Raw genomic sequence first — 115,343 nt, 5'->3', positions numbered from 1 at the left:
TATACTTATAAACCACCTTATTTAATACAATAACTCTTGGTTTTCTTAATAATATCTGAACAAGAATTAACTTATCCTCCATGTAATTTACCGATTCGTCAAATTTCAAATCTTCATAAAATTCTTTTCTAATAAGCTTATTCCAAAGTCCTCCATGTATTTTGTTTGTAATAAGACCTTCTATTATTCTATCCGAAGCCGTATTATAATTTTGAAGTTCCAGATTCTCTACATCTCCAGTCTTAACAATATAATCTCCAATAACAATATCTGCATTATCAATTATTGCATCATACATATTCATAATTGCATCAGAAGGTATGATGTCATCTGAATCATAATGGATGATATACTTTCCTTTTGCTTTTTCAAGCCCGACATTTCTTGCTGAAGCCACACCTTTTTTAATATTAAAATGTAAATTAAATCGAGTATCTTTTTCACAAAAACGACTAACTGCATTTGCTGTATCATCTATAGAATGATCATCAATTATAATCACTTCGAAGTTTTCAAAAGTCTGTTGCTTCAAATACTCCAAGGTTTGCTCGATATATCTGGCGCCGTTATAAACAGGCATGATTATAGAAACTTCAGGCACGTTTAACATCCAATGACTTATTTAAAAATGTTATTGCATCTTGTTGTAAAGCGGCCATTTTATGATTAACAGATGTCCAGTCTATTTGTTTCTTTATAACTTCAATATCAAGGTTATTGATATCAACCAAACGATCCTGAAGATCAAACAATTCCAATAGAGATATGAATCTGGCCATTCCTCTTTCTTTATTGCCAATTGCTATAAATGGTTTATTAAATATAATTGAAAAAACACATCCATGAAAAGAGTCAGCAATAACATAATCCGCATCATCAAATGATCTCAACCACTGCAATAAGGAAGGAAAAACATAATCCCCTTTCTTATCATTAAAATTCTTATCAAATGTTTTAGGCATTACTTCGAAAGCTTTCCCGTCAGTAACATCTTCTACTTTCTCTATAAATTTTTTTATATTTTCATTCTGATCCAAAATATATGTAAATATGGTCCCTTTACTTTCATAAGTAGAGTTTTTTGAAATCAGAGTTTGGTAATCTTTTACATTTAAAAGCATTGTGGGATCAATGAGTTGAACTGCGTCTACAAAATCAAGCTTGTTTTTTACCAAGTCCACACCACTGTTTTCTCTGACAGATACTGCATCAAATCTCTTTATTAATTCCTTACAGATATTTTCTTCCTGATCGTTGTAAAGCCAATTATCCGTCCCGAAAGATGCCGCATATGATATTTTGAGCTGTTTATCTTTAGCAAATTTCAAAAAATAATTAGCAATATCAGGAGTATAATTTGGTCTCCAGACCTGATCACTTCCTACTATAATAGCATCTAGTAGCTCTGTTTCTCTTTTCAGTGATGCATCATCAGTTACTTTGCGAGTCTTATTCTCAAAATTATTTCTAATAAAATCTAATGTGTTGACAGATATGTAAGTATTTTCAGAAATATTAGGATAATAAGGCGCATTCTCAAGCTTGAGTATTCTGTGTTTGATAAATCTCAAAAAATTATTCTTTAAAATATCAAAATCAGTTTGATGATGATGATAGTCTATAAGACTCACTGCATGCCCCAAGTTGGTTAATGTTTCTTGTAGTGCATAAGCCTGAATAATTCCACCATAATTATTCCACAAAGGCAATGTTAATATTCCGATCTTCATCTTAATTTGATATAATTGACAAAAGTAGCCCTTGTGATACTTCTGACCTACCTTTTATTTTTGAATATTTGTTAATATAAATAGTATCTCCCGAATTATTTTCTACGAAAAAGCCTGTATCTATAGAATTTTTCAGCGCGATATTAAGCTCTTTTTTAACATCGATTCCCATTACTGATGCAGAGTAGTATAGCATTATGGTAGCAGAAGCATCTATCGAATTATCATCGGAATGAGAAAAAAATTGAGGCCAATAATTATCTATTCTCAGATCTAAAAGCTTACTGTAATACTGATCAAAAGTATCTTTTAAATCCACATTATTTTTTCCCGCATAAGCAAGACCTATCATCAGCCATGCGATTCCCCGAGACCAGTTATTGGATCCTAATTTTAAATTATTATTAAGATCAAAGGCATGACAAGGAAATTCATTGTTGCATGTTGTAAGTTTTATATAATATGACAGCTGATCATGCGCTTCTTTTTGTATAAGAATATTATTCGAAATTTTAGAATATTCTGTAAGAAATGGAACTATCATTCCTAAAGTATCTATAAATAAAACATCTGAGTTTTTCCTGTATAGATATATATCTTTTTCATTTTTAAAATTTTGAATCTCTTGATAAATACGATCTGCAGCAATACGATAGATGTTGTTTTTTGTTAGATCAAACATCTTAATAAATACCACTCCAAATAAAGATTGATCAATTTTATCAAACAAAAATTTTAAATTCCCGGAAGAATCAACATATTTTTCTTTCAGGATTTTATCCACATCTTCATAAAAGTCCTCATGAGAAGACAAATCTAAAATCCCAATCATCAAAAAGGCTTTAGGGAAATTATAGTAAGTATAATCTTGGAATTTTTTATCCCCTTTCAATTTTGTTTTTAGTTTTGCTAGGTCAGTATATAGATTATCTTCTTCATAAAATGACATAAAAGATTTTGTAGAATATAACATCTCTAAGGCAGCTTTTGTCAAACTTTCTTTAAGATCAAGGATATTGTTATATTTTATCGTTTTTACTTTCTGAAACTTTTTTTTGAATAGAGGTTTAATAATAACGATTATAAGTAAAACAATAATAATTAGTAAAAAAAATACCATTATTTCAATAAGTTATTTAATTTGATAATTCTAAAATGCAAATTTAATATAATCGTCAACAAAAAGGCTTGATTGTAAAAAACTAATTTTTGAATTATATAGAAAAAAGGTGAAGAGTCTTTTTTTAATCGATAGTTTTCCCTATATTTTTTTATTTCCGGTTTGGAGAGAATTTGCAAAATTGATTTATACTTCTCAGAAAAGCTCAATCCATTATTAATTTTACCTTCTTCATAAACAGATTTTCCAGCAACTCGGAAGTATTGGTATAATTCTTCTTCTTCCGTAATTTCATGATATTTTCGGACAATATCAAAGTATGCTTTTTTAGTATCTTTAACCTGTTTATAGTAGTTCTTGAAATATTTTTGAGTGACGCTGGAATCACTTTCTTTATTATAGTTGTAAGTATAACTGTTAATAAAATCTATTTTTTTGCAAACAAGTGCATACTGTAAAACAAAAATAAAATCCTCGCCATTTTTCAAATTAATGTTAAATCTTATATTATTGTCATCAATAATAGATTTTTTAAAAAGCTTAGCAAATGGCGTATTCTCTAAAATAAAATCATTCCCGTTAAAAAAATCTTCCGGAACAAAAGATTCTGATTGGATTAACCTTTCAACAAACGGTTTGTTATTCGTTTTGCTGTTATTTTTTTGATTAACGACATTCGATATTATAAGATCAGTATATGTTGTTTGATAAAAAGAAACAAAGCTTGACAGATAATTAGGTTCTACCCAGTCATCCGAGTCAATGAAACAAATAAATTCTCCATTGGCTACTTCTAATCCTTTATTCCTTGCGTTACTAACTCCTCCATTGGGCTGATCTATTACTCTTATCCTTGAATCCTGATTAGCATAATGCTTACAAATATCCAAAGAATTATCTGTGGATCCGTCATTCACTAATATTAATTCAAAAGTGTTGAAATCTTGTACAAGAATTGATTCTATGCATCTTTTGAGATATAAAGAAACATTATAAACCGGTACAATTAGCGATATCACCATAACAGAATGATTTATAATTTATCAGTTAAAATCTCCAGATAGAATCTAAATCTATTCTTTATTTTTTGAGGAATATCCTTGATCGTAGTTTTAGTTTCCTTGATATAATTTTCAAACAAATTTTCTTTTAATTCTATTCTATATCTTTCAAATATCTCCTGGAGTATTGGATAGGATACTAACCTTTGAGAATATCCATCAACGAATTCTGAGTTATAATAATTATATCGTGCAAAATGATAAAATACCAACGGGATGCTATCATTTATAAAATAACGATTCCCATTTCTGGAAATCTCACGTTCCTTCAGATTCCAAAATGCTACATTGTATCCAAGATGATCCAGAATATGCAGCTCTTTATTAAAATACAAAGTTGCCAAATCAAGCCAAGTCTGGTCGTATAGAATACCTTTTTTTTCATCCTGAACACAATATTCGAAGAGCATCCGTTTCCACCAATTAAGAAACTCATTACCAGCTTTTGTATTTTTCACAGCAAAAAAACCGGCATTAAAAATCCCATATTTTCTTGTAAAAGCATTAAAAATAACTTCTCTGGAATCCTTTACAACTTTATAATTATGCCCAGTCAATATAATTGAGCTTTCTTCTGTATCAAAAATGCCTGTTATTGTGTCTAATTTATCGAAAACTTTAGTATCCGCATCTAAATAAATTACTGATTCTGCGGAAGAATCCTTTATCAATTGCTCAGCAAAATACGGTTTCAGAGCGCAAGCCATAGAAAGATTACTGTACCTTTCTCTCATACTGTCATATTCTTTTAGATCTAATTTATTTTTATCATAAATATTATAATCTAAAAACACCGGATCTTTGATATTTTTTTGGTCATCAAAGAGACATATGTAAAATGGTATATCGGGATTATGTAAAATAAAACTATCCGCTAAAGTCTTTGCAACAGGCAGGTAAGCTATATTAACTAGAGTAAAAGCAATAGATTTCATTTTTATTTTTTTATTGTTCTAATTAATCCTGCAAACAACTTATTATCAAGGATTTTCCTTTTAACCATGATATCGATGGCCTTTTTATCAAATCCTGTTGAAAAAGCCATTTTTATAATATAAAAAAAGCTGAGCTTATCGGCTTTATAATCTAAAAAATTGAGTTTTATAATAGATGCTTGTTTGCTACTTAACTGGTGCTTGGAAACGAATAAGGAATGTGTTTCTAACAGTTTATCTTTCAGCTTATTTGTTATTCTATCCGTTCTGTCATTATGATCCCAAATATAGGTAGCAACGGGTATTTTCTTTGCTTGACCTCCTGATTTTAATAATCTGTACCAACAATCGTAATCTTGCCACATTTTAAAATCTGCATCAAAGCCTCCTATCTTCTGTAAAACAGATGTCCTAGTGAAAACCTGATTACCAATCAAATTACTATAAATAAGATCATCTTTCGTAATATATCTTAATTGAGGATTATCGTCTTTTGAAAATTTATCATTTGCAGCAATTATTTTATAAGCACACAGTGCTTTAACCTCATTTTCTGTCCAATTCTCCAAAAATTTGGCAAGTCTATCCTCGGTGAACATGTCATCATCGTCCAAACCGGTAATGAATTCCCCGGAAGCGGAGAAAATAGCTTCGTTGCGGGAAATACAGGCTCCTTTGGACTCAGTATGATGTATGACTTTAATCTTGGAATTTTCCAAGGAAAGTTGATCCAGATATTTTTTTGTACCATCTGTAGAGGCATCATTTACAATAATAAGTTCCCAATTATCATAAGTTTGACCCAGTACTGATGCAACAGAACGCTTTAGAAGTTCTAATCGATTTTTTGTAGGAATATAAATTGTGATTTTATCTGCCATCATTTAGCTTCTGTATTTTTCTTTATCTCTGGTATATAAAATGTATGCATGCAAAGCTGAAACCAAGAGTTTATTTTTTAAACTTAATGACGGGTTTCTTTGACCAGTTTCTGTTATGTATTTGAAGCAAAAATTTTTTAAATAAAATAACATTAGATGCAATGATGAATATTGTTTTCCTGCATTTGATGCTTTTCTCAATCCTTTCCCTACCCGTTTCATTTTTCTGACTAATTCTTCCACTGTCGATCTTGTAGGATGATTAATCAATACATCTGGAGAATATACAATGCTAAATCCTTTCTTTGTTGAGTTCAAGCCCCATTTCAAATCGCCTCCGGATTCAAGTTCTTCATCGAAATAATTATTATCCAGCACCTCCATTCTAACAAAAAGATTTCCTGTAACAGCAAATCCTCCTTCAACATAATCTTTCTGTGGAAATGCATAAGTTTCATCATATAGATCTGCTATAGAAACATTCTTGTTTGGATAAAACATTTTAATCTTTCCGCCAATTCTATCTACTTCGGGTCTGGTTTCAAAAATTTCCACAGCATTTTTGATCCAGTTTTTATCCGGGATACAATCAGAATCTGTAAAACCTATATATTTACCTTTTGCTACCGTTAAAGCTTTGTTTCGTGCAGCGTACGATCCCGTTTTCTTCTCATCCAGAAAAGTGACGTTCTTATTCAGGAAAGCAAAGTTTTGATTAAAACTATCATTCGGATCATTATTAACGACTAGAATTTCAAATTGTTCCTGATCGTAAGATTGAGAATATAATGCATCTAGACATAATTTCAACCTATCCCAATCCTTATATGTTGGGATTATCACACTTACTAATATTGACTTATCTTCCATGAGTTATTTTAGGATTCAAAAAGAATATCTGAAAAATTATCAATATCTTTTAATTCGTTTTCAAATATAAACTTGTTCTTTCTTATTTTTTCTATGGTCCAATTCCACCATTTGAGGTCAAGCAATTGATTAATTTTCTCATCTGGAAAACGGTATTTAATGATTTTTGCAGGAGAACCAGCAACAATTGCATAATCAGGAACATCTTTATTTACCAAACTATTGGCCGCAATTACGGCACCGTTACCAATAGTAACACCGCCTAGTATTACGCAGCTTGCTCCAATCCAAACATCGTTCTTGATAATTACACCACCATTACTTATTTGTTCATTTTCCCACTCTTCATTAAATATGTTTTTACCTATGTAATAACTTGTTAATTTATTATGATTATGATTGAATGTCTGTATAGAAACATTTCTTGCTATTGAACAAAACTTCCCTATTTCTATTGGAAATTTATCTGTCGATATTAAACTAATATTTGGACCCCAGACAGATGAAAAATCATCAACTTTCACCTCTCCCATTATTTTACACATGGATATTTTGCATCCGTCTCCAATTTGTAACTTTCCAAAGACCTGACTATTTTCTATATAAGAATTGTCTCCTACAATTGTTTTGCTTTTAACAACAGTATCAGAGATTTCCGATGAAAATCCGATAGATAGATTGTCTTTGATAATACTATTTATAATCTTAGATTTTCCTTTTGAATCAATTTTTGAAAAAATCTGGCTTCCTTTTATTACAAGCCTTTTTGTATTAACCGTGTTAGGAAAAATAAGATTTTGATTTTCTATAAATCTTAAAAATTTTTGTTTAATTCTATAATTTAAAAGTTTAAAAAATGTCATAATTACAAGCATTTAAGAATTGTAGAATAACTGTCAATAAAGGCATATTTCTGCTCCTTTATTTTATTTTCGTAAGAATTATAACCTTCTTCACCAAAGATAATAACTTTTTTACCAAATTTTTCTGCTTCTAAAGCGGTTCCGGAGAATGATGTAATAAGAGTAGACACTTGCTTAAAAACATCATACAAATCATTATTATTTGCTTCTTCTATAAAAATTTTATCCGTTATTTTTGCCTTTAATGCTAATAATTTTTCTTTATCCTGTGGATATCTTGGATGTAAACGAAAATACCAATTATATTTCTCATCTTCTAAAATAAAATCTTCTAGGAAGTATGGAATCCACTGCCCCTGCAGACAAACAAGGATATTATTTTCAACATCATCTTTTGTTTTCTCTGCATGCTCTGCATTATGACTTAAATATTTATTTCCAACCACTTCAACTTGAGGAATATATTTTTCTCCAGAAAAGTTGTTTAAAATGATGTTTTTATCTGTTTCTTCCCATACATAAAATATTTGTGGAAAATGGAAGAATATCTCGTCTGGATTTTTCCACTTTGCATAACCAAAATGAGTATCTGTAATAGAACTATGTTGATACTCTATCGTTGTTATTTTAAGAGCATTGGCCGCATAAAGTAATGAATTGGTCAGACTGCTGTAATAACAGTAGCAAAAAATTTTCTCGGGATTGAGAACTTTAAGAAATTTTTCAAATGCCCTGCTGTGAGTTACAAAATAATTAAGCTTGAAAATTAAATCCTCATGTAGAATAGTACTCTCTTTTTGTATGTTTCTTTTAAACTCAGTTATAGTCTCATTTGCAACATTGGAGATTTCATTTCTATAAAAAGGATATTTGAAATCATAATTATAATATTCGAATAACGCAGAAAGAAGATTTTCTATGTTACTTTTTGCTTTTTTATCAAAATATAAAAGATATCCTTTATCATCTTTATCATAAAAAGGATGAAGATAAGGATTATATTCTTTACCACTGACATTGTGAGAATAACTGCCAAAATAAAGTGTTTTTCCTGCTAAGCTGTCATTTAATTCTTGACTTAATTTTTTAATCTTAAAAAACAGCTTTAGCTTTATTCTCGCAGTATTGATGTAATATTTTAAAATCGAAAATTTATCATTTTTTTTGATGTCATCAGAATTTGTTTTATCTGCATTTATCTTTCCGCCAAAAATAAAATGAAGAAAAAAGCCTGTCTGAATTTTTACTATAAACCAAGGATTGACTTTATCAATCTCATATTCTACAGAAGATAATTTTTCATACATCTTTTGCAAAATATCTACATATTCTTTTCTTGATTGAAACATTTCTTGCCTATAATTGGTAAAACTTAATTTGAGTAGCAATTATTTTGATAAATCATCCACAATTTTAGCTAACTCCTCTTTACCAATGACATACTCGACAAATTCTCTAAATGCACCTTCTCCACCTTGTTTTGCGGTAACAAAATCAACCTTATCTTTAATATAAAAGGCTGCATTAGCTGGTGCACAAGAAAACCCCACTGCATTCAAAAGCTGTATATCACCAAGATCATCTCCAATATAAGCGACATCGGAGAGACTAATATTTAGTTTTTCACATATTTCTTTTGCTGCAGAAAGTTTATCATTAATACCTTGATAAAGGAAATCGATTTTAAGCTTTTGGGCTCTTCTTTCTACAATCTTTGTGTTTTCTCCTGTTATGATTCCTACAGGAATATTTAACTTTTTACAGAAAAGAATACCTGCACTATCACTGGTATTGAATTTTTTCCATTCACTTCCAGTTTGGTCATAATACATCCCGCCATCTGTCCAAACGCCGTCAATATCTGTTAAAACAAGTTTTGGTAAGTTCATCCTTAAAAAATTTTAGAATTTTCCGGGTAAGATTTATCAACAAAAACATTAGCACCAATTACTGAATTATCGCCAATAATAATGTCACCAACGATTACTGTTCCCGGATAGATTGTTACACCATTGCCTATTGTAGGACGACCGCCATTTTTATCACCTAAAGTAATATTATGATGCATTAATACATCATTTCCAATTTTAGTTCTGGCTCCTATAATAGTTCCGACACCATGATTCATTTTAAAATTATTCCCAATTTCTGCAGAGTAATAGATTTCAATTCCAGTATGAGAGAATGCCAATGATGAAAATTCCTGAGCATTTTTATGATCCCCATTCAAAAAGCAGAAACGAGCAATTCTATAAAAAAATGTCGCTAATAATGCCGGAAAATATTTTATTTTCTTAACATTAAATTCTTCACTGTAATATCTCTGATAATCTCCTTGGAATTTATTTATAATTGATTCCCAATCATTAGGTTTAATCGATTCAACATCAGGAGAAAAAATGGATTTTTCTTTAAAGAATATAATTTCATCTTTAATTGAATCAATCATTTTTGATGACATTTGGATAAATAATTTCGTTTGCAGCTATATCAGTTAGCAAAGTCTTGCCTACAATTTCTTCACGACTAGACCATTTGAAACCATCTCCAGGAGAAAGCAGATGTAGATATTCTTCTCTTACAATATCACCAGCTTTAAGATCTTTGTTAGTTGCGATAGATCTTTCCAGTTTTACTTTTGCAGCCATTACTGCAGGTTCGATATAAAGATCCTCTGTCCCGAATGACATTTCCAAAACTCTGATGTCTCTCACCATTCTATTAACGCCATCTGGTCCAAGAGATCCTGCCTGGTCCGTTCCTTTCATTCTTCTGTCCAGCGTGATGTGTTTTTCAATAATCTCGGCTCCCATTGCTACTGCATTTACAGGAGTCGAAATACCTATAGTATGATCAGAAAATCCGATTTTATATTCCGGATAATTTTTCTGAAGGTATTTTATTGTATTTAGATTAACATTCTGTGGTTTTGTAGGATATTCTGAAACACAGTGTAAAATAGATATCTCATTGTGGTATTTTGTAATCACTTCCAATGCTTCATCTAACTCTTTTTTTCCAGCCATTCCTGTAGAAACAATAATCGGGATTTTTGTTTCTGCCATTGCAGCTAGTAAGGGTAAATTTGTAAGATCGCGGCTAGCAACCTTCAGTCTGTCTGGTGTGAACAATTTTAGAAGCGATAAACATCCTATGGCACATAGAGTTTCAACAAAATCAAATCCATATAATTTGGCATGCTTATAACATTCGAAATGTTCTTCGTCATCAAGTTCAAGAAATTCTCTATGCTCGCCATATGTTCTTCCAAAAGAGTTAGGATTATCATAGATTTTGTTCATTTGAGAATCTGACAGCTCTGCATTTAGATCTCTTTTTGTCAGCTTAACAGCGTCCATTTTAGGAAGATCCAGACCAAATAGTTCTTCTTTTACAGGTCTGGCTACCATTTCTATAAGGAGCTTTGCGAGATCCAGTGATCCATTATGATTCTGCCCTATTTCTCCAATAATATACGTATTGTTCTGCATCTTATTTTGTATTATTAATTATGATTTGCTCCATACTTTCTTTTAACTTTTGGTTTGAAAGTATATAATTTCCAATCTCAAAAAAATTAGTTTTCGAAATGTTTTTAAATTCTTTTTCAATCAATTGAGTGTTTTCATAATCTTCGGGCGTATCTATAGTAAGTCTTATGTTATTATATTTTGAAAATTCATTTGTAATATCCACAAAATGGATTTTAAAGCTCTCGGGGTTATTATAAATCCCAAAAGTTACATGTTCACTATAACTTGGATCGCTAAAATTATCTCTTAAAAATCTGAGTGCATCCAAACTAACCAGTTCTGCAAAAATACCAATGTGGGATAAAACGGTCGGTTTATTATTTAAAACAAAAGACCAATAATCATGATCTGGATTTTGTTCAAAATTAGCAATTAATTTCTGTAAAATATCTGTATCTAAGAATGGATTATCAGACGTAATTCTGATGATTTTATCAATTCCAAAGAATTCTGCAGATTCTATATATCTTTCCAGAACATTACTTTCACTACCTCTATAATATTTATAATTGTTCTTCTCCAGATAATCAACAAGCTCATCATCAGAGGGAGATGTAGTAGTTGCAATTATCACAGGAATATTCAGAGGTAATAACTTGTCTACAAGAAAAGAAAGTATCGTCTTTGACTGGAAAGGCTTGAGAATTTTTGCAGGTAGTCTTGTAGATCCTAATCTAGCTTGAATAATAATTCCTAACATATTTAAAGTCCTTGTAGTTGTGCCATTCTTCGGAAATAATCCGATTTTGATTTGAGCTCATCAAAATTACCGCTTATTTCCAGATCTCCGTTGTTCATCAAAAATATCTTATCCGCTTCTCTAATAGTGGATAGTCTGTGTGCAATAGAAATAATTGTTATTTTACCTTTGAGAGAGTCTATACTTTGTTTGATTTCTGCTTCCGTTTCTGAGTCGAGTGCTGATGTAGCTTCATCCATTATTAATATTTGAACATCACGGAATAATTCTCTTGCAATAGAAATGCGCTGCTTTTGTCCACCTGAGATGTTCATCCCGTTATATCCTAAAAGTTCATTATAGCCATTCGGTAGATTGTTTATAAAATCATAAATACTACACAGCTTGGCAACATGAAAAAACTTGTTGATATTTTCTTCCGTACGATCTGCCCAAAAAGTTATGTTGTCAAAAATATCCGCATTGAATATTGTCGGCTCCTGAGAAATATATCCAATCTTATTTTTAAAATCAAATCTATTAATTGTCGTAAAATCAATTCCATTTACAAGATATTGACCCGTGTCATATTTCAATAATCCACTTAGGATATTAACTAAAGTAGATTTACCAGAGCCGCTTTCTCCAACTAATGCAACTGATTGGTTTTTTACAATTTCGACATTAATATCATTTAATATTTTACGGTCACCAAATGAGACTGATAAATTCTTGAGTTCAATCTTATTTATTTCTGTTAAACCCGATTTTCCAATTTCAGGTTCGGCATTCTTTTTAAGATATATTTGATAATCTTTTATATTCTCAATCGAACCGGTAGTTGCCAAATAATTATTCCAAGACCCTTGCATACTCATGAGATACGCCATAGCTCTATAAAATAACATCAGAATAATCATAATTGAACTTAATGCTACTCCTACTACTGTCACCTGAAAACCAATTATTACACAAACTAATGTGATCATAATAGGCTCTCTCATTGCAGATAATCTGGCTTGTAATCTACCTACTAAGATATTCTTATCAATCATTTGGTAAAGAATATTCAGCATACGATCAGTAAAAAAAATATTTCTACCTGTAGCTTTTAAATATTTAAAATTATTAACATTCTCAATTACAATGCCTCCATATTGATGATTATTCTTATTGAGTTCTCTGGATAATTTTTTCGTTTTGACATAAAATCTGTTATAGATTTGATTCGTTAAAAATCCGCCAACTAATATTAATATTGAAAATTTCCAATCTATAAAAAAAGCCATACATAAGTATATAAAAACAACCATGCCAGATTTTATACTTTCTATATACTGAGCACATGCTTGAGCCATTTGACTTGACTCTCCAATCAAAGAACTTTGCAGCCTTCCAATATCAGTTGAGATGAATTCTTTATACGATAAGTCCCGGAGTCCAAAAATTAAATCTACCCGAATTTTTTTCACAAAACTTTGAAGCGTAAGTGTTTGAAAAAACTGTGTGAAATAAAAAAAAACCGCTTTTAATAAAAAGATAATGATAATTAACACAAGCATATTTATCACATTGACTTCCAAATGGATAAACTTGAAAAAAACGGAGACTATATGAATAAGCTTATTATCTCCTTTAACACTATTGACCCCATCTGCAACCTGGATTAATGGAACAAACATCGTAAGACCTACACCATCAAGCAATGCCATTATAAAATTGCAAAATAGCATAACCCATAATCTTAAACCAATATATTGATAAAAAAAATAAAGAGTTTTAAAACGTAAAGCTAAAATTGTTTTGAGATTATTCAAAATAAGAAATAATTATTTTCTATTAAAAAGCTTTCTAAGTCTATTTGTTGGTTTGGTGTATGAATAGTAACCATAGCCATATTTGTAGCCATATTTAGAATACTCAGGTTTTACAGCATTAAGTGCAAAAACCATATTATCTATCTGATTATCTCTTCTGAAATTTTGTGCAAATGATATCATCTCATTATCTGAAAATTCCGATTTAACAGTATATAAAACCAAATCGGCGATATCAATTAAATGCATGGAATCACTTACGAGCATTACAGGCGCAGAATCCATGATAATATAATCATATTCTTTTTTAAGACTATCGATCATGTCATCAAATTTTTTCATGTCCAAAAGATCATTTGGATTAGGAGCTTTTGCTCCACTAAATAAGACATCTAATCTACTATCTAAACCCGAATTACTTATAAATTCATGTACATCCGTTTTTCCCGAAACCAAATAGTCTGTGAGTCCTTTTTTATTTCTGTTGATAAAACGATGTAACTGAGGATTTCTGATATCGGCTCCAATTAATAATACTTTTCCACTGCCTGACAAGCTCAATGCTGTATTGACTGAAACTGTTGTTTTACCCTCTCCTTTTACAGAAGAGGTTACTAATATCACCCCCCCTTCATTAATCTCTTTAGCCCTAAGAATAAATTTAATATTAGAAATTAGAATTCTAAAAGATTCTGCAAAAATAGTAAAATCATTTTTTTCAATCAATGTTTTACCACTATCATCAAAAGGAATTTCAGCAATTACCGGTATATGTGGCGCCAACGATTCAATATCTTCTTTTGAACGAATTTTAGTATCCAGAACCCTAACAATAAAAAGAATAATCAGAGGAAAAAGTAACCCCATAATAAGGGAAGCTGTTTTGATTTGATTATAGTTTGGATTTACTACACCTACCGTATATGCAGGGTTTACCACCTTAGCTTTTGGAGCTGTAACTGCAAGGGTGATTGCATTTTCTTCTCGCTTTTGTAAAAGATATAAATATAATGATTCCTTGAGGTTTCTTTGACGCTCAATATTCCTAAAAATTTTTTCTTGTGTTGGATATTTATATATCGCCGCCTTATCTTCACCCATTTCAAAATTGGTCTGTCCCAATTTTCTTTGCAGTTGTTCACGACTTTCCTGTATGTTTTTTCTAATAGAAACTAATAATTCTGCTAATTGAATGTCAAATGCTTTAATTGTAGGATTGACTACTGTTGCTTGTTTCAGCGTTCTTTTCTTTGTTAAAAGCAGTTCATTATATTGAGTCAGCAAAGACTCTGTGGCACCCGGTAAACCCAGGCCAGTAGGAAACAATTGTTCTTTTCCGCTATTGACCATATCGGAAATAGCATTTAAAACCTCTAATTGTACAGATTGATTAAAGATATTTTCAACATTACCACTAAGGCGGTTCACTGCAATACCAGCTTGTACATCAAGGTCTGTAATTTTATTTGTTTTTTTGAAGTTTTCTTTTTCCCCTTCTATTTTTTCTAAGTCAACAGATATAAGGCCTAATCTGTTATCAATGAAATCCTCAGTATTTTGTGCTTCAATATTTTTGTCATTGATACCATCAATATTATACTGTCTGGAAAGTTCATTGAGAATATCTTCGGATTTTTGAGGTATAGGGCCTGTTAATGTCAGGTCCATCAATAGGCCTGATGGGGTTTTTACTACTATTCCTCCTTCTAATTCTTTTACAAGAACTGTTTCACTTTTAAAAACAACTTTAACTTTATCCGGGGATTTATCTTTGATTTTTTCAATTATTACTGTTCCAAAAGGCAAAGAAGCGGGATATCCATAACGGAACAAATTATTATCAGATAATAATGCACCCTCTGTTAATCTGTATGTTTTATTATCTACAGGTTCTAATATATAAGATGCCGAATAAAAATTCTTTTTTTCGTTAATAATACGACCTGTATAAGGAGAATAATTATATAGCTCTACTTCTCTAATTTTACCTTTGATAAAAAAACTTACTCCAAGATTTAGGTTTTTGACTACTTTGTTTAGTATGGGTTTTGAAACAATAATAGCCGCTTCACCTTGTAATTCATTATCTCCGCTAATTCCCATACCTAAGCTCTTAAGATCCCCTAAGGCACCTTTACCTGATTTAGATTCTTGAAATAACAGTGTTGTCTTTGAAAGAAATTTTGGTTGGGTATATTTAAGATAAAAATAAGCCCCCAAATAAAAGATAACTAGGCTCAAAATAATCCATGGCCAATATTTCAAAAAACGAAAAATTTCTTTTTTGAAGCTTATTTTTTTGTTTGAACCTAAGTCCTGATCTAACAAATCCATTAATTTGTAACTCGAATTAAAAATAATCCCAAACTAATTCCTACTGCTAATAATTGTAAAAATAAAGCTCTATTTGGGTTAGTTGTATTTGCGGCAATCTGCTTGTTACGATCCGGCTCTACATATAAGATATCATTCTGTTGCAGGTAATAATATGGCGAATTAACAATATTAGCCTCAGAAAAATCAAGATGTATTACTGTATCTTTTTTGGTTTCTTCAGAAAATCTCAATAATTTAACATTGGTTCTATCTGCGGATGGATTCATATCTCCTGCTAAAGCCAAAGCTTGAAATAAATTGAGTTTTTCATTATTACTTGTCTTTTGCCCCGGAGTTTGAACTTCTCCTAAAACGCTAATACTAAAATTAGTCAATCTGATATCTACCAATGGGTCCGTAAGATATGTTTTCAATCTTTCTTCTAAATCTTCTTTTAGTTGTTTTTTAGTCATCCCTAAGCAATAAACCCTTCCTAAAACCGGCATCTTTATATAGCCATCTGGAGAGACAATGTACGAGCCAGTTCCATCTTTATCCGACTTATCAGGATCATTGGTAGATGGCATTGTATTGATATTGAAAGGTTTTATTGCTAATTCATCAAAAGCAGATATAGATATTGTAAGCGCATCGCCCTCCTTTATCTTTAATCCCTGATACCTAGCCTGACTTACTTCTTGATCAAAGTTATGATTGCTCATATAGATCATATTTTTTTTAGGCTGACAAGAACAAACTAAAAAAACCAGAAGTAATAAAAATATTTTTTTCTTCATTCTTTCATTCTGTAAGAATAAGAAATCCTACAGTCTATAATTCTAACGTTAATATGTTTCTCCTAAATAATAGTTAACGCCAATACCTAAAAATCTATTATATGTAGCGGTTTTAGTATAATCAGGATATATCTTTGAAAGTCCTCTGTCAAATCTTATAAAAGCCTCAAGCTTATCATTAACTCTTGCCCCAACTTTAACAGAAACACCATAACTGAATTTCTTTATTTTTTGACCTAATCCAAATTTATACGGATCATAACCCGTAAACACAGCTTCTTTCACAGCATCATCTTCTTTTGTGTTTTCAGACACTAAAAATTCGAATTTTGGGCCTGCCATAATATATATATCCCCTTTGTAACCATGATTTTTCAGAAAATATTTAATATACAAAGGGACTCCAACATAAACATTACTATACTTTTGATAATCTACTTTATCTTCATTCCAATCTCCCTTCTCACCAATTGTAAAAACTTCTAATTGTGGTGTAAAATATAACCAAGCAGAATCATAAATATCATTTGTCACTAACGAAAAATCTGCAAAAACGCCTAAACTCCCTCCAAAATCACCTTTTGAAACACCATGGATACCCGCTATTGAACCTTTGTGAACACTGCCAGTAACTCCATACTTAATTGATTGTGCGTTTGCAAATCCAAATAATACTAATGAATATATAATAGCTAATTTTTTCATGAACTTTGTTTGATCAAATTTGGGACGAAATTAAGAATTTTTTATTTATTATTCAGAAATATTTACATTCTTTGAAAAATTTCAATATTAATTTAAGTTAATCTTTGATTATCTGACTCAGTATTAACATCTAGAATAGCATCATATTCGAAACCTCTGGACAAAAGATATTGGATTGTTTTACTTTTTTTCTGATACTCTTTTAAGCCTTTTTGCCTTGAAAAATATTCCTGATAAATCTTTCGTATCATTTTTTCATAGTCATCAGCTTCAATCTCATCCATACATTTGGAAATTAATTTTTCAGTAATTTTCTTTTGCCTGAGATTGATTTTGATTTTATTCCTTCCCCAGTGTTTGATGTAGAATTTTCCTCTTATATAACTTCGGGTAAAGCGCTCTTCATTAAGGTAATTTTCCCTAATGAGGTACAGAAATATTTCATCCTTAGCTTCAGGGATTAATACAAATTCTTTCATTTTTTGCTCAACCTCATAATGACATCTGTCCTGATAAACACAATAGTTGACCAGCTTTAATTTGATCTCATCAAAAGTGAACGACTTCTTTTCCATTGTTATAAAAAAAGAATGAACCCGAAAGCTCATCTTCTTATCAATAATTATATTTTCTATTAATAGTTGAAAAGCTTTTTTCCTTCCATCAATTCATTAACTTTCTTTTTAACAGAAGCTAATCTATCTTCGTTCTTGATATCATCCACGACTTCAGAAATTAAACCTGCAATCGTTCCCATATCACTTTCTTTCAGGCCTCTTGTAGTAATTGCTGCTGTTCCAAGACGAATCCCTGAAGTTGTGAAAGGCGATTTATCATCAAAAGGAACCATATTCTTGTTACAAGTAATGTCAGCCTTTACTAATGCTTTTTCAGTTTCTTTTCCGTTAACGTTTTTGTTTCTCAAATCAATCAACATCAAGTGGTTATCCGTTCCGCCACTTACGATTTCGAAGCCTAAGTCTATCATCGATTTTGCTAAAGCCTGGGCATTAGCTTTTACCTGCTTAGCATAAACTTCGAATTTAGAATCGATGGCTTCCGCAAACGCAACAGCTTTAGCACCAATTACGTGTTCCAATGGACCACCTTGGATTCCTGGGAAAACGGCACCATCCAAAACAGCACTCATTAACTTGGTTTCCCCTTTTGGCGTTTTATGTCCATAAGTATTTTCAAAATCCTCGCCCATCATAATCATTCCTCCTCTTGGACCTCTCAATGTTTTGTGGGTCGTCGTTGTCACCACGTGGCAATGCTCGAATGGACTATTCAATAGACCTTTAGCAACCAATCCTGCCGGATGTGCAATATCAGCCCAAAGCGTTGCTCCAATTTCATCAGCAACTTCGCGGAATTTAGCATAATCCAAATCTCTGGAATAAGCAGAAAATCCTGCAATCAGCATTTTTGGCTTTTCTCTTAGAGCTACATCTCTCATTTGGTCATAATCAATCAGGCCTGTTTCTTTCTGAACACCATAAGAACAAACCTGATATTGGATTCCTGAGAAATTAACCGCAGAACCGTGTGTCAAATGGCCGCCCATAGACAAATCCATTCCCATCACTTTATCGCCCGGTTTAAGGACTGAAAGATAAATTGCTGCATTGGCCTGAGATCCAGAATGTGGCTGAACGTTCACATAATCAACCCCGAACAATTCTTTTGCTCTGTCGATTGCCAATTGCTCTACCTCATCCACCACTTCGCATCCGCCGTAATATCTACGTCCGGGATAACCTTCTGCATATTTATTGGTAAGCACACTTCCCATTGCTTTCATCACATTCTCGGAAACAAAATTCTCCGATGCAATTAGTTCAATTCCGTGGGTTTGTCTTTGTCTTTCTTTTTCAATTAGTTCGAAAATCGGGTCTTGCATTTCTTAGATTTATTTTTCCCAAAAGTAAGAAATTCCCAAGATATTTTTATAACTTTAAATGATTAACCTTATCCATTATGAAATCTAAGAAGAAATATAAAAAAGAACTCTTAAAATCTCTGAAACACCTGGAAGCTGCAGAAAGTGCTTCCCTAAGAGTAATGACAAACCTGATGCTTCTTAAGGAAATGAAAGAAAACAATATTAAGTTCAAAAAAGGTGATGTATTTTCTTTCGAGGATGACATTTTCGATTATAGCGAGGACAAAAACGTCCGCATCCTTGCAAAGCTTCGTAAAAAAACAATGAAAGCGATGCAAAAGTTAGTTGAAAATAATCAATTTAAAGATAAAGAGCTGAAGTTTTTGGCTTAAATTTTCCCGTAAAAAATTCTCTGAATTTTGCCATCTCTCTAATTTAGAGAAATTACAATATAAACAATTCCTTTCAACGCGAAAGGAATTTTATTTAAAATAATGTCGGCTGTTCAGAAGCCATTGTCGGAATATGTATATCTGTCCCGAATTCCTTGTTGACATTTTCTATAAAATAAGCTGACAATAATGGCGATGCCTTTTCTACATTTTGATGAACAAAGAAATAAAGATTCTGCAAACCTTCTTTTTTCCAGACTTTGATTCTCTCCAACCAATCATCCAATCTTGCATAATCGCTTTCAGCATTAGCTCCGACATAACGCACAAATGCATTAGGCGTTGTCAGCCGCATATGAAGCATATCCCGCCGCCCTGCTGTATCTACGATGATATTGGTGATTTGATTCATTTCAAATAATTCACAAACAGTATTGAACACTTCTTCGTCGGTGAACCATTCTGTATTTCTCAATTCGATGGCTAATGGAACTTCTTTTGGCCAATCCTGAACAAATTTTTCCAAACGGTCGTAATCTTTAGGTTTGAAATTATCGTGTAGCTGAAGAAAAACCATTCCTAGTTTATCATCAAAATTAAGAACTGCCGAAGCGAATTGTGTTACAACATCCGTAACATTCAATAATCTTCGGAAGTGTGAAACGGTATTGGTAATCTTCGGAAAGAATTTGAAATCCTTTGGCGTTTTTTCTTTCCAGGTCTGGACTTGTTCGGCTGTTGGCATTCCGTAGAAAGTCGCATTCAATTCAATCGAGTTAAATTGAGTTGCGTAATAAGTCAATTCGTCTTTTGTTCCTTTTGGATAAAAACCTTTGAGGTCGGTTTTGTTCCACTTGGCGCAACCGATAGAGATATTATCCAGACCTTTTTTATTCTGCTCGAGAATGAATTTGGTTTGAGGATGATCTTTTGGCAAAGTAAAATCGATTTGTGACGGGTCAGCAACTTGTCCGAATTTCATAGGAGTTCAAAGTTTTTAGTTGGAGGCTTAAAGTTAACAAAAAAACCGTAGAAAATCCTACGGTTTTGATTATCAATTATTAGTTTCTACTATTTAAGCTTCACAAGCAGAGCAAGTCACAAAGTTGACCATTAATTCTTTCGAAACCGAAGAACTTCTTTGGTAATACAATGTTTTAACTCCTTTTTTCCAAGCCTCGATCATTACAAAGTTAACGTCTTTCACTGGCATTGTAGAAGGAATCTGCAAGTTAAGCGACTGAGCCTGATCAATATATTGTTGTCTTTGAGCAGCCTGAGACACGATTTCCATTGGAGAAATCTCTCTGAATGTTTTGAATACCGCTTTCTCATCGTCTGTCAATCCTTCAAGGTGCTGAACAGAACCGTGGTTCAACATAATTGTTCTCCAGGTTTCTTCGTTATCGAGACCTTTTTCGTCTAGCAATTTTGCCAGATATTTGTTCTTACGCATAAAGTTTCCTTTTGCTAAACCTGCTTTGTAGTAGTTGGAAGCAAAAGGCTCAATCCCAGGAGACGTTTGTCCAAGGATTGCTGAACTTGAAGTTGTCGGCGCAACAGCCAATAAAGTCGTGTTTCTCAAACCGTAACCTTTCAGCATATCAGGCTCACCATAAATGTTTGCCAATTCTTTGGAAGCAATTTCAGCCTGTTCCTTGATATGACGGAATGCTCTTGCATTGAACTGAGTGGCCTGGAAGCTCTCAAACGGAATCATATTTTTCTGTAAATAAGAATGATATCCTAAAACTCCTAAACCTAAAGCTCTGTGACGCATTGCAAAGTTTCTGGCTGATGTCAGGTAATAATTTCCTTCAGTTTTCTCGATGAATTCTGATAGAACCGCATCCAGGAAATAGATGGCTAATTTCACAGCATTCGTATCTTTCCACTCATCGTATAATTCAAGGTTCATTGATGATAAACAGCAGATGAAAGATTCATTAGCTGTTGAAGGCAACATAATCTCTGAACAAAGATTACTAGCGTTAACCATCAATCCTGCATCTTTATAAACCTGAGGTTTGTTTCTGTTCACGTTATCTGTAAAGAAAATATATGGCAAACCTTTTTGCTGACGGCTTTCTAAAACTCTTGCCCAGATTTTTCTCTTTTCAACATCGCCATCAATCATATCCTGCATCCAGTAATCCGGAACGCAAACACCTGTGAATAAATTCTGGATTGGGCTTCCGATATCTTTGATACTCAAAAATTCTTCGATATCTCCGTGATCAATGTCAAGATAAGCTGCGAAAGCTCCTCTTCTCACACCACCCTGAGAAACCACATCCATCGCTGTATCATATAATTTCATAAAAGAAACCGCTCCGGAAGATTTTCCGTTATCTGTAACCGCCGTTCCTCTATTTCTCAATTCCCCGAAGTAACCTGAAGTTCCTCCACCGATTTTCGTCTGCATAATCACTTCACCCAATTTGTGAGTAATGCCTTCGATATTATCAGGAATATGAACGTTGAAACAAGATATCGGTAAACCACGCTGTGTTCCCATATTAGCCCAAACCGGAGAAGAAAAACTGATCCAGCCCTTCACAATCATCTCTTTGAAAGCCGGTTGCAATTCCGGTTTGTAAAGACGTTTTGCTGCTGCAGTTGTAATTCTGTCGATTGCGCCTTCTACAGTTTCCCCTTTCAGAAGGTAACCTCTGTTAAGCATTTGCTCAGACTCTTCGTTGAGCCACCAGATATCTATATTCTCGTCCATCATAACTTTATTATTTTGCTTGCTAATTTTCTTTTTAAATTTACTGAATTAGTTCAAAAGTATCTTCCTGCTCCGTTCCAATTCTCCAATTTTTACTTTGTTGATGTGTGTAAAAGTCACATCATTATTAATCTCTTCAAACTGCTTTGCTTTTTTGATGCAATAATCAATTTTGTAGGCTACGGACATACATATTCTATGTCCTCGTGTCAAACCCATTCCCATATAAATGTATTCTCCTAATTGGAAATTGTCTGACTTGCTGTGCTCAATTTCTGAAATAATGTCTGAGTTCATATTGATTTAAATTTAGTTGATGACTAATATTTAAATAAAACCAAGCGACTCAGACTAATATTTGGTTTTATCACATAAAAAAGAAAACTCCAAGAATCTGTAAACTATTTCTTAAAATTTTCTTTTTTCACAACCCTTTCAGAGTTCTGAACTATGAAAGGGTTTCTATTCAGTTTGTCATTCCGGAGGAATCTAAACTAAGCTGTCAAGATTCCTCCGGAATGACAATATTATGTTCTTGTCGTATACTTAATTTATTCAAAACTAGTCGTCAAAAAACTTCCATATTCCGACATCTGACTTCCAACAAAAATCTAAAACAAATCGTTCGCCGTGATCGACTTGTCGTGTTTTGTATAATCTACCGGACGTTTTGCGAAGAAATCATCTAAAGAGTTGGCAAAAACTTCCTCTTCAAACCAAACCATTGGTCTGTAATCTTCCGGCGTCACGTTGTATCTCGTTTTCATTCCGATTTTCTTCAAAGAGTCGTCCACTCTGTATTTCATAAAATCCAAAAGATTTTTCTTGGAAACGTGTTCGATTTCGCCTAGTTCAAAAATCCAATCCAGGATATCGGATTCCATTTCAATAGACTCATCAACTAAGTCATAAATCGATTCGATATCGTCATCAGTCAGTAAATTAGGTTGCTCTTCTCTGATTTTATTAATCAAATAGATTCCTCCGTTAGCATGTATTTGTTCATCTACAGACGTCCACGCGATGATGTTGGAAACGTTTTTCATATAGCCTTTGAATCTTGTGAAAGACAAAATGATAGCAAACTGGCTGAACAGGGACACATTTTCTATCAAGATACTGAAAAGCAACAATGATGAAACGTAAGATTTCGGATCCTGGGAATTGGCATTTTTCAAGACTTTTCCCAAATAATCGATTCTGTTTTTTACCGCTGGAATGTCAATTACATTCAGGAACTCATCGTTATAACCCAACACTTCCAACAATCTGGAATAAGCCTCGGAGTGACGGAATTCGCATTCCGCAAATGTTGCTCCCAAACCATTCAGTTCCGGTTTTGGAAGATGGTGATAGAGATTCCCCCAAAATGTTTTTACGTTAACCTCGATCTGAGCAATTGCCAAAAGCGCATGCTTCACAGCATTTTTCTCGTGTGGCTCCAACTGAGAATGGAAATCTTGAACATCCGCTGTGAAATCCACTTCCGAATGCACCCAATAGGACTTGTTGATAGCTTCTATAAATTGTAAAACTTCCGGATATTCAAACGGTTTATAACTTATTCTTTTATCAAAAATCCCCATAGTTTAATGCTTTAATGTTTCTTTATAAGAGTAATCACCGGTAGGATATAGGAAATCAGCACTTTAAAATCTATTGCTTTTTCTCCCAAAGCGGTAACACAAAAATAGAAATTGAATACAACAAATGAAAGAGCGAAAGCCCGAAAAATGTCAAAAAACTGACAATCATCGGCTAAAGTTTTCCACATTATGTTAAAAGTCCTATGAATAGGGATTTTATGAGGGAAAGCAAGTTCTTACGGCTATTAAAAGGCAAAATTCAATTTAAACATTTTACATAAAAACCATTGTTAAAAGTGTTTTAATATTAAACAAATAAAATTTTAAAATCTTTGCTTCTTCGCAATGATTATAAAATGATTAAAATTTTTAACCTTCCGACTGTTTCTTGGAAAAGTTGTGAGTTTTGATATATTCTGAGAAAGCCATTTTAAGTTTTGAATCGATCGCAGCCTTGTCAAAGTTCTTTCTATAGTTCTTTGCCAAATTATAAGCCTGGTCTGCATAGGCTAGAAAAATATCGAAATCGTACTCGTCTAAGCCATATTGTGTATAATAGCCTAAATCAATAGCAGATTTTACCCGTTTGTAGAACTCTTGGGTTTCGCTATAATCGGCAGTTGTTTTGGGAGATGATGTTGCTTTTCCTAGAAGTCCACCAATCGCACCGGCTAATTTCATCAAATTGACTTGTCCGGCTGCAAAATCCGGTTGTTTGAAAGCGGAAGGCGTTGAAGCTTTTGGAACGACTTCATTGAGGGGTGTTCTCATATAATTGTTCATTGCGCTGTTGAGTGCAACAACTTTTGGTGGCGGATTGAGTCTTGTAACGTCTTTTTTCAAGATTCCGGTTGGCTTGAATGACAGCCTGACTTCTTCTATCTCTTGCGGAATGGTTGTTAATTTTACGTCTAAACTCTTTGAGAAACTCCCGGATGTTAATAAAATCAAACTTCGTTCATAACCTTGCCTGGATATTCTCAATTCATCCGAAGGTTTGGCTGCAATGGCGAAATTCCCCATATTGTCAGACATCACAATCTGATCTGTTCTGAGGTTATGAATGCTGGCGAAAGGCAGCTTGTCTCCACTCTCGTTGGTAATATTTCCCAAAATATAGTCTGACTGGGAAAAGATTCTTATCGAGAATAATGTGATGAGAAGAAATAATAATTTAATTTTCACAGAATTAAGTTTGTACAAAATTAGCTTTAATCAGCTCTGATATTGTGATGAAAGGGTTTTGAAAGAGATAGTTTAACCGACTTTAACCTGTTTTGGGAATTTTTTAGAAATTGAAAGTTTTGATTTGTTAAAATTATTTTGAGAATGGTTTTGAATGCTGATGCTTTAAACGCAAAGTACGCAAAGGTTTCTTTTATCATTGTTGAAATATTTTTAAGGTTTGCAAAGGCGCTTTGCTCAGCTATTTTATCACTCGTTGATTTTGGGGGATTTTGCTGATTTTCTTTTATCTCAAAAGGTTCTAATGATTGACAAAGTTTGTTTTTTGCGAAGCGCGTGAGGGATAGTAGTGGAAATCCTTTTGGGGATTTTGCAAAATCCCCAAAAGATTGCAACGGACAGCCCGACCCGAGCGGCTGGTACGTTTTGGCGAGGGTCACGCCCAAATATAAATGATAAATAACGTGATTTTGTTGGACTGTTTTTTTTGCGTAAATTTGTTGTCTTATCTTAAAAATTGGGGTTGACTGGTTTCGACAGCAAGACCAATGGGTAAGTAAGCATGCAGAGAACCGTAGCGCGATCTCTTAAATCCCTTGCTACAACATTTTAACTGGCAACGAAGAGTTCGCTCTTGCAGCTTAATAATCGAAGTTTAGTAGATTCAAGCGTTTCCCGAAGATTTCAGTAAGGAAGCAAGATATCTCACCAATGTTCTGTTCTGCGACGTTGGATCCTGGGATATAGGAATGCGGAAATAAGGTTTTGGATGCTTTGACCAAAACTCGAAAATTTTAGAAGCTAAGGTTTAGGTTGGGTGTTTGCTCTCTGCCTGAGCTCGAAAATCAATAGCAAAATAAGCATGTAGAAAGCTTGCGTATTGCTTGTTTGGACGAGGGTTCGAATCCCTCCAACTCCACCAAAAGCACTCTTCAAATGAAGGGTGTTTTTATTTTTATTAATCGATTCTTGATCTTCCTAATTTTTTACTATTCTATGATAAGACTTCCGAAAGTAATCACAAAAATCAAGTATTCTAATAAATAATTTTATTTCAAAATCATTTACATAAATCGAATAATAAATTTTATATTCACGGTCTTAAAAAAAATTCATAAAAATGAGTGTTCACATTAGTGCTAAAAAAGGAGAAATCGCAAAGACGGTTTTGATGCCCGGCGATCCACTTAGAGCAAAATATATTGCTGATAATTTTTTGACAGACGCCAAATTGGTCAGTCAAACAAGAAACATCTATTTCTACACAGGAAATTATAAAGGTAAAGAAATTACTGTTGGTGCGAGCGGAATGGGATTTCCAAGTATCGGAATTTACTCTTTCGAATTGTTTACCGAGTATGAAGTTGAAACGATCATTAGAATCGGAACTTGTGGTGCTTATTCTACAGATTTAAAATTATTCGATATCCTGAATGTAGAAAAGGCAGCGAGTGAAAGTACTTACGCAAAATTTGCCTGGGGAATTGAAGAAGATGCCATTTCTAACCAAGGAAGTGTTTTTGATAAAATCAATGAAACAGCAAAAGAATTAGGTTTGGAAGCTAAAGCAACCAACATCCACTCCAGCGATATTTTCTACAGAAAAGACCCTGCTGTTCCGGAAATAGCCGTAAGACACAATTGTCCTGCCGTAGAAATGGAAGCTTTTGCGCTTTTTGCTAATGCACAACATTTGGGTAAAAATGCAGCAACAATCTTAACGGTTTCTGACATTATCCCAACTCACGAGCAAATCTCAGCCGACCAAAGAGAAAAAGCATTGAGAACTATGATGGAACTATCACTTGAAACAGCTATTAAATTTTAATCTGCTGCATTTTAAAATAAAAAAAGCTTCTGATAATTCAGAAGCTTTTTATGGTTTTATAGTCAAACGATTATTTCTTGATTACTTTTACAGTATTACTCTCTATATCAGAAACGACTTTCAGAACATAAGTTCCATTCACCAATTGGCTCATATCTAATGAAGCATTCTTGGTATTGTTATTCAGGTTAAATTTCTGAATCAATTGTCCGGCTGAGTTGTAAATTTCTACATTTTTCAGATTTGTATTATTCTTATTCTGAATTGTCACAAATCCTGAAGTCGGATTAGGGTACACGTTGATTCCATTCTGCTTCTGAACATCTTCAACAGCTAATGTACTACAGTTGTAAACATAAATTTCATCCAGATACCAACCTTCTATTCCGTTACAGCCATCCGTTCCAAATTCGAATCTAAATTTGATTTTAGAACCGGAAGTCACACCGATTTTAGAAAGATCTATCACACTTTGTCCCCAGCTTCCTCCAAGTGATCCGCCATCTGTTCCTGTAAAAGCTCTCTGTCCTTTCAGTGGATTATCACTTTGAGCAGTTCCGTCTAATGCACTATTATAAGCATTTTGTGTGAAAGCCGTAACTGGCAATAATGTCCATGCACCTCCATTTAAGCTGTATTTGATATTTCCACCGTCCCAGGTAGCTTCTGTGGCAATATAATGATTGAAAGCCATTTCGTATTTCCCGGTAGTAAAGGCAGGAAACGTAATTGTCGGGCTTTCCAGACGAAGAATTCCATTTTGCAAATCCGTATTGCAATCGCCATTAATTGGATCTATTGCAAATATAGCCTTACCGGCTCTTGATTTTGGTAAATTACCTTTAACTGTCCAATCTCTCGCCTCCCAAGTAGCAGGCTTTGTAGGAACATTAGAAACTGTCCAGTTTCCTAGACCATTTTCCCAATCTTCCTTGAACAAAGGATTAGAAGTCGCACTTGCACAAAGATCTGGAACAGCTTTTAAAATTGGTTGATAATTACATTGAGTTGCAGGAGATGACCTCAGTTGTACCGCCAAAATTCCGTTTTTAATATTCTGAATATCTGCCGAAGTGAAAGACTTCCCGCTTAATCCTGCTGGATTAGCTGTAGTTGATAATCCTTGTAAATTAATTCCGATCAGGTCATTTGCGGAAGCTTCCAGTGCATCAGCAAAGTTTGCAAAATCACTAGTAGCCGTAAGATATGTTGTCTGTGCTTTCCACCAAAGATGAGCTGCTTTTATGAAACCAATTCCTGTAATAGTGTAGCCATTGTAAGTTCCTCCATCTACAAGCAATGCATATAAATGATTTGTCGGCCCAGAATTGGTGTGAACCCCTCCACTATCCGCTGTTCCACAGTAATAATAACTAGGATCCAATACTTTTGAAGGTTGACTGTTACAGTTTGGATTCCACATATCACGGATAGCGCCGCCAAAAGCTGTTGCATCCTCGCCCATTTTCCAACGAAGAGAACCCGAGCATGAAGCCGTTGTTCTTACACTTAGATTTTCTCCTTCATCCATATAATTGTTTAGTAAATCAATGGTTTCCCCCCAAACATCGGAATAAGACTCGTTAAGAGCGCCAGACTGATACTGATAAATCAATCCACTTGTATATTCTGTATAAGCATGTCCCCATTCATGAGCAATCACGTCATCTGTTGCAGTTCCGTCACAATATCCTGCATATGTTCCATTCCATCTTGCATTCGGGCAAGATATTGTCGGGTCATTGTTAACCGTAATCATTGTATGGTCTGCCGAGTCATAAGACACATATCCGAAAGCATTTTTGAAGAAATTATAAACATGTTCCGATGTTGTTACTTCATTCTGCTGCCAGCTGCTTAAAGTCCCCGGAAAAGCATCACCTTCTTTCCACTTCAGGTTAGAAGAATTGGTATTGGTTTCATACAACTTTCTGTCGATTGGATGAATCCCTGTAAATTGCTCTACCAGTTCTCCTGTATGAGCATCAATAAAAAGAAATTCTCTTACATCTTTTTTATTTGTAACTTCCACTTCATAAGCTAAATAAGAAGTAACAACGCCTCCCTGAGCCAAGTATTTCGGAAAAATCAAAAGATTGGTTTTTGCAGCTTCCAGAGCTGTACCAGATTTATTTAGATCTTGTTTTGTGACTAAGTTCTTAGCAATATTACCAGCATCAGCCGCCGATATATCTGGTGTAGAATTTACTTTGATGTTAGAAATTGTATTCCCGTTAACAGAGGTCAATTGTTCTTTTCCATTAAAATGGAATTTCAAAATGCCGTCATAAACCGGAACTCCCTGATATTGTTGCCTGTAAGTAACATTCTTTAATCCATAATTATCTGTTTTTTCTTCTACAAAGACCAGATCATTTACAGATTTCAGATTAAAAGCTTTGAAATTCTCTGCTAAAAATTCTGTTATTTTCGCTTTTGCACCTGCAGATTTTAGTTGAAGTGCATCAGAGTTTTCAAAACGAATAAAATTTGGATTAAGAGTGCTGTTGCTTATCGTAACACTAGCATGCGTTTCTTTTTTAAGCTTGGTCAATTCTTTGGATTCTTGTGCAAATCCACAAGTATATGCCAAAACAATTGCCAGAGATAGAGTTTTCTTCATTTTTAAATTTAATTGTTAGCAAATATAAATAATATTACGCTCATTATTATCAACAAAAATAAAGAAACTAAAGAAACATTATTAAAAACTCAATCCGGAAATATTCATTTGCAATTGTGCTTTTGTATCAATAACGACGGTTATATATTTCTCTGATAATAAAAACTGTGTCGGTTTAAGATCAAGAACATTTCCCTTTAACCTGATGCCTTTTACATATTCTTTATTAAAGTTTTCTGTAAGGCTTTTTTTAGATGCATTTTCGATGTCCAGCAATGGGATGCCATAATCTTTTTCAATCATTCTCCTGATCTTACCTTCGAAGAGAACAGTCAAAGCTTTCTGGAAGAAATTTTTGGTTTTGAGATTAAAATCGTTGACATTCAGCTTTATTTTGTGTTCTTCTGCGCTGTAATAGGGTTGGCCTTTGATGAAAGCTGTCCCATTGACTTCACCGCTTGTATGCGCTTCTATGACAACATTGTCTTTTTCCTTATATACCGATATTTCGGTAATTTTCACCTTTTTTTCTTCACTGCTCATCGGGAATTCTTTATCCTGAAATTGCTGTCTTGCAAGTCTCGTTGCTTCATCAAAACTGATGTTTGCAGTGGTTTGCAAGTTAAAAACGTTTTGAAGATTTGGGTTTAAAGTAAAATTTGGAACTGTATTGACGTCTCTTGTTGCTAAAGGAATCTGCCCAACAAAGGTTTCCGAATATAAGTCAATCCCAATGGTTGTTTTGATTTTGTCCTGGAAAACCTGAAGCGGCGCCATGTAAGTATTTTGCGGTGTAATCTTCAACCATGTATTGTATTCTTCCGAAACATTGATCGGCTTTGAGAACTGGTTCCAAGCCATTACCAAATAAGGCTGAAGATTGAATTTCGTTTTAATCTGCTGATCAATAATTGTTGTGAATTTTCCTTGCTGCTCTTTCAAAGTTGATTCTATAAAAGATGCAATCGGGATTTTCACTTTACCATAATCCAAAACCGGTTTCTGAGTCCAGACAAATCCTGCGGTTGTTGTTTTTGTATCGAGTTTCCAATCTTGTGTTGCTGTAAGACTGGTTATGAAATTCATTATCAGATTAAAATTCGTGTCTTTGTACATATAATAGCCCAAAGTCCCATAACCTTTCTCTGCCCATATTTTCAAAGGGACCGAGATCATCAGACGATTGTTGGTTAGAGCTTTTATATTGATGTTATTCTGTTTTTCAACTTTTATTTTGAATTGATCATTATTGTTATCCGTGTAAGATTGATCCTCATACAAAACACCTTTTATGGATTGATTAACAAGGCTGTTGATCTCCGAAATCGGGAGCGAAACAGGAAGCGTGATGTTGGATTTGATTTTTGGTAAAGTATAGACCGGATTTTCTATTTGAGAAAAAGCGATGCAACTTACCAGCAAAAAATATATCGATGCGAACTTTCGAATGAGATTCATAAATGTTTTTAATAAATTCTTAAACGCAAAATTAATGGTTTTATTGATGTTAAAAATAAAGAGAGTAAGGAAATCCTACTCCCTTTTGTTGATTTTTCATTAGTATTTAAACCAAAAAAACGGCCTTCTGCAAGCCCGATGAATAGGCCATTTGAGACAATGCCTAAAAACACACGTGTCTTTTCACTAAAACTCTCGTGTGTTTTTAGAAGAACACACAAGAGTTTTTTATATTGCAAATTAAAACTTAGTAAAAATGATTGCTACACCGCCACTTCTAGCCAGATCAACGGAGAGAATAGTTTTGCTGTTCACTTCTTTTTCTTCGATAATTATCGGATAAGGATTCTTTTCATAATCCGCATCTTTGCCATCTCTGAAAATCTTCGCCTTATATTTCTTCCCAGCATCCAGAAACCTCAAATCCAGTTTTACAGTTCTTGCATCTTTGTTGGTAATGCTGCCTAAAAACCAGTTTTCAGACGCTTTATCTTTTCTTGCAATGGTTACAAACTCCCCGATTTTTGCATCCGGAACAACAGTTTTGCTCCAGTCTGTCGGACAATTTGTAATGAACTCAAAAGCAGGATTGTTTTCATAATTTTCAATCATATCAGACGCCATCTGCAAAGGGCTGTAAATAACAACTGATAAGGCTAATTGTTTTGCCAGAGTTGTATGAACTTTCGTATTCGGCAAAACCGGATTGGTGAAATTGAAAGTTCCCGGCGTGAAATCAGTCGGCCCGGCTAAACCCCTTGTAAATGGAATAATTGTCGTATGTTCCGGCGGATTTCCACCATCTTTTGACCAAGCATCCCATTCCTGTCCGCGAACGCCTTCCTGTGTCATAAGATTCGGTAACGTTCTTTGTAAACCGGTTGGCATTACAGGTTCGTGATTATCAATCATGATTTTGTGTTTAGCTGCTTCTTCAATTACTTTCCTGTAATGACGAACACCATACTGACTGCTGTGGAGCTGTTTGCCGTCTAATTTTCCACCAACGTAACCTGTTTTCACAATATCAACACCATATTTTTTGTAATAAGCAAATGCATCACTCATTTGATTTTCATAATTAATGGTGTTACCAGCCGTTTCGTGATGACCTATCAAAGTAACATTTTTGGACTTAGCATAATCCGTGATTTTTTTGATATCAAAATCCGGGTAAGGTTCAGAGAATTGGAAATCTTTCCAGTCTTCCCAACCTTTGTTCCAGCCTTCTACAAGAACTCCTGAGAAATTATGTTTAGCAGCAAAGTCAATATATCGCAGTACATTTTCGGTTTTCGCACCGTGATTTGGTCCAGCTTTCCATGTGTATTTTTCCATATGGATTGCCCACCAAATCCCTATGTATCTTCCCGGCTTAATCCAAGAAACATCACCCAATTTGTTCGGTTCATTAAGATTCAGCATCAATCTTGAAAGCATTAGATCTCCGGCAGATTTCGCAATGATCACTGTTCGCCAAGGTGTTGTTGAAGGTGCTTTTGCAAAGACTTTTTCGCCGGTTGCCCAAGGTGTAAGATAAGCCTTTAGTTTTGTTGATTTCTTATCTCCGGCAAGATTCATTGATGCATAATCTGTTAGATTAGCCTGATGAACAGTGAGGAATAATCCATTCTTAGTTTCCATTGTCAAAGGTGTTGCAACTGTATCGAGTTTCGAGATCGGATTCGATTTGTACAAACCTTCATAGAATGCTGTATTATAAGGAATCGACCAGGTTTTATGGTCATCAGCAAAATTGAATTCCGTCAGTTCATCCATAATGATAAATTCTTTCAGATTCTTTTGCTCAGGAAATTCGTACCTGAAACCAAACCCATCATCAAAAACTCTGAAATTAATTACAAGCTCTCTTGTCAATTTTGAGTTTTCTTTGACCGAAACTTTCATTTCATTATAATGATTTCTCACATTGATTTCTTCGCCCCAAGGTTGCTGCCAGGTTTCATCAAACTTAGAGTGTGAAATATTTTTGATTGAAAAGTTATCCTTAAAGGAATTCCCTTTCAGTTCAAATCCGAGATAAGATTCATTAAGGATAGATTTTGCGTCTTTAGAAACTTTGTAAAACACTTTGCCTTGATTGGTCCCAACCTCTAACGTAATGGTTCCATCGGGAGATTTGACAATGTTCTTAAGATTTTGTGCAACAATTGTTGGTGATAGTCCAAACAATATGATGAAAACAGTTAAGATTTTTAGAAAATCTATACGCTTTATTTTCATTGATATTATTTTTAAGGTTATATATCTACAAAAGTAAGCTATTGAAATTGTCTCAACAAAAAAAACCGATGTCGCTGATTTGTAAGTCGTGATCAATTATAATTCACCAACATATCTGGAACACCTTTTATGATTCTCAGCATTTTAGATAGCCTTTTTTCTAATTTCTACTATTCTGGTTATCTGCAATACTATTTCAAACTTTATTTTTCTATATTATTTATAAAAAATAGTATTGAAATTCAATACTATTTTTATTTACCAACTTGTTTGGAACATTACCATACAAACAAAAAAACCACCTCGATTGAGGTGGTTTTATATTTAAAAACTTAGAATTCTTATTCTTCAGTTTTTTCTTCTGTAGCAGTTTCTGCAGCCGGAGTTTCTTCCACTTTAGCTTCAGTAGCTTCAACAACAGGAGCAGCTTCTTTTTTAGGAGCAGCAGTAGATCTTCTACTTCTTCTGGTTGTTTTCTTCTCAGCTTCGTTTGGATTGTAGATATCGTTGAAATCTACCAACTCGATAAGCGCAGTATCAGCAGCATCACCAGGTCTGAAACCAGTTTTGATGATTCTTGTGTAACCACCGTTTCTTTCAGCGATTTTAGGAGCTACAGTTCTGAACAATTCAGTAACCGCTTCTTTACTTTGTAGGTAAGAGAAAACGATTCTTCTATTGTGAGTTGTATCTTCTTTAGCCTTCGTCAGGATTGGTTCCACGTAAACTCTTAAAGCTTTCGCTTTAGCAACAGTAGTGTTGATTCTTTTATGTTCAATCAGGGAACAAGCCATATTAGAAAGCATTGCTTTTCTGTGTGGTGCAGTTCTACCTAAGTGATTTATCTTTTTTCCGTGTCTCATTTTGAGGATTATTTATCAGCGTCTAACTTATATTTTGCAACATCAAACCCGAAATTTAGTCCTTTTGAATGAACCAATTCTTCAAGTTCTGTTAAAGATTTTTTACCAAAATTTCTGAATTTCATCAAATCAGACTTACTAAAAGAAACCAATTCTCCAAGCGTTTCTACTTCAGCCGCTTTCAGACAGTTAAGGGCTCTTACAGAAAGATCCATATCTGCCAATTTTGACTTAAGTAATTGTCTTGTATGAAGTGTTTCCTCGTCGTATTGGATGGATGCCTTTACAGCCTCTGTTTCAAGAGTGATTCTTTCATCAGAGAACAACATAAAGTGGTAGATCAAGATCTTAGAAGCTTCTGTTAAAGCATTCTGAGGTGTGATTGATCCATCAGTTTCGATATCCAATACTAGTTTTTCGTAGTCTGTTTTTTGCTCTACACGGTAATTTTCTATACTGTACTGAACTTTCTTGATAGGTGTGAAGATAGAGTCAATAGCAATAGTCCCGACAGGAGCATTGTTTGATTTGTTCTGATCGCTCGGAACATATCCTCTTCCTTTTTCAATGTTGAAAGTAATTTCAAACGTTACATCTTTAGCCAAAGTAGCGATTACCAATTCTGGGTTGAGAACTTCGAAGTTCACGATAGAACCTCCAAGATCTCCAGCAGTCACCACATCCTTTCCGGATACTTTTGCAGTTACCTGCTCGTTTCCTGGATTTTCAGTTTTAGCTTTAAGACGAAGCTGTTTAAGATTAAGAATGATTTCCGTTACATCTTCAATCACTCCCGGTATAGTTGAAAATTCGTGCTCTACGCCTTCTATTTTGATAGATGAAATAGCATATCCTTCCAGAGAAGATAATAAAACTCTTCTCAATGCATTACCGATTGTAAGCCCGAAACCTGGTTCCAAAGGTCTGAATTCGAATTGTCCTTTAAAATCTGTAGAGTTTAACAGGATTACTTTATCGGGTTTTATAAATGTTAAAATTGCCATAGTCTGGTTGAGCAAAAATTTGAAAAAATTATTATTTAGAGTATAATTCGACGATTAACTGTTCTTTGATGTCCTCAGGAATTTGGATTCTCTCAGGAGCACTTACAAAAGTACCAGTTTTTTTCTCGTCATTGAATTGTAACCACTCATAATTTGCTTTAGAAGCCAAAGCGTTAGAGATTACTTCAAGAGATTTTGATTTCTCTCTCACAGCAATTTCGTCACCAGCTTTTAACAAATAAGAAGGGATGTTTACCAGTTCTCCGTTCACAGTGATGTGTCTGTGAGAAACAAGTTGTCTAGCTGCAGATCTGGTTTTAGCAAAACCTAATCTGTAAACTACGTTATCCAATCTTGATTCGCAAAGTTGCAATAGAACTTCCCCTGTTACACCTTTGCTTCTGTGAGCTTTATCGAAAAGGTTAGCAAATTGTCTTTCAAGGATACCATAAGTGTACTTAGCCTTTTGCTTTTCAGCCAGCTGAGTAGCGTATTCTGATTTCTTCGCACCTCTTCTTTTGTTAGGACCGTGTTGTCCTGGTGGTTGATTTTTTCTTTTTTCGAAGTTTTTATCGTCTCCGTAAATTGCCTGACCAAATTTTCTAGCAATTTTAGTTTTAGGTCCAATATATCTTGCCATTGTAATTAAGATTTGAGGATTAAAAGATTAAACTCTTCTTCTTTTTGGAGGTCTGCATCCGTTGTGTGGCATAGGTGTCACGTCAACGATTTCGCTTACTTCAATCCCAGAATTGTGAATAGATCTGATCGCAGATTCTCTACCTGCACCCGGACCTTTTACAAATACTTTTACTCTTCTAAGACCTGCTTCGTGAGCTACAGCTGAACAGTTTTCAGCAGCCATTTGAGCAGCAAAAGGAGTGTTCTTTTTAGAACCTCTGAATCCCATTTTACCGGCAGATGCCCAAGAGATAACCTCTCCGTTTTTATTTGTTAAAGAAATGATGATGTTATTGAAAGAAGCCTGAATATGCGCTTCACCAATAGCTTCAACTTTTACTTTTCTTTTTTTAACAACTTTAGTTTGTTTTGCCATAATTAATTCTAACGATTATTTACTTGCCTTTTTCTTGTTAGCAACAGTTTTTCTCTTTCCTTTACGGGTTCTAGAATTGTTTTTCGTTCTTTGGCCTCTTAAAGGTAATCCCAGTCTGTGACGTATTCCTCGTTGGCATCCTATGTCCATCAATCGCTTGATGTTCAATTGCACTTCAGATCTAAGCTCTCCTTCAACTTTTACGTTTTCGGTGATGTAAGTTCTGATTGCTGCCAATTCATCGTCATTCCATTCGTTGACTTTCTTGTCTTCGCTGATTCCAGCGCTTTTCAAAATTTCTGAAGCTGTGCTCTTACCGATACCGTAGATATAAGTAAGTCCTATAACGCCTCTTTTGTTCTTTGGTAAATCAATACCTGAAATTCTCGCCATAATTTAATCGGTTCTTAACCTTGTCTTTGTTTAAATTTAGGGTTTTTCTTGTTAATTACGAACAGAACGCCTTTTCGTCTAACGATCTTGCAGTCTGCACTTCTTTTTTTGATAGATGCTCTAACCTTCATTTTGTTATTTTTAATATCTAAAAGTTATTCTCCCTTTAGTCAAGTCATAAGGAGAGAGTTCGAGTCTTACCTTGTCTCCGGGTAAGAGTTTTATATAATGCATTCTCATTTTACCAGAAATATGGGCAATCAATACGTGCCCATTTTCTAGCTCTACACGGAATTGTGCGTTGGAAAGTGCTTCCGTAATCACTCCGTCTTGTTCTATATGTTTCTGTTTTGCCATTTATATTATTAATAGTTTGATGATCTTGATAATTTAGATTGCATCAACCCGTCATAATGATGGTTCAGCAGATACGTATTAATTTGCTGAACAGTATCTAAGATAACGCCCACCATAATTAATAACGATGTACCCCCAAAAAACAGGGCAAATCTATCTGTCTGAACAAATGCTCCGTGCACTATTGCCGGAAGGACTGCAAAGATAGATAAAAAAATTGCACCCGGCAAGGTTATTTTGGATAAAATATCATCCAGATAATCTGCCGTTTCTTTTCCAGGTCTTACTTTCGGGATCAATCCACCATTACGCTTCAAATCATCAGCCATCTGATTAACCGGAATAGTAATTGCCGTATAGAAAAATGAGAAAATTATAATTAATAATGCAAACAATACATTGTACTGCCAGCTAAAAACATTTTTGAATCCTGCCAAAAATGTATTAGATTCATCAACTTTGGTTAGTAATCCGGGTACAAACATCAATGCCTGAGCAAAGATGATCGGCATAACTCCTGCTGCATTTACTTTCAATGGGATCCATTGTCTGGCGCCTTCCATCAGGTTTCTGCTTACACCACCTCTTGCCTGAGCTCTACTCACATATTGGATTGGAATTTTTCTAACAGCTACGGATAGAATAATTGCCAATAAAACAACTAATAACCAAAATACAACTTCAACCAAAATCATAATGCTTCCTAAACCACCTTTACCATTCTGTGTAATAACTTCTTGATAAAAAGCTGTTGGAAGATCCGCAAGGATACCCACCATAATTAAGATCGAGATACCATTACCAATACCTTTGTCAGTAATCTTTTCTCCTAACCACATTGCAAATACAGAACCTGCAACCAGGATCACAATACTTGGTAACCAGAACATCACAGATGCCGGATCTATATAGTAAGCTGACTGGAACTGGCCGTACGGTAAGAAAAATTGTGTTACTGATGTTAAGTACGAAGGTGCCTGTACAAGACAAACCCCAATAGTTAACCATCTGGTAATTTGGTTTAATGTATTCCTTCCACTTTCTCCATCTTTCTGTAATTTCTGAAGATAAGGAATAGCCATTCCCATCAGCTGAACAATAATGGACGCGGAGATATAAGGCATAATTCCTAGTGCCATTATAGAAGCACGGCTAAACGCTCCTCCGGTGAAAGATGACAATAAACCCAAAAGGCCGGCCCCTTGTTGGTTCCCGCCTTGGTTTTTGTAATGTTGTAATAAGTTCCCAACTTCTGCCATGTTAATAGCCGGAAGAGAAACATACGATGCGAATCTATACACAAGGACCAATGAAAGTGTCAAGATAATTTTATCTCTAAGCTCTTTTAGACTCCAAATGTTTTTTAGTGTTTGTATAAATTCTTTCATTGGTTATTAATTAAAGAGTAATTGCTTTACCTCCAGCCTTGTTGATTGCTTCTTCAGCAGATTTAGTAAATTTGTCAGCAGAGATTGAAACACCTGATTTCAAATCACCTCTACCTAGGATTTTTACCAATTCATTTTTAGAAGCAAGACCGTTTTCTACTAATACGTCTCTAGTGATATCACCAGTAATGTTCTTAGTATCGATCAAAGTTTGGATTGTATCAAGATTGATAGCTCTAAACTCTTTTCTATTAATATTTTTGAAACCAAATTTTGGTAATCTTCTCTGCAAAGGCATCTGTCCACCTTCGAAACCGATTTTCTGAGAATAACCAGCTCTTGCTTTTTGACCTTTATGCCCTTTTGTTGAAGTACCACCTTTTCCGCTTCCCTGACCTCTACCAATTCTTTTTGAATTGTGAGTAGAACCTACTGCTGGTTGTATGTTATTTAAATTCATTTTGTAATTGAGATTTTAAATGATAAAGTATTGAGAAAAGAGAAAGATCCCTTTTCTCATTATCTTTTGTCTTATTTTTGAACTTCCAGTAAGTGACTTACAGAAGCAATCATTCCTAAAATAGAAGGCGTTGCTTCGTGTTCTACAACTTGTTGAAGTCTCTTAAATCCTAGTGCTTCAAGTGTTCTTTTTTGAGTTTTAGAACGATTAATAGCACTTCTAACTAATTTTACTTTGATTGTTGCCATTGCTATATTGATTAACCGTTAAACACTTTACTTAAAGAAACTCCTCTCATTCTTGCAATTTCTTCTGGTCTTCTGATATCCAACAATGCGTTGAAAGTAGCTTTCACCACGTTGTGTGGGTTAGAAGAACCTTTAGATTTTGACAATACATCGTGTACACCTGCAGATTCTAGTACCGCTCTTACCGCACCACCGGCGATAAGTCCTGTACCGTGAGAAGCTGGTCTCAAGAAGATATCAGCACCACCATATCTAGCAGAAGTCTGGTGAGGAATTGTATGATTGATTACAGGAACTTTCACCAAGTTTTTCTTAGCATCTTCTACAGCTTTCGCAATAGCAGAAGCAACTTCCTTAGATTTTCCAAGTCCGTAACCGATAACACCATCTTCGTTTCCTACAACAACAATTGCAGAAAATCCGAATGCTCTACCACCTTTCGTTACTTTAGTTACTCTATTAACAGCAACCAGACGATCTTTTAATTCTAATCCTCCAGGTTTAACTCTTTCTATATTACTATCTAACATATTTTCTGAATTTTAAAATTAGAATTTAAGACCTGCTTCTCTAGCACCGTCAGCAAGAGCTTTCACTCTACCGTGGTATACAAAACCATTTCTATCAAATACAACACTTTCGATACCAGCTGCTTTAGCTTTAGCTGCAATAGCTTTGCCTACCGCTGCAGATACTTCAGTTTTAGTTCCTTTAGCGTCTACCCCTTTCTCTCTAGAAGAAGCTGATACTAATGTTTTACCGTCTTTATCATCTACTAATTGTGCGTAGATCTCTTTATTACTTTTGAATACAGACAATCTTGGTAATTCTGCAGATCCTGAGATCTTCCCTCTTACTCTTCTTTTGATTCTGATTCGTTTTTCAACTTTTGTTAATGCCATTTTCTTAAATTTTATGCAGATTTACCGGCTTTTCTTCTGATGTTTTCACCCACGAATCTCACACCTTTTCCTTTGTAAGGTTCAGGTTTTCTGAAAGATCTGATCTTTGCAGCCACCATTCCAAGAAGTTGTTTATCGTAAGAAGATAATGTAATGATCGGGTTTTTCCCTTTTTCAGTCAAAGTATCCAATGTTACTTCTTTTGGAAGTTCCAATAGAATACCGTGAGAAAATCCAAGTGCCAATTCTAATTTTTGACCATTGTGAGATGCTCTGTAACCAACTCCTACAAGCTCTAATTGCTTTGTGAAACCTGTAGACGTCCCAACAATCATATTGTTGATAAGCGCTCTGTACAAACCGTGAAGCGCTTTGTGTTCTTTTGAATCAGAAGGACGGTTAAATGTTAATTTACCATCTTCCTGTGTGAAGCTGATTCCTGATGTAAGCTCCTGAGATAATTCTCCTTTAGGACCTTTTACCGTTACTACACCGTTGTTTTCAGTGATCGTAACACCAGCAGGAACTTCTATAATTGCTTTACCAATTCTTGACATTTTCCTTGTTTTAAAAAATTAATATACGTAGCAAATTACTTCACCTCCAACTTTCTCCTGTCTAGCTTTTTTATCAGTCATTACTCCTTTAGAAGTAGAGATGATAGCCACACCTAGTCCGTTAAGTACTCTTGGAAGTTCCTCAGAACCTTTGTACTGACGTAGACCTGGTCTAGAAGCTCTTTGTATAGACTTGATCGCAGGTTTGTTAGTTTGCTTATCATACTTCAAAGCGATCTTGATAGCTCCTTGAACAGCGTTATCCTCGAACTTGTAGTTCAAGATATAACCTTGATCGAAAAGAATCTTAGTGATCTCTTTTTTGATTTTCGATGCAGGAATTTCCACCACTTTGTGGCCTGCGCTTTGTGCGTTCCTTACTCTTGTTAGGAAATCTGAAATTGGATCTGTTACCATTTCTTTGTTTTAAATTATTGGTTAATGACAACCAGTATTGAAAAGACTTGAAGATTAAAAAAATCAGACCTCAGAAAACTTCAGTCTGATATTTTTTATGCTTTAGTATCTCAACAACTTAATTGCCTCGATTGTTTTTAATTGCTTACCAACTAGCTTTTTTAACTCCCGGGATAAGACCATTGTTAGCCATTTCACGGAACGTTACTCTGGAAATACCGAATGTTCTCATATATCCTCTTGGTCTTCCTGTCAATTTACATCTGTTGTGTAATCTTACAGGAGAAGCATTTTTAGGCAATTTTTGTAATGCTTCATAATCTCCAGCTTCTTTCAAAGCTTTTCTTTTTTCAGCATATTTAGCTACAGTAGCTTCTCTTTTGCGCTCACGCGCTTTCATTGATTCTTTAGCCATTTCTTAGTTCTTTTTGAAAGGTAAACCGAAGTGAGTTAATAATGATTTTGCTTCTTTATCAGTTTTCGCAGTTGTTACGAAAGTGATGTCCATCCCCTGGATTTTTTTCACTTTGTCAATTACGATCTCCGGGAAGATAATCTGCTCAGTAATACCTAAGTTATAATTACCTCTACCGTCAAAACCGTCAGCTTTGATTCCAGAAAAATCTCTAATTCTTGGAAGTGCAGAAGAAGTTAATCTATCTAGGAACTCATACATCTTATCAGCTCTAAGCGTTACTCTTGCTCCTACAGGCATTCCTTTTCTTAATTTGAAGGCTGCTTCATCTTTTTTAGAAAGAGTTCCAACTGCTTTTTGTCCTGTGATTGCAGTCAATTCTTCTACTGCATAGTCCACAATTTTCTTGTCAGCTGTAGCAGCTCCCAAACCTTGTGACACAACGATTTTCTCCAACTTAGGCACTTGCATTACTGACTTGTACCCAAATTCTTCCATCATTGCAGGAACAATTTTCTCTTTATATTGTTGTTTTGGTCTTACTATATATTCCATTGTAATTCTAAATTATAAAGTTTCACCTGTTGTTTTAGCAACTCTTACTTTTTTATCCCCTTCTACTTTGTATCCAACTTTAGTAGCTTTTCCGCTTTTATCAGTTAATGATACGTTTGAAATATGTAGTGAAGCTTCCTTTTCAACGATTCCACCTTGAGGATTTTGTGCAGACGGCTTAGTATGTTTTTTAACGATATTAATTCCTGCAACAATAACTCTAGGATCTTTACCTTCTTTCTTGATTACTTCAAGAACTTCACCTTTACTACCTTTATTTTTTCCGGTCGTAACGATAACGTTGTCTCCTCTTTTTATTTTAACTTTTGACATTTTCTTAAAATTTTAAAATTAAAGTACTTCAGGAGCTAATGAAATAACCTTCATATATTCTTTGTCTCTCAACTCACGGGCAACCGGTCCAAAAACACGAGTTCCTCTCATTTCTCCAGCAGCGTTTAGCAATACGCAAGCGTTGTCTTCGAATTTGATGTATGAACCATCTTTTCTTCTAACTGCTTTTTTAGTTCTTACAACTACCGCTTTAGATACCTGACCTTTTTTTGCGTTTCCTGATGGTGTAGAATCTTTGATAGTAACAACGATTTTATCACCAACTGAAGCATATCTTCTTCTAGTTCCTCCTAGAACTCTGATAACTAGTACTTCTTTTGCACCTGTGTTATCAGCAACTTTTAATCTTGATTCTGTTTGTAACATTATTACTTAGCTTTTTCAATGATTCTTACTAATCTCCATCTTTTGCTCTTGCTCAAAGGTCTAGTTTCTGTAATCAAAACCGTATCTCCTTCGTTGCACTCGTTATTCTCATCGTGTGCGGTATATTTTTTCGTTTTCAAAACGAATTTCCCGTACATTGGATGTTTTACTCTTGTAGTTTCACTAACAACAATAGTTTTTTCCATTTTATTGCTGGAAACTACTCCAATACGTTCTTTTCTTAAATTTCTATCCATTATAAAAAGGAATTATTGTTTGTTAGTTAATTCTGTATTAAGTCTTGCGATTGTTTTTCTCAAATCTCTGATCTGAATTGGATTTTCAACTGGGCTAATTCTGTGTGCTAATTTCAGTTTAGAATAGTTAGCTTTAGCGTCAGCCAATTGAACTTTGATATCCTCTACGCTTAAATTTTTGATGTCAGCTTTTTTCATTGTAATAGAGATTATTGAGGTTTAACAAAATCGTTAGCAACTACGAACTTGGTAACTACCGGCAGTTTCTGCGCAGCAAGTCTAAGAGCTTCTTTCGCTACTTCGTAAGGAACTCCACCAACTTCGAACATAATTTTACCCGGTTTAACTACAGCTACCCAATATTCTACAGCACCTTTACCTTTACCCATACGTACTTCCGCTGGTTTTTTGGTAATAGGCTTATCCGGGAATATTTTGATCCATAGTTGACCTTCTCTTTTCATATATCTTGTTGCAGCGATACGCGCAGCTTCAATCTGTCTTGCAGTGATCCAAGCACCTTCTATAGCTTTGATCCCGAAAGTTCCGTAAGCAAGTTGATTACCTCTCTGGGCACTCCCCTTCATTTTCATCTTATGAACTCTACGGAATTTGGTTCTTTTTGGTTGTAACATAATTTCTTAAATTTTAGATTTTAGAATTTAGATTTTAAAAAAGTAACGGTCATTTAAAAACTATCCTCTAAAATTTTATTAATTATTTCTTCTTGGTTTTCTGTCTCCTCTTTCTCCTCTGTCGTTTCTCTCTCTACCTCCAGCTGGTGCTTTTTTCTGTTGTCCTACTAGCGGCGTAAGTTCTCTTTTACCGTAAACTTCACCTTTCATGATCCAAACTTTAACACCTAATTTACCATACTGAGTCAATGCTTCACCGATGTGGTAATCGATATCTGCTCTGAAAGTTGATAAAGGGATTCTACCTTCTTTGAAAGATTCTGATCTTGCCATCTCTGCACCATTCAATCTTCCGGAGATCATTACTTTGATACCTTCTGCACCCATTCTCATTGTGCTTGCCATAGCCATCTTAACAGCTCTTCTGTAAGAGATCCTGTTTTCGATTTGCTTGGCAATGCTGTCTGCAACCAATACTGCATCTAGCTCAGGTCTTTTGATTTCGAAGATGTTGATCTGGATATCCTTTCCAGTCAATTTTTTCAACTCTTCTTTCAATTTGTCAACCTCCTGACCACCTTTACCAATGATTAATCCTGGTCTTGCAGTCGTGATTGTTACTGTTACTAATTTCAGTGTTCTTTCAATATAGATTTTTGAAATTCCACCTTTAGATAATCTTGCTTCAAGGTATCTTCTGATTTTGTAATCTTCAGCGATTCTGTCGCCGTAGTTTTTACCACCAAACCAGTTAGAATCCCATCCTCTGATGATACCTAATCTGTTACCAATTGGATTTGTCTTCTGTCCCATACCTTGAATTAATTTTTAGTACCTAAAATTAGTGTAATGTGGTTAGATCTTTTTCTGATTCTGTAACCTCTACCTTGTGGCGCAGGTCTTAGTCTCTTCAATTGTCTTGCACTGTCTACATAGATTTCTTTAACGATAAGGTTAGCCTCCTCGATGTCAGCACCTTCGTTTTTAGCTTGCCAGTTTGCGATAGCAGAAAGCAATACTTTTTCTAATTTGTTAGAAGCATCTTTCTTAGAATATTTAAGGATATACAAAGCTTTATCAACTTCTACCCCTCTAATGATATCAGCAACTAATCTCATTTTTCTTGGAGAAGACGGACAGTCGTTATGCAACGCTTTTGCCACATCTTGGTTTGCTATTTTACGTGCTAATGCACTTTCTCTTTTTCTTGATCCCATGATTATCTACCTCCTTTATTTTTGTTACCACCGTGACCTCTGAAAGATCTTGTCGGAGAAAATTCGCCTAACTTGTGACCCACCATGTTTTCTGTTACATAAACAGGGATAAAAGATTTCCCGTTGTGAACAGCGATAGTTTGTCCTACAAAGTCTGGAGAAATCATAGATGCTCTAGACCAAGTTTTGATTACAGTCTTTTTACCAGACTCTACATTTGCCTGAACCTTCTTATCTAAAGTATGATGAATGAATGGTCCTTTTTTAAGTGATCTTGCCATAATTATTTTCTTTTAGATACGATGTAACGGTTAGACACTTTGTTTTTCTTTCTGGTTTTGTAACCTTTAGCAGGCTTACCGTTTCTAGATCTTGGGTGACCTCCAGAAGAACGTCCTTCACCACCTCCCATTGGGTGATCAACCGGGTTCATTACTACTGGTCTTGTTCTTGGTCTTCTACCTAACCATCTGCTTCTACCAGCCTTACCTGATACTGTTAACTGATGATCTCCGTTAGAAACCGAACCAACCATTGCCATACATTCTGTAAGGATCATTCTAGATTCTCCAGAAGGCAACTTGATGATTGCATATTTTCCGTCTCTTGAAGTTAATTGAGCTGAAGAACCAGCACTTCTTGCCAAAATAGCGCCTTGTCCAGGCTTCATTTCAACACAAGAGATGATAGTACCCAATGGAATGTTTTTCAATTTCATTGCGTTACCAACATTTGGTTCTACGCTTTCTCCAGAAACAATTTTCTGATCTACTTTGATCCCGTTTGGAGCGATGATGTATCTCTTTTCTCCGTCTGCATATTCAACTAATGCGATGAAAGCAGTTCTGTTTGGATCATATTCTACAGTTTTTACCGTAGCTTCAACGTCAAATTTATTTCTTTTGAAGTCGATAATTCTGTATTTCTTTTTGTGTCCACCGCCGGTGTAACGCATGGTCATTTTACCAGTTTGGTTACGTCCACCTGACTTTTTAATACCAACTGTCAGAGATTTCTCTGGCTTGTTAGTAGTAATTTCCTCAAAGTTATTAACAACTCTGAATCTCTGTCCCGGGGTGATAGGTTTTAATTTTCTAACAGACATTACTATTATTTATAATTAATTAATTTGTTGCGAAAATATCAATAACTTCTCCAGCAGCCAATGTTACAACTGCTTTCTTCAATTTGTTAGTTTTCCCAACTTGAAGTCCTTTTTTCGTGTATTTTGAAGAAACTTTTGGTGCATAAATCATCGTTCTAACGTCCGCTACTTTTACACCGTAAGCTGCTTCAATAGCACCTTTAATCTGGATCTTGTTTGCTTTAGGAGCAACCAAGAAAGAATAAGCACCTCTTAGATCTGTAAGATAGTTTGCTTTTTCTGAAATAATTGGTTTAATAATAAGTGACATGATGATTTATTTCTTTAAATTTTCCTGAAATTTTTCTACTGCACCTTCTAAGAAAACAATCTCACCTGCATTGATCAAATCATAAGAAGAAATCTCGTTATAATTTAACACTCTTGTCTTAGGCAAGTTTCTTGAAGATAAATATACATTCTTGTTAGCTTCAGGAATGATGAATAAAGACTTTTTACCGTTAAGATCCAAAGCACCCAACAAGTTGATGAATTCTTTAGTCTTAGGAGCGTCAAAACTCAAGTTCTCCAAAACTTTGATACTGTTATCTCTCAATTTTTGAGACAAAACAGATTTTTTAGCTAATCTCTTAAGAGCCTTGTTCAATTTGAATCTGTAGTCTCTTGGTTTTGGACCAAAAACTCTACCTCCACCTTTGAAAGTTGGCGACTTGATATCACCATATCTCGCAGATCCTGAACCTTTTTGCTTCTTAAGCTTTCTTGTAGAAGCCGTAATTTCGCTTCTTTCTTTTGATTTATGAGTACCTTGTCTTTGTGCAGCAAGATATTGCTTAACCTCTAAGTAAACCGCGTGCTGATTTGGCTCAATCCCGAATACTGATTCGTCAAGAGTTACTTTTCTTCCGGTTTCTTTTCCTGATGTACTTAATACTACTAGTTCCATTTCTTGATAATTACATAAGAATTTTTAGCTCCCGGAACAGCACCTTTTACTACTAAAAGATTTTGTTCTCCATCTACTTTTAACACCTGAAGGTTCTGAACAGTTACCTGTTTACCTCCCATTCTACCAGCCATTCTCATTCCTTTGAATACTCTTGAAGGATCCGAACCAGCACCGATAGAACCTGGAGCTCTAAGTCTGTTGTGCTGACCGTGAGTAGCTTGCATTACACCTCCAAATCCGTGTCTTTTAACAACACCTTGGAAACCTTTACCTTTAGAAGTCCCTGTTACATCAACGTATTCACCTTCCGCAAACATGTTAACTTCTACTAAATCTCCTGTCTTAACCGCATGTTCGAATTCGTTTCTGAATTCTACGATTTTAGCTTTAGGAGTTGAACCAGCCTTTTTGAAATGACCAGCTAACGCTTTACCAACGTTCTTCTCACTCTTGTCATCGAAACCTAGTTGTACGGCAACATACCCGTCAACCTCTTCGGTTCTGACCTGTAAAACCGAGCATGGACCAGCTTGAATAACTGTACAAGGAATGTTCTTCCCGTCCTCGTTAAACAAAGATGTCATACCGATTTTTTTACCAATAATACCTGACATTATTTATATATATCTATTATATTTTGTTTCAGCATTTTAGCGGTTTTCGTCATATTCTATGTCTGAAATAGGCATACTCCTTCCCTAAAATGAGTGTGCAAATTTATGGATAATTTTCAAACTGACAAATATTTATCATAAAATATTTTGATTTTTAATGTTTTAGCTCAAATCAGGAAATTATCACAATTTTTATACGTCGAATTTTTAAATTTGATTATGAAAAAAATATTTTCAATTTTGATTCTCATATTATTTTTCAGTTGTAATAAACAAGAAAATCATGCCTATGGTTTTTATTACTGGAAAACAAAATTATCCTTAAAAGAATCGGAAAAAGATGTACTGAAACAATCAACACTAACCAATTTATATGTCAGATTTTTTGATGCTGATAAAGTGGATGGTAAATTCCAACCGGTCAGCGTAATCTCGAAATCAGAAAATTTTCGAAGCTCAAAACACATTGTTCCGGTAATTTTTATCACAAACAGAATATTTCTTTATATCAAAGATTCTGAAATTGATTTTCTTGCCAAAAGTATTTATAGTCTTATTGATAAAAGAATCAAAGAATTTGGATTTGCAGACGCTTCGGAAATACAAATTGACTGCGACTGGACTGCGGGCACAAAAAATGACTATTTTAAATTTTTAAAAAAACTTAAAGCGCTTTCTCATAAAGAAATCACTTCCACATTGAGGCTACACCAGGTAAAAGATAAAGTTACAATGGGAATTCCGCCTGTTAAAAAAGTTTATCTGATGTGTTATTCCACTTCCTCTCCTTTGGAAAACTCGGATAAAAACTCGATCCTGGACATTCAGATTCTGAAAAATTACCTTTCCGAAGTCCAGAATTATCCTATTAAAAAAATAGATGTTGCCTTGCCTATATACTCCTGGGGAATCGTCACCAACCATTTCGGAAAACATAAACTGATTAATGCTCTGTCGGAAAAAGATCTTAATAATGAGGATTTAGAAAAAATTTCGGAAAATGAAGCCGTTGTAAGAAAAGATGGTTTCTTTTTTGGTTATTATCTCAATAAAGGTTTCAGGATAAAAGTGGAACAGATCCCGGAACAAACCTTAGATGAAGCGGTGAATTTTCTTGACCGGAAAATTCCTAAATTTAACATCATATATTATCAATTGGACGAAAGGTTTATCAGAAACAGAAACTTCAACCGTTAATAAAAAACTCAAACTATGAAAAAATTCCTTTTAAGCTTTGTTCTTGCTTCTGCATTTTTCAATCAGTCCAAAGCTTGTGCCTGGTACGATCCGGATTATGATTATTTCAATCTTTTTACACAAAATATTATCCGTGATAAATCTTTCACACCATTTTTGCTGACATATTCTTCAAGATTCTACGAAGATGAAAAAGCTGTAATTCCTAATGAAAATATAGAAAACTGGCAAAAATATTTCGGGAATCAGTTGAATTACCGTGAAACGGAATATTTGGTAAATCATATTCCTTTACAGGCACTAAACGCAATCAAGGCCGGGAAAGCTGCTTCCGAACCAATATTAGCAAAGCTTGGAAATTCATTTTACGCCAAATATAAAGAAGGCATTGATTACCTGATTGAGGCCAAATATCTGGAGCCGTATATGCGAATCAGTTATGTGGAAAGTCCGGATTCTTTCTATTACCGCTCCGAAACGGATAATAAAAATGCTACAAATCTTGATTACAATAAAACAATTGCCGCTCTCAACTCACTTTATAATTCGGCAAGAAATCCTGAAATCAAATTGCGTTACGGTTATCAGCTGGTGCGATTTAATCATTACACCAGACATTTTGAGGAATCTGCTAATGCTTTTAAAAAATATGTTGAACCGCTAAAAATCAAATCCGCACCTTATTATCTTGCGCTGGATCAGTTCGCGGGTGCTGAACGCGGCCTGGGCAAAAATGAAGAGGCCAACTGGCATTTTTTTCAGGTTTTTATGAATTCAAAATCTTTGAAAAGAGATGCTTTTGTATCGATGAAACTTTCGGATAGCGCTTCTTTCAATAACATTCTGAAACGCGCCGGCAATGATCGGGAAAAAACGATGGCTTATTTCCTTTTGGGCTACCAGGATTTTAATGATCCGCTCCCAATGATGAAAAAGATCTATGACATAGATCCGGAATCTGAAATGCTCAAAGTTCTGGGCGCAAGAGCAATTAATGAACTGGAAAGAAATTATCTTCCTGTCTATTATTATCAGAATCCTGAAACACAAGATACAACCGATAAAACAACAGAACAGCCTAAGGTTAATGCTAAGGAAAATTCTGAAAAACAAGAATTATCCATTTGGCAAAGAATCGTGCGATGGTTCAAAAGTATTTTTAGTTCAAAATCTTCCGAAAAAACTGATCGCAGCAATGATCTTTCTGATAAGCAATACTTAGAAAATCCTGACAGAATTCCATTTTTCAACAAACCGGAATACAGCTATTATTATAATGACAATGATAAACCGGTCAATTATATTTCCGACCTCGAGGAATTCACTGACAAAATAAAAGATGAAAGCAAAGACGAATTCTGGAAAATTGCTGATGCCTATCTAAAATTTCTTCAAAAAGATTATGAAGACAGTTCAGAGATTCTGAACAGCATCAACACTAATGACAAAAATTATCAATCCCAGATCCGGAGAATGAAAATGCTGAATGATATTGTCTCTCAACCAAAAATCACATCTGATTTTGAGGAACATCTTTACAAGGATTACCGTGAGTTCTTTGAAGAAAAACCAAAGAAAATAGAAACCGACAGCACTGCTGAAAATTTCGGATATGAGGAATACACAGCGCCTTCAACACAGGAGTTTCTGAAAGATATTCTTGCCAACCGGTATTTTCTACAAGGTGATGATGCAAAATCCTTTCTGATGAATAATCAATTGTCAGATCTACGGTTCAATCCGAATTTCAACCTTGCTAAAAAACTCCAGGCATTTTTTAATAAAAAAGACAAATCTACTTTTGAAAGCCAGATCATTGCTAAAAACATTAATAATGTTGGCGATACCGAAGCGTTCTTCAATCTGATCTATGGTGATTTTGCGATGAGAAATGCCGACTTCGCCAATGCAAAAAAACATTATGAGAAAGCCGTTCGGTTTTCAGGTATTCCTTTGCCGGAAGGTTATTATGATTACAATACCGGAAATTATGTAAAATATCAAAACACTTCCGATCTATATAATGGATTCAGTAATATTTCCGGATTAATTTTCGGGCATAATGTGTGGGAAAGTTACCAAAGCCCTGATAATGTTAGCATGAAAGCTGAAGATTTTATAAATGATTTTCCATTCATCAAACAAAAGATGAATAAGCTGGAACTTGCAGACGCTGTTATGCGACTTCAACAAACCGGTAAAAGCAAAGGCGAGTTATCTTCAAAAGCGAATCAGCTGATCGGGAATTTGCTTTATAATACTTCTGTTTTAGGTTATTACCGAGAAGTTTTTGTGATGGATACGGATAATTCCAACGGTGGGAAATATTATTTTGGAAATGATGAAAGTCCTTTCAGGTATTATTATAAAAATTATATTTCCAATGTCTTTATAAAACCGGACAATTTTGATCTATCCATTCAATTTTATACTAAAGCTTTGCAAAATTCCGGAGACAAAGAACAAAAGGCTAGAATACTTTTCCAGATGGCCAGTGCAGAACAGGGTAAATATTACCAATGGGAGGCCAGACAGCCAAATGTGTCTTACGATGATAAAAACTGGGAACAAAAATCCAATCAACGAGAGATTGATTTTACCAAAACGAAAAATGAGAAGTACAGAACTTATTTCACACAGCTGAAACAAAACTTCAGTGATACTGAAGCTGTAAAAAGTTTAACCGGAAGCTGTTCTTACTTTGATTATTTCCTAAGGAAATAAATAAAAAAGGAATCATTGAGATTCCTTTTTTTGATTTTGTTTAGAGAGCCATTCTTCGTGGCGCTTCTGAAAAGCTTCGTATTTATGATCCTGGTTTTTCTTCGCTGCATCAATAGAATGTGATTGATGGATATCTTCATCCTTCTCAGCATAGTCAGACAGCATTTCATAGTAGCAATGCAACTGATCCAGTTCTTTTTCAGTAAGATCTTCGATATCTACGATTCTATTGCTTGCTTTTTCATTGGATGCAATAAGCTCATTCAATTTAATCTGGATAGCTTTCGAGTCTTTATTCTGAGCTTTCTGAATAAGAAACACCATTAGAAAAGTAATAATTGTTGTTCCGGTATTGATCACCAATTGCCAGGTCTCCGAATAATTAAAAACAGGACCTGTGACCGCCCAGATTATTACAATCAATGTTGCTGAAATGAAAGCTGCAGAACTACCGGTAAATTTGGTGGCCCAGTTTGCGAATCTCTCGAAAAAATTTTTGCTTTTCATGTTTTCTGAATCAAATTGATAAAAAATAAAGACCTCCAAAATAGAGGTCTTAAAGTTATTAAAATTCAGCTACTAATCTTTTACAAACTTAGTTTTGATTGTTGTGCCTGCATTTTCTATATTGATAAAGTAAACACCTTTTACCAATTTGTTGACAGTTGCTCTGCCGCTATCCAAAGTTCCTCTGGAAACAATCTGTCCTGCTGAGTTGAAGATTTCGTATGAAGCATTAGCTGCAGCATTGGAAACATTAAGAATATCTTTTACAGGATTTGGATAAACCTGTACAGATTTTGTGTTATTAACATCAGATACCGCTAAAGTTGCACTTACCGTTGCTGGTTTTACCGCATAGAAAACGTTTCCTATCGCAGAAATTCTGATGTGACCAGACTTACCAACTAAAGAAGCCGGAACAAAAACAGTAGCAGAACCGCTATTTGGAACAGAAGCTGCCAGAGTTGTCCAGTTTGCACCACTGTCAGAAGTAAAATCAATTTTTACATTAGCAACATTATACGGAGATGCTGTTGTACCAGAAACTACCCAAGTAATAGTAGAGTTGCCATTTGCAGTTAGTGTAGGTGGTGTATTAACCGTAAACGCTGATGCAGAACCGACAACCACAGTCTGAGTTGTATAAGCTGTCTGAGCTTGTCCTGCTGGTTTATTATCTCTTACGGTAACTCTGAACTTAGTTGTTCTAGCAACCGTAGATGCAGCTTCAAAATCTGTTAAATTTTTTACTGCGCCACCAAGAACTGTTGCTAGTTTAGGGAAATATCTTGTTGGAGAAGTTGTAGGAAGCCAAGATCTGAAACTTGCTCCGGATGTAGTCGTTCCTATTGCAGAAGCATTATCACCAGTGCCTGATGCCATTCCTATACCATCTGCCAGTGTGCTGGAATCCATTTCTTCCCAGCAATAGGTCAATGCATCACCATCCGGATCTGTAGCAGAAGCAGTCAGTACAAATGCTGTTGATTTTGGAATTGTATAAGTTGTACCTGTCAAAGCAGTAACAACTGGTGGATTATTAGTAATATTAGTTTCAACATCTACAGTTTTAGAAGCAAGATTAGTCTGTACCTGATCTATGCTCACACTGTGAAAATAAGCATCTGAATGTGCCTGAACATCGGTATTACTTCCGGTGATTCCAGCGTAACCCATAATAGTTGACCCTGACCCTGGTTCAACAGTTACTCCTGTTCCTTCATTATAACTGAATGTATGATTATCTCCCAACTGGTGTCCCATTTCGTGAGCAACATAATCAATATCAAAATTATCTCCTTGAGGTGCTCCTGTTCCAGGTGAAGTTATACCACTGCCTTTGTAATTGTTTGGTGAGATGTACGCATAGCCACAACCACCATTTGCAGCAGTATAAGAAGTTGTAGTGGTATCATTGCTGCCAATGCAACCTATACAGCCTGCATTACCGCCACCACCTGATCTACCGAAAAGATGCCCTATGTCAAAATCTGCATCTGTAACGCCATATGTTCCTCCGTGGAGTACATTCATAAGCTCATTATTCCATTTACACATGGAAGATGCTGCACTGTAAGGATCTGTAGATGCATTGGTAAAGATCAGGTTCGGAGCATTGATAACATTGAGATGAAGATTAAATTCCTGCTCAAATACACCATTCACTCTGGTCATGGTTGCATTGATTTGAGTAAGTGCACCCGCAGCTCCTCCAAAATAAGCACCATATTCGCCAGTCACAGAAACCGCTAATCTCAAAGTATGGAATTTTTTATTTCCAGCTTTGCTTGCAACTCCCGTCTTAGCTAATTCATTCAATCTTTCAACAGATTTAGCATCTTCCTTAGTACTACACATAAAGCCTCCTTCTTTACCTGTCTTACTATGTACGGAATAAAAAGCTTTATCATTAGTCGCCGGCTCTATAAATTCATATTTACCATTACTAATAATCATGGACTGGAAATCATTAGGCGCAACACTAAATCTAATATACTTTGTAGGATCATCTATACCAACACCAACATAAGATCCTAATTGATACTGATTAGCTAATGCTTCATCCATTACCGGGAAACTATTAACGGCAAATTTTTCTATACCATTAGATGTTGGAATACTGATCGTAACTGATCCTACATTTTTACCTGCTTTATCTGCAGACAATAGCTGTCCTCTGATAGCATCGATATCCAATTTGTAATAAATCGAGTTATCACTTTTTTTTGTAATTGTTACGTTTGGCGTCGCCTTACTCCATTGAGCATTAATGAATGGCAAACTACCCAAAAATAGCAAAGTAGTTAATATTTTCTTCATATTTTTAAATTAAGGGTGACAAATGTAATATTTTATAATTAATAATCCATCTATTTAAAAAAAATAATAAAAATTTAACAATTCAATTTAATTTATCTATATAAAATAAATATTCTAATAAATTAATTAAATATTATTTTAAGCTTTTTTTAAGGTCGAAAATTTAGAAATAAAAAAACCTTCTCAGATTTGAGAAGGTTTTTTTTATCATAGCAATGTGAAAATTTATCACACTTTAATTTCTACATCTACACCTGAAGGAAGTTCTAACTTCATTAGAGCATCCACAGTTTTAGAAGAAGAAGAGTAGATATCCATCAATCTCTTGTGAGCTGATAATTGGAACTGCTCTCTAGCTTTCTTATTTACGTGTGGAGATCTCAACACTGTGAAGATTCTCTTGTTGGTTGGCAATGGAATTGGTCCGTTTACAACAGCACCAGTAGCCTTTACCGTTTTTACGATTTTCTCTGCAGATTTATCTACCAAGTTGTAATCGTAAGATTTAAGTTTTATTCTGATTCTTTGTGACATTTTAATCTAATTTAATATTAACCTTTAGCCTTAGCGATTACTTCTTCAGCAACGTTCGTAGGAGCAGCTTCGTATTTCTCGAATTCCATAGAAGATGTTGCTCTACCTGAAGATAACGTTCTAAGAGAAGTTACATAACCAAACATTTCAGAAAGCGGAACGAAAGCTTTGATAACTTTAGCGTTGTTTCTGTCGTCCATACCGTTTACAGTACCTCTTCTTCTGTTAAGGTCACCTACGATATCACCCATATACTCTTCAGGAGTTACTACTTCAAGCTTCATGATTGGTTCCATGATAACTGCTTTAGCAGCTCTACCAGATTCTTTGAAACCTAACTTCGCAGCAAGTTCGAAAGATAACTGATCCGAGTCAACCTGGTGATAAGATCCATCTTTCAATGTAATCTTCATAGATTCAACCTCAAATCCAGCTAAAGGACCGTTCTTCATAGCTTCTCTGAATCCTTTTTCAACTGAAGGGATAAATTCTTTAGGAATGTTACCACCTTTAATTTCGTTGATGAATTCAAGACCAGTTTTACCTTCGTCTGCAGGACCGATTTCGAATACGATATCCGCGAACTTACCTCTACCTCCAGATTGCTTTTTGTAAACCTCTCTGTGGTTAGCTTTTTGTGTAAGAGCTTCTTTGTACTCTACTTGCGGCTGACCTTGATTAACTTCTACTTTGAACTCTCTTCTCATACGGTCTACGATGATATCCAAGTGAAGCTCACCCATACCAGAGATAATAGTTTGTCCTGAAGCCTCATCTGTCTTAACCTGGAATGTAGGATCCTCTTCAGCTAATTTAGCTAGAGCGTTACCCATTTTATCCTGGTCAGCTTTAGTTTTAGGCTCAACAGCGATACCGATTACCGGATCCGGGAAGATCATAGATTCAAGAACGATTGGGTTCTTTTCATCAGATAATGTATCTCCTGTTTTGATATCTTTAAATCCTACAGCTGCACCGATATCTCCAGCTTCGATATACTCAACCGGATTTTGCTTGTTAGCGTGCATCTGATAGATTCTTGAGATTCTTTCTTTGTTACCAGATCTTGTGTTCAGAACATAAGAACCAGCATCCAATCTTCCTGAATAAGCTCTGAAGAATGCTAATCTACCTACGAAAGGGTCAGTAGCAATTTTGAAAGCTAATGCAGCGAAAGGCTCTTCAACAGATGGTTTTCTTTCGATATCAGCATCAGTTCTTGGATCTGTTCCTTTGATATTATCCTTATCTAGTGGAGAAGGAAGATATTTACAAACAGCATCAAGCATGAACTGTACACCTTTGTTCTTGAAAGAAGAACCACAAGTCATAGGAATAATAGAAAGATCGATAGTAGCTTTTCTAAGTGCTTCGTTGATTTCCTCTTCAGAAATTGAATCCGGATCCTCGAAGAATTTCTCCATCAAAGTCTCATCGTAGTCAGCAACGGCTTCTACTAATTTCTCTCTATATTCGAGAACTTCATCCTTCATATCTTCCGGAATCGGAACTACTTCATAAGTAGCACCTTGTCCAGCTTCATCCCAGATGATCGCTCTGTTTTTGATTAAGTCTACAACTCCTTTGAAGTCCTCTTCAGCACCGATTGGTAAAACGATTGGAACAGCGTTGGAACCTAACATTTCCTTTACTTGTTTTACAACGTTCAAGAAGTCAGCACCTTGTCTGTCCATTTTGTTTACGAATCCCATTCTTGCAACTTTGTAGTTGTCAGCCAATCTCCAGTTTGTCTCAGACTGAGGCTCTACACCGTCTACGGCAGAGAAAAGGAATACCAATCCGTCTAATACTCTCAAAGATCTGTTTACTTCTACTGTGAAGTCAACGTGTCCCGGTGTATCGATAATGTTGAAGTGGTAAGGTTTTGTTTCAGGTAATTTCTTACCCTGATCTGTTGGGAAATTCCAGCTACAAGTAGTAGCAGCAGAAGTAATAGTAATACCTCTTTCCGCTTCCTGTTCCATCCAGTCCATTGTAGAAGCACCATCGTGAACCTCTCCAATTTTGTGGTTTACACCTGTATAGAATAAAATCCTTTCTGTAGTGGTAGTCTTACCTGCATCAATGTGAGCAGCAATACCAATATTTCTTGTAAATTTAAGATCTCTTCCCATTTCAGATTAGAATTTGAAGTGCGAGAAAGCCTTGTTAGCTTCCGCCATTTTGTGAGTATCAGTTTTCTTTTTGAAAGCTGCACCTTCTTCTCTTGAAGCAGCTACAACCTCGTTAGCTAATTTCAAAGCCATAGACTTATCATTTCTAGCTTTAGAATATTTGATTAACCATTTCATTGCCATAGAAATTTTTCTATCTGCTCTGATTGGCATAGGGATCTGGAAGTTAGCTCCACCTACTCTTCTAGAACGTACTTCTACGTGAGGCATTACATTAGTAAGTGCATCTTTCCAGATTTCTAGTGCAGTTTTTTCGTTATCTCCTTTTTTAGTTTCTACAATATCCAATGCATCATAGAAAATTTTGAATGCGATTGACTTTTTACCGTCAAGCATTAAGTTATTTACGAATCTAGTTACCAATTGATCATTAAATTTCGGATCTGGTAACAACGGTCTTTTTTTCGCTTTCGTCTTTCTCATTGTCTTATTCCTTATTTAATGATTATTTTTTCTTTCCTTTTGCAGGTGCAGCAGGTGCTTGTCCTGGTTTAGGTCTCTTAGCTCCGTACTTAGATCTTCTCTGTGTTCTTCCATTTACACCAGCTGTGTCTAATGCACCTCTAACGATGTGGTAACGTACTCCCGGTAGGTCTTTCACCCTTCCGCCTCTTACCAATACTATCGAGTGCTCTTGAAGATTATGTCCTTCGCCCGGGATGTAGGCGTTAACTTCTTTACCGTTAGAAAGTCTTACCCTTGCAACTTTTCTAAGTGCAGAGTTAGGTTTCTTAGGTGTAGTAGTATATACTCTCGTACATACACCACGTCTTTGTGGACAAGAATCAAGGGCAGCCGATTTGCTCTTCTTGGCAAGCGTGGCTCTTCCTTTTCTTACTAATTGTTGAATAGTAGGCATTTAATTGCTTTTTATTTTAGGGTGCAAAAATATGAATAATTTTTTAATCCACAAGTAGTTAGAAAAATAATTATCTAAAAAATAATTTTAGACTAATTATCAATAATCAGATTAATGTCGACGTCACTTTTTAAAAGAAAGTTCGGAGGTATACAACACTTGCGATTTATCTTTTACCGTATCATATTTTAACCATTTAATCTTCGGATTGATACTTCCTGCAATAGATTGCTTAATGTCACCCTTTTGATTATTGGTATGTTTATATTGAAAAGTCTTTTTAATAACTGGTATATAATAAGTCGTATAAGCATCTTCGCCGCCTCTTTCATTATTATATAAAAACTTTTTATTTTTAAATTTTGACATTTGAGGCTCTATTTGTTTTTTATTTTCAAAATAATTCGCCGGGCTTTTCAAACTATATAAAGTAATAAAAGCCAGGAAAAAGCAGCCAACTCTCCAAATGAGCCTGTGTGAAGTTTCGATTTTAAAATATAAAATCAGGAATGAGAAAAACACGCATACATTGGCAGCAGCCATCATTCTTACATTCATCTCCTCAATCTGCTGAAACCATCCCGATATGATCAGACAACTCGCATAACCAAAAGCAATTATCCATAAAGCTTTGTGGAAATCATATTGGCCTGTGTCTTTAGCTTTTTTAAAATATCTAAGAAAATAAATAAAAACCAACATATCTATTAATAATATAAAAAACTGGAAAGCCAAACTCGCAATACTGTTAGAAGAAGGCTTCAGTCCAATATAGGGGTTAACAGCGTTGGCTGTTCCCAATAAATCCCTCAACACATATATAGGAAGTACCTCTTCAGGTTTTCCTCTTAGATTTTCACCTGTAAAGCTTCCAAATGTTTTTAAATTGAATAATAGATAACCGGCTATTCCTAATCCTGACAAAACAAGAACCATCAATATCTTTTTTTGTTTAAGCTTATCTTTATTATTAAAAAAGAAAAAGACCGCAAATATCAACAACGATAAATAAACATAGATCCCGGAATAGCGTACTGTAAACATTATCAACATTATAAAAGCTGCTGCAAAAACATCTTTATAAGAATGCCTGGCTTCTGCCAAAATCTGATACAAATAATACAAAAGAAAATAAAGCAGGAATACAAATAATCCTTCTGAGATTGCGATGGAAAAAACAAACAGAAATGTTTTTCCCGTAAACAGCAAAACAGTTTCTCTAAAATAAAATCTCTTCATATAAGAAAACAAAAAGATGATGAGAATCATTGCTGTATTCAAAAATTTTGAAGCCCAGAAATAATCTTTAAATATTTCAAAAAAACCTCTCAATGCAGCAGGATAACCTACGGGAAAAAGATTGGTTACAGGATTAGGTAGATCTGATGCGATTTCAAAATACGACAAGCTATCCGCATAGATACCTCCGGAAGGAAGGAAAAAGCTTTGTATAAAATTGATAATCAATATAATTATTGCGAGGATTATATACTTTGTCATAGCTTGATTTTATGTGAGAATGAGCAATATTAATGATTTTTTATATTTTTTTCAAAAAACAACAATAGGCTTTCTCAATATTAGGAAATAATCTTCGGCACAAATTTTTCTTAGCTTTGTCCCATAACTAATATTAAATAAATTATGAAAAACGCAGCATTAATAGGTCTTAAAGAGGCTGATTGTAACAAAATTGCAGAAAAACTGAATATACTTTTAGCGAACTATTCGGTATTTTATCAAAACACACGGGGTTCCCACTGGAATATCAAAGGTGATCAATTTTTCACACTTCATCCAAAATTCGAAGAGCTCTATAATAGTCTTGTTTTAAAAATTGATGAAATAGCTGAAAGAATTTTGACATTAGGATCAACTCCTGCTCACAATTATTCGGATTATTTGAAAGTGGCAACCATCAAGGAAAGCAAAGAAGTTAGCGACGGCAACAAAAGCGTAGAGATTATTCTGAACTCCTTCAAAGTTGTTATCGATTTGCAAAGAGAACTTCTTGATATTACAGATGAAGCAGGAGACGAGGGAACCAATTCACAAATGAGCGATTATATCACAGAACAGGAAAAAGAAGTCTGGATGTATAATTCTTATCTTGGTAAATAAAAACGGTTATTTAATATTTAAAAATCCAGCTTTTCACTAAGGCTGGATTTATTATTCACATCAAAAATTAGTAATTATAATCAAAAAAGATAAAGTAATTCTATTATCGCTTATATTTGCGGATTAATATTATACACAATTGAAAAAAATTATATTCTTTTTACTGATTTCTAATTTCGCTTTTGCACAATGGAGTATTTCCAACGCAGAAAGAGGAGCTCTTATCAATATATATAATGCTACAAATGGCGAAAACTGGAACAGAACCTGGGATCTTGAAAAGGATCCCAGAACATGGTTTGGCGTTTCGGTAAGAAATGGTGCTGTCGTAGAACTCAATCTTTCCGGCAATGCGCTTAAGGGAAATTTTCCGGCTTACGTTTCATCACTTACCAAATTAACAAAGCTAGATCTCAGTAATAATCAGCTTTCCGGTGAAGTTCCAATGGGGATTTCTTCTCTAAGTTCATTAACCAAATTAGACATCAGCAACAACAGACTAACAGATGATCCTACTAATTCTTTGACAGGACTTTTCAATCTGGAAGATCTGGCTTTGGGCGGAAACATGTTCATCATTTCCGATATTAATGGAATGCTTCAGAATTTCAACAATATTAAGATTCTTAATATCGCAGATCTCGGATTACAAAACATTCCGGCAAAAATAACAGCTTTTCCGAATCTGGAAACCCTGATTCTTGACAACAATCCAATTCCGGCAAATGCTTTTACCAATATTGCCAATCATCCCAAACTGATTGTACTTTCATTATCCGGAATGCAATTGTCACAAATCCCATCACAGGTTTCACAATTAACACAGTTGACAAGCCTTAATCTGAGCAATAATAATATTACGGAACAAAATACTTCGGGAATATCAACTTTAACCAATCTGGCTTGGCTGTCTTTGGAGAATAATCAACTAAGTCAGATTCCTTCTCAGATTCCGCAGCTGAAAAAACTTCAGACACTTAATCTGGGAAGAAACAAAATTTCTGGTGGCATTTCTTTGTTGACCGGATTGACAAGTCTTCAGCAACTTTTTCTCAACAACAACTTACTTTCCGGCAATTTACCTTCCGAATTTCTTGCGATGCCAAAATTATTGATGCTGAATCTTAACAGCAATCAGCTTTCTGGTGACCTCAATGACAGACTGCCACCCATTACGCATCTCAGCAACAATAGATTCAACAAAGCACAATTATCTAATTATATTGTTGATTATAATGTCCAAACTGACTTAGATTATTCACCCCAGCGTTACGACGGCTTGAAAGAAGTTCTTGGGATTATCGGACAGCCTGCGAAATTAGATCACTCATTAACTGGCAGCGAGTATACATTTACCTGGTTCAAAAATCTGGATCAGAAAACCAATACAACAACCGCTGATCTCAGCTTCAACAACGTGCAGGAATCAGATTACGCTACATACACGGTCGAGGCTTATACTTATTCTATTTTAGATAATAATGTTGTGTTTGATTTGTCACTTTTCAGAGAACCTATTTCTTTGGTTAAAGTTCTTGGAACTGCAGAAAGCGCAAAGTATTTCAATATTTACCCTAATCCAACATCAGATTATCTCAATATTGTAAGTACCAAATATGACATCCAGAAAATTCATATTTATGACCTGAGCGGTAAACAAATGCTGTCAGAATCCAAATCCAGAATCGATGTTTCCAAACTTCCAAGCGGCGTTTATATGCTCATAATCAAAACGCAGGAAGGCAACAAAAACTTCAAGTTCATCAAACACTAATTTTTTAGGAGCTTAATCCCGCTTTCCGCTTATACTCCTCGCACGCCCGCATCTTCCAAGGCTTGCTGTGGGGTAACCGCTGCAATCGGGGCTATGTAAATCCAGCAGATTTAGATTCAGCAAAAATCTGTCATCTATTAGTCTATCATCTTCTGTGTATTTTCCATTTCTCAAAAAATATTATCTTTGGGCACTATCGATTTAAGAAATGGAAACCCAAAAATATACTCCAAAAAATAAAGTAAGAATCGTAACAGCTGCATCGTTATTCGATGGTCATGATGCTGCGATCAATATCATGCGTCGTGTGATTCAGGGAACTGGATGCGAAGTTATCCACCTTGGTCACGACAAATCTGCAGAGGAAGTTGTAAATACAGCTATTCAGGAAGATGCCAATGCGATTGCCCTAACTTCTTACCAAGGCGGTCACAACGAATATTTTAAGTATATCTATGATCTTTTAAGAGAAAAAAACTCGCCACAAATCAAAATCTTTGGTGGCGGTGGCGGTGTAATTCTGCCTGAAGAGATCGAAGATATCATGTCTTATGGAATCGACAGAATTTATTCTCCTGACGACGGCCGTGAGCTTGGTTTACAGGGAATGATTGACGATTTAGTAAAGAGATCTGATTTCGCGACAGGAAAAGAAGTTACTGCAAGTGATTTAGATTCAATTAGTTTTGAAAATTCTACAAGCATTGCAAAAATCATTTCTGCGGTTGAAAACTTCTCAGAAGAAAAACCAGAATTAGTTGCAGCAATCGATGAAAAATCAAAAGATTTAAACATTCCTATCATTGGTATTACAGGAACTGGTGGAGCGGGAAAATCTTCATTGACAGACGAATTGGTAAGACGTTTTATCCGTTCAAATCCTGATAAAAAAATTGCTATTATTTCGATTGACCCTTCGAAAAAGAAAACGGGAGGTGCACTTTTGGGAGACAGAATTCGTATGAACGCAATTAATGATCCGCGAGTTTATATGCGTTCAATGGCGACGAGAGAAAACAACGTTTCGGTTTCTCCGTTTATTCATTCCGCTTTGAATGTTTTAAAATTGGCTCATCCAGATGTAATTATTTTAGAAACTTCGGGTATCGGACAATCCGGTTCGGAAGTTTCAGATTTTGCAGACGTTTCCATGTACGTAATGACTCCTGAATATGGAGCTTCTACGCAGTTGGAGAAAATCGATATGCTGGATTATGCGGATTTGGTTGCTTTAAATAAATCTGACAAAAGAGGAGCTCTTGATGCACTTCAGGCGGTTAGAAAACAATTCCAGAGAAACCATTTATTATGGGAACAACCATTGGATGAAATGCCTGTTTATGCAACAAAAGCGTCTCAGTTCAATGACCACGGCACAACAGAATTATACAACAGACTAATTTCTAAAGTCAATGATAAATTTGCTGGTTTAAATCTACAAGGTTTTGTTGAACAGGAAATCACAGACGAAGTAACGATTATTCCTCCAAAAAGAGTTCGTTACCTTTCTGAAATTGTTGAAAACAACAGACAATATGACGCCAACATTGAAAAGCAAGCTGAATTAGCCAGAACAATGTATCATATTGATGGTGTTAAAAAAATTATCTCCAATGAAGCTTTGGACGCTGAATATCAAAAAGCTGAAAAAGAACTTCAACAGGAAAATATCGACTTCCTAAAAACCTGGGACGATACGAAAAAGGCTTTCCACGAAGAGTTTTACTCCTATTTTGTAAGAGGAAAAGAAATTAAAGTGGAGACCTCAACAGAATCTTTATCCCATTTAAGAATTCCAAAAATTGCGTTACCAAAATACAACGATTGGGGCGATTTGATTAAATGGAAAGGCCAGGAAAATCTTCCGGGAGGATTTCCTTTTACAGCGGGAATTTATCCTTTCAAAAGAACAGGTGAAGATCCAACGAGAATGTTCGCCGGAGAAGGTGGGCCGGAAAGAACCAACAGAAGATTCCACTACGTTTCTGCGGAAATGCCTGCAAAACGTTTGTCTACGGCTTTCGACTCGGTAACATTGTATGGACAAGATCCCGCTTTACCACCGGATATTTATGGTAAAATCGGAAATGCAGGAGTTTCTATTGCGACTTTAGATGATGCTAAAAAACTATATTCAGGTTTTGATTTGGTGAATGCATTGACTTCAGTTTCAATGACAATCAACGGTCCTGCTCCAATGTTGTTGGCTTTCTTTATGAATGCAGCGATCGACCAAAATGTTGAAAAATATATTGCTGAGAATAATCTTGAGGCTAAAGTTGAGGAAGTTTTAAAAGCAAAATTCGACGACAAAGGTTTAGCAAGACCGAAATATAACGGCGAATTGCCACCTTCCAATAACGGTTTAGGTTTAAAATTATTAGGAATTACAGGAGATGAAGTCATTCCTGCAGAAGCTTATGCTGAAATTAAAGCTAAAACGATCGCAACTGTTCGTGGAACTGTTCAGGCAGATATTTTAAAAGAAGACCAAGCTCAAAACACGTGTATTTTCTCCACTGAATTTGCCTTGAGATTGATGGGTGACGTTCAGGAATATTTCATCAAAGAAAAAGTAAGAAACTTCTACTCTGTTTCTATTTCAGGATATCATATTGCCGAAGCTGGTGCAAATCCAGTTTCTCAGTTGGCATTTACGTTGGCAAATGGTTTCACGTATGTTGAATATTATTTGTCTAGAGGAATGGACATCAATGATTTTGCACCAAACTTATCATTCTTTTTCTCCAACGGTATCGATCCTGAGTATTCAGTAATCGGGCGTGTTGCAAGAAGAATCTGGGCAAAAGCAATGAAGTTAAAATACGGAGCCGATGAAAGAAGCCAGATGTTGAAATATCACATTCAAACTTCAGGACGATCGCTTCACGCTCAGGAAATTGACTTTAACGATATCAGAACTACTTTACAGGCACTTTATGCAATCTATGACAACTGTAATTCATTGCATACCAATGCTTATGACGAGGCCATTACAACGCCGACTGAGCAATCGGTGAGAAGAGCCATGGCGATTCAGCTGATTATCAATAAAGAATTAGGATTGGCGAAAAACGAAAATCCGCTACAAGGTTCGTTCATTATTGAAGAATTGACGGATTTAGTTGAGGAAGCTGTATATGCAGAATTCGACAGAATTACAGAAAGAGGCGGTGTTCTTGGAGCAATGGAAACAATGTATCAGCGTTCAAAAATCCAGGAAGAATCGATGCATTACGAATGGCTGAAACACACCGGAGAATACCCAATCATCGGGGTAAATACTTTTTTAGGAAAAGACGGTTCGCCAACGGTTCGTCCGGGAGAAGTGATCCGTTCGACAGAAGAGGAAAAACAATTCCAGATCGAAATGCTTCATAACTTCCAGAATTCTAATCATAATAAATCGGAAGAAGCATTGAAAACATTGCAACATGCGGCTATCAATCAGCAAAATTTATTCGAAGTGATGATGGATGCAGTGAAGTATTGTTCGCTTGGGCAGATTACCAATGCTTTGTTTGAAGTAGGCGGTAAGTATAGAAGAAATATGTAAGACCAATCTATAAAAAGCTGTTCGTCTGAACAGCTTTTTATTTACCCAACACTATAATTCTATACTCTGGATAAAATCCTGCAAATCATTTTCTTTAGTAAGTCCAAACTTTTGTTTTAGCCTGTATTTGGTTTTTCGCACGGTATTAGGATCTGCTTTTAAAGTATTAGCAATTTGCAGGTTGTCCATATTGATGTAAATATAAGCCGCATATTTTAAATCCAAGTTGGTAAGCCTGGTCTTGGAAAGCTCCTGAAGACGCTTGAAAAAATTGGGATGAACATCTTGTATAATCTGCTGAATCCCATTGAAGTTATTGTCTGCAAGTTGCTCTTCTTTTAGGATTTTATCCAGGTTTATTTCTTTTTGCTGTTTTATTTTTTCTTTAAGCTCATTAATAAAAGTATTTTTATGATCCAGTTGAAGAGATGTAACCATTGCTTGTTTTTGCAACTGTTCCTGCTGTAGGATTGCTAACTTTTGTTCGGTTTCAAGGCGATGCTTTTCTTCCTTTTCAAGCTGTAATGTTAATTCTGCACTATTTTTTTCTGCTTCCAGTAATGCTGTTTTGTTTATGTGCAGTTTGCTTCTGTTATATAAAAAGTAAATCAAGGAAAATATTCCGAAAACTGAAAGTACAATAATCACAAGGTAAAGCCGCTGCCGTCTTTTCAGCTCCTCAATTTGTTTATTCTTGTATTCTGTCTGATAAAAAATCTCCTGCGCTTTCGTATTGTTATTAAATTGTTTTTCACTTTCGTTCTTTATAAGGTCTTTGGCTTCCCTTTGGTAATTCAGTGCTTTATCAAATTGTCCATTCTGCTCATATATTCTGGAAAGATTATCTAAAATGATCAACTTATTTTGTGTGAGGATAGTATTATCATCCTTTGATAAATTATAGGATATCAGGTAATTTTTCTCTGCAAGATCTTCCTGTCCGAGATTTTCATAATCAGAGCCTATATTATTATAAGTCATTGATGTCACTTCTCTGTAATTATCATCATTTTGAGTTAATTGGATAACTTTCTTATATAATTCTAATGTTTTTTGATAATTATTCGGAAACAGACTGCTAACCAAGCTACCATAATTGAGATAGCGAACAACAAGAGATCGTTTTCTTGCCTCAGGATTCTTGATTAAGTTAATATAACTGTAAGATTTTAAATAGTTAGTATTTGCCGAATCAAGGTATTTTCTATTTTGAGTTTCATTAAATTTTTTTTTGTAATAAAATCCTATGTTACTATATGTAAAATTGATCAGTAAATTATTTTTTGACTTCAAAGCAAATTCATTGGCTTTAAAACAATCAAATCTGGTATCTTTTTCAAGAAAATTTTTCGTCTTGTATTTGTATCGAAGAAAGTAAAATTGAGCCAGTATAAAATTTTCATTTGGATATTTACTAAAGATTTTAATTCCTTCATTAATTGATTTAATAAAAAGTTCATTTTTAGCAAGCCCCTCATAGTATCTTGCATATCCCAATTGTAGATACCCTTCATCTCGGCTATTTTTATTTACACTTGCAATCTTTTTAGCATTTTCCAAAGCTCTTACCTTTTCTTCTTCGTTTTCAACAAAAGAATAATAATCACTTAAATATATATAGCCTATCACTCTTCGTGAATCATCTTCAGAATTAAGAAACTTCCTGTCGATCAGATTTTTGGCTTTTTTTATTTCTTTACTATATAGGTAAGTATAAACCAATTGCTGATCTTGGTCAAAATCACTTTGCCCGATAAGTCTGCCTGTTATCAACAGTATAAACAATAAACTAAATTTTTTCATCTGTTTTTAAAATTAATTGAAATTCTCCAAATAGGAATAAAACAAAAATATAGGATTATGATTTTTTTTTAAACATAAAGCACAAATTTTTCATCAAAACACAAAAAACACAAAACTTTGAAAATCAATTCATTGAAATTATGTACACAATTTGTCCATTTGAAAAAAGAAAATGTCCACTGTTTGTGACGCGCAAAATGCATGGTTGATAACTGCATTAATGAAATTTGCAACCCAAATGGTTTTCAGCAACAAATAATTCAAATTTATTTTTTATTAAATGTGAAAACTTTTATTAAATCTTAAAAATACAATATATGGAGAAAAAAAATTTATGTGCAATCATTGCACTAATTGGGATTGGGAATTTTGCACAAACAGGAAATGTGGGAATTAATACCCCAAATCCACAAGAAACCCTTCACATTACAGGAACTTTCAGACTGGACAATTCTACAAAAGGTGCAGGAAAAGTTTTAGTATCTGACGCCAATGGAACTGGTAGCTGGCAAACAATCGGTACAGGATCTGGTATTACACTTACTACTACAGGAACCAGCGGGCCGGCAACCCTTACAGGCTCTACACTTAATATCCCCAACTATTCTTATACTTTGCCAATTGCTTCCTCATCCATACTTGGAGGCGTAAAAATAGGATCGGGAATTAATGTAGCTTCTGATGGTACCATTTCCGTACCTGCATCCAGCAATGATTGGACTATACTGGGAAATACAGGGACGACTGCTGCTTCTAACCTTGGGAGCACTGTTGGAAGCGACAATTATGTAGGAACCTCGGACAATGTTAATCTTGCAATTGCTACAGCAGGTATTACTCGTGCAATTCTTGACACTAATGGCACTTTGAGAGGAGGCGGCACGGCTACTTCGTCCTTTTCCTGGGGCAATACCAATAGCATCGGAACTAAAAACAATGCCGCATTAGGGCTAAACAACACATCCACCGGACAAAGCTCAGTAGCATTAGGAGATGGCAATACTGCATCAGGAGATTACTCTATTGCTATCGGGAAAAATGCTTCGGCTACAACCTCTCAAACTATGTCAATAGGATATGAAGCTCCACCAATCGGAGGAGGAACAGCGTCACCCAACTCCGTAGCAGCAACTTACTCAGCAGCAATAGGGTACGGAAATACTGTGACCGGAAATAAAAATTTCACTTTTGGCTTAAGAAATAAGCTGTCGGGAAATAATACAGGTATGAACTTTACCGGAGGCAGCTACATAATCGGGGCCGACAACGATATTGCTTCTCTCAATACTTTACTGTTTGGTTTTCAGAATTATACTGGCGGATCATCTATAATTATTGGAAATCAAAATGGTACATCCTCGGCACGTATCAATGCCGGGATTACTATTGGATCAAGCAACCAGGATAATACAGGAGGATATATACTGGGAACAAGTAATAGCATTACAGCATCGCCATCTACAGGAGCTGTTATTATAGGAAATAATGCAGTTAATAACCGAGCTTATTCAACAGTTTATTCTAATGACTACCACAATTTTATGTCCCGTGTCAGTGCAGGAACTGCAAGCAATGTTGGTATCAATGTGGACACGACTACACTTACGGCCAATCAATTACAAAGTGATCTCACGGTAAAAACACAAATACGCATTGTCCCTCAGACTCCCGCAACTGGCTGTATAGCAGAAACAGAAGGAGCTATCCGCTATAATGCTACCACCAAAAAGCATCAGGGTTGCAACGGAAATACCTGGAATGACCTTTACTAAATAATTTCAATAATACAAATTGATAAAAAGATGAAGAAAAAATTACTTAAAAGTGTTTGTAAACTAATACTGATATTAGGATTATCTACAAAAGTGTTTTCACAAGGCTATACGCCCATCAGAGGAATGGGTGTGGAAGCCAAAGCAGTGAATAACAATGGAATATGCCTCGCTTGCTACAATGGTTCCCTAAGTCCGGTCATTGATGCCGATCTTAATAATAAAGTAAGCATGGGTAACTTTGCTGCTCTTGTAAGTGGAAGTGGTATATCCGTGAAAAATAATATAACAACCTATCCCGCAGGATATATTACAGGTTTCAATGTTGATACTGGAACAAGCATTATTACCGCAGAGCTACTAAGTTCATTAAGAATTGCTACCTACAAAAACGGGGTACTTCGGGAATCTTCTACGAACGCAACTTTATTAACGGTTCCTGCTTTCGGAGGAACAAAAAACCGAATCTTTCTGCACTTTAAAACCACGATGGATTTTAACGAAGTAAGATTGTTCCAAACCAATGTTCTCTCTCTTTTTAGCGCAATGAATGTGTATTATGCGTTTGCATTTGATCCTAACAAAATGGTGAATGAAGATAATAAGATTTGTGATGATATTATTGCAGGGAGCAGTGTAGATGGCAACGTATCTGGCAGCAGCAGCTTTATTTCCCCGCTATCTACTGTAATTAATAAGGATTTTATAAGTGATGGTAAGAAAAACACTTATGGTTCTATTTTTCTACCGGCAGGATTACTTGGCTCATACTCTGTAGGATTATTAGATAAGGATCAAATCTATCCTGCAGGAAACAAAGCCGGGTTTGTAATTTCACCGGATGATGAAGGAAAGTTACTAAGTGCAGAGTTCTTAAAGAATATTTCTATCGAAACTTATCTTTTCGGTCAGCTTCAGGACTCCAAACCATTATCTGATGGTGGAGGTTTGATCAATATCAAAGTTTTGAGTTTCGGTTCCGGAAAACAAAAAGTTTCTCTTGTAACAACGAAACCTTTCAACGAAATCCGTTTGAAAGTAACGCAAACAGCAGGAGTTAACATTGGTACTTTGAAGGTCTATTATGCTTTTGAAGAGCCTGTAAAAGGATGCGAATGTGACGATAAGATACAAACTACTGGATCTGCCGTTCCTGGAAATCTGGTGACGGGATCTTCCTGGACTTCCGGCCCGGGACTTTTCGGAATCATTCTCGGCAAAATGGTAAATCCTGAAAATATTGTGGATACAAATACCTCCAATTATGCTACGGCAACTGTGCCGGCTGCATCTCTTTTAAGCATCTTTTCCGCATATGTCACAGTAAAAACTAATGAATTGCAGCCGGCAAATACTTTTGCAGGATTCACTTTGGAAAAAGCAGCTAATCTTATCGGGGTTGGGATCCTTGAAAATATTACAGTAACATTTTATAACAATACCACTGTTACCGATGTATTTACAGGAACAGGAAGCCTTATAAGCGGAAATTTCTTTACCACAGATTCTAATAAATTCTACGTAGGAGGAAAAGCCACGAAACCTTTTAACCGCATCAAAATTAATTTCAATAGTGGTACTGGTATCCGATTCCCTCAGGAGTATTACATATATAATGCTTTCGCTACCCGCGATGATGATAATGATGGCATCCCTAATTGTTTTGAAGTATGTCTTAGTGGTGATGACTCCATTGATACGGACGGAAACGGAATCCCTGATTGTACAGAAAGCATATGTGATGTAAGTGATAAATCTTCATCTATAGATACGGATATGGATGGTGTATTTAATTCGTGTGATATAGACTCTGATAATGACGGCATCCCGGATTTCATAGAAAATGCAGATAATACTCCTCGCATATTCGAAGATGATGACAAAGAAGGTGTAGATGGATTTGTAACAGAATTTGGAGACGGAGTGGCCAATTACTTAGACCTTGATTCTGACAATGATGGTATTTTGGATCTTTTCGAATCAGGAATTCCAAATTCTGTTATTGACCAGATTGATGCCGACCACAACGGTATTATTGATCGTGGTATAGCGTTTGGCAAGAATGGGTTTGCAGATATATTAGAAACCTTTCCGGATTCCGGCGTTCCAAAGTATGCTATAAGAGATACAGATGCTGATGGTCTTCCTGACTTTCTTGATATAACTTCCAATGGTTCAGATTATGACTTATATGCAATTGGAAAAATGAATCTGGATCAACTAGGAGCAGGATTTTTGTCCAGAACTGACGATACTGATATCGATGGAATACAAGATCCTGTAGATACTGATCTACAAGCCAAAGGAGCACCTCATTCACCTCTCTCTCCATATGGTGTCAGTAATGTTAAAAAAGGAGAAGGCAAATCAGAAATCATAAAACAAGTCAAGGTATATCCAAACCCCGTGAAAGATAATCTTTTTGTTGATTTATCAGATACATCAAATATTACTGTTTATAATATGAATGGCCAGCAGGTTGATACCAAATTATTGAACAAGGGCAAAAACACTATCAATACGCAGAGCTGGCAAACTGGAATATATATCATAAAAATTTCAGCAGCCGGTGTAGAAAAGACCTTCAGCATCATTAAAAAGTAATCTGTAAAAGGCTGTTATATTTATTCATCATTGATTTGATATTTATTTTATAATTTATTAAGATAATGATTTAAAAAAACTAAAGATTCTATAAACACAAAAATATCGGAAAAATAAATTACCAAATCTTTTAAAATATTCTACACCCTGATGTATTATAAAAATTATCGATGATGATTAAAACCCTCAAGGAAAATTCTTTGAGGTTTTTTGTTTTCATTTAATAACGGTTTGGTATTTGTAATGTTTCAAAGCATTTAAATCAAACTATGAAACTAAAATCCCCTGAACCATTCTGGCTCGTAAAAGACGGACTCAAACATTCTTATCCATCACTCCGAGAAGATATCGAAACTGAAATCCTCATTATCGGAGGTGGAATCACAGGTTCTCTTCTCGCCCACCAAATGATTAAAGATGGCTATAAAACCGTTTTGGTAGACCGTCGCGAAATCGGAAACGGAAGTACTAGCGCTACAACTTCTATGCTACAATACGAGATTGATGTCGCACTATTCAAGCTGTCCGAGATGATTGGACAAGAAGGTGCTGAAAAAGCATATTGGGCTTGTTACGATTCTATTGATGATCTACAGAAAATAGCTAAGGAAGTAAAGTCTGATTGTGGTTTCAAGAAAAAAAAATCCCTTTATTTCGCAGCTTTGAAAAAAGATGTTCCACTTCTCAAAAAAGAATTCGAAGCAAGAAAAACGGCTAAGTTTCCGGTAAAATGGCTTTCGGAAGAAGAGATTAAAAAGCAGTTCAAAATAGAGAACACATTTGGCGGAATCCTTTCCGAACAGGGCGGAAGTATTGATGCGTTTTGCCTGGCTCATGATATTTTACATTACAATTATAAAAAAGGATTACAGATCTTTGATAAAACCAATATTATCAAATTAGATTATAAGAAAAACGGCGTTATGGCAACAACCGACTATGGAAATACTATCAAAGCCAAAAAAGTGATTTTCTGCAACGGCTTCGAAAGTACAGAAATTATCAAAGACAAATTTGTTAACCTGCTTTCTACATATGCGATTGTTGGCGAACAATACGAGAAAGACCATAAGGAACTGAATGACTTATTGGTATGGAACACTGCAAATCCATACATCTATATGCGGACAACCGATGACAACCGAATCCTGATTGGGGGTGAAGATGAAAAATTTGTGAACGCCAAAAAACGAGATTCTCTACTTCACGAAAAGGAAAATAAACTCGTGAAAAAGCTCGACAAATATTTACCCGGAAATAACTTCCGAACCGATTTTGTCTGGGCAGGAACATTTGGCGAAACCAAAGACGGATTACCTTATATTGGTGAACATCCCAACTTTCCAAGCGCTTATTTCGTATTAGGTTTTGGTGGCAACGGGATTACATTTTCAGTGATTGGAATGGCAATGGCTTCCGACTTTCTCAAAGGTAAAAAGCACGAACTGACCAAATATTTCAGGTTCCGAAGATAATTATATGGTATTAATTTTAGATTTCATTTTTTATTCTAATTTTGGAAGAAACTTAAACAAATGAAATCATTATTTACAATTTTGTCTTTGATTCTATTCTCTTCAGCCATCAGTGCACAAAATAAAGAGTTTGACCAAAAATTAGCGGATTCTCTTGGTGCTGACCAATATGGAATGAAACCTTATTACCTCGTGATCCTAAAAAAAGGAAAAGCCGAAATTACCGACAAAGCAAAGAGATCAGAATTGATGAAAGGACATATGATTAACATCAAAAAATTAGCAAAAGACGGTAAACTGATTGTTGCCGGACCAATGCTGGAGGAAAATCAAAATAATTACAGCGGTATTTTCATTCTTGATGCAAAAACAAAAGAAGAAGCAGAAAGTTTGGTCTTGACAGACCCGTCTGTAAAATCAGGAATCTTTGATGTCGACATTTACAAATGGTATGGTTCAGCGGCACTTCCGCTCTATTTGAAATCTCACGATAAAGTAACCAAAGTTCATTTCTAAAAAATGAGTACGCACAAAAACCACTACAAGGATAGTGGTTAATTGAAAAAATTTAGTTTCTATGAATTTTGATTTGATTTTTTTCGGTGGCGTTGATAATTTTTGAGATATCATCCGGCGAGAATTTTCCTTTTACATCTACAAAAATACTCTCGTCATTATCATCATTGACAGTAATTATCATTCGCCTGATCAGGTCTTTCGACTGCTGTGCATTGATGCTGATAAGCTGGCCCTGTTGTTTTACAGACATCCATTCTTCATAGTTATTCTTATTCAGATATTTCTGAAACTCTGCTTTCACAGGCGTTTTGGAACTTTCAACAATCAGGACTTTCACATCGCTGATCTTTTTCACCAGATCAATCACTTCCTGGCTTTCGCCGTCTTCTCTTAAAGCCTGTTTCACGTAGGATTTCGCTAAGAAAGTCGGAACATTGATACTCACAAAAGTTGAGTTGTTCTTGAATCCCGGATTGTCAAAAAAGTCGGTGTGAACTTTATTTTGAGAAACCATACACGACTGAAGAAAAAAACCGACAATCGTCAAAATAATAATGTATAAGAATCGTAGCATAATTTTAGTTTTTAGTTGATTGAAGTAATACTAGCGCCTGTAACTTCCTGGGCAGATTTGGTAACTTTAGAAGGATTTCCTCTGTATTGGATGGATGATGCCGAACTTGCGCTTGCTGTCAGACTTTCTGTTGTATTGATTTTCACATTGGCTCCGGAAGAGGCATCTACAACCGCTGATTTGGTAACAAAATCATTTGCCGAGATAGAACTTCCGCTGCTTGCGCTGTAAACGCCGGAATCTGCTTTGCCTGCTAATTTGATAGAACTTCCGCTACTTGCTTCCAAAGCCAGAGATTTGGTTTCAAGGTTCATTTTGACATTAACACCGGAAGATACTTCCAAGGCTGTATTGGTAGAGATTTTAAACTCACCCGAAACCTGCGAACCAGATGTACAGCTTGCAGCAAAAGTTGTTTCGTTAACCGGGGTAACTGCTTTGAAAGTGGAGCCGGATTTGGTTACCAATTTTGACAATTTCGGCCCGGAAACAATCACTTTAAGACTATTGAAATTCAGGTTTTTAACGCCTTTGTTTCTCACAAAGATTTTCAAAACACCATTTTCAACTTCTGTGATAACGTATTGCTGCTTTTCAGGTTCTACATTTACAACCACACTTTGTTTTGGACTTTGACTGAATTCTACATCAACCCCCGAAGAAGTTTCTATCCCATTGAAGGCAGGAACATCTCTTACGCTTCCAACATTGGTCTTATCAGATTTGATTGTAGAAACCGGGTTTACAGAAGTTACATTTTTAGTTTCCTGCATCAGATTGTTTACATCTTCCATAGAGATTTTACCGTCCAGCATCATCAGAACAGAACTGTCTTCCGACATAATGTTAAGAATCAGATTGTCCATAACATTGGCTGTGATATCCTTTGCCATAAACTTGATTTTAGCATCACGATTATTCACAGTGACCAACTCTTCGTACTTCATATTTTTAAGAGAATTGGAAATTTCTTTTTCGATTTTTTCTTCATCTATGAAGGGATTTTTTGATGTTTCCGGTTTTTCCAGAATGAGCATTTTCAGTCCATTAACCTTTGCAAGCAAGGGTTGAATTTTACCTAATTCTTCGTCATCGATTTTAAGATTATTCAATAACTTGAACATAGGTTTTGCAATCTTGATAGAGGTCACACCTTCTGTGTCCTGATACTTATCAAAGAGCTTATTGAGTTCTTCTGTTTGTCCGAAAATATTAGTGGACAGAAGAAATAATACGATGAATATTGATATTTTTTTCATAATAATTTTTGGTTGTTGTCTAAGGTCTTATGCAATCGCCATTTCGTTAGTACTATTTCAGAAGATTCGTAGATAGCGACTTCATTTTTGATTAATTAATATTTTAAAAATTAAGAATCCTGTAAAAATCCAATGATTGATTTTGGGCAGATTCTGCCTGATTTATGGTTTGGGTAACGTTACTTGCAAAATAATTAAAAGTATCCTCTGTTATAGCGATGGCTTCCTGTTCGCTGTAGATTGGTTTTCCATTGATGATAACATAATTTGGATTATACTCCGAATCTGAGTTTACTTGATTTTGGGCTTGATTATCAGTTTTAATTGGTTTCGGCTGCTGAGAAGCGAATTGCGCTTTTGGTTGTTGATTTTCCGCTGAATTTTTCTTCTCAATCGTTTGCTTTACTGGATGCATATCTTGTTGAGCTAAAACCGGCTGTTGAGTCTGAGTTTCTTCTACCGGAGCAGCTTTTCGCGCTTCAACTTTCTTAGGCGCTACATTATGATTAGCAATTTGAGGTGCTATGTTCTCAGGATTGTTGAACATCCAAAGTCCTGTGATCCCCATTAAGATTACCAAACTCGCAGCCATCCAATATTGTGTGTAAGATTTCCTTTTTACAATCGGAAGCGCAACTATTTTTGGTTCTTCGGTTTTCTTTAAGAAATCGTCGAAGCTTATATCTAATTTATCCTGTTTCTCTTCATTCAGAAAAGAAAAATAGGGGTTATCACTTTCGTTTTTGAGAAACAGATGTTCTTCCGGCGTCAACTCTTCGCCTTCGAAGAATCTAGATTCCCAATCCTTGTATCTGTCTGTTTTCATATGCATAAAGTTTGTTAATTGATTCTTTCACTTTTTGTCTGGCTCGCATCAGGTTCACGCGGACTGCGTTTTCCTCCATCTCCATAATTTCCGAAATCTCCGAAATCTCATATTCCTCGACATCTTTTAAGTGAATGACCATTTTTTGTTTCTCTGGCAGTTGGTTAATAAATCCCAAAATCTGCTCTCTCATATTATTGGTTTCTATCTGATAAAGTTCTGACTGATGTCTCGTCTGGCTTGCAAACCCGAGTTTCACTTCGTGATGTTTCAGGCGATTCAGACATTCATTTTTTACACTTCGCAGGGCAAAACTTTTCAGATTTTCCACAACCAACAGTTCTTCTTTTTTTTGCCAGAATTTCATCATCAGATCCATTACAACATCTTCGGCTTCATCTGCGCTCATCAAAAACTTTTTCGCAAAACGATACATCTCATCCTTGAGAATATATACCGTTTGTTTAAAAATTTCTTGAGTCATAGATTTCAGTTTAATGTGTAAGTTTCAAAATGTTAGCTTTTGAAACTTACTATTTCTTGGTTGTTTAAAAGTAAGACATTTTGGAATTACAAATTATTACATCAAAAATAAAAAAAGAACCTTAATAATTATTAAAGTTCTGATAATCAATTTATTATTTTATATAATATTTTTAAGTTTTTCTCGTTACTTGTATTTTAATTACAATTTTTTTTATGTTGAACATGTGCCCCGACTTGAGTGGAGCTCTTTTTCTGTTATCGATTGTGCAAAAGTTCTTTAGATTGCTTCATTTTATTTGCAATGACAGAAAAAAGCGGGTAAACTACAGGCGGATAAAGGCACCCAGGTAATTCTATAATTCGCCGTTTCCTGCAGACGCTGTGTCTTTTTCTGCGCCAGCTGGATTCATTGTCTTATTGAATTTTTCCATTTCGAAAGGGAAATTTTCAAACAATCCTGATAATGATAAAGCGGAATAAACTCTTTGTGAGTACTTGTTTCCAATGGCGATAATCGTCACTTTTGATTTCAGAAGATGCGCAAAGACCGAATTGGTGCCGTGCCACCAACCATTGTGATAAGTCAGTTTTTCACCGTTATCAAATTCCTTCATTCGGAAACCGAGACCATAATTGTTGATTCCTTTTTTCTCGTTGCTGTACGGTTCGAAGATTTTGTTGGCCAATTCAGGCTTTAGGAAATCTTTTGAAAATAACGCAACTGAAAAATTAAGTAAATCTTTTGGCGTTGTGTAAACGTTTTTGTCACCATAGATCAAATCAAGATTTCCTAAAGGATATAATCTGAAGCCACTGTAAAATGATTGTGAAGCCGTTGGAATATCTTTCTTCTGGAATATAAAGGTATGATTCATTTTCAAAGGTTTGAAAACAATTTCCTGCATCGCTTCCGGAAAGGGCGTTGCGGTCACTTTTTCTACAATCAACGCCAGTAAAGCAAAGTTGGTGTTGCAATACATAAAACCCGTGTTGGAAAGCCTTGCCAGTTCCGGCTTGTATTTAATCAACATCTCCAAAACATCCTGATTGGTTAGGAATTCTTTCTTCAATTCTTCCGGAGCAGGTTTGATGCCTTGGTCAAAATGCTCATATTTTGGAAGTCCGCTTCTCTGTGACAATAAACTGAAAACCGTAATATCTTTATAAGGAAACTTTGGAAAAAACTTAGTCAAATCATCTTCCAATTTCAGTTTTCCACCTTCAACCAGTTTTAAAACAGCCATTGCTGTCATCGTCTTGCTAACCGAAGCTACGTGAAGCGGCGTATTTTCATCAATTGGCATTTGCTTATTTTCTCTGCCAAAACCTCTGTACTTTTCGAAGATAATCTTATCGCCTTTTGCAACAAGAATTCCGCCGCTCAAGTCGCCTTGTTCCCAGACTTTCTGATAATAATTATTGATGAGAGGAAGAATTGTGGATTGGTTTTCTAAAGTAGATTCTGCCGGAGTAAATACTTTGGACAGATCAACATTGCCATAATTAGGAAGTTTGGATTGGTAAATCTCTGCTGTTTCTTCTTTTTCTTTTTTGCAGGAATAAATAGATGCAACTGCTAAACCGACTGTAATTATTTTTCTAAAATTCATTTACCAACTCTTAAGGAAGCGCAATTTAACATAAAATGAAATTTTGACCCAATGTAATTATCTTAATAAAAGTTAAAAAAAACTATTGATTAATGGAAATAATTAAATTTAAAAAATTTCAAAAACTATGCTTAAATATACGGTTGATAACACTCAAGATTATCTAAATTTCAAAATAGATTCAATAGAAAACATTGAATCTGTTCCTTGGGATTATCCTATTGTTATAATAAAAGATATTCCTTTGAAGTTTTCTGAGTATTATTTCTTATCTGATTTTTTATATCATTTGAAAAGACAATCTGATTTTGGTATTAGTCATCCTTTCAACGATTCTAATCTAAGATTCGAAGATTTGAAACAAAACGTAGCATTCGACAATTCTTTTAATATCATATCAAATCACAATTTTGATACTATAGAAACATTTAGGAAGGATATTGAGATATTTCACAGAAAAGCATCTAAATGTTTTTTTGGAAAATATTTAGATGATAAAACATTAGAAATAATTTTAAATGGTGGTCGTAAAGAAATCTTTGAGTATTCCGCAATCAAATCGTCGGATAATAATCAAAAAGTCTTGATTCAAAAACCTATGAAAGGATTTGATGAGACAGAGTTTGTATATATTATAACAGATTTTCGTCCAACTAGATCATTAGATGTAGCTTATATCTTTGAAAAATTAGATAATAAGCTTTTGTTTAAAAACACTTCTAAAAACAATTGGATTTATTAAGTGGTTTTAAAAATTTTATCAACAATCACCTGCGCTAGCTTCTCTTTACTTTGATGCGTCCAACCAGCAATATGTGGCGTAATAATCACTTTTTCGGAATCTAATAAATATTTCAGATCCTGATTTTCTGTTTCCAGATTTTCAAAAGATGACTTTTCGTATTCCAAAACATCCAGACAAGCACCTAAAACTTTACCCGCTTCAATAGCTTGTACTAAGGCTTTAGTTTTTAAATTTTTTCCACGAGCGGTGTTCACAAAATAGAAATTCTTTTCCATTTTAGAAATGAATTCTTCATCAATCAAATAATTAGTTTCATCTGTCAACGGAATATGAAGACTCAGAATATCAGCTCTTTTCTGAAGTTCTTCCAAAGAAACCTGCTTTGCAAATTCATCGGAAAGATCAGGCAAAATATCGTAGAAAATAACTTCAACACCAAAACCCGAAAGCCTTTTCGCCGTGGCTTTTCCCATATTTCCATAGCCAATGATTCCGAAGGTTTTTCCTAGCAACTCGTCACCTCGGTTTTCTTCTCGTTTCCAGATTCCGTTCTTGACCTCGTTGGAAGCGATAAATAATCGGTTCATCAGAATCAACAACATCCCGACAACATGTTCTGCAACAGAATCGCGGTTACCCTCCGGCGAATTAATCAATTTAATTCCTAAACTTTCGGCCGTTTCAATATCGATATTTTCCATTCCTGCGCCTACTCTTGCAATGAACTTAAGATGAGAAGCTTTGGTCAAAAAATTCTTATCCAATGGAATTCGGCTCCGGATGATGATTCCTTCGTAATTCCGGATTTTTTCCAAAACTTCATCATAGCTGGAAGTATAATCTGCATCGAAAACAAAACCTTTTCCGGAAAGCTGTTGCTCTATCAATGGATGATTGGTGTCTAATAATAAGATTCGCATATTGGATTATATGATAATTTATCGTTGATAAGTGATAAAAAAAGAAACGGAAGAAAAATCTTCCGTCGTAATTTATATTTCGATCTCTCCTGCAAACAATTTTTTCAGTTCTACAGAATCTGCCGGTTTCATTCTTCCGGAAAGAATCAGTGATAATTCTTTTCTTCTGAGCGCCGCATCAAAACGTTTTACTTCTTCTTCAGTTTCCGGCTCGATCGCAGGAATTGGAATCGGACGATTGAACTCATCCACAGCAACAAACGTATAAATACCTTCGTTGGTATGGATTTTTGTCTGATTGATTGGGTCGTCCAGCCACACGTCCACATAAATCTCCATTGATGTCGAAAATGCCCTGGAAACCTTGGATTCCAAAACCACAATTCCACCTTCCGGAATCGGATGATTGAAAGAGACATGATTCACAGATGCCGTCACCACTCTTCTTTCGCAATGTCTTGTTGCCGAGATAGAAGCTGCTCTGTCCATTCTTGACAATAGCTCGCCTCCGAAAAGATTTCTTAATGAATTGGTTTCGTTGGGCAAGACAATGTTCGTCATTACCGTAAGGCTATCTATTGGTTTTTTGGATTTTTGCATTCGTTGTCGGTTTTATACTATCTATTTTTATTGAATCTTGTTTGGGAACGACCAAAACTTTTGGTTTTTCAACTGTCTTGATAAGCTGTTTTGCCGGGATGTTTGATGATCTTCCGAATATCAATTCCTGGTCTCCAAAGAGAAATAATGCTGCAGCTCCAATAATAATTATACTTAGAAAAGTCCAAATAACACCTTTATTGAAACTGTAATCTTCTGTGAAACTATTTTTTGACTTTAAAGTTTTGAGATGCTGCAGATCCACTTTTTCAAAACCAAAAACATCATCATCATTATCTGTTACTTTAACAACCTTGTTTTCTTCGTTCAATTGATATTGACCAAGATTTTCAAGATTAAGAACATTCTCTGTCTGTAATTTTTGAATCCAATTTGCCACTTCGTTTTTCAGGTTCATCTGAACTATAAAAAGGTTTGTATTGGTTTCGTCAGCAATATATTTCGCTAACTGATTGTCGTAACCAGACGGTTCATATTCGAAAGTGACAGTTTCCTTCGGAGGAATAATAATAGAATTTTCTGCATCAATTTTAGCAGATTCTCTGTTAAGCTGGAAAATGCCAAACTCAGGAACTTCTGCCCTATTATGCTTCAGAAGATATTGATATAAAAGATATTCAAAATTCATCGCCACAAAACTACATAATTTTTGATGTTAAAGAAAATATAAAAGGTTGCTTTTTACAGCAACCTTTTGATTTGATATGAATTAATTAAAGTTAGTAAGAAAATTTCACCGCTTCTGAAATAGCATTCCCGGAAATTGTCATCAGATACATTCCTTTTTGAGAAAGATTGAGATCAATCGGGTTTCCATTGGCATTCACTTTCAAGTTTTTTATAACCTTTCCTCCAAAATCATAGACCGTAATATCCAGATTCCCTTTTGCCGAAGTGAATAATTTCCCGGCTGCAACCTGAGATTTGGTTTTACCATTAACATCCGCTACAGCTAAACTTGAAATAGTGGAAGGTGTAAAACCGTAACTAGTTCCCAACTTATCAGCTGTCTGATGTCCACCGTTACCTGCAGGAGCTTCTGTAAAAAGAAACCTCAATTCATTCACTTTAGTTCCGGGCGGCAAAACACCTCCTGTATTATTAAAATTATGGGTATTCAGATTAATTGTTCCCGAATAATTCGTCCCATCCCAATTAAGTGTTGTTGTAATATTACTCCAGGCATCATTAAATGTTCCGCTTGGTGTTGTATCCCCGGGATTTATAAACAGATAAACACCGATAGGTTGACTAAATGGGTCATAAAATGCCCACCCATTTGCAGAATCATTGTAAGTCATAGTATAAACACCTTCTGATGTTTTTACAATTTTTAAAAGTGCTTGTGCAGAAAGCGTCATACCTGCCAATACTGCAAGCATCAGAGAATAGATTTTTTTCATAGATGTAAATTTTTAAGGTCTATATTTGATTTTAATTAATTTTTTGTCAAACAATTAAAATCCTTGTAAATCTAATATTAATTTTAAGTTAACAAGAAAAAAATTACCCCAAGACCTTAAAAACAACATAACTAATTAATAATCAGGGTGAAAATTTTTATTTAAACTTCAAAGAAACACCAAAAAGGAAGTTAATTGCGGCTTGTGAGAAGTAATACGGTCCACTAAAACCGTTGTTGACATACTTCGTATCAGTGAAATTATTTAACAAAAATCTAAGAATGACATCCTGTTTCTGAAAAGGCAGCATGTATGACATATTAAAATCCGGAACGAAATAGGAGTCCAACTGATTGATTTTATCTCCCGAATTATCCAGATATTGTTTTCCGACATATTGTGCGGTAATGCCAAGGTTGAAGTTTTTGAACGGCGAATAAGCCACACTCCCATTGGCAATAATATTAGGTGAAAAAGAAATGTCCGTATTCCCGAAATTCTGAACGCCGTCTTCCGTTTCAGAATAAAAATCTTTGTTTTTGTTATTGCTAAAAGTCGCATTCGCAGAAACCTGCAAATCTTGAGTGATCTTGGCAAGAATCCCTAATTCTAAACCAAGTCTGTAACTTTTTCCGCTATTGGTTCTTATAAATTCCCCAACATTATTAATTTGTCCGTTCAGAACCAGCTGATTTCTGTAATACATATAATAGGCATTGGCCGTTAAAGCTACTCTACCGAATTGCTGTTCCCAACCCGCTTCAAAATCATGCAGTGTTTCTGCTTTTGTTTCCGGGTTTGCAAAAAGATCATCTCTGTTAGGTTCGCGGTGCGCATTAGCATACGACACAAAAACTTTTCCGTTATCTATATTAAAATTAACTCCTGCTTTCGGATTGAAGAATGTCCACTTTTTATCCAGATCGGCGCCTTCACCATCGCCTTGTGTAATGATTTTAGTATTATAATCGATATTTCTTAATTGCAGATCTCCAAAGAATTCGAATTGATTCAATTTATAAATCGCTTTTGCAAATCCTGAAACTTCGTTCTTGACAGAGCGGTTTCTGTAATATTCGAACTCATCTATCTGAGGAATAAAAACGCCTGTTACGTTTCCGAAATGCCTCCCGTAATACTGATTAGCAACCGCTCCCACATTAACACTCAGATTTCCCAAATTCCCATACAAAGTAGAAATAACACCATAAAAATCATTATCCAGCCATTTTTTCCTGATGAAATCCGAAGTTTTGATTTCAGTTCCATTTTCGATGATGTTTGGTAAATTATATTTGGAAAATTTGGCACCTTGTTTATAGTTTTCGTACCAGCCTTTTCCTTTGGTGTAATGTGCCGTAGTTTCTAATTTCCATTGATCAGAAAGTTTTTGGTTCCATAATAACTGGTAATGATTTTGTCTGTAATTATCAGTTTCATTGTCATAAAACCCGATAATATTTTCCCAATTTGCATCATAGATTGCTCCGGAATAATTGAACTTCGGGTTAGTTTCCCAAGTTGCTTTATCAATGCCATTCCACGCCTGATACGTTTTTTCTTTTCCTCCAAATGCCAAAAACCTCAACTCCGTATTTTTTTCCTGGAACAAAGCAGAAAAATTATAGGAATGCAGATTGGAAGAAGCTCTGTCAATATAGCCGTCGGAATGGATATTTGTATATCGGCCCATCACAGACAAACGGTTTTTCCAGAACTTTCCGGAATTAATTTCTGCAGAATATTTGTAGGTATTGAAAGACCCATAAGAATCATCGGACTTTACAGAAAACTCCTCCGAAGGATCTCTGGAAATCACATTAACACTCGCTCCAAAAGCAGAAACACCATTAGATGAAGTTCCTACACCTCTCTGAATGACAATCTGCGAAGCCGAGCTTGTCAAATCCGGAACATCTACAAAAAAAGTTCCCTGGGATTCTGCATCATTGTAAGGAACGCCATTCATCATGACATTAATACTTGTCCCTGCTGTTCCTCTGATGCGGAATCCTGTATATCCAATTCCGTTTCCTGCGTCAGAAGTTGAAATAACAGACATTTGGTTTTTCAAAAGAATCGGTAAATCCTGACCTAGATTCTTGTCTGCCAAATCTTTTTCGACATTAATGATTGCTTTTGCAACCGGCGTTTTTTTTGTGAATTCGACCGCTGGAATTGATGTAATTTTTGTAGAATCCTGAACAGTCTGCGAAAGATAAAAAGGAGCAGCTAATACTCCTAAAAAAATAAATCCTTTCATTCTCTTAAATTTTTGTTGTTAAAATTTAGTGGAATAAAAGGGGCGATTACGGTTATAAATGATTTTCGATGATTGATAAATGATTTTTATAACGTTATTATTAATCACTCATCTTTTATCATTCATCATTTATAATGAATGTTTCCCTAAACTCGTTACAAGTTCCAGGTTCATTGGGTATAATCTCAGCTTTTTACAGCACCCCTTAAATTTCTGACTGCGAAATTACAAATTTTTAATTAATACGCGTGATTATTTCTATTAATAAAAAAATATTGGTTTCCATCTTTTGAAACTTCAAAAAGATTAGCAGTCTTCCAACTCAGATTAGTTTTGATATCTTCATAAACAAAAGGAATGACAATCTGATTTTGCTTATCGATCACACCAAATTTATTATCCAAAACCGCCACGATCATTGGATTCTCTTTGTCACCGTCCAAAACATACAGCATCTGATATTGAGGATAAATTTCGAAATCCTTATAGTTTTTGTAATCTGCATTATCCTTACTTACCAAACCATACAAGCCATTCATAACAAAAGCCTTATACTTGGGTGCTTCATAAGGGGAAACACATTTTCCAAGATCTTCTTTTTTATATTCGTAAACACGAGTACCTTTTTTATTAATCCTGTAAGTAGTTTCGTTTTTTTCAACTGTAGCATAATCAGCAGAACCAAATATTCTGATTTTACGGTTTGGAGAATTAAGCAAATTACAATCTTCGGAAAAAAACATTGCAATATGATATTCAGCAGGAATAACTAATTTGCCGGATTGGTTAACATAACCAGCTTTTTGATTGATTGTCTTTGGAATAAGAGAAGGAATTACATCATCCTTCATTTGGGAATATAGGGAAATGATAAAGCCTGTGAAACATAAGCCTAATAATTTTCTCATCCTTGTTTTGTGTGTTTATAAATTTTCAATAATACCATTATAAAAAACAGTATTTCTGAATAGCGAAAATAATAAAACTATTATTAACAGTACAATAAAAAATGATTTTCTAAAAAATAATTTGGAAAAAATAGTTTTTTCGTAATTTGGATTAAAACATTTATTCAAAAGCAAAAAGACAATAATTGGGATTGCTATTACAAATAATGGATTGAATTTAAAAGCTTCTAAAACCCGAAAATGTAACAATGAATGAAATGCTCTTTGAACACCACAACCTGCACACTCATATCCCGTCATTTCTTTTAATGGACACTTTAAGAAATATGAATTTTTTGAAGGATCAAAGAAAAAATAGATGGAAACCGAAATCAGGAAAAAGACAAAAATGCCTATCTCTTTTTTTCTGATTTTAATTAATTGGCTGATTTTCAAAATAATAAAATTTACCTATTTCTGATTCTCAAAATAAAAATTATTATGATAAAAATATAAAAATATAGATAAAAGACATCTAATTTATTTTTAATCTAAATTATTCTATTCTTAGAAAAGCTCAGAATTTCGTAAATTTGGGCGAATTTAATAAGAATTTAGATTCCATTGATAGAATCAGGTTTGTCTACAAAATTCCGGAAACTATCTCATTACAATACATTTGTTGTTGTAGCATCAATAACTGCAATCACAAATATCTGAATTAAAGAAAGAAAAGAGTTCTAATATTATGAATATTTATCAGGATTATATCCAAGAGATTGAAGAAAGAAAAAACCAAGGGCTTCATCCAAAGCCAATTGATAACGCAGATTTATTAAGCGAGATCATTTCACAAATCAAAGATACAGCTAACGCGCACCGTGCTGATTCTCTTAAATTTTTTATCTATAATACTTTACCGGGTACAACAAGTGCTGCCGGTGTCAAAGCAAAATTCCTAAAAGAAATCATCCTTGGAGAATCTGCGGTTGCAGAAATCACGCCGAGCTTTGCTTTTGAGCTTCTGTCTCATATGAAAGGTGGTCCGTCAATCGAAGTATTGCTTGATTTGGCATTAGGTAATAATGAAAACATTGCAAGACAAGCGGCTGAAGTTCTAAAAACCCAGGTTTTCTTATATGATGCTGACACAGCTCGTTTGAAAGAAGCGTACGAATTGGGAAGCAAAATCGCTAAAGATATTTTGGAAAGCTATGCGAAAGCAGAATTTTTCACGAAACTTCCGGAAGTTCCGGAAGAAATCAAGGTTGTGACTTTCATTGCTGGTGAAGGTGATATTTCTACGGATTTATTGTCTCCGGGAAATCAGGCGCACTCGCGTTCAGACCGGGAATTGCACGGAAAGTGTATGATCACTCCTGAAGCACAGGACGAAATCAGAATGCTTCAAGCTCAACATCCTGATGCAAGCGTAATGCTGATCGCAGAAAAAGGAACAATGGGTGTTGGTTCTTCCCGTATGTCGGGTGTAAACAACGTGGCACTTTGGACTGGTAAACAAGCGAGTCCTTACGTACCGTTTGTAAACATCGCTCCAATCGTTGGAGGAACAAATGGTATTTCCCCAATTTTCTTAACAACCGTTGACGTAACCGGAGGTATCGGAATCGACCTTCAAAACTGGGTAAAGAAAGTTGACGAAAACGGAAATCCTGTTCGTAATGAAAATGGCGATATCGTTTTGGAAGAGAAATATTCCGTTGCTACAGGAACGGTTTTGACCATCAATACGAAAGAGAAAAAATTATATAACGGAGATGCTGAATTGAAAGATATTTCAAAATCATTCACTCCTCAAAAACTAGAGTTTATCAGAGCGGGAGGTTCTTACGCTATCGTTTTCGGTAAAAAAATCCAGACGTTCGCGGCAAGAACTTTAGGTATTACTCCTCCTGCGGTTTTCGCGCCTTCTAAAGAAATTTCTATTGAAGGACAAGGACTTACTGCCGTTGAAAAGATCTTCAACAGAAATGCAGTTGGCGTTACTGAAGGAAAACTGTTACATGCAGGTTCCGACGTTCGTGTTGAAGTAAACATCGTGGGCTCTCAGGATACAACAGGTTTAATGACCGCTCAGGAATTGGAATCTATGGCAGCAACGGTAATTTCTCCTATTGTTGACGGAGCTTACCAGTCAGGATGTCACACCGCTTCAGTTTGGGATAAAAAAGCACAGACCAATATTCCTAAATTAATGAAATTCATGAACGATTTCGGAGTGATCACAGCTCGTGACCCGAAAGGTGAATACCACGCAATGACAGACGTTATTCACAAAGTTCTCAACGATATTACGATTGACGAATGGGCAATCATCATCGGCGGTGACTCTCACACAAGAATGTCTAAAGGTGTTGCTTTCGGGGCAGACTCCGGAACGGTAGCTTTGGCTTTGGCAACCGGTGAAGCTTCAATGCCGATTCCTGAATCTGTGAAAGTAACTTTCAAAGGAGAAATGAAGGAGCATATGGATTTCCGTGATGTGGTTCACGCAACTCAGGCTCAGATGTTGAAGCAGTTTGACGGTGAAAATGTTTTCCAGGGAAGAATTATCGAGGTTCACATCGGAACACTTCCGGCTGACCAGGCGTTTACATTCACAGACTGGACTGCAGAAATGAAAGCTAAAGCTTCGATTTGTATCTCTGAAGACGATACTTTGATTGAATCTTTGGAAATTGCAAAAAGCAGAATCCAGATCATGATCGATAAAGGTATGGACAACAAAAATCACGTTCTTCAGGGTTTGATCAACAAAGCAAACAAGAGAATTGAGGAAATCAGAACAGGTGAAAAACCTGCTTTAACTCCTGATGCAAATGCTAAATATTATGCTGAAGTTGTCGTTGATCTTGATGCTATTGTAGAGCCAATGATCGCTGACCCGGATGTAAACAACGACGACGTTTCTAAAAGATACACCCACGATACGATCAGAGATCTTACATATTATGGAGGCGAGAAAAAAGTTGACCTTGGTTTCGTCGGATCTTGCATGGTTCACAAGGGAGACTTGAAGATCGTTTCTCAAATGCTTAAAAATATTGAAAAGCAGACCGGTACGGTAGAATTTAAGGCTCCGCTTGTAGTAGCAGCTCCAACATATAACATCATTGATGAGCTAAAAGCAGAAGGTGACTGGGAATTCCTTGAGAAATATTCAGGTTTTGAATTTGATGATAACGCTCCTAAAGGTGAAGCCCGTGTAGAATATAAAAACATGATGTACCTTGAGCGTCCGGGATGTAACCTTTGTATGGGTAACCAGGAAAAAGCAGCTAAAGGAGATACTGTTTTAGCTACTTCTACCCGTCTTTTCCAGGGAAGAGTGGTTGAAGATTCTGAGCGTAAAAAAGGAGAGTCTTTATTAGCTTCCACTCCTGTTGTTGTTCTTTCTGCAATCATGGGAAGAATTCCTAGCATCGATGAGTACAAAACAGCTGTTGAAGGGATCGATTTGACGACTTTTGTTCCATCTATTAAAGAATTGGTAACTGTTGGCCATTAATAGATTTTTACATTAAAGGCTAAAATGCTTTTTAAATATAAATGGAAGATTTCTTTTTGAAGTCTTCCATTTTTTGTTTAGAATCTTTCTATTTAAGACTATTCAAATTATTTTGATCTATGTTAATATCATCAAATTTATTTTTTCCTTAACTTCATAGTCATAAAATATTACAGTCATTCATCATATTTATCCTTTATTTACGAGTATAGGAATGGAATTTGATGAATTGTATTGGTTTAAAATTTCCTGCTTCTCTATCAAAAAGCGGAATTAATAAGAATAAAAAATATCGAAATATGACTTTTGACTTGGATATGATCAAAAAAGTTTATTCTGATTTTGAAAGCAGAGTAAACGAAGCAAGAGCTTTTATGGGAAGACCTCTTACTTATTCAGAAAAAATTCTTTGCGCTCACCTTTTTCCATCTCAGGTAAAAGAAGCATTTAAAAGAGGAGAATCCTATGTAGATTTCGCTCCGGATAGAGTGGCAATGCAGGATGCAACAGCCCAAATGGCTCTTTTACAATTTATGCAGGCTGGAAAGAAAAAAGTCGCTGTTCCTTCAACTGTTCATGCAGATCACCTGATCCAGGCAAGAGTTGGCGCAGCAAAAGATCTGATCGAAGCTGAAAATAAAAATAACGAGGTTTATCAGTTCCTACAATCGGTTTCCAATAAATACGGAATTGGTTTCTGGAAAGCTGGTGCCGGAATCATTCACCAGGTTGTATTGGAAAATTATGCTTTCCCTGGCGGAATGATGATTGGAACCGACTCTCATACTGTAAATGCAGGTGGACTTGGAATGGTCGCCATTGGAGTTGGTGGTGCTGATGCAGTAGACGTGATGGCGGGAATGGCTTGGGAACTTAAATTCCCTAAAATGATCGGTGTTAAACTAACCGGAAGACTTAACGGTTGGACGGCTCCAAAAGATATCATTCTGAAAGTGGCAGGAATTCTTACCGTAAAAGGAGGAACGGGTGCGATTGTAGAATATTTTGGAGAAGGCGCAAATTCATTGTCTTGTACAGGAAAAGGTACGATTTGTAATATGGGTGCGGAAATCGGAGCGACAACTTCTATTTTCGAGTATGACCAAAATATGAGCAAATATCTCCGTTCAACAGACAGAGAAGATTTGGCTGATGCAGCTGATGCAATTGCTCATGTTCTGAAAGCTGATCCGGAAGTTCACGCTGACCCTGAAAAATATTATGATGAAGTTATTGAAATTAATCTAAACACTTTAGAACCATATCTTAACGGTCCTTTCACACCAGACTTGGCAACACCAATTTCGCAGATGAAAGAAATTGCTGAGAAAAACGGATGGCCAACAAAAATCGAAGTCGGATTGATTGGTTCTTGTACTAACTCTTCTTACGAAGATATCGCAAGAGCCGCTTCTGTCGCTAAACAAGCCAAAGAAAAAAATCTTGAAGTGAAAGCTGAATATACCATTACTCCTGGTTCAGAGCAAGTAAGATTTACAGTAGAAAGAGATGGCTTCCTGAAAACCTTTGACGAAATTGGCGGTAAAGTTTTTGCTAATGCCTGTGGACCTTGTATCGGACAATGGGCTCGTGAAGGTGCAGAAAAACAAGAAAAAAACACGATCGTTCACTCTTTCAACCGAAACTTCTCTAAAAGAGCGGACGGCAATCCTAATACTTACGCTTTCGTAGGTTCTCCGGAATTAGTGACAGCAATGGCGATTGCGGGGGATTTGAGATTCAATCCGTTGACTGATAAACTGAAAAATAAAGACGGGCAGGAAGTCATGCTTGATGAACCTAGCGGCGATGATCTTCCGAGATTAGGTTTCGATGTTGATGATCCAGGTTATATTGCGCCTGCTGAAGACGGTTCTAATGTTGAAGTCATTGTATCACCAACATCTGACAGATTACAAATTCTGGAAGAATTCCCGGCTTGGGACGGCCTCAATATTACCGGTGCGAGATTACTAATCAAAGCCTACGGAAAATGTACCACAGACCACATTTCTATGGCCGGGCCATGGCTGAAATACAGAGGTCATCTTGATAACATTTCAAACAATATGTTGATTGGAGCTGTGAACGCCTTCAATATGGAAACGAACAAGGTCAAAAATGAACTGGACGGCCAATACAAACCCGTTCCGGATTCTGCAAGACAGTATAAAGCTGCTGAAATTCCAACGATTGTTGTCGGCGATGAGAATTATGGTGAAGGTTCATCAAGAGAACACGCGGCAATGGAACCAAGACATCTTGGGGTAAGAGCAGTTTTGGTTAAATCTTTTGCCAGAATCCATGAAACTAATCTTAAGAAACAAGGAATGTTGGCTTTGACATTTGACAATAAAGAAGACTATGATAAAATCCAGGAAGATGACACGATTAATTTCCTGGATCTGGATCAGTTTGCTCCGGGAAAGCAACTGACCTTGGAATTTGTTCACGCAGATGGTACCAAAGATATTATTAAAACCAACCATACTTATAATGCCGGACAAATTGCCTGGTTCAAAGCTGGTTCTGCTCTTAATCTTATCAAAGCAATGGAAAAAGAAAGTTAAAAACTAAATTTAACAGATGATATAAAAAGCCATTTCAAAAAATGAAATGGCTTTTCTTTTTAAGTAACGATGATAATTGATTTGAAATTCAATGATTTATATTCAAACAATATATTGACTAAACTACCTTGCCTTAGAGTAAGGGCTGTTTAGATAATATTTTAAAGAACGTTTTTTTAATTCAATCTTAATAGCAATTTCAGGATGTTTATTTTTTAATAAATTTTAAATTTTCCGTACCTTTTACCGATAATATTTTCAGGAAGTAGATACCTTTTAGTAAGCTTTCCACATTGATCCTATCATTTTCAATTTTGAAATTATCAATCAATTTTCCATTCATATCAAATATTTCTGCTTTAATAATTTTAAGATTTTCAGGTTTTTGAATCTTGATGAAATCTGTAATGGGATTTGGATAAATTTTAAATGATTTCCTTTTATCATTTTCCGTAGATAGTGTTATCGGTTCACTCAATTTAACATAAATTTTATCGCCAAATTCATTGCAACACTGGCTATTGACAGTAAGACTTTTATAATCCGGATATGAAGATGTTCCAAAACTGGAGTTATAAGATGAACCAACCGGATTAATAGATGCATAACTTCCCGTTGATTCTACAACCGTACCATGTCCAAAATCGTCATACATTACTTTAAAATGACCGTCAACAGGATAATTATACGGTTGACCATCATTATATCCCGGGCCAAGCAAACAACAATCCCAATCGTAAACAGTTGCATAACGATAAAAAATATTAGATCCATCTAAGGCTTGTATTCCTTGGCTGTAAATAAAATAAGAAGCAATAAAAGCTAAAATTGTAAATGTCTTTTTCATGATATGTTATTTTAAAGTTTGAATATTTTTTAATTTTTTATCATAATCGATATGTGCCTTCTGTAAGCCCTTTGCAAAAATCCCACAAATCCCGGATTGTATAGCATACAGTTAAAATCAACCGCAAGCGTTTATTTTTTTACAATTTTTCGGATTTCGATGTTTCCATCTTCAAAAGTAATTTTAAGTAAATACATTCCTTTCGGATATCGTTCTAATGAAATTTTGTTTCTCGGATTGTTATCGTTCATCACCTGTTTCCCCGAAAGATCAAAAAGTGCCAGCGTTTTTATTTTCTCTTTTGAGGAAATTTGAACAAAATCAGATGCCGGATTGGGAAAAATTTGAAGATTCGTTGTTTCAGGCATTTCGGAAACGGACAAATTTGGATCTATTAAATCAATGATTTTCACAACGTTATTTCCGGTGTCCGCCACATAGAGTTTGTTTGCAGAACTATTCAGATACACGCCTTCAGGTTTGAAAAATCCGCTGCCAATCGTGGTAATGTTGTTTCCGTTCATATCCATTCTTTTAATTGCATTATTTCCGGTATCGGCGATGTACATCACATTATGCACATTATCCACCGCTACGCTGCTTGGCTGGTTGAAATTATTACCGATATTTCCCAAAGCAATGCTAGCTCCTGTCGAGAGATTAATTTTGACAATAACATTGGAAGCATAATCTGCCACATAGGCATATCCGCTGGTATCGAAATCAAATCCTTTCGCATCATTCAACACGCCCAAGTAGGTGTAGGTATATCCGAAAGGGAAGTTTAATTTTCGTCCGACGAGATAAGAATAGTTTCTTTGGGTGTAATAGTCAATCTGACCGTATGACTTCATCATATAAGGATTGGCAAGATTAGTAATATAATTGCCATAAGTATTTCCGGAAGTGTTCACAAATTTGATGACATTATCAGTTGCATCTCCGAAGTAGATGTAATCGGCATTGTTGCTGTACGCTATTCCGGCGAGCGTGTTTGTGGTGTTCCAAATGTTGGATATCTGGTAACCTCCGAAATAAGCGTTGTTCGGAACGATTTTCTTTATCGAATTGTATCCTGTAGCTACATCGTGGTCGCTGACGTATATGTTGTTTCCCGAATCCAGCGTGATGTTTTTCGGCGAATCAAACCGGCTTCCTCTCACAGCGTAAGTATTGTCGGGGTATTTGAAGTTATACACTCTGTATTTGGCATCGGTATCATAAAAGACAAAGCTGGCATTATTCTGTGCTCTTGCTTCTACCGCCATTGGTAAAAACGGTTGTCCGGGATTGTAAACGGGAAGTGACCAATGTGTAATTACGTGTCCGTCAACACTCATAATGACAATATCCGACATACCTCCGATGACCAATCCGAGAAACGGACGAAAATCTACACAGGTGATGCTGGTTCCCGAATTATCCGATATGGTATACGTGGAAAAAATGTTGTCTATTTTTACCACATTATTGTAATTGGGAAAAACAAAATAGCTGTTCCCTGCATTGTCAAAGGTAAAATCGCTTGCATTCGCCACGTTATAAGGCATATTTACCATACCAACAGTGCCGTCAGACAGGCTGATTCTTCCTATTTTATTGCTAAGAGCTGGTGCGGTGTACCAGAGATAAATCCCCAGGAATTCTAAATTGGTAATGGACGTATTGGGATTGGCAAACAGTGTAGGGTTGCCGCCATTGGTTGTCATTTTAAATATTTTGCCCGAGTTGATTCCCGCAATATAGGCAACGTACAAATTGCCGTCGTTATCCAAAGCTATTGCTCCGGGCTTCCCTTTTCCGGCAGAGATTACAGTGGTTTTGTTGGCACCGTCAATTTTCATTATGAGTTCATCTGTAGCGTCGCACACATAGATATTTCCGTCCAAATCCTGCGTAATATCGGTAGCATATGTGAAATTATATCCCAAACCTACAGTGGTAATGTTTTGCCCGAAAACCGTCATCGTAAGCAGCCACGAGCCTAAGATGAAGAATCTAAATATAGTTCTGTTTTTCATAGTAGCATCTATTTTAGAGATTTTATGAAGCAAAGTTTGTAATAATACGGACATTGGACAATCATCCAAAAAGATGATTTTTTCATAATTCTTTAAAAATCATCTTTTTGGATGATGTTTTTGCATCGCTTTAATTTTTAAATTTGTTATAAAATAATCCTGTGAAGTCAATTTGTATTTTTTTAACATTGATGATTTCCATAACCCTTTTTTCACAATCTAAAGCGGGCAGAGATCAGCTGCTTGCAAGATTAAAAACCGCCAAGGAAGACAGCAATAAAGTAAATATACTCATTGCGATTGGCAAATCTTATGAAGAAGAAAATAAGACAACTGCCGAAAAATACTATCTGCTAGCCGGGACTCTGGGTAAAAAAATTGGATATAACAACGGAATGCAGGATTTCTACGCATTTTATCTTGATTTGTACGCCCACCAGGGAAAACCCGAATCGGCACTTCCCATCGCCAAAGAAGCAGTAGCGTGGTTTCAGGAAAATAAAGATTCGTTGGGATTAGCAAAAGCTATTATGAATATTGGCACTGTTTATCTGCAAGCCGGCGATTACGAAAACGCAGCCGCAAATTTCGAAAAAGGAAGAGCTTTGTTTGCCAAGTTGGGAAATACTTTTTTTGAAGGGCAGATTTACGACAGAATGCAGCTGCTTGCCACAGATATGCATCAATACAAAAAAGGTGTAGAGTACGGTTTGAAAGCCGTCCGGAAATTGGAAAATCAAAACAGGCCGCAGCCGCTTTCCTATGCTTATCATAATCTTGCTTACAATTATCTGAAGCTCGGTCAGTTCCCTGAAGCCCGCAAAAATTTTGACAAAGCACTCTCGTATGCTGTAAAAAGCAATGAAAAGCCGGTAGAATTAATGGGTACTCTCAACATCGCCTACATCTATTTATTGGAAGGAAATCTTGATAAAGCGAAGTCTTTTGCGGATAAAGGTCTGGATCTCTCGAAACAATTTGGTTCAGAAGAGGGAATGTCCCACGCCTATTGGGGAATCGGAGAAATATATCTGAATAAAAAAGACTATAAAACCGCCGAAAAGTATGGAGACTCTGCAAATGTTTTAATCAAAAAAAATAATTTCAGAGAACAAAAGCTCAGACAGCTCCTGTTTCAATCCAAATTAGCGTATGCAATGCAGAATCCTGAAAAAGGAAATGAATATTCCAAAGATTATGAGGCTTTTCGGGACAGCTTATTAAATGAGAACCTGCAGAAAATAACTACGGATTTTGAAAAAAAATATGAATCCGCACAAAAAGATTCACAAATCAAAGAGCAGGCGGCCAAATTAAAAAACCGAAGCCTGCTCAATTATATTTTTGCAGCAATGGTAGCAGCTATCCTGTTGATTGCATTTTTAATTTACCGGAACTTAAAGCACCGCCACACCATTCAAAAGCAAAAAATCACCGAGCTTGAAACCGAAAAGCAGCTTGCCGCAACGGAAGCAGTTCTCCGGGGCGAGGAGCAGGAACGCTCTCGTCTTGCCAAAGATTTGCACGACGGTTTGGGCGGAATGCTCAGCGGTGTAAAACTATCATTTAGTGCTATGAAAGAAAATCTTATTATGACTTCTGAAAATGCGGAAGCATTTGAAAGAAGCATTCATCAGCTTGATAACAGCATTAGGGAAATGCGGCGCGTCGCCCACAATATGCTGCCCGAAAATTTGCTGAAATACGGATTGGATAATGCTTTGCGGGAATTTTGCATCGAGCTGGGGCGTACCACTTCCCTGGAAACAAGCTATCAGTCTATAGATATGGAACACCAGCCGTTTTCCCAGGAAATTTCCGTTACAGGCTACCGGGTTGTTCAGGAGCTTGCCAATAATGTACTGAAGCATTCGGGAGCGAAACATCTACTCGTTCAGGCACATTTTTCGGATGAAGAAAAAATGCTGCATATCACCGTTGAAGACGACGGCAAAGGATTTGAAGAAGTAATACTGTCAAGCTCGGAAGGAATCGGCTGGAAAAATATCCGGAACAGAGTACAATTTGTAAAAGGAAAAATCGATTTGAACTCAGGCATCGGAAAAGGAACATCTGTATTAATAGAAATTCCCGTATGATAAATAATATAAGCATTTTTATTGTGGACGACCATTTTATGGTTATCGAAGGTATTCGCTCCATCTTACAGGACGAAGAAAATATCAATTGGCTGGGACATTCTATGAGCGCTTCCTCGTGCATGGATTTTCTGGACAAATACCGTCCGGACGTTATTTTTATGGATATCAGCCTGCCCGATGAAAGCGGAATCGAACTTTGCAGAAAAGTAAAAAAGCAGTACCCGAGAATCAAGATTTTAGGATTAAGCACTTACAATCAGCAGTCCGTCATTCGTGATATGCTCAAAAACGGGGCTTCGGGGTATCTTTTGAAAAATGCTTCCAAAGATGAGCTTACAGATGCTATTGCATCGGTAATGAAAGGGGAAAATTATCTCTGTATGGAAGCTGCGGAATCGCTTCAGAATATTGAAAACACAAATCCTATCATCACAAAGCGGGAAAAAGAAGTTCTCAGCTTAATCTGTAATGGATTCACCAATCCGGAAATTGCCGAAAGGCTTTTCATCAGCCTGCCGACAGCCAATACTCACCGCAAAAGCTTATTACAAAAATTCGGAGCAAAAAATGTCGCTTCTTTGGTGAAAATGGCAGTGGAAGCGAAGGTTTTTCAGTGATTTTTGGAGAATAACTGTAATGAATTCATACTATTAATCCGAATCCTAACCTCAAAAAATCGTTCTGGATTTTCTATATCGATCGAATTAAAAAAAGATAATAAATCTGCAATCGTCAAAACCCACCCAACATGACGGAAAATACCGTGGTAAAACAGGTGTACAGGAACATCATTTCAATAATCCATGGGGATTTAAACTATAAGTGGCTTAATTTTACAAAAAAGCCTCACCAAATGGTGAGACTTTTATTTTACGCTTTATTTTCTTCTGTTTGAGGATTTTCTGGTCTGCAGAATTTGGATTCGAATCTCTGTTTCCACATTTCCTTGAACTTTTCCCGTTCTTCTTCGCTACCACAGAATTGGGTTTCGAATTTCTGCTTCCAGCTTTCTTTCATAGCATCTTGCCCGTCAAAGTGATGTCGTCTCCCGAATTTTTTCTTTCCGTTAAATCCTCCGAATAAAATCTTCGATAAAACCAAAATTCCCAAAGACTGCCAATAATTAATTGCTTTTACACCCAGAACATCAGGCAAAAGGATATTCCAAAGCCATTGGAAAAACCAGACAAATAACCCTATTGCTGCAATGATGCAAGGGATAGCCAACCAAAATTTCTTTTTATTTTTTTTCATTTTATTCTAAATATTAATCGTTCAAATCATTATAAAGACTTTGCAATCTTTTTCGCAGATGTTTTACCGCATATGATTTTCTACTAATGATTGTTTTTATGTTCTCGCCTTCCTCGTCAGCAATTTCCTGTAGCGTTTTATCTTCTAACTCGTTTTGAATGTAAACCCGTTTTTGTTTTTCCGGCAATTCATCCAAAGCTTTCATCAGCTCATTCCAGAACATTTCCTTGAAAACGCCAAGTTCCGGACTATTGCTATCATCAGCCAAAAGAATATCTTTCACATTCAGTTCACCGTCTTCATCCTGATAAACAAAATCTTCCAGAGATTCGCTTTTCTTTTTTCTGTAGCTGTCAATGATTTTGTTTCTGGTAACCGAATACAACCAGGCACCAACATTTTCTAACTCGTTCAAGTTAGTCAACCGGCTGGTCTGAAACCAAACTTCCTGCAGAATATCTTCCGCATCTTCTGTCTTTGCCACTTTAGAATTAATAAAGCGCAAGAGTTGGGAGCCGTAATTTTTTACGACTTCCGTAATCGATGCAGATTTTTTTTCGGCCATTTGCTGTAAAGATAGCGACTCCATATGAATATGACGACGCTGATTTTTTTTTACTTTAAAAATTTTTATTTTTTTCTAAAGTATCATTAAAATATTGAATTACACACAGCCCGGCTTGAGCGGAAATCCTTTTTATTTTTTTGCAAAAAAATAAAAAGATTGGGAGCGGAAGACGGAAATAGCTGCCCAAATAAATTACATCAAAGGCAACCTCATCAACTCGTGTTTTCCAAAGATGATAGAATTGGCAGGAACGTTTCTGGAGATGACACAATTCGCACCAATGATACAGTTATCACCAATTGTTACGCCTTTGAGAATGGTAACATTACTGTAGATTTTAACATTTTTCCCGATGATTATGGGTGCTGTATTGAATTTGGTTTTGTGCCAGATGTATTCTGGTTTTGTATCGAAAGCGTGATCGTGATCATAGAATTTGCAACCTTCAGCAACACAAGTATCATCGCCTAATTCTATTTTATCCAGACAATTAATAGAGATGTAATGACTCAGATCGACATTGTTTCCGAAAATCAATGTTCCGCCGTTTCTGATCCTAATTGCATTATGATCTCTCCAAATCACATTTTTTCCAATCTCGAATTTTGCATTATCATCCAACTCAAAAGTCGTTGCTTTTCCGATTTTAAGATCCGAATGAAGCCTGACTCCGGAATGCGAATTGAGAATGCTGTAAGAATAGAGTTTCTCAATTTTTGCAATCGTTTTGGGAATAATATTAAGAGCTTTATATATTAGATTAATCATAATTTTGTGCTTTATAATGTTCCGGAATCCACAAAAATTTCCTGTCCTGTGATAGATTTTGATTTTTCACTTGCCAAAAATAAAACTGTTTCTGCAACAGATCGCATATCGGTTTCTTTTTTCAAAGCGGTTCTTTTGAAGATTCTGTTTTTGTGATCCTGAGTGAGTTTAGCATTCATCGCAGTTTCCATATAACCCGGAACAACGATATTGGAACGGATCCCACGTTCTCCCCATTCTCTGGAAATATTTTTGGAAAAAGACTGTAAAGCGCCTTTGGAAGAAGCATACATTGACAATCCTTTGTAACCTGTGTGCGCACTGATCGAAGAAATATGAATAATGCTTCCGGAAACCCGGTTATAGATCATGTTTCGAATCGCATATTTCGTCAAAAACATCGGCGAATACAGATTGACATCGAACATTGTTTTCAAGTCCTCGTAATTAAGATTCGTTACAATATCGTCATAAGCCATCGCCGCATTGTTGATTAATACATGAATCGGAATTTGATTTTTGACAAAGTCTTTGAAAACTTCCTGTTTGATTTTTTCCGGATTTGACAAATCGAACGTTTTAAAAAAAAGATTCTCCGGATATTGTTTTTCAAGAGCTTTTAATTCTTCGGATTCTGTTCTGCTAATGCCGTAAACCGTGTGCCCGTTTTCCAGGAACAATTTGCTGATTTCTAAACCCACACCTCTGGAAACTCCCGTTATCAATACATTCATACTATTTTCTTTTTTCCGGTTCTGGTCAATTCTATTTTTTCAACAAAGGTTATCTTTCTCGGAATTTTAAAGTTTTGAATCTTCCCATTCAAGAAAAATCTTACTTCTTCTTCTTTCAATTCGGTATCTGGATGCAATTCGATTTCGCAGCAAATGATATTTCCTAAAACAGCATTTGCTTTCCCGTAAACCCTTACATTTCGGATTTTGGAATGCTGATTCAATTCGTCTTCCACTTCGTAAGGATTCACTTTGTAACCGCCGACATTGATCAGTTCATTCTTCCTGGATGTGAAGCGAAATCTTCTTTGTTCGTCATCAATCCATTCAATCAAATCTCCTGTTGGATAGAAATCATCAACCAAATTAAGTTGCGTGGTTTTTCCAAATAGATCTTTGTGGATATACAATTCGTCATCAACGACTTTTATCCTACCAATATGTTTTTCCTGAACAAAAAATTCATCATTCTGAGAGGAAAACAAAGGTCCTGTTTCTGTTGAACCGTAAACATTGTTGATCCTTGCATTCGGAAACGCTTTTTCGATTTCAGAGATCAGATGAGCATCCGACTTTTCGCCACCAATAGTAATTTTCTTAACCGAATTAAAAGATTCTTCCAACGGCAATAGCAATCTGTAAAAAGTGGGCGTTGACGAAAGATTCGTAATTCTATACTGTTTGATGGAATCAATTATGAAATCTTTTGGCGCTAAAAAAACATTGATTAAAAGATTTTGATTCAATATGGCCTGAAAAAAAACCTGTACACCAGCAACGTGAGTCGGATTAAAAGCAAAACCCCAAACATCATGTTTTCTCTCATCAGAAACATTAATCTTTCTGATCAGATTTTTCAAAGGATGGGTGAATTTTCTTGTAAAACCAGTCGTTCCGGAAGTGAACAATGTAATCTCTGACTGAGAATATCTGATTGAATTGATCAATTCTTCTACCGAGGAAAACTTTTTGGGATTCTCTATTTTGATTAATTGATTGATGTATAATTTGTTTGCCTTGATCTCTTTTTCAGAGATGTCAGAGTCCATCAAAGCGATATTATTTTCATTAACCAACGCAAAAATCCAGTTGAGAAAAAAAGATTTCAGGTTGGGATAGATGTAACAATCTATATAAGTATTTTCGGAATTGATATATTGCAGAATTTCTTCGTATGACAAAGAAAAATTCTGATCTATTAAGAAAAACATTGGAGTTTTTCGTAGATTTCATTAACCGTATTTACCAATCCATTTTCGAATATATCGATTCCAAATTCTTCTTCAATCTTTACGGTAAGTTCTGCTAGATCAAAGGAATCGAAATTAAGGTCTTCTCTAAGTTTTTGTTCGGGGCTGATTGCTGCAACAGGCTCTTCGAATTTATTTTTCTTAATAGAATTAATAATCTCTAATAATTTTTCTACCATCTTTTTGTGTTTACAACGCAAAATTAACAATATTTTCGTCTTATTACAATTAGAATTGGAGAAATTTAGAATATAACAGATGTAAATTATTATTTTTTAATTTTTAGAAAGAATTCGGATTTATAAGTTTCGCCTATCGGGATTTCTTTTCCGGAGTTGAGGAAAACATTTTTCACATCGATTTTCTCTATTTTTTCAAGATTAAGGATGAAAGATTTATGAACTCTGGCAAAGTTTTCAGGTAATTGATTTTCCAGAGATTTTAACGTGTCAAGAACGATATATTCCTGATTTCCTGTATTGATGTTGACGTAATCTTTGATGCTTTCTATATAAAGGATCTCATTGAAATTGATGCGATGCTGCTGACCGGAAGATTTGACAAAGAAATAAGAATCGTTAGAATCCCGATTGACAGCAAAACGTTCCTGGGCTTTCAAAGCGCTTTTTTGGAAACGGTCAAACGAAATCGGTTTCAGAAGATAATCCACAACGTTGTGTTCATAGCCTTCCAAAGCATATTCTGCATAAGCTGTTGTAAGAATATACTTCAGTTTGTTGCCAACGATTTTCATAAAATTAATTCCGGTCAGTTCCGGCATTTGTATATCCAAGAAAATCAAATCGGCTTCTTTTTTCTGAATGTATTCCAAAGCCTCAATCGGATTCTCTGAAGAATAAACCAATTCCAGGAAAGGCATTTTCTCCACATAACTACTTAATAAAGAAACTGCCAGCGGCTCGTCATCGACAACAATACATTTAATTTTATTCATTTCTCAAATCAATTTTCAAATCTACAGAATATTCGGTTTCGGTTTCAATGATATTGAGCTTGTGTTTTTTGGGGTAAAGGATTTCCAGCCTTTTTATTACATTGCCAATTCCAATTCCGGAAAGAGAATCTTTTGATTTCAATTTTTTAAAATTATGAAGGTGAAACTGGAGTTTTTGATTCTCATCAGAAATTTTCAAAGTAAAACCTTTTCCACCAAAATCTCCATGTTTGAAGGCATTTTCAACAAACGGAACCAGCAACATCGGAGAAATATTAAGATTCGGGAAGTTGATTTTTTTATTAATTATTAATAATTCGGGATTTTTAATCCTGAGTTTTTCCAGTTCTATCAGACTTTCAAGATAGCCGACTTCCTTTTCCAAAGAAATAAAATCCTTCTCCAAATCTTTTGTGCTGTAACGCAGCAACTGGCTTAATTCTTCGATCGCAGGAAGGGCTTTTTCTGATTGCTGGTAAACCAAAGAATAGATATTATTAAGTGTATTAAATATAAAATGCGGATTGATCTGGGTTTTCAAAGCCTGAAGTTCCGAGTTCTTTTTTTCTTCTATCAATTGTCTCTTCTCAATTTCTGCTTCGGACATTAATTTAAAAAAACAGAAAACGGTACTTATAAAAATCGTAGTACTGCTGTAATAGATATTATCGTAAAAATAAAATCCAAAACCGGTCCCTTCGGCATAATTCCTTATTCCAAAAAAATAAGGCGAAAAAATCTCTTCTACAAAGTAGCGAATCAACACAAAACAAAAAACACTTAACAGAAAAGCAAGCAATGTCTTAGAAAGATTTTGAATATTAAAGAACTTCGGAATTACAAAAAAATAGTTAACGTAAAAACATATAAAACTTGTAATAGCAAAGGTTATTTTAAAATAATCAACTTTTGTCCCGAATATCAGATAAGGAAATATAAAAGTTCCGAGAATGTATACACACCAATAAAATAGGTGTAGAAATAATAGCTGTTGTTTTTTCATACCCAAATTTAAGCTTCTGAATTTTCTTTAACCAAATCATTTCCGACAAACCTCCTTTTTTCATCGATGAAAAAAGTTTGGTCGGATTAAAATTCTGTAAAATCTAAACACTATTTCATAAAAACATTAGTGAAAATACATTTGCATCAACAAATCAGAATTATGACAACAAAATATCTATTTATCGCCACATTATTTTCCACGCTTACTTTTGCTCAATCTCAGCAAGACAGCCTTAAGCAAATCGAGCAGGTTAATATCCTTGTAAAGAAAAAACTGCTGGAAAGAAAGGCTGACCGGTTAATCTTCAATGTTGATGCGTCCATCGCTTCACAAGGTATGGATGCAGGTGAGACTCTGGCTAATGTTCCAATGCTGAAGGTAGATGAAAATATGGGAACCATTTCAATCATTGGAAAAAGCAATGTCAATGTGATGATCAACGGGAAAATGCTGAATCTCTCTGGAATGGCTCTTCTGAATTACCTGAAATCGATTCGCTCAGAAAATATCTCAAAAATCGAAGTCATCACCACACCGCCGTCAAAATACGAAGCTCAAGGAAACAGTGGACTTATCAATATTATTCTGAAGAAAAACCCGAATCTCGGATTCAGTGGGAATATAAGCACTGGTTTGACACAACGAACTTACTTCAATGGCTACACCAACGGGACACTGAACTACCAAACCGAGAAATTTAGTCTAAGCTTAAAGACCAACTATATCAAAGGTGCAAAACGCTCTAACGAACGCTTTAATATTATTGGACAGTCCCAAAACTACAGCGAATCTACCCGAAAAGATATGTGGGAAGATTTGACACCTAGCTTAAACGCTTCTTATAAAATCAACAAGAACTCAGAAGTTGGGATTGAGTACATTTTTGATAATGGTAAAAACGGAATGAACATACTGAACACCACGAAAAACATCAGCCCGGAATTGGATGAAACTAACTTCATTACCAATACATTTCACAGAGAAAAGTCACCAACACATACTCTTAGCACTTATTATGATTTGAAGTTGGATTCGCTTGGAAAAAAACTGAGTTTAACCGGAAATTTTTACCGCAATGATAATCCAACCGAAGTTAATTTTTCAACCTTGACTTTGCCGCAAAACACCATTCAGGATGTGAAAACATTATCAAAAATAAAACCTCAGATTTTTTCTATTCAGGGTGATTTGGAACTGCCTTTTTCATTCGGAACGATAGAGACTGGTGTGAAATATAATCAGTTCAGGAATTCTGCGGATTTGAAATATCTTACGCTTGAAGATAATCAATATATCATTGATGAAGAAAAAGGAAGTCAGTTTCTGTATAAGGAAGAAAATTATGCCGCCTATGCCAGTTTTGCAAAAACCTTTGGAGAACATTGGGAAACCAAAGCAGGATTGCGTTATGAAAACACGTTGGTGAAAAGTTCTGTCAAAGATTTCACTTATGGACAGTGGTTTCCTTCAGCTTATATATCTTACAAACAGGAAAAAAACGTCTTCAGTTTGTCCTATTCCAGAAGAATCAACCGGCCAAATATGAGCAATCTGAATCCGTTCCGCTGGTACTCTAATCCAAATTCTTACTCTACGGGAAATCCTTTGCTCACGCCGTCTTACATCAACAATTATGAGTTAGGCTATACTTATAACAACAAATTATCAGCAAGCATCTATTACCTCAGACTGAAAAATGCTTTTGGACAAGTTTCTAGTTTGGACCTGGTGTCGCAAACCGGAACTTACCTTAACTATTACAACAATAGTTTTTATGGCGCCAATCTTTCTTATACTGACAGCTTTTTCAAGTTTTGGGAAACATCATTCTCGATGAATTCGAGTTATCAGACTTCAGAAGTCTTTAATATTGAAGCTGATACGTTTGACGGATATTCGGTAAGTTATTCCTGGAACAATACATTTTTTCTCAATAAAAATAAAACGGTTGCCGTATTCCTCAACTATGAACACCAGTTGCCTTACAGAAACGTGGCATATCATTTCAAAAATTTTATGGAGATGAGTTCGGGAATCAAAATTTCATTAATGGAAAAGCAACTTCAAATCAATGCAACTGTGAACAATATTTTCGCGATGCGTTACAAAGCCGATATCTATTTTCGTGACAGCCAGCAAAGCTTCAATAATTATTGGGATGGACGCGCTTTCCGACTTAGTGTGAATTACACATTTGGGAACAAGAAAAAACAAATCCAGAAAAAGGCCATCAATTTTGAAGAAAAAGATAGAGCTCAGTAATCTATTGATGTAACAAATCGGGCTTTCGGGAGTCTAATAAGTTACAAACTAAACTATGAAGTTAAAATCTATTCTTCCAATCTCTGCATTATTTCTAAGTCAAATCTACTTTGCTCAAGAAACACCAAAAAAAGAAACCGGCAACAAAGAAAAAGAAATAGAAGCGGTAAACATTACTAAAACTAAAAAAGCCGTTGAACAAAAAGCAGACAGAACCATCTATGATTTTTCCGAGCAACCACATCTTAACTCCGGAAATACATTAGAAGGTTTACAAAAAATCCCTGGATTGGTAGTTTCCGAGATGGCGGGAATGATTTATCAGGGAAAATCGCTGGACGTTTATATGGACGGTCGTCCGCTGAATATCTACAGCTCGCAACTAACAGCTTATCTGGAAGGACTTCCGGCAAACAGCATCGAGAGAATTGAAATCATTACACAACCTGGAGCAGAATTTCCTGCAACTTCTGGTGGCGCGATTATCAATATTATCACGAGCAAAAATGCAAAATCGTATTTGTCTGCAACTTATGCCGGAGGTTATCGTTTCAGTAATTATGACCATTACAGAAGTAAGTTCAATAATAGTTTAACGCTCAACTCAAAAAATAAATGGTTTGGATGGCAGCTGAATATCGGACAAAATTATAATGAAAGCGAAACAAAATCCACGATTGACGAAATCTCTCGACTTTACAATGATAACGTCAACAGAAATCAATATTTGCGAAGCGCCTTCACATTTGATATCGGGCAAGACCGACTGCTTTTGAATTACAATCTATCGCTGGGTTCTTCGGATCGTTATGTGGATGGTTATTCTCTGTACAAAGGAAAAGAATCTATTGATAAGGACAAAATTGATCAAAGCAATACGAGAAATGAAGTGACGGCGACGTATCAGAAAAAATTTGACGATAAGAACAAAAAACTGGAATTCAAAGGTTCTTATACTAACTTCATTAATGATTTTGCGCAAGCAAGTCTAATTATAAAACCAGATCCAAATGCTTCAGAAAATGGTTCTAATCAGAATGTTTACAATTTCAGAATCGATTATGCACAACCAATTCAAATTTTGGATGAAGGAAAATTGAGCTTAGGTGCTTTCTATGACCAATTGGAATTTTCAGCGGATAATTTTGGCGTAGAAAACTTGGATTACAAGAGTAAAACGACAGCTTTCTATTCCGAAGCCAGTGCAACCAAAGGCAAAATGGATTTTGTTTTAGGACTTCGTGGAGAGTATTACAACATCAATGGGACAAGCTTAGATTTTGAAACTGGGACTTATGATAAATTAAGATCATTTGAAAAATTCAAAGTATTTCCGAATGCGAGTATCCAGTACAACATTATTCCAAAAGTCGCTTTCTTTAATATTAATTATAACAAGAAAATCACATTGCCGAATGTTGCCAATCTGAATCCAAACAACACAAGATACGGAAATGAAAACATCGATTTCTCCGGAAACCCAAATCTTCAACCAACGATTTTCGACAATTTTGAAATAAAATTAAGCGCTTTGAATTACGCATTCATAGGATATAATTTCACGAATACAAAGAATCAGGTTGTTCAAATTGTAAAAAGAGAAGGTGATGCTATCTCTCAAACCAGCGACAATCTTGACCGTTTGAAAACGCATAATTTCAATATCGGATTCCCAATTCCCTTAGCCATTTTCAACACACCGTTCAAAGACATTATGAAAATGGATATGAATCCTGACCAAGTGAGTTTTATTTTCCTTTATGGTTCTTATCAGTTGCAGCAAATGGACCAGATTATCAATCCGAAAGGCTACTGGACATATAATGTTTCCGGACAGTTTATTTTGCCATACAAAGTTAAGTTCAATGCGAATTATACGTATCTTACCAAAGGAAATGAGTTCTTTTATTATCCGAACAAATCATTCTATAACACATTGAATTTATCACTGTCAAGGAAATTCAATAAAGACAGAATGACGTTAACCTTGTTTGCAAATGATGTTTTCAATACCAACGAAACAAATCTGAGAACAACTAACGCACTTCCAAACGTGTACATCAGAAATAAAAATGACACGAGAAACTTTGGACTTTCTTTCAATTATAAAATCCCGACGAAAAATAAGTTAGCGAAAGAATCTCCAAACCTACTTAATCAGGAGAAAAGAGAAGAAACGTCCACTTTATAAAAACTAAAAAAACCGAAAGGAATCTTTCGGTTTTTTTATTAATTTATTCTTCACAAGCTTTCCAGACTGCATCGTTCTGCGGAACTGGCGCTATGATTTGTATATTCTCTTTCGTAACAGGATGTACAAATTCCAATTTCCTGGCGTGAAGAGAAATTCCTCCATCAGAGTTGGAACGTGGCGCGCCGTATTTCAAATCACCTTTGATTGGAATCCCAATTTTGGAAAGCTGTGCTCTGATCTGATGATGTCTTCCTGTTTCCAAATCGACTTCCAATAGAAGATAATTGTCTAAGGTCTTGATCAAATTGTAGGTAAGTATCGATTCTTTTGCGCCTTCAGTTGCTTTGGGATAGACAATCGCCTTATTATTTTTCTCATTCTTTTTGAGGTAATGAATCAATCTCTGCGAATTCGGAATCATTTCTTTACTGACAATCGCCCAATACGTTTTTTTAACCTCGCGATTTTTGACCATCTGAGTCAATCGGGAAAGCGCTTTGGAAGTTTTTGCATAGATAACCAAGCCCGAAGTTGGTCTGTCAATCCTGTGAACCAAACCAAGAAAAACATTGCCTGGTTTTTCATCTCTTTTTTTGATGAAATCTTTAATCAGTTCCAGCAAAGACAAGTCACCGGTTTTGTCGCCCTGAACAAGTTGTCCGGCTTTTTTGATGATGACAAGCATATGATTGTCTTCGTAAACGATTTGAGAATCGTCAAAATATTGACTCATTTTATTTACTAAATAATTACAGTAAGTGTTGCAGCTTTTTCCAGGTTTCTGGGTCATAAAGACCTTGACTTTTCAGATAATCTGCAATTTCTCTCAAGTCACTAATCAACTCAATGGAAACCGGAATTTCCTTTAATTCATTATGGGAAATTATTTCCTGCATCTCTTTCAGTTTTTTCAACAGCTTTTCCATTTGATTGAATTTTTCTTGTCTTGCCGCCAAAGTATCAATTGTAAAGTTTTCTATTCTTTCAACCAAATCATCCAATTCCTGCAAATCCTGCACGGCTTCGAAATCGTCATTTTCGATAGCCAGTTTCTGCATATAACTTTTATATTCGAGAATCAGAGCCGGCGCTTCAGTAATGGGACAATCGGCAATCCATTCTTCGAATTCTAGCTCATCGTTATCCAGAAAACGTTGTATTTCTTCTTGGTAATTCATCAAAATTGTGTTTTAAAATTTCCTATTAAAATTAATAAAAAATTTTAAACTATCGATGTTGTTGCAGAAGCCACTTCGGTATTTCGTCCACAAGTTCTGCCGAAAGGATATTGTTATGATATTTGTCTTTATATTCCCAAAGAAAAACTTGACCTTTAGATTTCATTTCCTCAAAAAATTTGAAATTGCTTTGAGGAAAATTATCCGTGTCTAAACTTCCGTGAACAATCCAAATCGGCATTGTGAGAAGTTCATCTATTTTATCAAATTGAGAAATTCCGGAAACATTAATTGCAGCGGCAAATAAGTCAGGTCTTTTGGAAATCGCATTGGAAGTCGTCGCGCCTCCCATAGAAAATCCCATGACATAGATTCTGTTACGGTCAATATTTTCATTAATGACTAAAGAATCAATGGACTTCAAAACCAAATCCAAATACTCATTAGACTCAGAAACTTTGACATTTCTGCTTTCATCGAGATGATAATTGGATGAACGAATTGGGAATTGTGGTGCTAAAACATAAACCGGATATTGTTCTCTGTTTTCGGGAAGAAGCCACATTTTGGACAAAACGCCCATTTGAGAAGTATTATTTGTACCAATTGCACCAGAACCGTGAAATACCAAAACCAATGGATATTTCTTATTCTGTCCAACTTTTTTTGGTTTTAGAAAACGATAATTCACAACTACTTTTCCGTTATCAAATTTTCCGGGTTTGAAATCCGAATAATCTAAGCTTTTGATATATTTGATTCTGGCCAAAGATTGTAAAGAGTCGGCTTTATCAAGAATTTCAGTCTTAGTTCCATATTTCATTTTCTGCGAAGTGCATGAAAATAAAAATAAAACAGAAAATAGAATTGTAAAAATTTTAGAAATCATTCTTTATTATTTTAACCACAAAAGTCACAAAAGAAATGTTCATTAAATCTTTTGTGACTTTTGTGGTTTATTCTTAAAGTTTAATAACTTTCCTTGTCATTTGGAAAATCAGAACTTTTCACATCTTTTACATACTGAGAAACTGCTCCCGTAATTTCAGAGTACAAATCCAAATACCTTCTTAAGAATTTTGGAGAAAAACCTTGATTCATCCCAACCATATCGTGATAAACCAAAACCTGTCCATCGCAATCTGGTCCGGCTCCGATTCCGATAGTCGGGATAGAAATGCTTTCCGATGCTTTTTTAGCAAGCGTTGCAGGAATTTTTTCCAAAACAACAGCAAAACATCCTAATTCTTCCAACAATTTGCAGTCAGAAATCAATTTTTCAGCTTCCGCTTCTTCCTTTGCTCTTACTTTATAAGTCCCGAATTGATAGATACTTTGTGGTGTCAAACCAAGATGTCCGCAAACAGGGATTCCTGCGTTCACTATTTTTCTGATGGAATCTTCAATTTCTTTTCCACCTTCGATTTTGATGGCGTGTGCGCCACCTTCTTTCATCATTCTCACTGCAGAATCCAAGGCCTTTTCAGGATTACTTTGATACGTTCCGAAAGGCAAATCTGCCACAACCAAAGCTCTTTCTACACCACGAACAACGCATTGTGTATGATAAATCATTTGGTCAAGTGTAATTGGCAAAGTCGTTTCGTGGCCAGCCATAACGTTTGCCGCAGAATCTCCAATTAATATAGAATCCACACCGCCTGCGTCCACCATTTTCGCTGTTGTAAAATCATAAGCCGTCAGCATTGTAATCTTTTCCTTATCGAATTTCATTTTTCGTAAGGTTTCAGTCGTGATTTTTTTAATTTCAGAATGTACAGACATAGGAATTATAAGTGATAAATTATTAATGATAATTGATCATTAATAACGATTGATATTGTAGAATTGATCAGTTTATGAAAACGATGGAATGAAAATCACTTATCATCTATACAACGACGTGACCAAGCTTGATTAATTTTTCTCTGTTTAGGATTTTGATGTTTCTTCCTTCAACAACAATCAAGTCATCTTGTTTGAATTCGGAAATCAATCGGATGGCACTTTCGGTCGCAGTTCCAATAAGGTTGGCGATTTCTTCTCTGGTTAAAGAGATTTTGATGAAACCTTCCGGGTCAGTTCCCAGTTTTTGTTCTAACAAAATTAAAATTTCCGCCAATCTTTCTCTCACTGTTTTTTGAGCAAGGAAAGTGACTGTGTTTGCAGATTCGCCCAATTCATAAGCAATTTTCTGAAGCATTGCGTAAGATAATTTTGGATCAACTTCTAACAGCTTCAAGAAAATATCAGACGGTAAAAACTGAACTTTCATTGGTGTCATTGCTTCCGCTTTGGCCTGGAAATTTTCTCCGCAAAGCAAAGAACGGTAGCCTATCAAATCGTTTTCTTTACAGAATCTCAGAATCTGGTCTTTACCATAAACGCCTGATTTTGACAATTTTGCAGTTCCTTTTTCGATAAAATAAACACCTTTTGGCGATTCGCCGTCTTCGAAAACGACATCACCTTTAGAAAATTCAAGAACTTTGAGCGCATTGCTGTAAACTTCAAAATCTTCCGGAGTAAGACTTTCACGCAAAGATTCTTTGTTAAATGCTTTTGAGAAGTTTTCTTCTATAACCAATTGTTGTTCAAGAGACATACCTATGACATTTGTCAGCAAAAATAAGACTTTTTAACACTACATACCAAGATTTTTGACGTAATTTTGCAATCCAAATATCTGAGTATTTTTTAATGGCAGAACAATGCTTTCACTGCGGTCAGAAAATCGACAAGGAAAGACTTCTTTTCGATGAGAAAATCTTTTGCTGCAACGGTTGTCAATCGGTTTACGAAATCCTGAACGTTCACAATCTCGACAATTTTTACAATATCAATAAAAATTCCGGAATCCGGCCAAGCAATGAGAACAATGCTCAGTTTGATTACCTTGACTCGCCCGAAATTTTCACCAGAGTTGTCGATTTTTCCGAAGGCGGAACAACGCTGGTAACTTTCAAAATTCCTGTAATCCATTGCTCTTCCTGTATCTGGTTATTGGAAAGCCTTCACACCATCAATAACAAAATCAAATATTCTCAGGTTAATTTCACAAGAAAGACGGTTCAGATCTCTTTCAAAGAAGACGAAATAAAACTGAGTGAAGTTGCAAAATTCTTGACCAACCTTGGGTATAAACCTGTTATCAACCTGGAAACAGCCGAGAAAAAACAAGATAAGCTCGATAAAAGTTTATTAATCAAATTAGCCGTTGCAGGGTTTGCTTTCGGAAACGGTATGTTTTTTAGTTTCCCGGAATATGTTTCGGGTAACGATGTCTGGTTCCATTCTTTCAAACATTTATTCAGGGTTATTTTATTTTTACTGGCAACTGCTGTGGTATTTTACTCTGCTTCAGATTATTATAAATCAGCTTGGTATGGATTAAAAAATAAAATCATCAACATCGATGTTCCGATTGTTCTGGGAATCTTCGTGCTTTACGGAAGAAGCATCTATGAAGCCGTAACAGATTATGGACCAGGTTACTTCGATACACTTTGCGGATTATTGTTCTTTATGTTGCTTGGAAAAACGTTCCAGAAAAGAACCTACAACTCATTATCTTACGACAGGGATTACAAATCTTTCTATCCTATTGCCGTTACCAAAGTGGATTTTGATGGAAAACAGGAAAATATTTTGTTATCCGATTTGGCTGTTGGCGACAGAATTATGGTTAGAAATCAGGAAATCATTCCAGTCGATTCAATTCTGATTAAAGGTGAAGGAAACATTGACAACAGTTTTATTACCGGAGAATCTGCACACATTTCTAAAAAACCTGGTGACAAAATTTTTGCCGGAGGAAAACAATCAGGCTCGGTTTTAGAATTGGAAGTCATTAAAAGTGTTGACCAAAGTTACCTTACTCAGCTTTGGAATAAAGAAGCGTTCAAGAAGTTCGAAACTGGTCTTGACACAATGACCAACACAATTAGTAAATATTTCACTTTCATCATTTTAGGAATCACTCTGGTTGCCGGAATCTATTGGTCAACTATTGATTTGGAAAAGATGTTTCAAGTGATTTCCGCAATTTTGATTGTAGCTTGTCCATGTGCATTAGCATTGTCTGCACCTTTTACTTTTGGTCATATTATGAGAATCCTGGGTCGAAATAAATTCTATGTGAAAGATACATTAACCATAGAAAGATTGGCTAAAGTTGACACATTAGTTTTTGACAAAACTGGAACAATTACTGAAAATAAGAAAACGAATATCAATTTCATCGGAACTGAAATTGAAGAATTTGATTTGAAAAATATTAAATCCTTACTTAAAAATTCTAATCATCCACTTTCCAAATCGCTTTATGACTTCCTGAAAGTGAATGATGACTATTTTGAAATTGAAGATTTTGAGGAAATTTCCGGAAAAGGTTACCAGGGAAAAGTAAGAGGAATTATTTACAAAATCGGTTCTGCGAATTTCACAGGACAGGAATCTCAGAATCTTGAAACCGCAGTTTATATCAGCAAAAATGGAGAATTTATTGGAAAATTCATCTTCAAAAATGAATACCGAAATCATTTGTCTCAACTTTTCAAAAATCTAAAAAATTATCGAATCAATATTCTGAGTGGCGACAACTCTTCCGAGAAGCCTATCCTGGAAAAACTGATTCCATCAATTTCTGAAATGAAATTCAATCAAAATCCTGAAAACAAACTGGATTTCATCAAAGCGTTACAAGATAAAGGAGAAAAAGTAGCCATGCTTGGTGACGGACTGAACGATGCGGGCGCTCTGAAACAGAGTAATGTCGGGATTGCTATTGCAGATGACAGCAACTCTTTCACTCCTTCTTCCGATGTGATTATGAACGGCGAAAAAATCCCGGAACTGGATAAATTCCTGAAGCTATCAAAAGATGCCATCAAAATTGTAAAATTCACATTCATAATCAGTTTGTGTTATAATGTTGTCGGAGTTGGGTTTGCTGTTTCCGGCCATATGCATCCACTTTTCGCAGCCATTTTTATGCCTCTGAGTTCTGTAACGGTTGTAACATTCACAACACTTTCTACCTGGATCAGAAGTTCAAAATATTTTAAAATAAGTATTTAGAAGCCTCTTATTTAGAGCGATTATAAATTATCCATATTTTGTCCATTCTGACCAAAGTCAGTAATTTTCACTAAATTTGACGACCGTTTTTGCTTTAAATTTGTGAGCTGATATGGAGATTCTCTACTTAATGATTATCTGCAGCGTTTCTTTAGCTGTTATATTCCTGATTATCTTTATAATCGGCGCAAAAAAGGGGCAGTTCGAGGACGATGAATCACCTGCTGTGAGAATTTTATTTGAGGACGAGGTGAAATCAGAAGAGGAGAAAAAAGACACTCCGGAACAAAACAAAAAAGAATAATTGCTATTTGTAGATATGGAAACACAAAAATTTAGTTATGACAACGGGATTGTTCGCGCCTTTCTTATTGCGACAGTCGTTTTCGGTTTAGTAGGTTTTTTATTGGGACTTACGGCTGCGTTGTTGCTATTTTATCCTGAATTACCCGAATTTTTCTTGGGAACAGATGACCCGACAATCAGAACGCTTAGAAGTGAAGGATTACAAGGCCTTGTTAACTCTCAGGGAGCGTTTGGATTTGGCCGTATAAGAATGATGCACACCAGTATGGTGATTTTCGCATTTGTCGGAAACAGCTTTTTCTCAGGATTTTACTACTCAATCCAAAGATTATTGAAGACAAGAATGTGGAGTGATACGCTGTCTTGGATTCATTTTTGGGGATGGCAATTAGTACTCGTAAGTACGATCATCACTTTCTTTATGGGGCTTAACACCTCTAAAGAATACGCAGAGCATGAGTGGCCGATCGATATCCTGATCACTGTAGTTTGGGTTCTGTTTGGTCTTAATATGTTTGCGACTGTAGCGATCCGAAGAGTAAGACATTTGTATGTAGCAATCTGGTTCTATATCGGAACTTGGGTTGCAGTTGCAATGCTCCATATATTCAATAACTTAGAAGTTCCATTATCATTTACAACCTGGAAATCATATTCGGCTTATGCCGGTGTTAAAGATGCTTTAGTGCAATGGTGGTACGGTCATAATGCCGTAGCATTCTTCCTGACGACTCCGGTTCTTGGGATGATGTACTACTTCGTACCAAAAGCTGCTGATAGACCAGTTTTCTCATACAAGTTATCAATTATCCACTTCTGGTCATTAATCTTTGTTTATATCTGGGCAGGCCCTCACCATTTGCAATATACTGCTTTACCAGCTTGGGCTCAGGCTGTAGGAACAGGTTTTTCTATTATGCTGATCGCACCATCTTGGGGAGGTATGCTGAACGGACTTCTTACACTGAGAGGAGCTTGGGATAAAGTAAGAGAAAATCCGGTTCTTAAATTCTTCGTAGTAGCTGTAACTTGTTATGGTATGGCAACTTTCGAAGGACCGCTTTTAGCAACTAAAACTGTAAATAAAGTTGGTCACTTTACGGACTGGGTTATTGGTCACGTACACTTAGGTGCTTTGGGATGGAACGGTTTTATGGCATTTGGTGTCATTTATTACTTAGTTCCGATTTTATGGAGAACCAAACTTTGGTCTGTGAAATTAGCTAACTGGCATTTCTGGTTAGGGACTTTCGGGATTATTTTCTACGCCGTTCCATTGTATATCTCAGGATTCACACAAGGGTTGATGTGGAAACAGTTCAATCCGGATGGGACTTTGGTTTATAAAAACTGGCTGGATACCGTAACGGCAATTCTTCCTTATTTCAAAATGAGATTTGTTGGAGGATTCTTATATTTCTCCGGAGCCATATTAATGGTGGTTAATTTGGTTGCTACGGCAAGAAAAGGTTCTTTCCAAAAAGAAGTTCCTGCGGAAGCTCCAGCTTTGGCCAATGTAAAAAAAGGAAGAAAAGAAGGCGAAACTTTCCACCTTTGGTTAGAAAGAACACCGCTTTACTTATCCATATTATCTTTCATTGTATTAGCTATTGGTGGCGCTTTGGAGATCCTTCCTACGATCTTTGTAAAAGACAACGTCCCTACGATTTCCGCGGTTAAGCCTTATTCTCCATTGGAATTGGAAGGTAGAGACATCTATATAAGAGAAGGATGTAACGCTTGTCACTCACAGATGATCCGTCCTTTCCGTGATGAAGTGGTAAGATTCAACGGGAAAAACGGACAGTACTCTAAAGC

The 115,343-nt window shown here is 35.5% G+C and carries 111 protein-coding genes and 1 other RNA gene (1 of these 112 running past the window's edge); 22 read left to right on the top strand and 90 right to left on the bottom strand.

From position 1 onward, the window contains the following. The 19 genes from QOL71_RS15050 to QOL71_RS14960 form a co-directional block, all read right to left on the bottom strand. Positions 1-610 carry the 5' portion of a glycosyltransferase family 2 protein gene (locus QOL71_RS15050; RefSeq protein WP_283417716.1) on the bottom strand. It extends 308 nt beyond the left edge of the window, so 610 of the gene's 918 nt are visible here — the first part of the coding sequence; its start codon is at positions 608-610; its stop codon lies beyond the left edge, outside the window. Then, positions 594-1,730 (bottom strand): polysaccharide pyruvyl transferase family protein, encoded by a 1,137-nt coding sequence (locus QOL71_RS15045; protein ID WP_283417715.1) that lies wholly within the window; start codon positions 1,728-1,730, stop codon positions 594-596. The genes QOL71_RS15050 and QOL71_RS15045 overlap by 17 nt, the downstream gene beginning before the upstream one ends. A gap of 1 nt (position 1,731) precedes the next feature. Further along, positions 1,732-2,850 carry a glycoside hydrolase family 88 protein gene (locus QOL71_RS15040; protein WP_283417714.1) on the bottom strand — a complete coding sequence of 373 codons (1,119 nt, stop codon included), beginning with the start codon at positions 2,848-2,850 and terminating at the stop codon, positions 1,732-1,734. After that, a complete protein-coding gene (locus tag QOL71_RS15035; protein WP_283417713.1) occupies positions 2,850-3,872 on the bottom strand; it encodes a glycosyltransferase family 2 protein in 1,023 nt (340 codons plus the stop codon). Before QOL71_RS15035 ends, QOL71_RS15040 begins: the two co-directional genes overlap by 1 nt. 11 nt (positions 3,873-3,883) lie before the next feature. After that, positions 3,884-4,846 (bottom strand): glycosyltransferase, encoded by a 963-nt coding sequence (locus tag QOL71_RS15030; protein WP_283417712.1) that lies wholly within the window; start codon positions 4,844-4,846, stop codon positions 3,884-3,886. A gap of 2 nt (positions 4,847-4,848) precedes the next feature. After that, positions 4,849-5,730: a glycosyltransferase family 2 protein gene (locus tag QOL71_RS15025; RefSeq protein ID WP_283417711.1), complete on the bottom strand. Its 882-nt coding sequence runs from the start codon at positions 5,728-5,730 to the stop codon at positions 4,849-4,851. Continuing rightward, a complete protein-coding gene (locus tag QOL71_RS15020) occupies positions 5,731-6,597 on the bottom strand; it encodes a glycosyltransferase family 2 protein (protein WP_283417710.1) in 867 nt (288 codons plus the stop codon). An 8-nt stretch (positions 6,598-6,605) separates the two neighbouring features. Beyond that, positions 6,606-7,460 carry a CatB-related O-acetyltransferase gene (locus QOL71_RS15015; protein WP_283417709.1) on the bottom strand — a complete coding sequence of 285 codons (855 nt, stop codon included), beginning with the start codon at positions 7,458-7,460 and terminating at the stop codon, positions 6,606-6,608. A 2-nt stretch (positions 7,461-7,462) separates the two neighbouring features. Further along, positions 7,463-8,809: a hypothetical protein gene (locus QOL71_RS15010; protein WP_283417708.1), complete on the bottom strand. Its 1,347-nt coding sequence runs from the start codon at positions 8,807-8,809 to the stop codon at positions 7,463-7,465. Positions 8,810-8,848: 39 nt separating this feature from the next. Continuing rightward, the gene (locus tag QOL71_RS15005; protein ID WP_283417707.1) at positions 8,849-9,349 is read right to left on the bottom strand and encodes a KdsC family phosphatase; all 501 of its coding nucleotides are present in this window, start codon (positions 9,347-9,349) and stop codon (positions 8,849-8,851) included. A 2-nt stretch (positions 9,350-9,351) separates the two neighbouring features. After that, complete coding sequence (locus tag QOL71_RS15000) at positions 9,352-9,909, bottom strand: serine O-acetyltransferase (protein ID WP_283417706.1); 558 nt, start codon at positions 9,907-9,909, stop codon at positions 9,352-9,354. Further along, entirely contained in the window at positions 9,902-10,951 is a 1,050-nt protein-coding gene (locus QOL71_RS14995; RefSeq protein ID WP_283417705.1) for an N-acetylneuraminate synthase family protein, read from the bottom strand. Before QOL71_RS14995 ends, QOL71_RS15000 begins: the two co-directional genes overlap by 8 nt. A gap of 1 nt (position 10,952) precedes the next feature. Continuing rightward, the gene (locus QOL71_RS14990) at positions 10,953-11,693 is read right to left on the bottom strand and encodes a cytidylyltransferase domain-containing protein (protein ID WP_283417704.1); all 741 of its coding nucleotides are present in this window, start codon (positions 11,691-11,693) and stop codon (positions 10,953-10,955) included. A gap of 2 nt (positions 11,694-11,695) precedes the next feature. After that, positions 11,696-13,489, bottom strand: a complete 1,794-nt coding sequence (locus tag QOL71_RS14985; protein ID WP_283417703.1) for an ABC transporter ATP-binding protein — start codon at positions 13,487-13,489, stop codon at positions 11,696-11,698. Between the two features lie 12 nt (positions 13,490-13,501). Beyond that, positions 13,502-15,823: a GumC family protein gene (locus QOL71_RS14980; RefSeq protein ID WP_283417702.1), complete on the bottom strand. Its 2,322-nt coding sequence runs from the start codon at positions 15,821-15,823 to the stop codon at positions 13,502-13,504. After that, the gene (locus QOL71_RS14975) at positions 15,823-16,602 is read right to left on the bottom strand and encodes a polysaccharide biosynthesis/export family protein (RefSeq protein WP_283417701.1); all 780 of its coding nucleotides are present in this window, start codon (positions 16,600-16,602) and stop codon (positions 15,823-15,825) included. The genes QOL71_RS14980 and QOL71_RS14975 overlap by 1 nt, the downstream gene beginning before the upstream one ends. A gap of 48 nt (positions 16,603-16,650) precedes the next feature. After that, positions 16,651-17,307, bottom strand: coding sequence for an outer membrane beta-barrel protein (locus tag QOL71_RS14970; protein WP_283417700.1), 657 nt, complete (start codon positions 17,305-17,307; stop codon positions 16,651-16,653). 92 nt (positions 17,308-17,399) lie between these two features. Further along, positions 17,400-17,888 (bottom strand): regulatory protein RecX, encoded by a 489-nt coding sequence (locus tag QOL71_RS14965; protein WP_379953810.1) that lies wholly within the window; start codon positions 17,886-17,888, stop codon positions 17,400-17,402. A gap of 53 nt (positions 17,889-17,941) precedes the next feature. Continuing rightward, positions 17,942-19,210: a serine hydroxymethyltransferase gene (locus tag QOL71_RS14960; protein ID WP_283417698.1), complete on the bottom strand. Its 1,269-nt coding sequence runs from the start codon at positions 19,208-19,210 to the stop codon at positions 17,942-17,944. Between the two features lie 77 nt (positions 19,211-19,287). Here QOL71_RS14960 and QOL71_RS14955 point away from each other — a divergent pair, with 77 nt between their 5' ends. Beyond that, positions 19,288-19,584 (top strand): hypothetical protein, encoded by a 297-nt coding sequence (locus QOL71_RS14955; RefSeq protein ID WP_283417697.1) that lies wholly within the window; start codon positions 19,288-19,290, stop codon positions 19,582-19,584. A 94-nt stretch (positions 19,585-19,678) separates the two neighbouring features. On the opposite strand, the gene QOL71_RS14950 is transcribed toward QOL71_RS14955, so the two are convergent. The 5 genes from QOL71_RS14950 to QOL71_RS14930 all read right to left on the bottom strand — a co-directional run bounded on the left by QOL71_RS14950 (position 19,679) and on the right by QOL71_RS14930 (position 25,086). Beyond that, a complete protein-coding gene (locus QOL71_RS14950) occupies positions 19,679-20,566 on the bottom strand; it encodes a DUF72 domain-containing protein (RefSeq protein ID WP_283417696.1) in 888 nt (295 codons plus the stop codon). A gap of 93 nt (positions 20,567-20,659) precedes the next feature. Then, positions 20,660-22,342 (bottom strand): ribonucleoside-diphosphate reductase subunit alpha, encoded by a 1,683-nt coding sequence (locus QOL71_RS14945; RefSeq protein WP_283417788.1) that lies wholly within the window; start codon positions 22,340-22,342, stop codon positions 20,660-20,662. Positions 22,343-22,363: 21 nt separating this feature from the next. After that, positions 22,364-22,612 carry a hypothetical protein gene (locus tag QOL71_RS14940; RefSeq protein ID WP_283417695.1) on the bottom strand — a complete coding sequence of 83 codons (249 nt, stop codon included), beginning with the start codon at positions 22,610-22,612 and terminating at the stop codon, positions 22,364-22,366. A 314-nt stretch (positions 22,613-22,926) separates the two neighbouring features. Further along, complete coding sequence (locus QOL71_RS14935) at positions 22,927-23,901, bottom strand: ribonucleotide-diphosphate reductase subunit beta (RefSeq protein WP_283417694.1); 975 nt, start codon at positions 23,899-23,901, stop codon at positions 22,927-22,929. Positions 23,902-24,270: 369 nt separating this feature from the next. Beyond that, positions 24,271-25,086, bottom strand: coding sequence for a peptidase associated/transthyretin-like domain-containing protein (locus QOL71_RS14930; protein ID WP_283417693.1), 816 nt, complete (start codon positions 25,084-25,086; stop codon positions 24,271-24,273). 519 nt (positions 25,087-25,605) lie between these two features. Between QOL71_RS14930 and ssrA the strand changes: the two genes are divergently transcribed. Next, positions 25,606-26,008: a transfer-messenger RNA gene (gene ssrA / locus QOL71_RS14925) on the top strand. Positions 26,009-26,206: 198 nt separating this feature from the next. Next, the gene (gene deoD, locus QOL71_RS14920; protein ID WP_283417692.1) at positions 26,207-26,914 is read left to right on the top strand and encodes a purine-nucleoside phosphorylase; all 708 of its coding nucleotides are present in this window, start codon (positions 26,207-26,209) and stop codon (positions 26,912-26,914) included. 70 nt (positions 26,915-26,984) lie between these two features. Here the strand turns inward: deoD and QOL71_RS14915 are convergent, their stop codons facing one another. The 31 genes from QOL71_RS14915 to rplC all read right to left on the bottom strand — a co-directional run bounded on the left by QOL71_RS14915 (position 26,985) and on the right by rplC (position 47,352). Then, the gene (locus QOL71_RS14915; RefSeq protein ID WP_283417691.1) at positions 26,985-29,537 is read right to left on the bottom strand and encodes a M4 family metallopeptidase; all 2,553 of its coding nucleotides are present in this window, start codon (positions 29,535-29,537) and stop codon (positions 26,985-26,987) included. Between the two features lie 81 nt (positions 29,538-29,618). Beyond that, the gene (locus tag QOL71_RS14910; protein WP_283417690.1) at positions 29,619-30,995 is read right to left on the bottom strand and encodes a DUF4403 family protein; all 1,377 of its coding nucleotides are present in this window, start codon (positions 30,993-30,995) and stop codon (positions 29,619-29,621) included. Between the two features lie 240 nt (positions 30,996-31,235). Continuing rightward, positions 31,236-33,239 carry a glycoside hydrolase family 97 protein gene (locus tag QOL71_RS14905; protein ID WP_283417689.1) on the bottom strand — a complete coding sequence of 668 codons (2,004 nt, stop codon included), beginning with the start codon at positions 33,237-33,239 and terminating at the stop codon, positions 31,236-31,238. A gap of 341 nt (positions 33,240-33,580) precedes the next feature. Continuing rightward, positions 33,581-34,102, bottom strand: a complete 522-nt coding sequence (gene rplQ / locus QOL71_RS14900; RefSeq protein ID WP_120212485.1) for a 50S ribosomal protein L17 — start codon at positions 34,100-34,102, stop codon at positions 33,581-33,583. Between the two features lie 8 nt (positions 34,103-34,110). Then, on the bottom strand, positions 34,111-35,106 hold the full coding sequence (locus QOL71_RS14895) for a DNA-directed RNA polymerase subunit alpha (protein ID WP_089768543.1): 996 nt from the start codon (positions 35,104-35,106) through the stop codon (positions 34,111-34,113). 31 nt (positions 35,107-35,137) lie between these two features. Next, entirely contained in the window at positions 35,138-35,746 is a 609-nt protein-coding gene (gene rpsD, locus QOL71_RS14890) for a 30S ribosomal protein S4 (protein ID WP_283417688.1), read from the bottom strand. A gap of 27 nt (positions 35,747-35,773) precedes the next feature. Continuing rightward, positions 35,774-36,163, bottom strand: a complete 390-nt coding sequence (gene rpsK, locus QOL71_RS14885) for a 30S ribosomal protein S11 (protein ID WP_034694697.1) — start codon at positions 36,161-36,163, stop codon at positions 35,774-35,776. Positions 36,164-36,178: 15 nt separating this feature from the next. Next, a complete protein-coding gene (rpsM, locus tag QOL71_RS14880; protein ID WP_283417687.1) occupies positions 36,179-36,556 on the bottom strand; it encodes a 30S ribosomal protein S13 in 378 nt (125 codons plus the stop codon). Positions 36,557-36,570: 14 nt separating this feature from the next. After that, the gene (rpmJ, locus tag QOL71_RS14875) at positions 36,571-36,687 is read right to left on the bottom strand and encodes a 50S ribosomal protein L36 (RefSeq protein WP_007839480.1); all 117 of its coding nucleotides are present in this window, start codon (positions 36,685-36,687) and stop codon (positions 36,571-36,573) included. A 10-nt stretch (positions 36,688-36,697) separates the two neighbouring features. Beyond that, complete coding sequence (gene infA, locus QOL71_RS14870; protein WP_027383300.1) at positions 36,698-36,913, bottom strand: translation initiation factor IF-1; 216 nt, start codon at positions 36,911-36,913, stop codon at positions 36,698-36,700. A gap of 8 nt (positions 36,914-36,921) precedes the next feature. Next, on the bottom strand, positions 36,922-38,301 hold the full coding sequence (gene secY / locus QOL71_RS14865; RefSeq protein ID WP_283417686.1) for a preprotein translocase subunit SecY: 1,380 nt from the start codon (positions 38,299-38,301) through the stop codon (positions 36,922-36,924). A 10-nt stretch (positions 38,302-38,311) separates the two neighbouring features. Next, positions 38,312-38,761: a 50S ribosomal protein L15 gene (rplO, locus tag QOL71_RS14860; protein ID WP_283417685.1), complete on the bottom strand. Its 450-nt coding sequence runs from the start codon at positions 38,759-38,761 to the stop codon at positions 38,312-38,314. A gap of 71 nt (positions 38,762-38,832) precedes the next feature. After that, the gene (gene rpmD / locus QOL71_RS14855) at positions 38,833-39,009 is read right to left on the bottom strand and encodes a 50S ribosomal protein L30 (protein ID WP_027383303.1); all 177 of its coding nucleotides are present in this window, start codon (positions 39,007-39,009) and stop codon (positions 38,833-38,835) included. 11 nt (positions 39,010-39,020) lie between these two features. Next, complete coding sequence (gene rpsE / locus QOL71_RS14850; RefSeq protein ID WP_089768531.1) at positions 39,021-39,539, bottom strand: 30S ribosomal protein S5; 519 nt, start codon at positions 39,537-39,539, stop codon at positions 39,021-39,023. A gap of 18 nt (positions 39,540-39,557) precedes the next feature. After that, on the bottom strand, positions 39,558-39,911 hold the full coding sequence (rplR, locus tag QOL71_RS14845; protein ID WP_120212480.1) for a 50S ribosomal protein L18: 354 nt from the start codon (positions 39,909-39,911) through the stop codon (positions 39,558-39,560). Positions 39,912-39,922: 11 nt separating this feature from the next. Further along, positions 39,923-40,468: a 50S ribosomal protein L6 gene (gene rplF / locus QOL71_RS14840; RefSeq protein ID WP_283417684.1), complete on the bottom strand. Its 546-nt coding sequence runs from the start codon at positions 40,466-40,468 to the stop codon at positions 39,923-39,925. A gap of 18 nt (positions 40,469-40,486) precedes the next feature. Beyond that, positions 40,487-40,885: a 30S ribosomal protein S8 gene (gene rpsH, locus QOL71_RS14835; protein WP_027383307.1), complete on the bottom strand. Its 399-nt coding sequence runs from the start codon at positions 40,883-40,885 to the stop codon at positions 40,487-40,489. Positions 40,886-41,030: 145 nt separating this feature from the next. After that, positions 41,031-41,300 (bottom strand): 30S ribosomal protein S14, encoded by a 270-nt coding sequence (rpsN, locus tag QOL71_RS14830; RefSeq protein WP_027383308.1) that lies wholly within the window; start codon positions 41,298-41,300, stop codon positions 41,031-41,033. Between the two features lie 3 nt (positions 41,301-41,303). Beyond that, complete coding sequence (gene rplE, locus QOL71_RS14825; protein ID WP_120212478.1) at positions 41,304-41,855, bottom strand: 50S ribosomal protein L5; 552 nt, start codon at positions 41,853-41,855, stop codon at positions 41,304-41,306. Positions 41,856-41,867: 12 nt separating this feature from the next. Continuing rightward, entirely contained in the window at positions 41,868-42,188 is a 321-nt protein-coding gene (gene rplX / locus QOL71_RS14820) for a 50S ribosomal protein L24 (protein WP_120212477.1), read from the bottom strand. An 18-nt stretch (positions 42,189-42,206) separates the two neighbouring features. Next, positions 42,207-42,575, bottom strand: a complete 369-nt coding sequence (gene rplN / locus QOL71_RS14815) for a 50S ribosomal protein L14 (protein ID WP_027383311.1) — start codon at positions 42,573-42,575, stop codon at positions 42,207-42,209. A gap of 2 nt (positions 42,576-42,577) precedes the next feature. After that, entirely contained in the window at positions 42,578-42,835 is a 258-nt protein-coding gene (gene rpsQ, locus QOL71_RS14810) for a 30S ribosomal protein S17 (RefSeq protein ID WP_120212476.1), read from the bottom strand. A 9-nt stretch (positions 42,836-42,844) separates the two neighbouring features. Beyond that, positions 42,845-43,030 (bottom strand): 50S ribosomal protein L29, encoded by a 186-nt coding sequence (gene rpmC, locus QOL71_RS14805; protein WP_027383313.1) that lies wholly within the window; start codon positions 43,028-43,030, stop codon positions 42,845-42,847. An 11-nt stretch (positions 43,031-43,041) separates the two neighbouring features. Then, complete coding sequence (gene rplP, locus QOL71_RS14800; protein ID WP_283417683.1) at positions 43,042-43,467, bottom strand: 50S ribosomal protein L16; 426 nt, start codon at positions 43,465-43,467, stop codon at positions 43,042-43,044. Positions 43,468-43,545: 78 nt separating this feature from the next. Continuing rightward, entirely contained in the window at positions 43,546-44,280 is a 735-nt protein-coding gene (rpsC, locus tag QOL71_RS14795; RefSeq protein ID WP_120212473.1) for a 30S ribosomal protein S3, read from the bottom strand. An 8-nt stretch (positions 44,281-44,288) separates the two neighbouring features. Next, complete coding sequence (gene rplV / locus QOL71_RS14790; protein ID WP_120212472.1) at positions 44,289-44,684, bottom strand: 50S ribosomal protein L22; 396 nt, start codon at positions 44,682-44,684, stop codon at positions 44,289-44,291. A 2-nt stretch (positions 44,685-44,686) separates the two neighbouring features. Continuing rightward, entirely contained in the window at positions 44,687-44,965 is a 279-nt protein-coding gene (gene rpsS, locus QOL71_RS14785; RefSeq protein WP_027383317.1) for a 30S ribosomal protein S19, read from the bottom strand. 2 nt (positions 44,966-44,967) lie between these two features. Then, the gene (gene rplB, locus QOL71_RS14780; RefSeq protein ID WP_120212471.1) at positions 44,968-45,789 is read right to left on the bottom strand and encodes a 50S ribosomal protein L2; all 822 of its coding nucleotides are present in this window, start codon (positions 45,787-45,789) and stop codon (positions 44,968-44,970) included. A gap of 19 nt (positions 45,790-45,808) precedes the next feature. Beyond that, a complete protein-coding gene (rplW, locus tag QOL71_RS14775; protein WP_072997618.1) occupies positions 45,809-46,099 on the bottom strand; it encodes a 50S ribosomal protein L23 in 291 nt (96 codons plus the stop codon). Between the two features lie 6 nt (positions 46,100-46,105). Continuing rightward, positions 46,106-46,735: a 50S ribosomal protein L4 gene (rplD, locus tag QOL71_RS14770; RefSeq protein ID WP_283417682.1), complete on the bottom strand. Its 630-nt coding sequence runs from the start codon at positions 46,733-46,735 to the stop codon at positions 46,106-46,108. Further along, the gene (rplC, locus tag QOL71_RS14765; protein WP_283417681.1) at positions 46,726-47,352 is read right to left on the bottom strand and encodes a 50S ribosomal protein L3; all 627 of its coding nucleotides are present in this window, start codon (positions 47,350-47,352) and stop codon (positions 46,726-46,728) included. The genes rplD and rplC overlap by 10 nt, the downstream gene beginning before the upstream one ends. A gap of 219 nt (positions 47,353-47,571) precedes the next feature. On the opposite strand from rplC, the gene QOL71_RS14760 reads away from it, so the two are divergent. Together QOL71_RS14760 and QOL71_RS14755 are read left to right on the top strand one after the other, a co-directional pair. Beyond that, the gene (locus QOL71_RS14760; protein WP_283417680.1) at positions 47,572-48,549 is read left to right on the top strand and encodes a hypothetical protein; all 978 of its coding nucleotides are present in this window, start codon (positions 47,572-47,574) and stop codon (positions 48,547-48,549) included. Positions 48,550-48,564: 15 nt separating this feature from the next. Then, positions 48,565-51,273 (top strand): hypothetical protein, encoded by a 2,709-nt coding sequence (locus tag QOL71_RS14755; protein WP_283417679.1) that lies wholly within the window; start codon positions 48,565-48,567, stop codon positions 51,271-51,273. 12 nt (positions 51,274-51,285) lie between these two features. Here QOL71_RS14755 and QOL71_RS14750 read toward each other — a convergent pair whose 3' ends face one another. From QOL71_RS14750 to QOL71_RS14720, 7 genes are all read right to left on the bottom strand, one after another. Continuing rightward, positions 51,286-51,780, bottom strand: a complete 495-nt coding sequence (locus QOL71_RS14750) for a low affinity iron permease family protein (protein ID WP_283417678.1) — start codon at positions 51,778-51,780, stop codon at positions 51,286-51,288. A 72-nt stretch (positions 51,781-51,852) separates the two neighbouring features. Next, complete coding sequence (locus QOL71_RS14745; RefSeq protein ID WP_283417677.1) at positions 51,853-54,096, bottom strand: zinc-dependent metalloprotease; 2,244 nt, start codon at positions 54,094-54,096, stop codon at positions 51,853-51,855. A gap of 228 nt (positions 54,097-54,324) precedes the next feature. Beyond that, on the bottom strand, positions 54,325-54,630 hold the full coding sequence (gene rpsJ / locus QOL71_RS14740) for a 30S ribosomal protein S10 (RefSeq protein WP_002661363.1): 306 nt from the start codon (positions 54,628-54,630) through the stop codon (positions 54,325-54,327). Positions 54,631-54,647: 17 nt separating this feature from the next. Continuing rightward, positions 54,648-56,765: an elongation factor G gene (gene fusA / locus QOL71_RS14735; RefSeq protein WP_283417676.1), complete on the bottom strand. Its 2,118-nt coding sequence runs from the start codon at positions 56,763-56,765 to the stop codon at positions 54,648-54,650. A gap of 6 nt (positions 56,766-56,771) precedes the next feature. Beyond that, a complete protein-coding gene (rpsG, locus tag QOL71_RS14730) occupies positions 56,772-57,248 on the bottom strand; it encodes a 30S ribosomal protein S7 (protein WP_002983149.1) in 477 nt (158 codons plus the stop codon). 22 nt (positions 57,249-57,270) lie between these two features. Then, the gene (gene rpsL / locus QOL71_RS14725; RefSeq protein WP_027381287.1) at positions 57,271-57,684 is read right to left on the bottom strand and encodes a 30S ribosomal protein S12; all 414 of its coding nucleotides are present in this window, start codon (positions 57,682-57,684) and stop codon (positions 57,271-57,273) included. Positions 57,685-57,807: 123 nt separating this feature from the next. After that, entirely contained in the window at positions 57,808-59,184 is a 1,377-nt protein-coding gene (locus QOL71_RS14720) for a hypothetical protein (protein ID WP_283417675.1), read from the bottom strand. A gap of 144 nt (positions 59,185-59,328) precedes the next feature. On the opposite strand from QOL71_RS14720, the gene QOL71_RS14715 reads away from it, so the two are divergent. The 3 genes from QOL71_RS14715 to QOL71_RS14705 all read left to right on the top strand — a co-directional run bounded on the left by QOL71_RS14715 (position 59,329) and on the right by QOL71_RS14705 (position 65,135). Continuing rightward, positions 59,329-59,805, top strand: coding sequence for a Dps family protein (locus QOL71_RS14715; protein ID WP_283417674.1), 477 nt, complete (start codon positions 59,329-59,331; stop codon positions 59,803-59,805). 139 nt (positions 59,806-59,944) lie between these two features. Beyond that, positions 59,945-61,579: a T9SS type A sorting domain-containing protein gene (locus QOL71_RS14710; protein ID WP_283417673.1), complete on the top strand. Its 1,635-nt coding sequence runs from the start codon at positions 59,945-59,947 to the stop codon at positions 61,577-61,579. 208 nt (positions 61,580-61,787) lie between these two features. Next, entirely contained in the window at positions 61,788-65,135 is a 3,348-nt protein-coding gene (locus tag QOL71_RS14705) for a methylmalonyl-CoA mutase family protein (RefSeq protein ID WP_283417672.1), read from the top strand. A 51-nt stretch (positions 65,136-65,186) separates the two neighbouring features. Here the strand turns inward: QOL71_RS14705 and QOL71_RS14700 are convergent, their stop codons facing one another. Further along, entirely contained in the window at positions 65,187-66,938 is a 1,752-nt protein-coding gene (locus QOL71_RS14700) for a tetratricopeptide repeat protein (protein ID WP_283417671.1), read from the bottom strand. A gap of 317 nt (positions 66,939-67,255) precedes the next feature. Here QOL71_RS14700 and QOL71_RS14695 point away from each other — a divergent pair, with 317 nt between their 5' ends. The 4 genes from QOL71_RS14695 to QOL71_RS14680 all read left to right on the top strand — a co-directional run bounded on the left by QOL71_RS14695 (position 67,256) and on the right by QOL71_RS14680 (position 73,305). Further along, complete coding sequence (locus QOL71_RS14695) at positions 67,256-68,710, top strand: beta strand repeat-containing protein (protein ID WP_283417670.1); 1,455 nt, start codon at positions 67,256-67,258, stop codon at positions 68,708-68,710. A 30-nt stretch (positions 68,711-68,740) separates the two neighbouring features. Then, complete coding sequence (locus QOL71_RS14690) at positions 68,741-71,314, top strand: T9SS type A sorting domain-containing protein (protein ID WP_283417669.1); 2,574 nt, start codon at positions 68,741-68,743, stop codon at positions 71,312-71,314. A 269-nt stretch (positions 71,315-71,583) separates the two neighbouring features. Next, positions 71,584-72,789, top strand: a complete 1,206-nt coding sequence (locus QOL71_RS14685) for an NAD(P)/FAD-dependent oxidoreductase (protein ID WP_283417668.1) — start codon at positions 71,584-71,586, stop codon at positions 72,787-72,789. Between the two features lie 60 nt (positions 72,790-72,849). Next, positions 72,850-73,305, top strand: coding sequence for a YciI family protein (locus QOL71_RS14680; protein ID WP_283417667.1), 456 nt, complete (start codon positions 72,850-72,852; stop codon positions 73,303-73,305). A gap of 52 nt (positions 73,306-73,357) precedes the next feature. Here QOL71_RS14680 and QOL71_RS14675 read toward each other — a convergent pair whose 3' ends face one another. The 5 genes from QOL71_RS14675 to QOL71_RS14655 form a co-directional block, all read right to left on the bottom strand. Next, positions 73,358-73,882 (bottom strand): DUF4252 domain-containing protein, encoded by a 525-nt coding sequence (locus QOL71_RS14675; protein WP_283417666.1) that lies wholly within the window; start codon positions 73,880-73,882, stop codon positions 73,358-73,360. Between the two features lie 11 nt (positions 73,883-73,893). Next, positions 73,894-75,141 carry a DUF4252 domain-containing protein gene (locus QOL71_RS14670; protein WP_283417665.1) on the bottom strand — a complete coding sequence of 416 codons (1,248 nt, stop codon included), beginning with the start codon at positions 75,139-75,141 and terminating at the stop codon, positions 73,894-73,896. A gap of 103 nt (positions 75,142-75,244) precedes the next feature. Next, positions 75,245-75,967: a hypothetical protein gene (locus QOL71_RS14665; protein ID WP_283417664.1), complete on the bottom strand. Its 723-nt coding sequence runs from the start codon at positions 75,965-75,967 to the stop codon at positions 75,245-75,247. Then, positions 75,933-76,451, bottom strand: a complete 519-nt coding sequence (locus QOL71_RS14660; RefSeq protein WP_283417663.1) for a sigma-70 family RNA polymerase sigma factor — start codon at positions 76,449-76,451, stop codon at positions 75,933-75,935. The genes QOL71_RS14665 and QOL71_RS14660 overlap by 35 nt, the downstream gene beginning before the upstream one ends. Before the next feature lie 355 nt (positions 76,452-76,806). Further along, a complete protein-coding gene (locus tag QOL71_RS14655) occupies positions 76,807-78,063 on the bottom strand; it encodes a serine hydrolase domain-containing protein (protein WP_283417662.1) in 1,257 nt (418 codons plus the stop codon). Between the two features lie 127 nt (positions 78,064-78,190). On the opposite strand from QOL71_RS14655, the gene QOL71_RS14650 reads away from it, so the two are divergent. Continuing rightward, positions 78,191-78,805 carry a hypothetical protein gene (locus tag QOL71_RS14650; RefSeq protein ID WP_283417661.1) on the top strand — a complete coding sequence of 205 codons (615 nt, stop codon included), beginning with the start codon at positions 78,191-78,193 and terminating at the stop codon, positions 78,803-78,805. On the opposite strand, the gene QOL71_RS14645 is transcribed toward QOL71_RS14650, so the two are convergent. From QOL71_RS14645 to QOL71_RS14615, 7 genes are all read right to left on the bottom strand, one after another. Then, positions 78,802-79,728, bottom strand: a complete 927-nt coding sequence (locus QOL71_RS14645) for a 2-hydroxyacid dehydrogenase (protein ID WP_283417660.1) — start codon at positions 79,726-79,728, stop codon at positions 78,802-78,804. The two genes, QOL71_RS14650 and QOL71_RS14645, sit on opposite strands and share 4 nt — an antisense overlap. 72 nt (positions 79,729-79,800) lie before the next feature. Beyond that, entirely contained in the window at positions 79,801-80,328 is a 528-nt protein-coding gene (locus QOL71_RS14640; protein ID WP_283417659.1) for an acyl-CoA thioesterase, read from the bottom strand. Continuing rightward, positions 80,300-80,977 carry an HU domain-containing protein gene (locus tag QOL71_RS14635; RefSeq protein WP_283417787.1) on the bottom strand — a complete coding sequence of 226 codons (678 nt, stop codon included), beginning with the start codon at positions 80,975-80,977 and terminating at the stop codon, positions 80,300-80,302. Before QOL71_RS14635 ends, QOL71_RS14640 begins: the two co-directional genes overlap by 29 nt. A gap of 91 nt (positions 80,978-81,068) precedes the next feature. After that, positions 81,069-81,752, bottom strand: coding sequence for a T9SS type A sorting domain-containing protein (locus QOL71_RS14630; protein ID WP_283417658.1), 684 nt, complete (start codon positions 81,750-81,752; stop codon positions 81,069-81,071). Between the two features lie 157 nt (positions 81,753-81,909). Beyond that, on the bottom strand, positions 81,910-84,015 hold the full coding sequence (locus QOL71_RS14625; RefSeq protein WP_283417657.1) for a TonB-dependent receptor: 2,106 nt from the start codon (positions 84,013-84,015) through the stop codon (positions 81,910-81,912). Between the two features lie 239 nt (positions 84,016-84,254). Further along, positions 84,255-84,923, bottom strand: coding sequence for a WG repeat-containing protein (locus QOL71_RS14620; RefSeq protein WP_283417656.1), 669 nt, complete (start codon positions 84,921-84,923; stop codon positions 84,255-84,257). 15 nt (positions 84,924-84,938) lie between these two features. Continuing rightward, entirely contained in the window at positions 84,939-85,358 is a 420-nt protein-coding gene (locus tag QOL71_RS14615) for a DUF2752 domain-containing protein (protein WP_283417655.1), read from the bottom strand. 292 nt (positions 85,359-85,650) lie between these two features. Between QOL71_RS14615 and QOL71_RS14610 the strand changes: the two genes are divergently transcribed. Both QOL71_RS14610 and QOL71_RS14605 read left to right on the top strand, forming a co-directional pair. Further along, positions 85,651-88,431, top strand: coding sequence for a bifunctional aconitate hydratase 2/2-methylisocitrate dehydratase (locus QOL71_RS14610; RefSeq protein WP_283417654.1), 2,781 nt, complete (start codon positions 85,651-85,653; stop codon positions 88,429-88,431). Between the two features lie 299 nt (positions 88,432-88,730). After that, positions 88,731-91,001, top strand: a complete 2,271-nt coding sequence (locus QOL71_RS14605; RefSeq protein ID WP_283417786.1) for an aconitate hydratase — start codon at positions 88,731-88,733, stop codon at positions 90,999-91,001. Between the two features lie 208 nt (positions 91,002-91,209). Here QOL71_RS14605 and QOL71_RS14600 read toward each other — a convergent pair whose 3' ends face one another. Both QOL71_RS14600 and QOL71_RS14595 read right to left on the bottom strand, forming a co-directional pair. Further along, positions 91,210-91,848 (bottom strand): T9SS type A sorting domain-containing protein, encoded by a 639-nt coding sequence (locus tag QOL71_RS14600; protein WP_283417653.1) that lies wholly within the window; start codon positions 91,846-91,848, stop codon positions 91,210-91,212. 131 nt (positions 91,849-91,979) lie between these two features. Next, positions 91,980-93,869 carry a T9SS type A sorting domain-containing protein gene (locus tag QOL71_RS14595; protein WP_283417652.1) on the bottom strand — a complete coding sequence of 630 codons (1,890 nt, stop codon included), beginning with the start codon at positions 93,867-93,869 and terminating at the stop codon, positions 91,980-91,982. A 191-nt stretch (positions 93,870-94,060) separates the two neighbouring features. On the opposite strand from QOL71_RS14595, the gene QOL71_RS14590 reads away from it, so the two are divergent. Next, positions 94,061-95,968: a tetratricopeptide repeat-containing sensor histidine kinase gene (locus QOL71_RS14590; protein WP_283417651.1), complete on the top strand. Its 1,908-nt coding sequence runs from the start codon at positions 94,061-94,063 to the stop codon at positions 95,966-95,968. Beyond that, positions 95,965-96,588 (top strand): response regulator, encoded by a 624-nt coding sequence (locus QOL71_RS14585; RefSeq protein ID WP_283417650.1) that lies wholly within the window; start codon positions 95,965-95,967, stop codon positions 96,586-96,588. Before QOL71_RS14590 ends, QOL71_RS14585 begins: the two co-directional genes overlap by 4 nt. A 253-nt stretch (positions 96,589-96,841) precedes the next feature. Here the strand turns inward: QOL71_RS14585 and QOL71_RS14580 are convergent, their stop codons facing one another. From QOL71_RS14580 to QOL71_RS14545, 8 genes are all read right to left on the bottom strand, one after another. Next, positions 96,842-97,225 carry a hypothetical protein gene (locus tag QOL71_RS14580; RefSeq protein WP_283417649.1) on the bottom strand — a complete coding sequence of 128 codons (384 nt, stop codon included), beginning with the start codon at positions 97,223-97,225 and terminating at the stop codon, positions 96,842-96,844. 13 nt (positions 97,226-97,238) lie between these two features. Then, the gene (locus tag QOL71_RS14575) at positions 97,239-97,790 is read right to left on the bottom strand and encodes an RNA polymerase sigma factor (RefSeq protein WP_283417648.1); all 552 of its coding nucleotides are present in this window, start codon (positions 97,788-97,790) and stop codon (positions 97,239-97,241) included. 195 nt (positions 97,791-97,985) lie between these two features. Continuing rightward, on the bottom strand, positions 97,986-98,561 hold the full coding sequence (locus QOL71_RS14570) for an acyltransferase (protein ID WP_283417647.1): 576 nt from the start codon (positions 98,559-98,561) through the stop codon (positions 97,986-97,988). A gap of 11 nt (positions 98,562-98,572) precedes the next feature. Beyond that, positions 98,573-99,295 (bottom strand): SDR family oxidoreductase, encoded by a 723-nt coding sequence (locus QOL71_RS14565; protein ID WP_283417646.1) that lies wholly within the window; start codon positions 99,293-99,295, stop codon positions 98,573-98,575. Next, positions 99,292-100,506, bottom strand: a complete 1,215-nt coding sequence (locus tag QOL71_RS14560) for an ANL family adenylate-forming protein (protein WP_283417645.1) — start codon at positions 100,504-100,506, stop codon at positions 99,292-99,294. Before QOL71_RS14560 ends, QOL71_RS14565 begins: the two co-directional genes overlap by 4 nt. Beyond that, a complete protein-coding gene (locus tag QOL71_RS14555; RefSeq protein ID WP_283417644.1) occupies positions 100,494-100,724 on the bottom strand; it encodes an acyl carrier protein in 231 nt (76 codons plus the stop codon). The genes QOL71_RS14560 and QOL71_RS14555 overlap by 13 nt, the downstream gene beginning before the upstream one ends. A gap of 89 nt (positions 100,725-100,813) precedes the next feature. Further along, positions 100,814-101,500, bottom strand: a complete 687-nt coding sequence (locus QOL71_RS14550) for a LytR/AlgR family response regulator transcription factor (protein WP_283417643.1) — start codon at positions 101,498-101,500, stop codon at positions 100,814-100,816. After that, a complete protein-coding gene (locus QOL71_RS14545; protein WP_283417642.1) occupies positions 101,493-102,107 on the bottom strand; it encodes a sensor histidine kinase in 615 nt (204 codons plus the stop codon). The genes QOL71_RS14550 and QOL71_RS14545 overlap by 8 nt, the downstream gene beginning before the upstream one ends. A gap of 558 nt (positions 102,108-102,665) precedes the next feature. On the opposite strand from QOL71_RS14545, the gene QOL71_RS14540 reads away from it, so the two are divergent. Next, the gene (locus QOL71_RS14540; RefSeq protein WP_283417641.1) at positions 102,666-104,768 is read left to right on the top strand and encodes an outer membrane beta-barrel family protein; all 2,103 of its coding nucleotides are present in this window, start codon (positions 102,666-102,668) and stop codon (positions 104,766-104,768) included. 55 nt (positions 104,769-104,823) lie between these two features. After that, positions 104,824-106,959, top strand: a complete 2,136-nt coding sequence (locus QOL71_RS14535) for an outer membrane beta-barrel protein (protein ID WP_283417640.1) — start codon at positions 104,824-104,826, stop codon at positions 106,957-106,959. Between the two features lie 43 nt (positions 106,960-107,002). Here QOL71_RS14535 and QOL71_RS14530 read toward each other — a convergent pair whose 3' ends face one another. From QOL71_RS14530 to QOL71_RS14510, 5 genes are all read right to left on the bottom strand, one after another. Further along, a complete protein-coding gene (locus tag QOL71_RS14530) occupies positions 107,003-107,695 on the bottom strand; it encodes an RluA family pseudouridine synthase (RefSeq protein ID WP_283417639.1) in 693 nt (230 codons plus the stop codon). A gap of 16 nt (positions 107,696-107,711) precedes the next feature. Beyond that, the gene (locus QOL71_RS14525) at positions 107,712-108,140 is read right to left on the bottom strand and encodes a hypothetical protein (protein ID WP_283417638.1); all 429 of its coding nucleotides are present in this window, start codon (positions 108,138-108,140) and stop codon (positions 107,712-107,714) included. A gap of 49 nt (positions 108,141-108,189) precedes the next feature. After that, positions 108,190-108,963: a carboxylesterase family protein gene (locus tag QOL71_RS14520; protein ID WP_283417637.1), complete on the bottom strand. Its 774-nt coding sequence runs from the start codon at positions 108,961-108,963 to the stop codon at positions 108,190-108,192. Between the two features lie 146 nt (positions 108,964-109,109). Beyond that, complete coding sequence (gene panB / locus QOL71_RS14515; RefSeq protein WP_283417636.1) at positions 109,110-109,925, bottom strand: 3-methyl-2-oxobutanoate hydroxymethyltransferase; 816 nt, start codon at positions 109,923-109,925, stop codon at positions 109,110-109,112. A gap of 106 nt (positions 109,926-110,031) precedes the next feature. Then, entirely contained in the window at positions 110,032-110,745 is a 714-nt protein-coding gene (locus QOL71_RS14510; RefSeq protein WP_120212428.1) for a Crp/Fnr family transcriptional regulator, read from the bottom strand. Between the two features lie 95 nt (positions 110,746-110,840). Here QOL71_RS14510 and QOL71_RS14505 point away from each other — a divergent pair, with 95 nt between their 5' ends. The 3 genes from QOL71_RS14505 to ccoN all read left to right on the top strand — a co-directional run. Next, on the top strand, positions 110,841-113,219 hold the full coding sequence (locus QOL71_RS14505) for a heavy metal translocating P-type ATPase (RefSeq protein ID WP_283417635.1): 2,379 nt from the start codon (positions 110,841-110,843) through the stop codon (positions 113,217-113,219). Positions 113,220-113,331: 112 nt separating this feature from the next. Beyond that, positions 113,332-113,523 carry a cbb3-type cytochrome oxidase assembly protein CcoS gene (gene ccoS, locus QOL71_RS14500; protein WP_283417634.1) on the top strand — a complete coding sequence of 64 codons (192 nt, stop codon included), beginning with the start codon at positions 113,332-113,334 and terminating at the stop codon, positions 113,521-113,523. A 15-nt stretch (positions 113,524-113,538) separates the two neighbouring features. Next, positions 113,539-115,343, top strand: a 1,805-nt coding sequence (gene ccoN, locus QOL71_RS14495) for a cytochrome-c oxidase, cbb3-type subunit I (protein ID WP_283417633.1), incomplete at its 3' end; no start/stop codon positions are given.

The organism is Epilithonimonas pallida, assembly GCF_900182975.1.
Taxonomy (GTDB): domain Bacteria; phylum Bacteroidota; class Bacteroidia; order Flavobacteriales; family Weeksellaceae; genus Epilithonimonas; species Epilithonimonas pallida.
This window is presented reverse-complemented; position numbering and strand designations above follow the sequence as displayed.

Excerpts from the sequence above, each read along its gene's own strand:
- QOL71_RS15045 (WP_283417715.1), bottom strand. The coding sequence starts at position 1,730 with ATGAAGATCGGAATATTAACATTGCCTTTGTGGAATAATTATGGTGGA.
- QOL71_RS15040 (WP_283417714.1), bottom strand. The coding sequence starts at position 2,850 with ATGGTATTTTTTTTACTAATTATTATTGTTTTACTTATAATCGTTATT.
- QOL71_RS15035 (WP_283417713.1), bottom strand. The coding sequence starts at position 3,872 with ATGGTGATATCGCTAATTGTACCGGTTTATAATGTTTCTTTATATCTC.
- QOL71_RS15030 (WP_283417712.1), bottom strand. The coding sequence starts at position 4,846 with ATGAAATCTATTGCTTTTACTCTAGTTAATATAGCTTACCTGCCTGTT.
- QOL71_RS15025 (WP_283417711.1), bottom strand. The coding sequence starts at position 5,730 with ATGATGGCAGATAAAATCACAATTTATATTCCTACAAAAAATCGATTA.
- QOL71_RS15020 (WP_283417710.1), bottom strand. The coding sequence starts at position 6,597 with ATGGAAGATAAGTCAATATTAGTAAGTGTGATAATCCCAACATATAAG.
- QOL71_RS15015 (WP_283417709.1), bottom strand. The coding sequence starts at position 7,460 with ATGACATTTTTTAAACTTTTAAATTATAGAATTAAACAAAAATTTTTA.
- QOL71_RS15010 (WP_283417708.1), bottom strand. The coding sequence starts at position 8,809 with ATGTTTCAATCAAGAAAAGAATATGTAGATATTTTGCAAAAGATGTAT.
- QOL71_RS15005 (WP_283417707.1), bottom strand. The coding sequence starts at position 9,349 with ATGAACTTACCAAAACTTGTTTTAACAGATATTGACGGCGTTTGGACA.
- QOL71_RS15000 (WP_283417706.1), bottom strand. The coding sequence starts at position 9,909 with ATGATTGATTCAATTAAAGATGAAATTATATTCTTTAAAGAAAAATCC.
- QOL71_RS14995 (WP_283417705.1), bottom strand. The coding sequence starts at position 10,951 with ATGCAGAACAATACGTATATTATTGGAGAAATAGGGCAGAATCATAAT.
- QOL71_RS14990 (WP_283417704.1), bottom strand. The coding sequence starts at position 11,693 with ATGTTAGGAATTATTATTCAAGCTAGATTAGGATCTACAAGACTACCT.
- QOL71_RS14980 (WP_283417702.1), bottom strand. The coding sequence starts at position 15,823 with ATGGATTTGTTAGATCAGGACTTAGGTTCAAACAAAAAAATAAGCTTC.
- QOL71_RS14975 (WP_283417701.1), bottom strand. The coding sequence starts at position 16,602 with ATGAAGAAAAAAATATTTTTATTACTTCTGGTTTTTTTAGTTTGTTCT.
- QOL71_RS14970 (WP_283417700.1), bottom strand. The coding sequence starts at position 17,307 with ATGAAAAAATTAGCTATTATATATTCATTAGTATTATTTGGATTTGCA.
- QOL71_RS14960 (WP_283417698.1), bottom strand. The coding sequence starts at position 19,210 with ATGCAAGACCCGATTTTCGAACTAATTGAAAAAGAAAGACAAAGACAA.
- QOL71_RS14955 (WP_283417697.1), top strand. The coding sequence starts at position 19,288 with ATGAAATCTAAGAAGAAATATAAAAAAGAACTCTTAAAATCTCTGAAA.
- QOL71_RS14950 (WP_283417696.1), bottom strand. The coding sequence starts at position 20,566 with ATGAAATTCGGACAAGTTGCTGACCCGTCACAAATCGATTTTACTTTG.
- QOL71_RS14940 (WP_283417695.1), bottom strand. The coding sequence starts at position 22,612 with ATGAACTCAGACATTATTTCAGAAATTGAGCACAGCAAGTCAGACAAT.
- QOL71_RS14935 (WP_283417694.1), bottom strand. The coding sequence starts at position 23,901 with ATGGGGATTTTTGATAAAAGAATAAGTTATAAACCGTTTGAATATCCG.
- deoD (WP_283417692.1), top strand. The coding sequence starts at position 26,207 with ATGAGTGTTCACATTAGTGCTAAAAAAGGAGAAATCGCAAAGACGGTT.
- QOL71_RS14915 (WP_283417691.1), bottom strand. The coding sequence starts at position 29,537 with ATGAAGAAAACTCTATCTCTGGCAATTGTTTTGGCATATACTTGTGGA.
- QOL71_RS14910 (WP_283417690.1), bottom strand. The coding sequence starts at position 30,995 with ATGAATCTCATTCGAAAGTTCGCATCGATATATTTTTTGCTGGTAAGT.
- QOL71_RS14905 (WP_283417689.1), bottom strand. The coding sequence starts at position 33,239 with ATGAAAATAAAGCGTATAGATTTTCTAAAAATCTTAACTGTTTTCATC.
- rplQ (WP_120212485.1), bottom strand. The coding sequence starts at position 34,102 with ATGAGACACGGAAAAAAGATAAATCACTTAGGTAGAACTGCACCACAC.
- QOL71_RS14895 (WP_089768543.1), bottom strand. The coding sequence starts at position 35,106 with ATGGCAATTTTAACATTTATAAAACCCGATAAAGTAATCCTGTTAAAC.
- rpsD (WP_283417688.1), bottom strand. The coding sequence starts at position 35,746 with ATGGCAAGATATATTGGACCTAAAACTAAAATTGCTAGAAAATTTGGT.
- rpsK (WP_034694697.1), bottom strand. The coding sequence starts at position 36,163 with ATGGCAAAACAAACTAAAGTTGTTAAAAAAAGAAAAGTAAAAGTTGAA.
- rpsM (WP_283417687.1), bottom strand. The coding sequence starts at position 36,556 with ATGGCGAGAATTTCAGGTATTGATTTACCAAAGAACAAAAGAGGCGTT.
- rpmJ (WP_007839480.1), bottom strand. The coding sequence starts at position 36,687 with ATGAAGGTTAGAGCATCTATCAAAAAAAGAAGTGCAGACTGCAAGATC.
- infA (WP_027383300.1), bottom strand. The coding sequence starts at position 36,913 with ATGGCAAAACAGAAACATATAGAACAAGACGGAGTGATTACGGAAGCA.
- secY (WP_283417686.1), bottom strand. The coding sequence starts at position 38,301 with ATGAAAGAATTTATACAAACACTAAAAAACATTTGGAGTCTAAAAGAG.
- rplO (WP_283417685.1), bottom strand. The coding sequence starts at position 38,761 with ATGAATTTAAATAACATACAACCAGCAGTAGGTTCTACTCACAATTCA.
- rpmD (WP_027383303.1), bottom strand. The coding sequence starts at position 39,009 with ATGGCAACAATCAAAGTAAAATTAGTTAGAAGTGCTATTAATCGTTCT.
- rpsE (WP_089768531.1), bottom strand. The coding sequence starts at position 39,539 with ATGTTAGATAGTAATATAGAAAGAGTTAAACCTGGAGGATTAGAATTA.
- rplR (WP_120212480.1), bottom strand. The coding sequence starts at position 39,911 with ATGGCATTAACAAAAGTTGAAAAACGAATCAGAATCAAAAGAAGAGTA.
- rplF (WP_283417684.1), bottom strand. The coding sequence starts at position 40,468 with ATGTCAAGAATTGGTAAAGCAATTATAGAAGTTCCTGCTGGTGTTACG.
- rpsH (WP_027383307.1), bottom strand. The coding sequence starts at position 40,885 with ATGGTAACAGATCCAATTTCAGATTTCCTAACAAGAGTAAGGAACGCA.
- rpsN (WP_027383308.1), bottom strand. The coding sequence starts at position 41,300 with ATGGCTAAAGAATCAATGAAAGCGCGTGAGCGCAAAAGAGAAGCTACT.
- rplE (WP_120212478.1), bottom strand. The coding sequence starts at position 41,855 with ATGGAATATATAGTAAGACCAAAACAACAATATAAAGAGAAAATTGTT.
- rplX (WP_120212477.1), bottom strand. The coding sequence starts at position 42,188 with ATGTCAAAAGTTAAAATAAAAAGAGGAGACAACGTTATCGTTACGACC.
- rplN (WP_027383311.1), bottom strand. The coding sequence starts at position 42,575 with ATGTTACAAACAGAATCAAGATTAAAAGTTGCTGATAACACAGGTGCA.
- rpmC (WP_027383313.1), bottom strand. The coding sequence starts at position 43,030 with ATGAAAAAAGCTGACATCAAAAATTTAAGCGTAGAGGATATCAAAGTT.
- rplP (WP_283417683.1), bottom strand. The coding sequence starts at position 43,467 with ATGTTACAACCAAAAAGAACCAAATTCCGTAGAGTTCATAAGATGAAA.
- rpsC (WP_120212473.1), bottom strand. The coding sequence starts at position 44,280 with ATGGGACAGAAGACAAATCCAATTGGTAACAGATTAGGTATCATCAGA.
- rplV (WP_120212472.1), bottom strand. The coding sequence starts at position 44,684 with ATGGGATCAAGAAAAAGAGAAAGTGCATTAGCACGTAAAATAGCAAAC.
- rpsS (WP_027383317.1), bottom strand. The coding sequence starts at position 44,965 with ATGGCAAGATCACTTAAAAAAGGACCATTCATTCATCATACTTTAGAT.
- rplB (WP_120212471.1), bottom strand. The coding sequence starts at position 45,789 with ATGTCTGTTAGAAAATTAAAACCTATCACCCCGGGACAGAGATTCAGA.
- rplW (WP_072997618.1), bottom strand. The coding sequence starts at position 46,099 with ATGTCACTTATTATTAAACCAATTATTTCAGAAAAAGCAAACTATCTT.
- rplD (WP_283417682.1), bottom strand. The coding sequence starts at position 46,735 with ATGGAACTAGTAGTATTAAGTACATCAGGAAAAGAAACCGGAAGAAAA.
- rplC (WP_283417681.1), bottom strand. The coding sequence starts at position 47,352 with ATGTCAGGTATTATTGGTAAAAAAATCGGTATGACATCTTTGTTTAAC.
- QOL71_RS14760 (WP_283417680.1), top strand. The coding sequence starts at position 47,572 with ATGAAAAAAATATTTTCAATTTTGATTCTCATATTATTTTTCAGTTGT.
- QOL71_RS14755 (WP_283417679.1), top strand. The coding sequence starts at position 48,565 with ATGAAAAAATTCCTTTTAAGCTTTGTTCTTGCTTCTGCATTTTTCAAT.
- QOL71_RS14750 (WP_283417678.1), bottom strand. The coding sequence starts at position 51,780 with ATGAAAAGCAAAAATTTTTTCGAGAGATTCGCAAACTGGGCCACCAAA.
- QOL71_RS14745 (WP_283417677.1), bottom strand. The coding sequence starts at position 54,096 with ATGAAGAAAATATTAACTACTTTGCTATTTTTGGGTAGTTTGCCATTC.
- rpsJ (WP_002661363.1), bottom strand. The coding sequence starts at position 54,630 with ATGTCACAAAGAATCAGAATAAAACTTAAATCTTACGATTACAACTTG.
- fusA (WP_283417676.1), bottom strand. The coding sequence starts at position 56,765 with ATGGGAAGAGATCTTAAATTTACAAGAAATATTGGTATTGCTGCTCAC.
- rpsG (WP_002983149.1), bottom strand. The coding sequence starts at position 57,248 with ATGAGAAAGACGAAAGCGAAAAAAAGACCGTTGTTACCAGATCCGAAA.
- rpsL (WP_027381287.1), bottom strand. The coding sequence starts at position 57,684 with ATGCCTACTATTCAACAATTAGTAAGAAAAGGAAGAGCCACGCTTGCC.
- QOL71_RS14720 (WP_283417675.1), bottom strand. The coding sequence starts at position 59,184 with ATGACAAAGTATATAATCCTCGCAATAATTATATTGATTATCAATTTT.
- QOL71_RS14715 (WP_283417674.1), top strand. The coding sequence starts at position 59,329 with ATGAAAAACGCAGCATTAATAGGTCTTAAAGAGGCTGATTGTAACAAA.
- QOL71_RS14705 (WP_283417672.1), top strand. The coding sequence starts at position 61,788 with ATGGAAACCCAAAAATATACTCCAAAAAATAAAGTAAGAATCGTAACA.
- QOL71_RS14700 (WP_283417671.1), bottom strand. The coding sequence starts at position 66,938 with ATGAAAAAATTTAGTTTATTGTTTATACTGTTGATAACAGGCAGACTT.
- QOL71_RS14695 (WP_283417670.1), top strand. The coding sequence starts at position 67,256 with ATGGAGAAAAAAAATTTATGTGCAATCATTGCACTAATTGGGATTGGG.
- QOL71_RS14690 (WP_283417669.1), top strand. The coding sequence starts at position 68,741 with ATGAAGAAAAAATTACTTAAAAGTGTTTGTAAACTAATACTGATATTA.
- QOL71_RS14685 (WP_283417668.1), top strand. The coding sequence starts at position 71,584 with ATGAAACTAAAATCCCCTGAACCATTCTGGCTCGTAAAAGACGGACTC.
- QOL71_RS14680 (WP_283417667.1), top strand. The coding sequence starts at position 72,850 with ATGAAATCATTATTTACAATTTTGTCTTTGATTCTATTCTCTTCAGCC.
- QOL71_RS14675 (WP_283417666.1), bottom strand. The coding sequence starts at position 73,882 with ATGCTACGATTCTTATACATTATTATTTTGACGATTGTCGGTTTTTTT.
- QOL71_RS14670 (WP_283417665.1), bottom strand. The coding sequence starts at position 75,141 with ATGAAAAAAATATCAATATTCATCGTATTATTTCTTCTGTCCACTAAT.
- QOL71_RS14665 (WP_283417664.1), bottom strand. The coding sequence starts at position 75,967 with ATGAAAACAGACAGATACAAGGATTGGGAATCTAGATTCTTCGAAGGC.
- QOL71_RS14660 (WP_283417663.1), bottom strand. The coding sequence starts at position 76,451 with ATGACTCAAGAAATTTTTAAACAAACGGTATATATTCTCAAGGATGAG.
- QOL71_RS14655 (WP_283417662.1), bottom strand. The coding sequence starts at position 78,063 with ATGAATTTTAGAAAAATAATTACAGTCGGTTTAGCAGTTGCATCTATT.
- QOL71_RS14650 (WP_283417661.1), top strand. The coding sequence starts at position 78,191 with ATGCTTAAATATACGGTTGATAACACTCAAGATTATCTAAATTTCAAA.
- QOL71_RS14645 (WP_283417660.1), bottom strand. The coding sequence starts at position 79,728 with ATGCGAATCTTATTATTAGACACCAATCATCCATTGATAGAGCAACAG.
- QOL71_RS14640 (WP_283417659.1), bottom strand. The coding sequence starts at position 80,328 with ATGCAAAAATCCAAAAAACCAATAGATAGCCTTACGGTAATGACGAAC.
- QOL71_RS14635 (WP_283417787.1), bottom strand. The coding sequence starts at position 80,977 with ATGAATTTTGAATATCTTTTATATCAATATCTTCTGAAGCATAATAGG.
- QOL71_RS14630 (WP_283417658.1), bottom strand. The coding sequence starts at position 81,752 with ATGAAAAAAATCTATTCTCTGATGCTTGCAGTATTGGCAGGTATGACG.
- QOL71_RS14625 (WP_283417657.1), bottom strand. The coding sequence starts at position 84,015 with ATGAAAGGATTTATTTTTTTAGGAGTATTAGCTGCTCCTTTTTATCTT.
- QOL71_RS14620 (WP_283417656.1), bottom strand. The coding sequence starts at position 84,923 with ATGAGAAAATTATTAGGCTTATGTTTCACAGGCTTTATCATTTCCCTA.
- QOL71_RS14610 (WP_283417654.1), top strand. The coding sequence starts at position 85,651 with ATGAATATTTATCAGGATTATATCCAAGAGATTGAAGAAAGAAAAAAC.
- QOL71_RS14605 (WP_283417786.1), top strand. The coding sequence starts at position 88,731 with ATGACTTTTGACTTGGATATGATCAAAAAAGTTTATTCTGATTTTGAA.
- QOL71_RS14600 (WP_283417653.1), bottom strand. The coding sequence starts at position 91,848 with ATGAAAAAGACATTTACAATTTTAGCTTTTATTGCTTCTTATTTTATT.
- QOL71_RS14595 (WP_283417652.1), bottom strand. The coding sequence starts at position 93,869 with ATGAAAAACAGAACTATATTTAGATTCTTCATCTTAGGCTCGTGGCTG.
- QOL71_RS14590 (WP_283417651.1), top strand. The coding sequence starts at position 94,061 with ATGATTTCCATAACCCTTTTTTCACAATCTAAAGCGGGCAGAGATCAG.
- QOL71_RS14585 (WP_283417650.1), top strand. The coding sequence starts at position 95,965 with ATGATAAATAATATAAGCATTTTTATTGTGGACGACCATTTTATGGTT.
- QOL71_RS14580 (WP_283417649.1), bottom strand. The coding sequence starts at position 97,225 with ATGAAAAAAAATAAAAAGAAATTTTGGTTGGCTATCCCTTGCATCATT.
- QOL71_RS14575 (WP_283417648.1), bottom strand. The coding sequence starts at position 97,790 with ATGGCCGAAAAAAAATCTGCATCGATTACGGAAGTCGTAAAAAATTAC.
- QOL71_RS14570 (WP_283417647.1), bottom strand. The coding sequence starts at position 98,561 with ATGATTAATCTAATATATAAAGCTCTTAATATTATTCCCAAAACGATT.
- QOL71_RS14565 (WP_283417646.1), bottom strand. The coding sequence starts at position 99,295 with ATGAATGTATTGATAACGGGAGTTTCCAGAGGTGTGGGTTTAGAAATC.
- QOL71_RS14560 (WP_283417645.1), bottom strand. The coding sequence starts at position 100,506 with ATGTTTTTCTTAATAGATCAGAATTTTTCTTTGTCATACGAAGAAATT.
- QOL71_RS14555 (WP_283417644.1), bottom strand. The coding sequence starts at position 100,724 with ATGGTAGAAAAATTATTAGAGATTATTAATTCTATTAAGAAAAATAAA.
- QOL71_RS14550 (WP_283417643.1), bottom strand. The coding sequence starts at position 101,500 with ATGAATAAAATTAAATGTATTGTTGTCGATGACGAGCCGCTGGCAGTT.
- QOL71_RS14545 (WP_283417642.1), bottom strand. The coding sequence starts at position 102,107 with ATGTCCGAAGCAGAAATTGAGAAGAGACAATTGATAGAAGAAAAAAAG.
- QOL71_RS14540 (WP_283417641.1), top strand. The coding sequence starts at position 102,666 with ATGACAACAAAATATCTATTTATCGCCACATTATTTTCCACGCTTACT.
- QOL71_RS14535 (WP_283417640.1), top strand. The coding sequence starts at position 104,824 with ATGAAGTTAAAATCTATTCTTCCAATCTCTGCATTATTTCTAAGTCAA.
- QOL71_RS14530 (WP_283417639.1), bottom strand. The coding sequence starts at position 107,695 with ATGAGTCAATATTTTGACGATTCTCAAATCGTTTACGAAGACAATCAT.
- QOL71_RS14525 (WP_283417638.1), bottom strand. The coding sequence starts at position 108,140 with ATGAATTACCAAGAAGAAATACAACGTTTTCTGGATAACGATGAGCTA.
- QOL71_RS14520 (WP_283417637.1), bottom strand. The coding sequence starts at position 108,963 with ATGAAATATGGAACTAAGACTGAAATTCTTGATAAAGCCGACTCTTTA.
- panB (WP_283417636.1), bottom strand. The coding sequence starts at position 109,925 with ATGTCTGTACATTCTGAAATTAAAAAAATCACGACTGAAACCTTACGA.
- QOL71_RS14510 (WP_120212428.1), bottom strand. The coding sequence starts at position 110,745 with ATGTCTCTTGAACAACAATTGGTTATAGAAGAAAACTTCTCAAAAGCA.
- QOL71_RS14505 (WP_283417635.1), top strand. The coding sequence starts at position 110,841 with ATGGCAGAACAATGCTTTCACTGCGGTCAGAAAATCGACAAGGAAAGA.
- ccoS (WP_283417634.1), top strand. The coding sequence starts at position 113,332 with ATGGAGATTCTCTACTTAATGATTATCTGCAGCGTTTCTTTAGCTGTT.